Source organism: Ideonella sp., assembly GCF_041914305.1.
Lineage (GTDB): Bacteria > Pseudomonadota > Gammaproteobacteria > Burkholderiales > Burkholderiaceae_C > Ideonella.
Window position 1 is genome coordinate 1 of the sequence record NZ_JAYSDQ010000003.1, and the last position, 115,343, is coordinate 115,343.

The following is a 115,343-nucleotide window of genomic DNA, read 5'->3' on the forward strand; positions in this document are numbered from 1 at the left end:
TAACGCGCGTTCTGGCCCGCCTTCAGCGTCGCCGTCGTCGGCGCCGCCGCATCGACAGTCAGCGCATCCTGAATGCTGGCCGCCAGGCTCAGATTGACCGAGCCTGTCTCGGTGGGCTTGGGAATAAAGACGAGGGTGTAGGTGCCACTAACCGGCAGGGCCTTGGCGAAATCAAATACACCACTGGCTGCGACGCCCGACGATTCGATTCGAACGCCGTCTGGACGATAGACCTCGATCGATGCAGACGACGCGAAAGTGCCACCAGTGGTCACCAGACTAAGGTATTGACCCACCTTGCCGTCAAAAATAACGATAGCTTTCTTACCCTGGGTTGCGATCGAAAGTGGCACCACCGCACCATCAACACGGGCACGGGCCTTGAATTCAATCTCTGCAACCAAGTGAGCGCCAGGAACGGCATAAAAATCTGCAGAAGCTGCAGACTTGCCGAACCGCGTGGCGACACTGATCGGACCCGACGGTGCGCCCGGCGGAATCTTGGCCTTCAGCAGCGTTGCAGATGGACTGTCAGCGTCCGAAATGATTTGCGCTGGACTAGTCGCAAAGGTGACCACATTATCGGCAACGGCCGACTGAAAGTTTTTTCCAGCAATGGCCACAGTTTCGGCCGACTTCCCAATATCAGGAGCAATCGATGTAATAACTGGGATAGGCCTGTCCGCGCCCGCCACGAAGTCCGTCGGGCTGGTCACCTGGCCTCGAGTATTGCTGACGGTGATTCGCCCCGTCGTGGCTCCGGCCGGGACCTTAGCGGTCAGAACATTCGCCGTCGCCGATTGGACCGTGGCGGCCTTGCCGTTGAACTTGACGACGTTATCGGCCGGAACGGCGCTGAAACCGGAACCATAAAGCGTCACGATCGTGCCACTGGGGCCGGCATTGGGCGTGAATTCGGTCAGTGCCAGGGCATTGGCCGGAAAGCGCTTGACCTCGGTGATGTTGCCGACAGCGTCGTATTTGTACTGAACGCTGGCGCCATCGGGGGCCACGATCTGAACCAGCCGCCCGAGTTCATCATAGACATTGCTGACGCCGGCGTAGGCGGCCGTCCCACACAGCAGCAGCGCCAGCGTCAATCGCTCTATGAATCGCCGGCCGACACCGGGCGACAGCAGCCGACCCAGCAAACGACCGAACCGACTTGCAACGCCATACTCGAAGCGCATTTGTGACATCTCTCCCCCGGCAAAGAAATATGCTTAAGCCCGAGGAAGTATGAATATCAACGACACCAGACGGCACCGGCGCCCCTCCCCTTGTGCCACTGAAGACTTCTTGTAGCTTTCGGCTTTGCGCGGCGATGCTAGAGGAACAGATCGCCCTCGCGCATTTGAATTACAACAAATTACATCTTGCTTTTGTATCCCCTGCAAACCACCATCGATCGACGGTCTAGTTCTCACAGTCCGAAGATCGAATTATTCTCAGCCGTCAATCCCCTCAGCATAGGGATTGGCGCTTCCTGGATTCAAGAACCAGCCAATGCCGCCCGAAGCTGCTCGCCCAATTCGGGCTTGTGCGCAAACGGGTCTGCCGGGTTGCGCATGCTCACAATATCGTCGGCCCGCATCGCCACCGGCCCCAAGGCGCGCTCGTTCGGGTGGCTGAAGATGTAGAAGCGGTTCGCCTGCATGGCGTCGAAGACGAATTGCGCTACTTCGGCGGCGCTGACCTTGCCGCTGGCCACGGCCTTCTCGCCCAGGATCCGGGCGACCTTCTGGCTGGGCGTCAGGGCTTCGTTGGCATCGCGCATCTCACCCGGCCGCGCGCGGTCGCTGTGGATGATGCCGGTGGGCACGAAGTACGGGCACAGCACGTGCGCGTGCACCTGCTCGGTCACCAGCGCCAGGTCCTGGTACAGCGTTTCGCTCAGGGCCACCACGGCGTGCTTGGTGACGTTGTAGGCGCCCTGGTTGGGCATGTTGACCAGGCCGGCCATCGAGGCGGTGTTGACGATGTGGCCCCGGTAGCCCGGGTCCTTCTTGGCCGCAGCCAGCATCATCGGGGTGAACACGCGCACGCCGTGGGCCACGCCCATCAGGTTGACGCCGACGGTCCATTCCCAGTCTTTCAGCGTGTGTTCCCAGATCAAGCCGCCCACCGAGATGCCGGCGTTGTTGAACACGAAGTGCGGCGCGCCGAAGTGCGCCAAGGTCGCGTCGGCCAGCGCCTGCACGCGCTCGGCGTTCGACACGTCGAGTTGGAACGGCAACACCTTGGCTCCGAGCGCCTCGATCTCGACCACGGCCTGGGCCAACGGTTCGGGCATCACGTCGGCCATCACGACGTTCATGCCCTCGCGCGCGGCGATGCGCGAGGCTTCCAGACCGAAGCCCGATGCGGCGCCGGTGATGACCGCGGTGCGGCCGCTGAAGTAACCCATGGTGTGCCCTTTGGAGAAGACTATTGGACGGGGTTGGCGCGCGTGATCAGCGCGTCGAACGGCGCGGCGCGCCGCAGGCTGCCGAAGGCGCCGAGCGAATCGCCGCGGCCCAGGCGTGAATCGCAGAAGGCCTCGAACACGAAATCGGGCGCGTGCTGGCGCAGCAGCGCCGCCTGCACGGCCAGCGCCACGTCGCGGGCGAGCAGGCGCGCCTCGAGCTCGTCGGTCAGGCCGTCGAGCCGGGTGGGCAGCGCGTCGGCCAGGCGGTCGAATTCGGCATGCGCACCTCGGGCCGGCGCCAGCTCGGCCGCCAGCGCCGCGGCCACCGGGCCGCCGCGCAACGAGCGCAGCAGGTCGATCGCCATGATGTTGCCGGCGCCTTCCCAGATCGAGTTCAGCGGCATCTCGCGGTAGATGCGGGCCATCAGGCCTTCGCCGTGTTCCTCGACATACCCGTTGCCGCCCAGGCACTCCATCGCCTCTTGGGCGAAATGGCTGCCGCGCTTGCAGACCCAGAACTTGGCCACCGGCGTCAGCACGCGGCGCATGATGGCCTCGTGGCCGGTCGGATCCTGGCCGTGCTCGGTGCGGTCGACCGTGCGCGCCACGCGCAGCGCCAGCGCCGTGGCGGCTTCGCTTTCCAGCGCCAGGTCGGCCAACACGTTCTTCATCAGCGGCTGCTCGATCAGCGCCTTGCCGAAGGCCTGGCGCTGCGCGGTGTGGTGGATCGCCAGCGACAGCGCCTGGCGCATCAAACCGGCCGTGCCCAGCGCGCAATCGAGCCGCGTCAACGCGCCCATCGCCAGGATCTGCGGGATGCCGCGGCCTTCGTCGCCCACGCGCCAACCAAAGGCCTCGCGAAACTCGACCTCGGAGCTCGCATTGGCGTGGTTGCCCAGCTTGTCTTTCAGGCGCTGCACCTCGACGCGGTTGCGCGTGCCTTCGGGCAGCCAGCGCGGCACCAGAAAGCAGCTCAAGCCCCCGCCGGTCTGCGCCAGCACCAGATGCGCATCGCACATCGGCGCCGAGAAGAACCACTTGTGGCCGGTGATGCGGTAGCGCTCGCCCCAGGCGTCGGCGCCGTCGCGCTCGGCGCGCGTCGTGTTGGCGCGCACGTCCGAGCCGCCCTGCTTCTCGGTCATGCCCATGCCGAGCGTGACACCGGTCTTGTGCGCCATCGGCAGGCCGCGCGGGTCGTACATAGGGGCGGTGACGCGGCCCGACCATTCGGCGTGCAGCGCGGCGTTGGCCTTCAGCGCCGGCGTGACGGCGTAGCTCATCGACACCGGGCACAGCACCGAGGGCTCCAGCTCGGTGAACAGCATGAAGCCGGCCGCGCGCCGCAGGTGGCCACCAGGCCCTTCGGCCCAGGGCGTGCCGTGCAGGCCATGGCCGATCGCGCCACCCAACAGCGCGTGGTAGCTGGGGTGGAACTCGACCTCGTCGATGCGCCGGCCCTGCCGGTCGTGGCTGTGCAGCACCGGTGGGTTCACGTTGGCCAGGCGCGCATGCACCTGCATCTCGGCGCTGCCGGCCTCGCTGCCAAGGCGGGCCAGCGCCGGGTCACCAGCCGCCAGGCCATGAAACGCCAGCGCGTCCCGCAGCGGCTGGTTGCCCTCGAACAGGTTCGCGCCCGACAGCGGCGCGCTCTGGTTCGTCACCTCGTGCGTTGCCAGCATCGTGCTCATGGCCGCCTCAGCATCTCCTGGTGGGGAATGTTGTCTTCGAGGTACGGTTCACCCACCGGCTCGAAGCCGAACTCGCCGTAGAACTTGCCCAGGTGCGCCTGCGCGCTGATGCGGTTGGGCTTGCCCGGGTGGGCCGCGTCGCAGCGCTTCACCACCTCGGCCATCATCACGCGGCCGAGCCCCGTGCCGCGCAGCTTCTGGTCGATCACCACGCGGCCGATCGACGGCTCGTCGTATTTCAAACCGGGGTCGACGACGCGCAGGTACAGCAGCAACTCACCCGCGTGCGGGCCGTCGGCGGGCCGCCCGAGCAGGTGCCAGCTGTGCTGGTCCAACCCGTCGGCATCGAGGTAGGGGCCCTGCTCCAGCACGAACACGCGCTGGCGCAGCTGCAGCACGTCGTACAGGCCCTGCAGGCCGAGGCCCTCGAACCGCGTCCATTGCCAATCGATCTGCATGGTGCTCACACCAGCTTGACCAGCTGCTTGCCGAAGTTCTTGCCCTTGAGCAGGCCGAGGAACGCTTCGGGCGCCTGGGCCAGGCCTTGCGCCACCGTCTCGCGGTACTTGAACTTGCCGGTGGCCACCAGCGTGCCCAGCTCCTTCAGCGCCTCGGGCCACACGTCCATGTGCTCGCTGACGATGAAGCCTTCGAGCTTCATGCGGTTGCTCAGCAGCAGCTGCGGGAAGGTCATCGGGATCGGCTCGCCGTTGTAGCCAGAGATCATTCCGCACATCGCGATGCGGCTGAACGCATTGGCACGCAGCATCACCGCGTCGAGGATCATGCCGCCGACGTTTTCGAAGTAGCCGTCGATGCCGTCCGGGCAGGCTTCCTTCAGCGCCTTCGACAGCGACTTCAGGTCGGTGTGGGCCTTGTAGTCGATGCAGGCGTCGAAGCCCAGCTCGTCGACCACCTGCGCGCACTTCTGCGGACCGCCGGCAATGCCGACCACGCGGCAGCCGCGCACCTTGGCCAGTTGGCCGACGGCACCGCCGACCGCGCCGCTGGCCGCGCTGACGACCACCGTCTCGCCGGCCTTCGGGTTGATGATCTTCACCAGGCCGTACCAGGCGGTGACACCGGGCATGCCGACCGCGCCCAGGTAGGCGGACAAGGGGATGTGCGTCGTGTCGACCTTCTGCAGCACGCCGCGCTGGCTGGCGTTGACCAGCGTGTATTCCTGCCAGCCCCCCATGCCGACGACCTTGTCGCCGACCTTGAAGTGCTCGTTCTTCGACTCGACCACCTCGCCGACGGTGCCGCCGATCATCACCTCGTTCAGCGGCTGCGGCGCGGCGTAGCTCTTGGCGTCGTTCATGCGGCCACGCATGTACGGGTCCAGGCTCAAAAAGTGGTTGCGCACCAGCACCTGGCCGTCCTGCAAGGCGGGCACCGGTGTCTCGACCAGGCGGAAGTTGTCGACAGTGGGTTCGCCCTCGGGGCGCGAGGCCAGCAGGATCTGGTGGTTGATCGTCGTCATGGTGTCTGTCCTTTCAGGGGTTGTCGGGGTCGTTGCGCTGCAGCGGCTTCAGCTGCCGCCCCTTGGTGGGCAGCGCACGCACGTACTTGAAGGTGCCGGTCGAGTGGGCGCACAAATGGCCATCGGCGTCCAGCACCGAGGCTTCGCAAAAGGCCATCGTCGTCGTGCGATGCAGCAGCTTTCCCAGGGCGCGCAATTCACCTTCGCCCGGCCGCATGAAGCTGGTCTTCATCTCGACGGTGGCCACGCCCGGGCCGTCCAGGTTCTGGCTGCGGGCGGCCATGGCCATGGCCACGTCGAGCATCGTCATCAGCACACCACCATGGGCAACCTCCCATGAGTTCATGTGCGACTCGGTCAGGTCGACCCGCAATTCACTGGCGCCATCTGCGCAGGCATGCAGCTCCAACCCGAGCCGCTCGACGAACGGCACCTTGACTGGAAACGGGATCCTTTGGCGCGTCAAGCTCTTCAGCCTCCGGTCAAGGCCGACACGCCGCCATCCACCGCCAGGATCTGGCCGGTGATGTGCTTGCCCGCGGCCGAGGCGAACAGCAGCGCGGCGCCCTTCAGGTCGTCGTCGTCACCCAGGCGGTTCAGCGGCGCATGCGCGGCCATCTTCTCGGCGCCCAGCTTCTCCAGCAGGCCCTTGGTCATCTTGCTCGGGAAGAAGCCCGGCGCGATCGCATTCACCGTGATGCCGTAACGGCCCCATTCGCCGGCCAGCGCACGGGTGAAGTTCACCACCGCGCCCTTGCTGGTGTTGTAGGCGATCGTCTGCATCTCGGGCGGGTTGCCGCCCAGGCCGGCGATCGACGCCACATTGATGATGCGGCCGAAGCGGCGCGGGATCATGCTCGCGTTGGCCACCAGCTGGCTGAAGACGAACAGGCTGCGGATGTTCAAGTTCATCACCTTGTCCCAGGCCTCGAGCGGGTGCGACTCAGCCGGCGCCCCCCAGGTGGCGCCGGCGTTGTTGACCAGGATGTCGATGCGGCCCAGGCGCTCCATCGTCTCGGTCACCACCCGCTTGGCGTCTTCGGGCTGGCTCGCGTCCGCGGCCACCCAGCGGGTGTCGATGCCCTTGGCCTGCAGGTGCGCCGCGGCCTCTTCCAGGTCGCCCGACTTGCGCGAGCTGAGCACGATCTTCGCGCCCGCTTCGCCCAGGCTCTCGGCGATCTGTAGGCCCAGCCCGCGCGAGCCGCCAGTCACCAGCGCCGTCTGGCCTTCGAGGTTCATCAGTTGTTGGATGGGGGTGCTCATGTCGTGTCCTTGTCTCGTCGTCAGAACCAGTCGTCTTGCATGTCGCGGCAGACGGCCTCGCGGCTGCTCACCACCTTGAGCCACGCCTCGACCAGCGGCAGCTCGTAGGCAAAGAAATAGCGGCAGGCCGCCTGCGCACCCTCGCGTCGAGGCGCGTCGGCCTCGCGCGCCGCCAGCGCCACGTCGAGCCAGATCCACGCGATCACCACGTGGCCAAAGGCTTGCAGGTACGGCGTCGCGTTGGCCAAGGCTTCTTCTGGCACGCCGGTCGCCCAGGCGGATTTGGTGGCCGCGCCCAGCCGCTGCACCGCGGCGCCGAGCTGCGTCGCGAACTCGGCCAGCCCGTCGGCATGGCCTGCGCGCTCGATCGTTGCGTTGATGCGCGTGGCCAGCAGCTTCAGGCCGGCACCACCTTGCATCACCACCTTGCGGCCCAACAGATCCAGCGCCTGGATGCCGTGCGTGCCCTCGTGGATCATGTTCAGGCGGTTGTCGCGCCAGTACTGCTCGACCGGGAAATCGCGCGTGTAGCCGTAGCCGCCATGCACCTGGATCGCCAGGCTGTTGGCCTCCAGGCACCACTGGCTCGGAAAGCTCTTGACGATCGGCGTGAGCACTTCGAGCAGCAAGCCCGCCTCGGCGGCCGCCGCCGGCGCGCCGGTGTGCAGTTCGTCGACCAGCCGGGCGCAATACAGGCCCAGTGCCAACGCGCCTTCGCTGAACGCCTTCTGCGCCAGAAGCATGCGCTTGACATCCGCGTGCTCGATGATCGGCACCTGCGGCTTTGCCGCGTCCTTGCCGCCTTCTGTGATCGGCCTCCCTTGAGGCCGCTGCCGCGCATAGGCCAGCGACGCTTCGTAGCCCGCATAGCCCAGCATCGCTGCGCCCAGGCCCACGCCGATGCGCGCCTCGTTCATCATGTGGAACATGCAGCGCAGGCCCTCACCCGGCTTGCCCACGAGGTAACCCACCGCGCCGGCCTGGCCGCCCGGCTTGAAGCGGCCCTCGCCGAAGTTCAACAGCGTGTTGGTGGTGCCGCGCCAGCCGCACTTGTGGTTCAGGCCGGCCAACGCCACATCGTTGCGCTCGCCGGTCAACTCGCCTTCGGTGTTGACCAGCTTCTTCGGCACCACGAACAGCGAGATGCCCTTGGTGCCCGGCACCAGCTTGCCGTCCGGCCCCGGGATCTTCGCCAGCACCAGGTGGATGATGTTCTCGGTCAGCTCATGCTCGCCGGCCGAGATCCACATCTTGTTGCCCGTCAGCCGAAAACGCGGGCCCAGCGGGTCGGCCTCGAAATCGTCGCCGTCGGGCACGGCGCGGGTCACCACATCGGACAGGCTCGAGCCCGCCTGCGGCTCGGACAGGCACATCGTGCCGGACCAGCGGCCGCTGAACTCGTTCAACGCGAACACGCGCTTCTGCGCCTCGGTGCCGTGCGCCATCAGCAGGTTGGCGTTGCCCACCGTCAGCAGGCTGCCGCCGATGCCGACCGAGGCCTTGGCGAAGAAGGCATTGGCCGCCGCTTCGACGGTGTACGGCAGCTGCATGCCGCCGATCTCGTAGTCTTGCGCCGCGCTCAGCATGCCCGACTCGCCGAAGGCCTTCCAGGCGTCGTGCGTGGCCTGCGGCAGGATCACCTTCTCGCCGTCGAAGCGGGGCTCCTCGATGTCGATCAGGCGGTTGAACGGCGCGAACTTCTCGCGGGCCAGGCGCTCGCTGGCATCGAGCACCGAGCCAAAGGTCTCGCGCGAATGGTCGGCAAAGCGAGCCCGCTCGACCAGCGAGTCGGCGCGAAGCCAGTCGTAGAGCAAAAAGTCGATCGTCGGTCGAAGCATGGTCATCCGTGCCCTATGCGAGCCCTATCGGTTCATCGGTGTCACGGCCATCGTGGCCGAAGCCTTCATCACCAGCGTGCGCTGCTCGCCGCTGACGGCGTAGACCTCGGCCTCGGTGAAGCTGAGCATGCGGCCGGCCTTCAGCACCCGGGCTTCACACTCCAGCCGCTCGCCACGGCCGGCGCGCAACAGGCTGGTCTTCAACTCGGCGGTCAGGATCCAGTGCCCCTCGGGCGCCACGGTCTGCGCCGCCGCCCCCATCGAGTGGTCGGCCAGCGAGGCCATCACGCCGGCATGCGCCTGGCCGGTGTGCTGCAGGTGGCGGTTGGCCAGCGGCAGCACGGTGCGGATCAGGCCCTCGCCGACGGCCACCGGCTCGACCCCCAGGTCGACCATGAACGGCGACGCCGCAAAGAAACTGCGCAGGGTGGCGAGGTCGGTCTTCATCGGTGAAAGGCGTCAGCCCGGGGGCGCATCGCCCATCTTGGTGATCGTGCCCTGGGCCAGCGCGCACAGCGTCTCTTCATGGCCCAGCACCGCGAAAACCTCGCAGCGGCACACGCTTTGCGACTTGCCCACGCTCACGGCCTTGGCGCGCGCGATCAGGCGCTCGCCCTGCGCCGGCCGCACGTAGTTAATCTTGAACTCGGACGTCACCACCGGCACGCGCATCGCCGTGCCGCCGGCGTAGGTCAGCGCGTTGTCGGCCAGGTAGCTGACGACGCCACCGTGCGCAAAACCGTTCTGCTGTTTCAGCTCGTCTTTCAACGCGAGCTCCAGCACAGCGTCGCCCGGCCTCAGGTGCGTGAGCTCGGCACCCAGCAAGCGGCTGAAGGGCTGCTGGTCGAGCACCTCGCGGCCCAGTTGCAGAAAGAGTTCGGTGTTGAAGCCTGAATCACTCATGGCAGTGGCCTCCGTCGGTCATGGAACGCGTGGGCCGTCGGCCCGCAGGCGGATGCGCCAGGCGGCATCGACAGCATTCGGTTTCGGGAAACGCGCCAGCGCGCCTTGCGCCACCGAATCGACCTGCTCAGCCAATTCGGCCTTGCCGGCTTCGGTTTGCAACGCACGCAGCTGATCGGGCGACGGGTCGTAGGTGTACGACTGCAGGCGCAGCCCGCTGCCCATCTGCGGGCGCCGGTCGTTGCCTTGCTGGCTGAGCTTGGCAAAGCTCACAACCACGCGGCCCGCCGCGGGCTGGAAGTCGATCGCCACGCCGTCCTTGGTGCTCTCGTCGGGCCGCACGGCAAATTCGGCATCGATTGCGGCCAGCACGCCGGCCACGTAGACGCAGGCGTCCAGCTGCGGCGCGGGCCAGGCCGCCAGCGCCTGGGCGAACCGGTCGACGTTCTCGCGCGCGTCGGCGGCCACGCCGCAGGCCGCAGGCATCGGCAGGCTCGCCTGTTGCGCCCACCACAGCGCGGCGGCCTTGTCCGGCCCGGCCGAGGGCAAGGCATACAGGCTCGCCAGGCGCGAGCGCGCATCGGCGCGGCCCGCCTCGGCGGCACGCAGGTACAGCCGCGAGGCCCGCTCGACATTCGGCTTCAGGCACAGGCCCTGCTCGAACATCGCGCCACCGAGCAACCAGGCCTCGGGCGACGACGACGCCATCGCGGCGTTCAGCTCTTTCACCGCACCGGCACAGTCCTTGGCTTCGATCGCCTTGACGACCGCGCGTGTCGCTTCAGTGGCAGCTTGGACGGACGAGCCAACACCAAGCGCCATCAGGGCCGCCAGCCAACCAAGTCGCTTGCGCGGATCCGGCTTTGCCGGTCCGCTGCAAGAGCCCCCTCGGGGGGCCGAGCCCGGACATGAACAGTCCAGTGGACTGTTCATGCCTGGCGAGGGGCTTGGCCACTGGCCAAGCGCGGCCTGCAAGGCAGCGACCGGAAGGGAGCGTGGGGGTCTCACAGAACTTCGAAGATGCCGGCGGCGCCCATGCCGCCGCCGATGCACATCGTCACGCAGACCCGCTTGGCGCCGCGGCGCTTGCCTTCGATCAGCGCGTGGCCGGTCAGGCGCTGGCCCGACACGCCGTATGGGTGGCCGACCGCGATCGCGCCGCCGTTGACATTGAGCCGGTCCATCGGGATGCCCAGCTTGTCGGCGCAGTACAGCACCTGCACCGCGAAGGCTTCGTTCAGCTCCCACAGGTCGATGTCGTTGACCGTGAGGCCCAGGCGGCCCAGCACCTTGGGCACCGCGAAGACCGGGCCGATGCCCATCTCGTCGGGCTCGCAGCCGGCCACCGCAAAGCCGAGAAAGCGGCCCAGGGGTTTGAGGCCCTTGCGCTCGGCATAGGCCTCGCTGACCACCGCGCAGGCGCCGGCACCGTCGCTGTACTGGCTCGCGTTGCCCGCGGTGATCACGCCCCCCGGCACCGCCGTGCGGATGTCCTTGATCGACTCGTAGGTCGTGCCTTCACGCAGGCCCTCGTCCACGCTGCAGGTCACTTCCTTGGTCCGCAGGCCCAGCACCTTGTCGGCGACGCCGGCGGTCACGGTGATCGGCACGATCTCGTCGTTGAACTTGCCGGCCGCCTGTGCGGCGCAGGCCTTTTGCTGGCTGGCAGCGCCGAAGCGGTCTTGCCGCTCTTTCGAGATGTCGTAGCGCTTGGCCACGTTCTCGGCCGTCTGCAGCATGGGCCAATAGATCTCGGGCTTGTGGCCGAGCAACCAGCTGTCTTGCAGCATGTGGGTGTTCATCTCCTGCTGCACGCACGAGATGCTCTCGACACCGCCGGCCACGTAGACATCGCCTTCGCCGGCGATGATGCGTTGCGCCGCCATCGCGATCGTCTGCAGCCCGCTGGAACAGAACCGATTGACCGTGACGCCGCTGACGGTGATCGGCAGCCCCGCGCGCAGCGCGATCTGGCGTGCGATGTTGGCCCCCGTTGCGCCCTCGGGGTTGGCGCAGCCCATCAGCACGTCTTCGATCGCGCCGGGGTCGATGCCCGCGCGCTCGACGGCCGCCTTGACCGCATGGCCACCCAGCGTGGCCCCATGGGTCATGTTGAAGGCGCCCTTCCAGCTCTTGGCCAGCGGCGTGCGTGCGGTGGAAACGATGACGGCTCGGCTCATGGCGGGCTCCTGTGGGAAAGTGAATTCAAGCGCCTGCGCCAGCGGCCTGGCTGACGAGGCGGTGGTAGAAGCGGATCAGCTCGGCGAGGTTGGCGGCCGAGATGCGTTCATTGGTGCCGTGGAATCGGGCGAGGTCTTCGGGCTTCGCGCGCACCGGCGAAAAGCGGTAGATGTGGTCGCTGATGGCCTCGAAGTGGCGCGAGTCGGTCGCACCGATCATCAGCCCCGGCGCCACCAAGGTGCCGGGGAAAACCTCGCGCACCGTCTTGTTGATCAGCTGGTACGAGGTCGATTGCGTGGGCGACACGCGCGAGGCCTCGCTGGCATTCGGCAACGCCGCCAACTCGTAGTGCGCCCCGGGCATCGTGGCCTCGGCCACGTCGTGCACATGGCCCATCACGGCCGAGGCACTGTCGCCCGGCAGCAGGCGGAAGTTGACGGTCGCCTCGGCGCGGCCGGGCAGCACGTTGTCTTTGTTGCCGGCGCTGGTCATCGTCAGCGCGGTGGTCGTGCGCAGCATCGCGTTGGTGCTGGCCTTGGCTTCGAGCTGCTTTTGCACCAGCGGGCCGAACAGCCACAGGTTCGACAAGGCGACGCGGCCGAACCCGCTCATCTCGGGGGCCACGGTCTCGAACATCTCGCGCGCCACGCCGCGGATGCCGCCCGGCAGTTGCTGGTCGTCCAGCCGCTTCAGCGCCGCGCTCATCATCGCGATCGCGCTTTCGCCTTTCGGCGGTGGCATCGACGAATGGCCCGGCGTGGCCGGCACCTTCAGCACGACCGACAGGTAGCCCTTCTCGGCGATGCCGATCAGCGCCGCGGGCTTGCTCAGCCCCGGCATGATGCCGTCGGTGATCAACAGGCCCTCGTCGATGACGAAATCCATGCGCTCACCGCGCGACTTCAGCAGCGCCGCGATCTGCCTGGCACCGCGCTCGCCGCTGACCTCTTCATCGGCGCCAAAAGCCAGGTGGATCGTGCGCTTGGGTTGAAAGCCGCTGGCCGCCAGCAACTCGATCGCCTCCATCTGCGCGATCAGGTTGCCCTTGTCGTCCCACGCGCCGCGGCCCCAGACGAAACCGTCTTTCACGCTGCCGGCAAACGGCTGCTCGGCCCAGTCGCCCTCGGTGCCGGGCGCGATCGGCACCACGTCCTGGTGCGCCATCAACAAGATCGGCGCGAGGGCCGGGTCCGAGCCTTTCCAGGTGTAGAGCAGGCTCAAGCCACCGACCACCTCGCGCTGCATCGCCGCATGCGCCTTCGGGTAGCGCGCCTGCAGCATCGTGTGCAGTTGCGCGAACTGGTCGGTGTTCTGCGCCGCATCGTCCAGGCTGGACACGGTGCGTGCACGGATCGCCTCGGCCAGGCGTGTCGCCGCGCCCGTCTCGTCCACCGCCAGCGGCGGCGCCGGCGGCACATCGAGCTGGCGCGAGCCCTGGCGCAGCGTGTTCACCGCCACGGCGGCGAACAGCAGGCCCAGCACGGCCAGGATCGTGAGCAGCAGGCGCTTGAGCATCACGCCAATCAGTTGAAGTTCTTGCCTTCAGCCACCAGCTGCGCCAGCAGCGGCGCCGGCTGCCAGAACTCGGCGTCGTCGTTCGGGTTCTGGGCAAAGCGCTTCATGGCCTGGGCCACGTTGTACAGGCCGTAGGTGTCCGCGTAGCACATCGGGCCGCCGCGGTGCAGCGGGAAGCCGTAGCCGGTCAGGTAGACCATGTCGATGTCCGACGCACGCTGCGCGATGCCTTCTTCCAGCAAACGCGCGGCTTCGTTGACCAAGGCGAACACCAGGCGGTGCACGATCTCGTCGTCACTGATCTGGCGCGGCGTGATGCCGGCCGACTTGCGGTGGTCCTCGATCATCTTCTCGACCACGGCCGAGGGGATCGCGTCGCGCTTGCCCGGCAGGTAGTCATACCAGCCGGCGCCCGTCTTCTGGCCGAAGCGGCCCATCTCGCACAGCAGGTCGGCGGTCTTCGAGTAGCGCAGGTTCGGCTTTTCGACATAACGGCGCTTGCGGATGTACCAGCCCACGTCGTTGCCGGCCAGGTCGCCCATGCGGAACGGGCCCATCGCGAAGCCGAACTTCTCGACCGCCTTGTCCACCTGCGCCGGCGTGCAGCCCTCTTCCAGCAGGAAGCCGGCCTGGCGCGAGTACTGCTCGATCATGCGGTTGCCGATGAAGCCGTCGCACACGCCCGAGACCACGCAGGTCTTCTTGATCTTCTTGCCCAGCGCCATCACGGTCGCCAGCACGTCTTTCGCGGTCTTCTCGCCGCGCACCACCTCCAGCAGCTTCATCACGTTGGCGGGGCTGAAGAAGTGCGTGCCGATCACGTCCTGCGGGCGCTTGGTGAACGCCGCGATCTTGTTGACGTCGAGCGTCGAGGTGTTGCTCGCCAGGATCGCGCCGGGCTTCATCACCTTGTCCAGCTGCTCGAAGACGGCCTTCTTGACCTCCATGTCTTCGAACACCGCTTCGATCACGATGTCGGCATCGCCGATCGCTTCGTAGCTCAGCGTCGTCGTCAGCAGCGCCATCGTCGCTTCGTACTTCTCGGGCTTGAGCTTGCCCTTCTTGACCTGGCCTTCGTAGTTCTTGCGGATCGTCGCGACACCGCGGTCCAGCGCGTCCTGCTTCATCTCGAGGATGACGACCGGCGTGCCGGCCGACAGGAAGTTCATCGCGATGCCGCCACCCATGGTGCCGGCGCCGATGATGGCCACCTTGTTGATGGCGCGCAGCGGCGTGTCTTCGGGCACGTCGGCGATCTTGCTCGCGGCGCGCTCGGCGAAGAACGCATGGCGCAGCGCCTTGCACTCGGGCGTCATCATCAGGCCGACGAACAGCTCGCGCTCATACGCCAGGCCGTCTTCGAACTTCTTCTTCACCGAGGCCTCGACCGCATCGACGCACTTCAGCGGCGCCGGGAAGTTCTTGGCCATCGCGCCCACGGTGTTGCGCGCGAACTGGAAGTAGCCGTCCGGGTTCGGGTGCTTGACCTTCAGCTCGCGCACCAGCGGCAGCGGGCGCTTGTCGGCCACCTCGGTCGCAAACGCAATCGCGCCGGCCAGCAGGTCGCCATCAATGAGCTTGTCGAACAGCTTCTGGCCCGGCAGCGAGGCCAGCAACTCGCTCTTGACCGGGTCGCCGCTGACGATCATGTTCAGCGCCGTCTCGGCGCCCAGCACGCGCGGCAGGCGCTGCGTGCCACCGGCGCCCGGCAGCAGGCCGATCTTCACCTCGGGCAGCGCCACGTTGGCACCGGCCGAAGCGACGCGGTAGTGACAGCCCAGCGAGAGTTCGAGTCCACCACCCATGCAGACGCTGTGGATGGCCGCGACCACCGGCTTGCTGCACAGCTCGACCAGGCGGATCAGCGACAGCAGGTTCGGCTCGGCCAGCGCCTTGGGCGTGCCGAATTCCTTGATGTCGGCACCACCCGAAAATGCCTTGCCGGCACCGGTGATGACGATGGCCTTCACGGCCGCATCGGCCTGCGCACGCTCCAGGCCCTCGGCCACTGCCAGGCGGCTCGCATGGCCCAGCCCGTTGACCGGCGGGTTGTTCAGCGTGATGACGGCGACCGGGCCGTGAAGCTCATAGCTGGCGCTCATGTTCGGGGTCCCTTCAAGGTGACTTCAGACGTGGCAAAAATAGAACGATCGTTCGATTCTAGGGACAATCGAAAGCCCTTCAGTGTCTCTGCAGTGACAGGGGATGGGCTAGGTGAAACCCTAGTCCCAACGGCCTTGTTTTCAGCCCCTGGCGACATCGCGATCGCCTTGGGTAACGGCCCGGTAACGGCCTGCTTCCTAGAGTCCGCGCCAGGCTCACAAGGAGGCCGATCATGCGTGACCACGACGTCGACAATACCGCCTCGGACGACCCCGATGGCCTGGCCCTCAACGCCATCAGCCGCTGGCTGCCACCCGATGCAAGCTGGCGCTTCGCACCGACGCACACAGCAGTCGAAGCGGCCACCGAATCGTTCGCGCCGCTCACCATCGCGCTGCCCTCGTTCGACAGCAGCGCGCTGGACCGGCTGGCCAGCCTCTTCAACGACAACGCCTGGCACATCGACGCCTTCCAGCCCTTCAGCTGGCAGGCGCCGGCGCTGCCCATCGCCCACCCGCTGGCAACGAACCCGAGCATCACCGTCTCCGACGCGATCGCCGGCGAGTCCGACGGCATGCTGACCTTCGTCGTCACGCTCAGCGCAGCGTCGACCGACACCGTCAGCGTCAGCTACAGCAACACCAACGCCACCGCGGCGAACGGCAGCGACTACGTTGCGCAGACCGGCACCGTCACCTTCACGCCCGGGCAGACCAGCCAGACGGTGCAGATCCCGCTGATCGACAACGCCACCGCCGAGGGCACCGAGTACCTGAAGCTGAACATCTTCAACGCCGTCAACGGCACCATCGTGCGCCAGTTCGGCTGGGGCACGATCGTCGACAACGACACCGCGGCCGGCACGCCGGTGGTGCGTGTCATCGACCAGGTGGTCGACGAAGCGGCCGGCACCGTCACCTTCAGCGTCGCGCTCGATCGGCCTGCCACCGGCGCGGTCAGCGTCGATGTGGCCACCGCCAACGGCACCGCGCTCGCCGGCAGCGATTACGTCGCCAAGGCCCTGACGACGCTGAACTTCGCCCCCGGCCAGGTGGTCAAGACCGTCACCGTCACGCTGACCAACGACGCCGCGGCCGAAGGCAGCGAATACTTCGACCTCGTGCTGTCCAACGGCGTCGGCGTCACGCTGCTGGCCGAGCCGCACGGCCGCGCCACCATCGGCGCCAACGACGCGACCGCGGTCGCCTCGCCACTGATCACCGTGTCCGACGCGGCGGCCGGCGAGAACGAGGGCTACCTCACCTTCGTCGTCTCGCTGAGCGCGCCGTCGACGGGCACCGTCACCGTCAACTACAGCAACAGCAACCTCACCGCCGCCAACGGCAGCGACTACCAGGCACAAAGCGGCACGCTCACCTTCGTGCCGGGCCAGACGACACAGACCGTGCTCGTGCCGCTGCTGGACAACGCCACGGCAGAGAACACCGAGTTCCTGACGCTCAACCTGACCAGCGCGACCGGCGGCACCATCGTGCGCCAATACGGCTGGGGGTCGATCGTCGACAACGACGCCCCCAGCGGCACGCCGGTGGTACGGGTCAGCGACCAAGTGGTCGACGAAGCCGCCGGCACCGTCACCTTCACCGTCACGCTCGACCGGCCCAGCACCGGCACCGTCAAGGTCGACTACGCCACGGCCGACGGCACCGCAACCGCAGGCTCCGACTACACCGCCAGCGGCCTGCACACGCTGAGCTTCGTTGCCGGTGAGGTCTGCAAGACGGTCACCGTCGACCTGATCAACGACGCCAGTGCCGAAGGCGCGCAGTACTTCGACCTGCTGCTGTCCAACGCCATCGGCGCCACGCTGCTCGCCGAGGCGCACGGCCGCACGACGATCGGCGCGAACGACGCCACCGCCGTGGCGTCGCCGCTGATCACCGTGTCCGACGCCACCGCCTGCGAGGTCGACGGCTACATGGAATTCGTCGTCTCGCTGAGCGCCCCGTCGACGCAAGCCGTCAGCGTCAGCTACAGCAACAGCAACGTCACCGCCTTGAACGGCAGCGACTACCAAGCCCTGAGCGGCACCCTCACCTTCGCACCGGGCCAGACCACCCAGACCGTGCGCATCCCGGTGCTCGACAACGCAACGCAAGAGGCCAGCGAATACCTGACGCTGAACCTGTTCAGCGCCGTCAACGGCAGCATCGTGCGCCAGGCCGGCTGGGGCACGATCGTCGACAACGACGCGCCCAGCGGCACGCCAGTCGTGCGCGTCGGCGACCAGGTGGTCGACGAGGCCGCCGGCACCGTCACCTTCACCGTCTCGCTGGACCGGCCCAGCACCGGCCTCGTGAAGGTCGACTACGCCACCGCCAACGGCACCGCGAATGCAGGCTCGGACTACGTGGCCACCGGCACGCACACGCTGAGCTTCCTGGCCGGCGAGACGAGCAAGACCGTCACCGTCGACCTGGTCAACGACGGCAGCACCGAGCTCGCGCAATATTTCGACCTCGCGCTGTCGAACGCGGTCGGCGCCACGCTGATGCCCGAGACCCACGGCCGCGCCACCATCGGCGCGAACGATGCAACGCCGGTCGGCTCGCCGCTGATCACGGTGTCCGATGCGATCGCCGGCGAGTCCGACGGTGTGCTGACCTTCGTCGTCTCGCTCAGCGCGCCGTCGAACCAGGCGGTCAGCGTCAACTACAGCAACAGCAACCTCACCGCCGCCAACGGCAGCGACTACGTCGCGCGCAGCGGCACGCTGACCTTCGCCCCCGGCGAGACCACGCAGGTCGTGCAGATCGCGGTGCTCGACAACGCCACGCTGGAGAACAACGAATTCCTGACGCTGAACCTGACCAGTGCGGTCAACGGCACCATCGTGCGCCAGTTCGGCTGGGGCACGGTCGTAGACAACGACCAGCCTTCGGGCACGCCGGTGCTGCGGGTGGGCGACCAGGTGGTCGACGAGGCCGCCGGCACCGTCAGCGTCACCGTCACGCTCGACAAGCCGAGCACCGGCGCCGTGCAGGTCAACTACGCCACCGCCGCAGGCAGCGCCAAGGCGGGCTCCGACTTCACGGCCACCGGCAGCCACACGCTGAGCTTCCTGCCCGGCGAGATCACCAAGACCATCACGATCGACCTGACCAACGACAGCACGAACGAACCTGGCGAGTATTTCGACCTGCTGTTCTCGTCGCCGGTCGGGGCGACGCTGCCCGACGCCAACGCCCGCATCTTCATCGCGCCGAGCGACGCCGCCGCCGTTGCCACGCCGACCGTGAGCGTGTCGGACGCGTCGGTCAGCGAGACCGACGGCTACCTCGAATTCGTCGTGTCGCTGAGCGCACCGTCGACGCAGAACGTCAGCGTCAACTACAGCAACAGCAACCTCACCGCCGCCAATGGCAGCGACTACCAGGCCCTGTCCGGCACCCTCACCTTCGTGCCCGGCCAGACGACGCAGATCGTGCGCATCCCCGTGCTCGACAACGCCACCGCCGAAGCCACCGAATTCCTGACCCTGAACCTGGGCTCCGCGGTCAACGCCACCATCGTTCGCCAGTACGGCTGGGGCAGCATCGCCGACAACGACGCCACCACCGGCGCGCCGGCCCTGAGCGTTGGCGACGGCATCGTCGACGAAGCCACCGGCCGCGTCACCTTCACGATCACGCTGGACAAGCCCAGCACCAGCCAGGTCAGCGTCAACTACGCCACCGCCGACGGCACGGCCTCGTCCAAGGGTGGCGACTACGAGGCACAGGCCAAGCAGACCCTGGTCTTCGCCCCGGGCGAGGTCAGCAAGACCGTGACGGTCGACCTGCTGGGCGACACCACCAACGAATCGACCGAGTACTTCGACCTGGTGCTCAGCGGCGCGCTGAACGCGACGATCGCCGACGCGCGCGGCCACCTCTTCATCCCGCAGAACGACGGCACCACCAGCTCGCTGCCCACGATCTCGGCGGCGGCCATCTCCGCGCAAGAGGGCGGCGGCTTCATCGAGTTCGTCGTCAGCCTCAGCGCGCCGTCGACCAGCACGGTCAGCGTCAGCTACAGCAACGCCAACGGCACCGCCGCCAACGGCAGCGACTATCAAGCGCTGAGCGGCGTGCTCACCTTCACGCCGGGGCAGACCACGCAGATCGTGCGCATGCCGGTGCTCGACGACCTCTCGGCCGAATCCACCGAGACCTTCAAGCTGAACCTGTTCAGCCCGGTCAACGGCCAGGTCGGCACCAGCGAGGTCGTGGCCTCGATCATCGACAACGACAGTGCCCCGCCGCCCGGCCTGGTCGACTTCGGCACTGGCAATGCCGACGTGTTGATCGGCCGCCCGGGCGCCAACGAAGTCGAAGGCGGCGCCGGCAACGATGCGCTCGACGGCGTCAACGGTGTCGTCATGCGCGGCGGCGCGGGCAACGACCTGTACATCGTCGAATCGGCCAGCGACTCGGTCACCGAGCTCGCCGGCGAAGGCACCGACCGCGTGGCCAGCTACGTCAACTACACACTCGGCGCCAACGTCGAGAACCTGTCGCTGTTCGGCTCTGCGTCCAAGGGCACCGGCAACGGGCTGAACAACTCGATCACCGGCAACGCTGCCGACAACACCCTCACCGGCCTGGCCGGCAAGGACGTGCTCAACGGCGGCAAGGGCGCCGACCTGCTGATCGGCGGCGCTGACAACGACACCTACGTGGTCGACAACGCCGGCGACGTCGCCACCGAGCTGGCCGGCGAAGGCACCGACACGCTGCAAAGCAGCATCACGCGCACGCTCGATGCCAACATCGAGGCCCTCACGCTGACCGGCAAGCTGGCGATCGACGGCACCGGCAACACGCTCGCCAACACGCTCATCGGCAACGCGGCCGCCAACGTGCTCGATGGCGGCGACGCCGCCGATTCGCTCACCGGCAACGCCGGCACCGACACCTTCGTGTTCGCCAGCCTGACCGGCGCCGACACGGTGGCCGACTTCAGCGGCGTCGACGACACCTTCCGCATCGGCCAGGCCGGCATCCACATCGGCGACGGCGACACGGCAGTGGAAAACGCCGTCGTGCGCGCGGCGCCCGGTGGCTTCTCGACCTCGGCCGAGCTGGTGATCTTCACCACCCACATCGCCGGCGCCATCGACGCGGCCAGCGCCGCCGCGCAGATCGGCTCGGCCACCAGCGCCTACGCGCTCGGTGCAGACGTGCTGTTCGTGGTCGACAACGGCACCCAGAGCGGGCTGTTCCGCTTCCACTCGTCGGGCACCGATGCGCTGGTCACCGCGGCCGAGCTGACCCAGGTGGCACTGGTCAACGGCGACCTGACCGGCCTGTCGGACTACACCTTCGGCCCTTGAGGCGAGAGCAGCGCCATGACCACCTTCCTGCGCCGCCACGCGCGGCTGTTCGTCGCCGCGGCCGGGTTCAGCGGGGTGTTGAACCTGGCGCTGCTGGTGCCGTCGCTGTACATGCTGCAGGTCTACGACCGCGTGCTGCCGGCACGCAGCCCCGAAACGCTGTGGATGCTGTCCGCGGTGGCCGCCGCGGCGCTGGGGTTGATGTTCGTGCTGGACTGGGTGCGGGGCCGGCTGCTCGCGCTGGCCGGTAGCCTGTTCGAGCGCGAAGTGGGTGGCCGCTGCGTACGCCAGTTGCTCGACGGTGGTGTGCCCGAGCCTGCTGGTGCCCTGCAGGCCCATGCGCTGCGCGACGTGTCGGTGCTGCATGCCTTCTTCGCCGGCCCGGGTCTGGTGTCGCTGTTCGACGCGCCGTGGATGCCGGTCTACATCGGTGTCGTGTTCCTGTTCGACCCGGCGCTCGGCCTGCTGGCGCTCGGCTGCGCCGCCGTGCTGGGGCTGCTGGCCTGGGTCAATGAACGCGCCACGCGCGCCGGCGTGAACCGCGGGCAGCAGCAGTCGCGTGAGCTGGGCCGCTTCACCGATGGTGCCCTGCGCCACGCCGAGGTGGTGCGGGCGATGGGCATGTCACCGGCGGTCGAGGCGCGGTGGCAGGTTCAGAGCGATGCCTGGCAGACCCAGCAGCTGCAGACCCAGCGTGTCGGCGGCTTGATCGGCTCGCTCACCAAGTGCTTTCGCCAGTCGGTGCAGGTGGCCATGCTGGCCGCGGCGGCGTGGCTGGTCATCGGGCAGAAGGCCACGCCGGGCGTGATGATCGCCGTCACCGTGATCCTCGGCCGCGCGCTGGCGCCGGTCGAGATGCTGATCGGCCAGTGGAAGCAGGTGGTCGAGGCCCGCGCCGCCTGGCAGCGGCTCACCGCCTGGCTGAGCTCGGCCGCGCCGGCGCCGGCCACCGACCTGCCCGCACCCACCGGCGCGATCACGCTCGACAGCCTGGTCTACCTGCCGCCTGGCAGCCAGCGCGCCACCATCCGGCAGCTGTCGCTGAACGTCGCCGCCGGTGAGGTGCTGGCGATCGTCGGCCCCAGCGGCTCGGGCAAGTCGACCTTGGCGCGCCTGATGCTGGGCATCGTGCAACCAGCCGCCGGTGCCGTGCGGCTGGACGGTGCGGCGCTGACGCAGTGGGCACCCGCGCGCCTGGGGCCGCACATCGGCTACCTGCCGCAGGACGTGGCCTTGTTCGACGGCACCGTCGCCGACAACATCGGCCGCCTCGGCGATCTCGACTCTGCCGCGGTCGTCGAAGCCGCTCAGTCGGCGCATGCCCACACGTTGATCGTGCAGCTGCCGCAGGGCTACGACACGCCGGTAGGCGAAGGCGGCCGCTGCCTGTCCGGCGGCCAGCGCCAGCGCATCGCGCTGGCACGGGCGTTGTGCGGCCGGCCGCGCCTGGTGGTGCTGGACGAGCCGAATGCCAACCTCGACAGCGACGGCGAAGACGCGCTCAAGCAGGCCATCGGCGACCTGCGTGAACGCGGGGCCACCGTGGTGCTGATCACCCAGCGCACGCAGATCCTGTCGGTCGCCGACCGCATCGTGGTGATGCGCGACGGCGCCATCGAACGCATCGGTGTGCGCCAAGCCAAGGCCAGCGATGACCCAACGCTGGCCACCACTAGCGCCGACGGCGAACGCAGCGTGCCGACGCTGCACCAGGTTTCGGAGGCCTCATGAGCGCGTCCACCACCGTTTCGCTGCCCCGGTCTCCCGACGATGCCCTGGCCACGGCCTGGCAAGCCAGCGCACGGCGACTGATCGCCGGCGGCAGCGCCGCCATCGCGCTGACCGCTGCGGCGCTGCTGGCCTGGGCCACCTGGGCGCCGCTGAGCGGCGCGATCGTCGCCCAGGGTGTCGTCAAGGTCGACAGCAACCGCAAGACCGTGCAGCACCGTGACGGCGGCATCGTGCGCGAGATCCTCGTCCACGAAGGCGACCGGGTGGCCGCCGGCCAGGCGCTGATCCAGCTCGACGACCGGCGCATCGACGCCACCTTCGACCTCACGCGCAGCCAGCTGGACGCGCTGCGCATCAAGCTCTCGCGCCTGAGCGCCGAACACGAGCTCGCCGCCAACTGGCTGCCGCCGGCCGACTATCGGCAGCGCCAGGGCGAGCCGCGCATCGCCGAGGCGCTGGCCCGCGAGGCCGCGTTGTTCACGGCCCGCCGCAGCGCGCTCGACTCGCAGCTGCGCCTGGTCCAGCGCCAGATCGACGAGGTGGCCACCGAGCTCGCGGCGCGCGAGCGTGAACACAGCTCGGTCAACCTGGCACTGGCCGACATGCAGGAAGAGCTGTCGGTCAACGAAGCGCTGCTGGCGCAGGCCTACGTCAACCGCACCCGGGTGCTGGGCCTGAAGCGCAACGTTGCCGAGTACCGGATGAAGATCGAAGGCAACCGGGCCGAGGCCTCGAAAGCACGCCAGCGCAGCACCGATCTGGCCTTGCGCCTGGCCGGTCTGCGCGAGGCCTTCGCCCAGGACGCCAGCACCGACCTGCGCGACACCAGCGCCAAGATCGTCGACCTGGAAGAACAGCTGCGCGCCGCCAGCGACGCGGCGCAGCGGCTGCTGATCGCCGCGCCGGTGGCGGGGCGGGTGGTCGACCTGCGGGTCAGCACGCCGGGCGGCACGATCGGCCCGCGCGACCCGTTGCTCGACATCGTGCCGGACGGCAGCCCGCTGCTGGTCGAAGCGCGCGTGGGCGTCGACGCGATCAGCGAGCTGCAGCCCGGCCAGGCCACCGACGTGCGGCTGACCGCCTACCGCCAGCGCACGACCCCGCTGATCAGCGGCAAGCTGGTCTATGTTTCGGCCGATTCGCTGGCCGACCGGCAGACGGGCGTGCCCTACTACCTCGTCCATGTCGAGTTGGACCCGTCGTCGCTGCGCCAAGCTGGTGAGGTCAGCCTGCGCCCGGGCATGGCGGCCGAGGTCTTCGTCCGCACGCGTGAACGCACCCCGCTGGACTACCTGCTGGAACCGCTCGCCAACGCCACCCGCCGCTCGTTCCGCGAACACTGACCCCCGCGCAATCCGAGGGATCTGCGGCGTCGAGGTCAGCAATGGGATGTGCGGGCCGCGGAAGACTGCGCGCCGTTCAGTCGCTACTCCGGGGTCTGATGGCAGGCGAGTTGCGCCGAAAGCTGGCCGGCGGCTGTCCGTAGCGCCGCGCAAAGACGCGCGAAAAATGGCTCGCGCTGCTGAATCCGTGGTCCAGCGCGATGTCCACCAGCCTGGCGTCTGAATCCAGCAGCGCCTGTGCCGCACGCTCCAGCCGCAGCCGCAGCACGTATTGATGCGGCGGCAACCCTGCCGCGGCATGGAATTCGCGCGAGAAGTGCGATTCGCTCATCCCGCAAAGCGCGGCCATCTCGGCGATGGGTAGCTCGCGCATGACGTTGTCACCCATGAACGACAGCACCTTGCGCAACCGCGTGCCGCTGAGCCCACCACGAGAGGCCTCGGCCGGCCCGGCACAGGCATGGTGCTCCAGCAAATGGCACAAGAGCGCTGTCACCAAGCCATCGCTGTACTGCGGGGTCAGCGGGCCCGCCGACACTTGCGCGTCCAGCAGTTTCCACACCAGGTCGAGCACCTGATGGTCCGATTTGAAGAGGGTGCTGGCGAGCCCGTAGCCCGACGGCAGCCCCCCATTCGCGGCCATCTGTCGCACCGTGGCGATCGGCACAAACAGGTTCGCGATGTCGCAGCCGCTCAGCTGTCGCCAGCGGCCAGCCGCGCCGGGCGGGCAAATGCGAAAGCGGTCCGCGCCGATCACGCCACACCAGACTGACCGATCGCCGACCCACACCTGCGATTCCAAGGGCTCGAGCATCACGGCGATGCGGTAGCAGTCGGGGTGTGCCGAGATGGTCTGCAGTTCGGTGTTCGGATGTCGGCGTGACCATCGGGCCAGCGCCACGCCGGTGCGTGGCAACGGACCGACGCAGGTGCCCAGAGGCTCGCTCACACCGCTGCGGCGGAACCAGTCTTTCAGGGTGTCCGTGCTGTCCATGAACCGGGTCGGCGCCTTTCGGACCTGCAAGGTTGACAGAGTGACAGCGCGAATGCGTCATTTTTGTTCAGGTTCCACGGTCGCCGGCCTTGCAGGCGCATCGACCGTGGACGGCCCGTTCCCCGCCCGAGCCTTTCAGTCTGGGAAGGCGTAGGTCACCGTGTACTGCCCGCTGCCGCTGACCGAGGTGATGCCCGCGAGGTAGTAGCCGGACGAGCCTGCGTAGCTGATCGACTCGGTGCTGCCAGGCTGGACCGACTGTGCCACCACCACCCAGGCGCTGCCCGACCACTTGTAGAGCAGCAGGTTGAAGTTCGTATTGACGGGCCCCACCGACGAGACTTTGAACGTGCCGCCGTGGCTGCTGAGGTGCGCCCCTGCCGCGGGCATGTAGGCAATGGCGCCCGGGCCGCTCAACTGCCCGCTCACGGTGACGGTGTCAGGCGAGTCCGGTGCGTAGTAGGCAAACACGGCATCGGCACGGCGCTCGTTCACCGCGTGCCAGGGCTGGCCCAGCGTGCGCATGCGCGAGTCTTCTGTCGGCCGATAGACGCGGCTGGGGCAGTATTTGGCGCCCATGAACAGACCCACGGTGCCGTTGGTGTAGTACCCGGGCGGCGTGGGCACCACGGTGCCCGATGCGATCAACGAACCCCACTTGGCCGTGGGCTTGGTGGTCGCCATCGTCACGTTGGCCTCGCTCGGCTCGCTGGAAGTGGTGCACGTTCCCACTTCGTATTCATCGGCCAGCTGGAAGGCCGTGTGGCCGATCTCGTGCAGGCCCAGCTCGATCGCCTGCGGATGCATCGTCTGCGCACCGATGTTGCCGCCCGAGCCGCCATAGGTCTGGCTGTTGGCCACGACGACGATGACGTCGCGCCCGTCCACCGGGGTGATGGCGCCGACGGCGCTGTACGTGAGCGCTTCGTCCGGACAGACCAGACGGGGCATGTTGTAGCAACCGATCACGGTGCCAAGCGCCGTGCGGCGCGTGACGCCGCCTTCGGTCACGCCGGAATCGATGCTCGCGATGTCGACACGAAGGATGTTCATCCGGTTCTTGTTCTTGGCGAACAAGGGGTCGGCCAGGAAACCGTCCGCCAGCTTCTTGGCGTCCGTGGCCCACTTGCCCATCTGGGCGCTGGTGTAGCCGTCGCCGATCAATACCAGGTCCATGCGGGCACTGGTCGCGCCACTCCACCAAAGCCAGGCGCTTCCGCTCGGTGTGGCCCTTCCGGCCCTTGGCTGCAGCGCCCTGTGCGCGAGCAGCGCCGCGTTCAATTCCTGACGCGAGATGCGCTTCAACGGCAATGGATCGGCCACCGACACGCCCGGGCGACCCGGGCTGCCAAGCCCCGCGCCCGTCTTGGCCGGACGCTCGAACAGATCAAGCGTGGCCAAGCCCGCTGCGTCGGGCAGGTGCACTTCGACGACGCCACCGCTGCGCTGCACGTCGACGGCTGTTTCGATATGGCCCGTGACCGGATCGAAGGCCTCCGCATGCCGGATCCCCGGGTTGCGAACGGCCCTGCGAAACAGCTCACGGCCTTGCTCGTCCCGGCCGACGACGACCAGATCATCGGCGCGCGGCTCGGTCAATGGTGGCCGCAGCTGGAAATTCCCGCGAGCGGCATCGAGCAACTCATAGTCGTTGGTGCCCCCGCATGCACCTGGCGGATGCGCAGCATCAGCGCTTCGTCGGCACGCGCCAGGGCCGACCCGCTCAGCAGCACGGTCACCAATGGCAGCAGAATTTTCGTGGCCAAACGACTGCTGCGCAGATGTCGAACTGAATGTGGCATGCCCACCTCTCCTCAATTTGCCGCGATCGGATGCGTGACCGCGGCGCATCGTAGTCAGGTGACTGCCGCTGTGCGTGGTTCGGCGAGCACGCGCCGCCAAGTCACAGCGGTTTTTTGAAATCTGCGCAGGAATTGAGAAGTGAAGCGCCCACCCCAGCTTGTGGGCCCGCAGAGACAGGTGGTGTTCGATCGAGTCCCGGCACAGCGGGTCTCGCTGATGCAAACCCCGTTTCTGGACAGGTCAGGTTGCTGGCACCTTCGAGAGCAAACGCCACCTTGACGCTGCACTCGTTCGCGTCCTAGAGTGCGCCCACAAACGACGCGCTGGAGGGACACCACGCGATGAACGCCGAGTTGCCGACCGACGACGGCACACGGTCGCACGAGGCCGCGCCGCGCGTTCGCCTGCTGGGCCTGCCCCGCCTGCAGTGGCCCGACGGCCGGCAACACCTGCTGCAGCGCCGCGACGCGGCCTTGCTCGCGCTGCTGGCACTCGAAGGCGCGATGCCACGCTCGCGCGCCGCCACCCGCATCTGGCCCGATGCCGACGCCGAAGGCGCCCGCAACAACCTGCGCCAGCGCCTGTTCCGCCTGCGGCGCACGGCCGAGCGCGATGTCGTTCATGCGGGCGACGTGCTGAGCCTGGCCGACGGCATCGAGCACGACCTGCAGGCCCCGGCGCAGCACCTGGGCGATGACCCGCAGGGCATGGGCGGCGAGCTGCTGGGCACGCTCGACTACAGCGATTGCGCCGAGCTGGCCGAATGGGTGGGCGCGGCGCGCGAGCGCTGGCGCGGCACACGCGCCCAAGCCCTGGCCAGCATCGCGACACGGTTGGAAGAATCGCGCGAGATCGAGCGGGCGCTCGCCTATGCCCACCGCCTGCTCGAAGACGACCCGCTGCAGGAGCCGGCGCACCGCCGCGTGATGCGCCTGCACTACCTGCGCGGCGACCGCGCAGCCGCCCTGGCCGCCTACGCCCGCCTGGTCAAGCTGCTGGCGCTCGAGCTGCGTGCCGAACCCGAGCACGAGACCCGCACCCTCGCCGGCCTGATCGAGCAAGGCGGCGCATTGCCCCACGCCGCGGCACGGCCGCTGCCGCCGGCGGTGCTGCGGCCGCCGCGGCTGATCGGGCGCGAGCGCGAGCTGCAGGCGCTCGAAGCCGCATGGCATGACGGTGCGGCGGTGGTGGTGCTCGGCGAGGCCGGTATCGGCAAGAGCCGGCTGCTGGGTGATTTCGCGGCCACGCGCGGGCTGCACGTGGCCGTGGGCGCCCGCGCCAGCGATGCGCCAGTGCCCTATGCGCTGCTCGCCCGCCTGCTGCGCGCGCTGCCCGCGCCGCAGGCCCTGGCCGACTGGGCGCGCAGCGAGCTGGCCCGGCTGCTGCCCGAATGGGGCGCCCCACCGCCCGGCCGGCTCGACCCGCTGCACCTTCGCGCGGCCACCGCCGCATTGCTGGCCGACGCGGTGGCCCAGGCTTCGGGTGCGGCCGCATCACCGACGCCGTTGTGCATCGTCATCGACGACCTGCACTTCGCCGACGCCGCCACGCTCGAGGCCCTGCCCGCGCTGCTCGGCGAGGCACAAGGCGTGCGCTGGTTGCTCGGCTCGCGCCCGCAGGCCGAGGGGCCGCCCGCATTGGCCAACTGCCTGGCCGCGCTGGAGGCGCTGGAGGCGCTGGACCAGCCGGCGCTGCAGCCCTTCGAGTTGTCGCCGCTCGACGCGGCCGCCGTGCACGCCTTCGTCGCCTCGCTCGAACTGCCGGGCATCGACCCGCAGGTGTGGGCGCCGGCGCTGTGGAAGCGCAGCGGCGGCAACCCACTGTTCCTGCTGGAGACCCTGCGCGCCCTGCTGCGCGACGACCACGCCGCATCACCCGACGAGCTGCCGACGCCCGCGCCGCTGGCCCGCCTCATCGAGCGCCGGCTCGACCGGCTGCGGCCGCCGGCGCTGCGCCTGGCGCGCCTGGCGGCGCTGGCCGGTGGCGACTTCGACATCGAGCTCGCCGCCGCCGTGCTGGGCCTGCATGTGCTCGACCTGGCCGACCCGTGGCGCGAGCTGCAGGACGCCCACATCGTGCGCGACGACGCGTTTGCCCACGACCTGGTGCTCGAAGCCACCCGTGCCGCCGTGCCCGACACCGTCGCCCGCTCGCTGCATGGGCAGATCGCCGCCCAGCTCGCGGCGCGCGGCGTCTCGTCGGCCCGCGTGGCCTCGCATTGGCAGGCGGCGCAACACTGGCGCGAGGCAGCGCTGGCCCACGAGGCCGCCGCCCGCGAGGCCCTGGCCGCCTCGCGCCGCACCGACGAGCTGGCCCACCGGCGCCGCGCGGTCGAGGCCTGGCTCGAAGCCGGCGCACCCGACGAGGCCTTCCGCGCGCGGGCCGAATCGCTGGAGGCGTTGCTGCTGGTCGAAGACGTCGAGCAAGCCCGCGCCTGGGCCGACGAGCTGCTGGCCGACGCGCGCAACGCCACCCAGCGGCTGGAGGCCCAGCTGGCCCGCGCGCAGACGCTGCTGATGGCGGTGCGGCCCGACGAAGCGCTGGCCGCCGCCACCGAGGCGCGAACGCTGGCCGCCACCGCGGCCGACACCTGCCGCGAGCGCCGCGCCGCGCGCTACGTGGCCGTGGCGCTGGCCCAGGCCCAGCGCAGTGACGAAGCGGTGAACCTGCTCGAGCCCTACCGCGACGGCCTGCCCGACGATCCCGCCGACGACGAGACCTACGGCTTCTGGTCCGACTTTTCGTATGTGCTGCACACCGCGCGCCGGCTCAGCCGCAGCGTCGAGGCGCTGGAGCGCGCCATCGCCGGCAGCCAGGCCCGGGGCGACCTGTCCGAGACCTTCAGCACGCTGTCCAACCTGGCCGGCGTGAAGGGCAACCTCGGCCGGCTCGACGACGCCCTGCGCGACGCCGAACGCGCGCAGCGGCTGGGCGAACGCCTGGGCGATGTCGGCGGCGTGCCCGCCGGCTCGGTCGAGATCCACCTCGGGCTGCTGCAGGCCGCCGGCGGCCACCTGGGGCAGGCGCTGGGCCATTTCGACGCGGCGCTGGCGATGTTCGCCCGCGCCGGGCAAGGCACCTGGGTCACGATCGCCGGCAACCACCGCGCCAACCTGCTGCTGCAACTGGGGCAGACCGCCCGCGCGCAGCAGGCGCTGCCGGCCGACGACGAGGCCGTGCACCGGCCGACCCGCTCGCGCCGCCTGGTGATCGCCGCGCGCATCGCCAGCGCGCTGCAGCACGACCCGCAGCCCTTGCTGGCCGAAGCCCTGGCGATGCTGGGCCAGGCGGGTGACCCCTATGGCCGGCTGCTGGCCGCGATCGACGGGCTGCCGCACGAAGCGCCCGCCCAGGCCGCGGCCCATGCTGCAGACCTCGAAGCCCAGGCCGAGCACATCGAGTACTTGGCGGTGGCCGCCAAGGCCCGCTGGTATCGCATCGACGCCTTGCGCCGCGGCGGCCTGCTGGCCGAGGCCGCCGCGCTGGCGCACGACGCGCTGGGCGCGCTGGCCGGCATCAAGCCCTGGGACATGTACCTGCCCGAGGCCTGGTGGATCGCGCAGCGCGTGTTCGCCGGCTTGGGCGACACGTCCGCCGCCAACCAGGTGCTGCGCACCGCCCACGCCTGGATCGACGCGGCCACGCAGGAGGTGCCGCCCGCCTTTCGCGACAGCTTCCTGCAGCGCAACCCGATCAACCGCACGCTGCTGACGACGCCGGTAACGCGCGGGTAACAGCCCGGGCCCTACCGTGTCGCCAGGCCTGACGTCCGTGGCCGTGAGGAGAGCGCAATGCGATCGCTCCTGTTCTTCGATTCGATGATCACGCCGCGGATCATCACCGCCCTGTACTGGCTGATGCTGGCGGCTTCAGCCGCTGCGGGCGCGGCCACGATGCTCAGCCTCGGCCCGCTGAGCTTTCCTGGCATCGCGGCCGGGCTGGTGGTGATGGCCGGCGGCGCCCTGGGCGCGCGCGTCGGCAGTGAACTGCTGATCGTGCTGTTCAAGATCAACGAGAACATGGCGGCGGTCTCGCAGCGGCTGTAGGCAGCCCACCCCTAGCCTCTAGGGTCTGTGCGGACGGCGCGTGGCCGATTCGGGCCGGCAGCGCGGCTATGCTCGCGGCTTCCACTTTTTGGCGCCGTTCATGCTCACCGCCCTCAACCGCCGCCCTGCCCCGCTGGCCTTGTTGATCGCCAGCCTGTTTGCCGCGCCCGCCGCGCTGGCGGCCGATGCGGCCGACACGACACCCAAGAAACCCAGCTGGAACGTGAACCAGCCACCGGGCGAAGCGGCCACCGCCGAGCTGGACGTGCGCACCGGCACCTGGATGAGCGTGGACGTCAGCCCCGATGGCAAGACGCTGGTGTTCGACCTGCTGGGTGACCTGTACCTGCTGCCGATCGCCGGCGGCGAGGCCCGGCCGCTGACGCATTCGATCGCCTGGGAACACCAGGCCCGCTTCTCGCCCGACGGCAAGCAGATCGCCTTCATCAGCGACGCCGGCGGCGGCGACAACGTGTGGGTGATGAATGCGGACGGCAGCGGCGCCCGCGCGGTCAGCAACGAAGACTACCGCCTGCTGAACAACCCGGTCTGGCACCCGAACGGCCAGTACATCGCCGCCCGCAAGCACTACACCGGCACCCGCTCGGCCGGCTCGGGCGAGATCTGGCTCTACCACGTCAGCGGCGGCAAGGGCATGGCGCTGAACGAGAAGCCGAACTGGCAGAAAGACCTCGGCGAGCCGGCGCTGTCGCCCGATGGCAAGTTCCTCTACTACTCGCACGACGCGACGCCGGGCAAGACCTTCGAGTACAACAAGGACTCGAACAAGGAGATCTTCAAGATCTACCGCCAGGACCTCTCCGACGGTTCGGTCGAGCCCTTCGTGCAAGGCCCGGGCGGCGCCATCCGACCCACCCCGTCGCCCGATGGCAGATACCTCGCCTTCGTGCGCCGCGTGCGCAACCAGAGCACGCTGTTCCTGAAAGACCTGGCGACCGGCGTCGAACGCGCCGCATGGCCGGGGCTGGAGCGCGACCTGCAGGAGGCCTGGTCGGTCTACGGCGTCTACCCGGCTTTTGCGTGGACACCCGATTCGCGCGGCATCGTGGCCTGGGCACGCGGCAAGCTGTGGCGGGTCGACCCGTTCCACAACACCGCCGTGGACATCCCCTTTCACGTGAAGGACACGCGCGAGCTGCGCACCGCCCAGCGTGTGCCCCAGGTGGTGGCGCCCGACGAGTTCGCCGTGCACCAGCTGGGCTCGGTCAACGTGTCGCCCGACGGGTCGCGCGTCGTCTACTCGGCGCTCGGCCACCTGTACCTGAAGAACCTGCCCAACGGAAAGCCCTACCGGCTGACGACCACCAACGAACGCTTCGAGTTCTTCCCCAGCTTCTCGCGCGACGGCAAAGAGCTGGTCTTCGTGACCTGGAACGACGAGCAGCTCGGCTCGGTGCGCAAGCTGCAGCTCGACACCAGCCGCGAGACGGTGCTGACCACCGTGCCCGGCAAGTACCTCGAACCACGCTTCTCGCCCGACGGCAAGAGCGTGGTCTTCACCAAGGCCCGCGGCGGCCTGCTGACCTCGCCCTGGCATGGGCTCGACCTCGGTGTCTACCTCGTGCGCAGCGACGGCAAGACCGCCCCGGCGCGCCTGACCAAGGAGGGCGAAGCGCCGCAGTTCGGCGACCGCAACGACGAGGTCTACGTCTCGCGCTTCAGCATGAGCAACGAGGTCGACATGCAGCGCAAGCTGGTGCGCATCAACCTCGAAGATCGGCAGGAGACCGAGGTCGCGCACGGCGAGTTCGTCTCCGACTACGCCGTCTCGCCGGACGGCCAGTGGCTGGGCTTCGCCGAACGCTTCCATGCCTACGTGGCGCCGCTGCCGCGCACCGGCAAGTCGGTGTCGGTGGGCCCGAAGATGGACGCGCTGCCGGTGCGCCAGCTCGATGTCAACGCCGGCCTGGCGATGCACTGGAGCGGCGACAGCAAGCAGCTGCACTTCTCGATCGGCGACGAGCTGTTCACCACCGCGCTGGCCGACGCCTTTGCCCCCGGCACCGAGAAGACACCCGGCTACAAGCCGCCCGAGAACGGGTTGAAGATCGGCTTCAACCAGAAGGCCGACAAGCCGCAGGGCACGATCGCGCTGATCGGCGCCCGCATCGCGACGATGAAGGGCCCGAACTTCGACGAGGTCATCGACAACGGCACCATCGTCGTCGAAGGCAACCGCATCGTGGCCGTCGGGCCCACCGCGCAGGTGCAGGTGCCGCCGCAGGCCAAGACCATCGACGCGCGCGGCCAGACCATCATCCCCGGCCTGATCGACGTGCACTGGCACGGCCCGATGGGCGACTCGGAGCTGATCCCGCAACAAAGCTGGATCAACTACGCCTCGCTGGCCTTCGGCCTGACGACGATCCACGATCCGTCCAACCGCAACAGCGAGGTCTTCACCACGGCCGAGCTGCAGCGCGCCGGGCTGGTCGTCGGCCCGCGCATCTACTCGACCGGCACCATCCTCTACGGTGCCAAGGCCGGCGTGACCGCGGTCGTCAACGGCCTGGACGACGCGCTGACGCACCTGAAGCGCCAGAAGGCCGAGGGCGCGATCAGCGTCAAGAGCTACCAGCAGCCGCGGCGCGAGCAGCGCCAGCAGGTGCTCGAGGCCGCGCGCCAGACCGGCATGATGGTCGTGCCCGAGGGCGGCTCGATGTTCCAGCTCAACATGAGCATGGTGATCGACGGCCACACCGGCATCGAACACGCGCTGCCGATCGCCGAGGTCTACGACGACGTCAAGCAGCTGTGGCCGCAGACCGGCGTGGGCTACACGCCGACGCTGAACGTGGCCTACGGCGGCCTCGACGGCGAGCACTACTGGTACGCCCACACCGACGTCTGGAAGCACCCGCTGCTGAGCAAGTTCGTGCCACGCACGCTGCTCGAATCACGCAGCGTGCGCCGGCCGATGGCCCCCGAAGACGACTACAACGTGGTGCGCGTGGCCCGCACCGCCACCGAGCTGCAGCGCAAGGGCGTGAAGGTCAACATCGGCGCGCACGGCCAGCGCGAGGGCCTTGGCGCGCACTGGGAGATGTGGATGTTCGGCCTGGGCGGCATGAGCCCGCTCGAAGCCATCCGCACGGCCACCATCAACCCGGCCCACTACCTGGGCCTGGACCGCGACCTCGGCTCGATCGAGCCCGGCAAGCTGGCCGACCTGGTGATGATCCGCGGCGACGTGCTCACCGACATCCGCCAGAGCGACCAGATCAGCCACGTGATGCAGAACGGCCGGCTGTTCGAGGTACCGACGCTGAACGAGGTCTGGCCCCAGGCCAGATCACGCAAGCCCTTCTTCTTCGAAGGCAGCGCGGGCACCGGCATGCCGGTCGACATCGACGCGCAGAGCCACGGCGAAGACTGACGCCGGGCAACGCACCGGCCGCGCGCCATGCGCGGCCGGGCGTCACGGGGGCACGCCCCCCGCGCGAGGGCTCAGCGGACTGCTTCGGCCGGCAGTGTCAACGCCCGGCTGTAGCCGTTGGGGAACAGCGACGACTTGGGCAGCGTGATCTGCAGGCGCGCCTGCGGCACGTCCAGGTCGACGCCAAAGTCATTGATGGACACGGTGCTGCACCCGTCCTTGGCCATCCCGCGGATGCACACGTCGTCGAGCTTGTCCAGCGGCCACGACCAATGGCCAACCTCGTCGCGCGTGGCGCCGACCTTCACGACCACCGCCTCAACCTTCGGGCCGATCGCGTCGACGAAGGCCAGGGCCTTCGAGTCGCGGGACCAGACCAGGGTCGACATGTGCTGGTGCGCTTCGGCCTCGGGCACCTCGACGTTGGGCCGCATCGCCCGGCGGCCCGTCGGGTAGACGGCCAACCCCAAGTCGGCGGCCGGCGAGCCGATGCCTGCGGCCTGGTCTTTCGACGACTGGCGGTTCTGCGCGGGCGTCCGGTCCAGGCGATACACGCGGTACTGGCTCTCGGGGCTGTTGACAAAGTGGGTCGGGTAGAACCGGACAAAGGCGATCGACGAATGGTCCGGCGACAGCGACGGTGCGTAGCACCAGAAGCGATCGACAACTTCGCCGCTCTTCCAGTCGACGACCATCACCTCGGCGCCGCCGCCAAAGAGCTGGTTGACGATCGCCAGGCGGTCGCCATGGCGCGCCATGAGGTCGACCCGTTCGACATCCCGGCTCAACTGGATTTCACGGTTCGTCCCGTCCTGCAAGCGAAGGCTGAGCGCGCTCTTGCTGGCAGACGCCACAGCGCGTGCCGTGAGCGACTCGTCCTGATACTCCTTGACCGACACGGCAGCGCTGGGCTCGGACGTCTGGACCTTGACCACAGACCCGGCCATGGCGGCACCCGCCAGGCCCAGCAGCAATGCGCCGCAAAGCGCCTGCGTGCACAGCGACCCGGCGTTGAGAAATTTTTGTTTCTTCATTTCTTGTCTCCCTTACGGTTGCTGGAGAGTCCAGTAATTGCCGAGATCCGGGATGTCATGCGGATCGCATGAGTCGACATTGGCGAACGCGTCGATGTGACCATCGGTTCCGCGGAAATCTGCATCGCATGCAGGGCACTTGTCGTCCACGTCTCTCTTCTGGAACAGCTTGTTGTTGCTCTTGACGAGCGTCTCCTTGCCAGTGCAATTCTTCGCAAAGGTCGCCACGGAGACGCCACCCAACAGGTCACTGTTGCAGGCGCCGGTCACAGAGTCGACCTGGACATAGATGTCCTTGATATTCACATTCGGCGGCATCTCATCGGCACACGAGGTTGCCACGCTGGTGGCGGCACCCGGCTTGAGGTAGCCGAAGTTCGACGACTTGCCGGTGCCGTTGCGGCTGGTGAAATCGAGGAAGTCGCTCTTGAACAATGTCTGGCTGAAGTTGCACTGGGTCACCGAGTCGACCACCCATTTCTGAACGGCGGCACCGGTGCACTTCGCTTCATTGGCGACGTTGTATTGCGAATAGCGGACGACGCCAAGAACGTTCCACGGCTTCGAAGGCGTGTAGGTGGTCTTCACCGCGTGCGCGATCGGCGTCTGCGAGTCCATGCGATAGGTCAACGTATTCCAGGTCACGTTGACTTTCGAGTACTTGCCCTTCTTGATCGTCGGCCGGTCGATGCCGACGCTGATGGCCGAACCAGGCTGGTAGTAGGTGGCGGTGGTCTGCGAAGAGACGAACCCGCCCGCTGTCTCGAAGTCGAAGGTCAGTGTGCCCGCAGTGTCGAGGCCGCCATTGAGGTTCAGTACCGCCGTCCCCTTCTCGAGACTGAGGGATTTGACTTCGACGGCGGCTCGCTTGACGGGCACGGTCACCGGTTGCCAGCCGCCTTGATTCGGCGGGAACTTGACGTTCAGCACGAAGCTGTCTTTCAAGGCGGTGTCGCCCAGCGTCCATTTGTATCGCCCGACAGCGAACGGGAAGAGCCCGGGACACCCGTCATGCGGCAATTGCGCCTGCCCGGCCGTCGCCGTGCCATGCTGCCCCTGTTGGGCGACGGCGGTCTCAAACGCCCATTGCACCTTGCACTCTTGATCGATGGTGGAAATCGAGAAGGCCATGTATTCCTCACCGGGGAATGCCGTGGTTTCGGCAGCACCCTGAGCAAACACCGGGCTCAACGTCGCCAGGAACAGGCTGGCGCACACAATTCGTTTCATGATCCTCCTCTGGATCGTTACGTGATTGGAGGCCAATGGTAGGAGCAGACTCCGCCCTGGATCACGCCTGTTCTAGGGGTTTTGCGGCGCGGCGCGGCTGGCCGATCGGCCGGCCGCCTTCGGCCTTCAGCTCAGAACAATGGCCCGCACGGCACGGTGCCGCGGCGCAGGGCGTGGCCACCCTTTTTCGAGTCGTCGGCCCAGAAGAAGCCCTTCAGGCCGTCGGCGCACTCCGACTCGGGCGCGATGGCGATGCCTTCGTTGTTGGTGTTGGGCATCGAGCCGGGGCGGTTGTAGCCTTGGCGGACGACGAACCGGCCCTGGGTCGGTGAACCGGCCTGGGTGTCGATGGCCAGCAGGGTCGAGCGGTTGTCGCAGCCGTCGTCGCAGTAGGCCCAGAGGATGCCGTTGTCGCGGTCGAACGAGAGGTCCATGACCTGGTCTTGGCCGCTGGCGAAACTGGCAATGCGCACGTAGCTCGAAGCGCCGTGGTTCAACGCGTAGGCATAGACCCGGCCGTTGTCTTCGAGGCCGACGAAGAACAGCCCCGTGCCATGCCCGTTGTAGTCGGCCGGGTCGTAGGGCAAATGGGTGTTCTCGTCGATGAAGCCCTTGGCGACCAGGTGGCTGTCGGGCACCCAGGCGATCCCCTCCAGGCCGAGGTTGCTGTCGTTGACCCGGGGCAGGTCGGCGGTGAGGTTCCATTCGTGCGTCGCCTTCAGGGTGCTGCCGCTGGCGCCCACGTCGTAGCGCAACACGCTGAACCGGTTCTTGCCGTCGCCGTCGCGCTCGGTCGAGACGTAGACCGCCGAGGTGCCGAGTTCGGCCATCGTCACCCCTTCGGCGTCGGGCGCGCCGCTGCCGTTCGGGTAGCGCAGCGTCTTGCCCGAGCCCCAGCCGTTGTCGGTGCGCTTGACGAAGAGCTTGCCTTTCGCGGTCAGGTTGTAGAGCCTGGCCGGTGAGTTCTGCACCGCCCACAGCACGGGGGCCTGCGCGTTGGCGGCCGGCTGGTAGAACAGGCCGCTGAGGTTCTCGCCAAACGCGTCGGCCTTGTCGGCGTTGCTCACCGCCGTGGCCGTCGGCCACTTGACGTAGCCCACCCCCGCCAAGGCCGCCACGCAGCACACGGCGATGGGCACGGCGGCCCACCACGTCGGGTGGGGTCGCATCATGGGAACTGGCCCGCCTCGAACAGGTCGGCCAGGTCGGTCGCGCCGCTCACCGTCGACAGGATCGGCAGCTCCAGGATCCGCTCGATCGACTTCAGCTGCGAGCTGTGGGTCCACTTCACCGTGCTCGCATAACCCTTCTTGACACCCGGGCCGACCGCGATGAACGGCAGCAGGTTGGTGCCATCGCCTTCGTCCCAGCTCAGCAGGATCACGCCGTCGTGCGCGTTGGCGTAGCTGATCATCGCCGGCAGGTTGTTCTTCAGCCAGTCGTCGCCCATGCGGATCTCGTTGTTGCTCGGGCAGCCGCTTTCGCCGTGCATGTCGTTGCACAGGTTGGGCGTGATGAAGTTGTAGGTCGCGACGCGGTTGTTCGCCAGGTCGGCCGCGAACTGGCTGTAGTCCTTGTGGTGGCTGATGCAGTAGCTGTTGGTCTTCGACGGTGGGCTGCCCGACACATCGCGGAAGAACACGAAAGGGTTGTGCTTGGCGGCGTAGAACTTCGACGAGGTGATCGGGCACTTGCCGGTCTTGTCGGTGATGCCCTCTTGATAGGACATCCACGTCACGCCGTTGGTGGCGTTCTTGATCTGCGTCACCAGGTGCGCGGTGCTCTTGGTGCTGTTCTTGCTGGTCGCGTCGCCATCGCCGGTGAACGAGTGGTCGGAGAACTTGTTGGTGCCGGCCTCCATCCACAGGTAGTGCGCTTCGCTTTCTTCGTTCGGCAACTCGTCGCGGAAGTTGGTCGCGTAGGCGTAGTCCTGCATCAGTGTGTTGTTGATGTACGGCGCGTCCGACTTGTTGCCGTAGATCTGCTTCGCGTCGTGGTTCTCGAACGCGATGACGAAGACCACCTTGATCTTCGAGGCGGTCACCGCCTGCTGGATGCCGTCGGGCACGTCGCTTTGCGCCAGCGCGGTCGACGGACTGGCCAGCGCAGCGATGCTCAACGCCAACGCAGTCGTGTGCAAATGAAACTTCATCGTGCGTCTCCTCTGGTTGAAAGTTGCGAGCGACGAGGTTAGCCACGGCGTCTGCGCGGCACCATTGGTAAGAATGGTGGCTCGCAGTGGTAGATCCACCATGGTCCGGCCGGCATTGTTGGCGGCCATACTGGGCGCCCCCAAGGCTCGGCCCGCCGACCCATGTACCAGTTCCAGTTGCCTGCGCGAGCGAAGACCGCCGAGCGCGCCACCGACCGGCCGTTCGCGCTGCCGGCCATCGTCTACGGCATCGGCGTGTCCAGCCTGCTGGCCGACGTGTCAGCCGAAATGGTCGTTAGCGTGTTGCCGATGTACCTGTTCGGCGTGCTGCAGCTGTCGCCGCTGATGGTCGGTTTTCTCGACGGCATCTACCAAGGTGGCGCCGCACTCGCCCGCATCGCCGCCGCGATGTTGTCGGACGGCCGCTTCGGCGCGCGCCGCGTCGCACTCTCGGGCTACGGGCTGTCGGCGTTGTCGCGGCTGCTGCTGGCCTCGTGCACGATCCCGGCCCTGATGACGGGCTTTCTCGGCGCGATGGCGGCGCTGGTGGCCGACCGGCTGGGCAAGGGCATTCGCACCGCGCCGCGCGACGCGCTGATCGCCGAGAGCGTGCCGCGCGAACACCTGGGCCTGGCCTTCGGCGTGCACCGCCGGCTCGACGCGGCCGGCGCGCTGCTCGGGCCCTTGCTGGCCGCCGCGATCCTGTGGTGGCTGCCGATGCGCTTCGAGGTCGTGTTCCTGGCCGCGGCGGCGGTGTCGCTGCCCGGCATGCTGGTGTTCTGGCGCGCCACCGCAGCACGCAAGCACCAGCCGGCCGTGGCTTCGGCGCCGGGGCCGGGCATGTGGTCGCTGCTGCGCACGCCGTGGTTCGCCCAGGCGCTGCTGCTGGTCGGTGCGACCTCGTTGTTCGCGATCAGCGACGGCTTGTTCTACGCGTCGATCCAGCGCGGCGTGAACCTGTCGCCCGAATACTTTCCGCTGCTGTCGGTGGTGTCGGCGCTGGGCTTTCTGCTCGCGGCCGCGCCCCTGGGCCGATTGGCGGACCGCGTCGGCGCCCTCAAGGTCTACCTCGCCGGCAACGCCTGCCTGGCCGCCACCTACCTCGTTTGGGCCTGCGGCGGCGTCACCTCGACACCGGTCGCGATGGCGATGGTGCTGTCGATCGGCGTCTACTACGCCGCCACCGATGGCGTCATCGTCGCCGCCGTGGCCGCGGCGTTGGCGCCCGAGTTGCGCACGCGTGGCCTGGCGCTGCTGGCCACGGCCATCGGCGGTGCCAAGTTTCTGTCGTCGCTGCTGTTCGGTGCGTTGTGGACGCACTGGAGCGTCACCACCGCCACGCTGGTGTTCGCTGCCGGCCTGGTGCTGTCGGTCGCCGCGGCGGCGTTGCGCCTGCGGCAAGCCGATGCTCCCGAGATGAAACCATGCTGAAGATGCGCCCTCGCCTGACCCTCACCTTCGCCGCCACTCTCGCCGTCACCCTCGCGGCTTGCGCGCCCGCCGCCGCGCAAGCCCCCGCGGCCAGCGGCGCCGCCCGTGCGGCCGGGCCCACGGTGGCCTATGTCGTGCGCCCCAGCGACCCCAGCCGCTACAACCCGGTCGAGCGGCTGGCGCTGGACGCATCGCTGCGCCCCGTCTCTCGCACACCTGTCAACCTGGGGTGCAGCCGCGTGCACGTGGCCAACACGGGCGAGCTGGTCTGCCTGACCCAGTCGAAGCCGGGCTCGCCGGGCCGGTTCACGCCGAACACAACCTACCTCTATTCGCCGGCGATGACACCGCTCGCGTCCTTCGAACGCCCGGTCAGCAACATGCCCAGCCGCGCGCGGATCTCGGCCGACGGCCGCTACCTGGCGACCACCACCTTCACGTCGGGCCACAGTTACCTCGGCGTCGGCGGAACGCAGTTCTCGACCGAGACCCTCATCAGCCAGCGCGCCGATGGCGCCACGGCACAAGACATCCAGAAATGGGCGATCAGCTGGAAGGGCCAACCGGTGACGGCGCTCGACCTGAACCTGTGGGGTGTCACCTTCGACCCTCGCCAGTCGGACCACTTCTTCGTCACCGTGTACTTCAAGGGCACGCCTTACCTGGGTGAGGGCAGCGTCGCCAACCGCGCGATCAAGGTGCTGCGTCCGAACGTCGAGTGCCCGTCGCTGTCGCCCGATGGCCAGCGCATCGCCTTCAAGCGCCGCGTGAGCGCCACCGCGTGGGCGCCCGCCGTCCTCGATCTGGCGACGCAGAAAGAGCGGGTGCTGCAGGTGCCGAACTCGGTCGACGACCAGATCGAATGGCTGGACGACCACACCCTCGTCTACGAGGTGGCGACCACGCCGCTGTTCGACACGCCCAAGTTCAACCTCTACACGGTCGACCTGGCCGCGGCGCAGCCCCAGCAGGTGCTGTGGCTCGAAGACGCGCGCTCGCCCACCTTTGTGCGGGCGGGCCCGTAGTCGCCTTGCGAACGTTCAGCCGTTCGGGCCGGGCTTGTCGGCGCGTGCGCCGAACCAGCGTGACCGCTTCTTCAACGGGGTGAACCGCACGTCATCGGCATGCCGGGCGACCACGCCCCACAGCGATTGCATGCGGTGGGTGTCGTCGTGGGTCAGGTGATCTTGCTCGGCCTGCAATTCGGCCAGGCCATCGGTCAGCGCGGTGATGATTTCCGGCGTGGGCCCGAAAGACTCGACCAGTTGCTCCAGCGTGTTCAGCCGGTCGGCGATCTCGGGTGGCTCGACGTGCAGCCTGTCGGGCCTTGGCAGGGTGGCGTGGCCCTGGATCGGGTGGCGAAGAAGGCTCATGGGCGGTCGCTCCGAATGAGTGTCTTACATCGGTGCTTGCACTGCGCATGCAGTCTCCCGCCCAGGGTGCCGGTTGGCAAGAAGCAGCGCGCGGACTGTTGCGAATCCGCCCGTTCCAAGGCTTGCGGGGGCCGCCGCCCCCATCACCACCACCGCCACCGCCGCTGGCGTCAAGCGTGCTCCGGCTGCGCGTCCAGTGTCAGCAGGTCGCGCCCGCCGTGGGCCACACGCACCACGCCACCGATCACGAACTTGCCGCCGCCATAACGGATGGCTTCGCTGGCACTGTCCGGCTGCGACAGCGGGTCGCTGCGCGGCGCCGGGGCGTAGCGGGCCTCGCCGGCCAGGCTGCTGTCGGCCGACATCTGGTTGGTCTCGTTGACGAACAGGCGAAACGGCTGCCAGTTCGCCTCGTCGTTCACCTCGCTGGCGATGCGCTCCTTCAGCGCCTGGATCTCCTGCCCCATCGACGGCGGCGGCTGCGCGCCGCGCGCCGCGTGCTCGTGCATGCCCTGCTGCAGCACGTCCAGCCGCGCGACGAAGGCGTTGATCGTCTCGGCCGCCTCGGTGCGCAGGTTCTTGCGCTCGATGAAGGTGCGGTTCTTGCCCGGCGGCAGGTTGGCCAGCTGCTGCATGAACGTGTCCAGCGCCGCATCGCCGTTGTGCAGCCGGCCATCGGCGCCGCGCTCGCCCAGGCGGGGCCGCCACTGGTCGCGCTGCGCGTTGACGAGCTTGAAGAAGTCGCCCTCGACCGACACCTCGCGGTGCTTGAACGACACCGCGGGGTTGATGCGGCCGTCTTCGGTGGTCAGCCGCACCAGCCCGTTCGAGGCGCCGAAGATCATCTCCGATTCGACCCCGATCTTGCTGCGCGACAGCAGCATCACCGAGCCGCCGTCCCGGGTCTTGATGACGGGGTGGGTGACACCGGCGTCGGCGCTGGCGCTGCCGGTCACCCGGCTGGCGCTGGTGCCCTGAAAAGCCTGCAACGCACCGGCGCTGTCGCGGGCCTTGCCGCGGTTGAAGAAGGTGTGCTTCACGCCGGCGCCGATCTGCGTGCTCAGCAGCGTTTTCTTGTCGTCCGGCCCGAGCTTGATGCCGGCAATGCCGTCGGCCTGCAGCGACCAGTTGGCCGACGTGGCGCTGCCGCGGTTGTAGCCGAACGAGATGTCGTGGTAGTCGCCCAGCGCGCCGACCACGCCTTGCCACATGTCGTGGGCATTGGCGGGCTTCTGCGCGCCGCTGCCGGCCAGGTCGAAGACGGTGTTGACCACCATCTCGGTCATGCGCTTCCAGTTGGCCGACTGCATCCGCGCTTCGTCGTCGGGGGGCAGGCGCTGGTGCTCGCTGCCTTGCTTGTTGGTGCGGATCATCAGCCCGGTGGACGACGCGTGCGTGCCGCCAAGCCGCGCGATCGCGCCGATGCTGTAGTCGCCCAGGCCCTCGGTCAGGCCGGCGCGCACGCCGACACCCAGCGAGGCGGCGTGGCGCGTCTCTTTGCCCAGGTAGAGCACGCCGGTGTTCGACGCGACCCCCGCGCGCAGCACCGTGGCCTTGGTGCGGTCGTAAGAGCCTTCGACCACCGGCGTGATGCCCACGGTGTGGTGGTTGACGCTGACGCCGGCGGGCGAGAAACCAACACGCCCGCTGATCGCGTTCTTGCGGCCATCGCTGTAGTCGGCCACGTCGCCCCCGGCGACCACCGAGATCAACAGCCGGCGCAACACGTCGCGGCGCTGCGCCGGGTCGCCGCGGTCGAACTCGCGCTGCAGGTCGGCCAGGCCGCTGACGAAACTGCCCTTGCCCTGCAGCATCGCGAACGACTCGCGCAGCTGGCCCAGCGCCGGGTCGGCCGCCGGCACCGGCCCGGCCGCATGCTTGCCCAGGAACGTGTCTAGCAATTTCGGCGTTAGCGGCGCGCCCAGGTGGGTGGCGCACTCGCGGCGAACCACGTCCGGGTTCAGCGCTGCCGGCCCGGGCATGGTGCCGGCCAGTTGCCCGGCGCGCTGGGCCACGTCCGCCGGCGCCAGGCTGACCTTGACATAAGGGTCGGCCGTGGCGGCGAGCTGCTCGTTCCACAGCTGCAGCGCCGCCAGCCGCACCAGCCCCCGCTCGCGGTCGGCTGCCGGCGCGCCGGCCATGCCGTGGCGCAGGTGGTTGGCCAGCAGCGCGGCACTGTCGGTCACGGCCTGGCCGAGCTGCTTCTTGTATTCGGCCGGCACCTGGCCCAGGTCCGAGCCCAAGGGGCCGGCCTGCAGCAGCGTGGTCAGCGGCGACATCTCCTTGCCGGCCACCCGCTGCGCCAGCCGCCCGAAGCGGCCGAGGGCGGTGGCCATGCTGGGCTGTTCCGCGGCCGCCAGGTCGATGTACTTGACGAACTTGTGCAGGCGCCGCGTCATCGCGTTGAAGTCCGAGCCCTGGCCGCTTTCGGTGAAGCCATTGCGCAGCGCCACGTAGGCCGCCTTGAACTCGGGGTGCGCTTCGGCCGCCCCATCGGCGCGCGACATGTTGGCCGCCGCGTACTTCAAGGCCTGGCTGGCCAGCGTGGCCGGGTCTTCGCGCCGCGCCCTGCCGGTGCCGAGGATGCCGGCATCCAGCAGTTGCCGCGCCGGCGCGGCGTGGTCGATCGCGGCCAGCACATCGGGCGTGGTCTGGGCGCCGCCCACGTTGAGCTTGCCGAGCAAGGTGGTCTCGGCGCGCAGCGCGAGCTTGTAGTGCTCGACCACACGCTCGGCCTGGCCACGCGCCGGGTCGCCCGCCGGCGGCAGCGCCAGCCCTTGCAGGTTCATCAACGCCTGCATGCCGGCCGGCGAGCCGGCCAGCACGCGGCGGGCGGCGTGCGCCAACGCCACGGTCTGCGGGTCCAGGCTGACGGCGTTGCCGCGCGGCTCGGTGGCCACGCTGGCCAATGGCGACGGCACGGCCTGGTCACGCCCCACCACGCCGGGCAGTGGGGGCCGGTCGTTCCAGAGCTGGTTGTAGACGTTGGCCGCCAGCGCCGGGTCGGAGGTGACGGCGCTCAGCGCCGACGCGACCAGCAGCGCCTCTTCGTGGCGCAACGGGTGACCGTCGGGGCGGCCCACCGGGTCGGGGTTGGGGTGCTCCAGCAGCCGGTTGGCGAGCACGGTCGGGGCCAGGCCGACCAGCGTGGCCGCTTCGGCCGCGGGCGCCTGGAACAGCTGGCCGACCTCGCGTGTGAAGGCCACCGCCGAGCGCATCGCCTCGGGGGTGGCGGCCGGCCCCTGCGCGCCGCCGAACAGGCGCATGCCGGGCTGGCCGGCCAGCTGCGCCGCCGCGGCCGAACCGGCGGTGGCGGTCTTGCCGTCGATCGCCTTCTGCGCGCGCTTGCCCAGCGCCGCATCGGTGACGCCGCGGCCCGGGGCGTGGCCACCGTTGAAGGTGGTCGGGCCGGTGTTGGCGCTGGAATGGGTCACGCCGGCGAGCGTGATCTCCACCTTGGCCGGCCCGGTGCGGTTGACGTAGCCCTGGTGGGCGCCCCGCACGCCATCGGCCGCACGCTGCAGCAGCGTGCGCTGCGCGTCGGCGGCGGCCGGTGCCGCGGGTGGTGGCTCGACCTCGGCCAGCAGCGCCGTCAGCGCGGTCTCGATGTGCTGCGCCGCGGCCTGCGCCGGCGCCGCGGTGTCGACCGCGGCCTGGCGCGCCTGCCCGGCCTGGTCCACCGCGCCCTGGGCCAGGGCCTGCTGCCCGTCGCGCGCGGCGCCGTCGGTGCGCGGCCAGGCCTGCAACTGCGTCAGTTCGTGGCGCAGGGCCTGTTGCCGCTGCTGCTGCGCGGCCAGGCCGGCGTCGAGCCCGGCCAGCGTCTGCTGGTGGCGCGTGATCGCGGCGTCGGCCTGGGCCAGCTCGTGCCGCGCGCCGTCGAGCGAGCGCCGCGCGTGCGCCGCGTCTTGCCGGGTCTGCGCCAGCTGCCGCTCGTTGCCGGCCATCGCCTGCCGCGTCGCGCGCAGTTCGAGCACGGCCTCTCGGCGGTCTTGCCGCACCGGGTGGTCACGGCCGCGGCCCAGGGCCCGCATCAGCCCGGCGCGGGCCTTCAAAGCGCCAATCTGCTCGCGCTGCTGCTGGATCTCGCCCGTGAGGCGGGTGCCCTCGGTGTTGGCGCGGCCGAGCTCGGCCTGGTGGTGGCTAACACTGGCCAACGCCTGGTCGCGGTCGAGGCGCAGGTCACCGCCGGCGCCCAGCCGCGCTGCCGCGGTGTCGCGCTGGGCCTGCAACTGGCCCACGGCCTGTTCCTGCTGGGCGGCATCCTGCGCGACACGGGTGCGGTGGGCCACGCTGAGCGACAGGTCGGCCAGCGTCGCGTGCTGGCGCCGCGCGGCATCGGCCGCGGGCAGCACGGCGGCCGTGGCGCGCTCGTGCGCCTGCACCGCCGGCAGGTGGGTGTCGAACGCGGTTTGCGCCTGTGTGCGCGTGGCCTGCAGGCGCGCCACGGCCTGCTCGGCGGTGGTGAGCGCGGCCGTCGCGCCGTCGAGCCGCTGCAACGCACTCGCCAACCGGCCGGCGGCCAAGCGCAGGTCGCGCTGGTGTTGGCCGATCGTCGTGTCGAGCTGCGTGAGCGCCTGCCGCAGCGCCTGCGGGTCGGGCCCGGACGCGGTGGGCGACGATGTCGAGGCCGCCGGGCTCGGCGTCGACCCGGCCGGGGCTTGCGGGCGCCCGGCCGCGGCCTGCTCGGCCTGTCTCAGCTCGAGCGACCGCGCCGCCCGGTCTTGCTGCGCCTGGTGCAGCAGGCCGCCGAGGCGGGTGTGCTCGTCGGTCGCATCACCATGGGCGCCTTGCGCCGCCTGCAGCTCGGTGCGCGCGTCGGCCACTGCGGTGTGCCGGCCCTGCAACGCCTGCGCGGCGGCCTGGTCGATGCGGCCCCATTGGCTTTGCAGCGTCGTGGTGGTGTCGTGCGCGGCCTTCGCGATGGCGCTGTCCTGCGCATGCTGGTCCACCAGCTCGGGCAGCCGCACCTGGGCCGCCTGCGCGGTCTGCACCGCGGCCACTGTGGCTGGCGCCAGGGCCGTGGTGGCGGCCACCACGGCGGTCGGCTGCCAGCCCGGTGGTTGGGGCAACACCGCGGTGCGCGGCCGTGCCGTGTTGGCGGGGCCCCGGGCCGGGCCGGGCAAGACACCGCTGCCGGGCCCCGTCTGCGGCGCTTGCGGCGTGGTCGACGCAACCAGGCCGGCACCGCCCGTCAACGCATGAACCGAGGTCGATTGGTTGGAAGATCCGATCCGCAACGGGTCCATGGCGCCTTCGATCTGACACACGGGGTGATCCGCGCGGCCCATTGGGCGACACGGCGGCGCCATGCAAAAGCCAGGGACACGAAGCGCCGTCGCATCGTGCGAAGCGACGAACGTGAGCGGCCGTGCGCAGCGCCGTGATCGCGCTCGCCCTGTCGCACCAAGCGGCGGCTGGGTGGGCCGGCGGTGCAGTTCGTCGCAGAGGGCTCGCGGGGCCATTGGCCTGCCACGACAGTCCGGGCCTTCGCCACAAGCTCTGCCGCATTCGAACCATGAGACCCACGTTCATTCATCGCGCCATCACCCTCGCTGCACTCGGCCTGGCGGGGGCCGCATCGGCACAGGCCGCTCAGGCTTCAATACAGGCGCCGGCCGACGGCACCCCGCCGTCCCAGGTGGTCGAGGCGGTGATCGGGCAGATGAACCGCCACTACGTCTTCCCCGAGGTGGCGAAGAAGGTCGAGGCCGGCTTGAAGCACAAGCTCGCGGCCAAGGCGTTCGACCAGGCGGCCGACGGCGACGCGCTCGCCGCCGCGCTGACCGATGAACTCGTCAAGCTCACCGGCGACAAGCACATCCGCGTCGGCTACAGCGCCGAGCCCTTGACGCCCAGCAGCGACGCAGGGCCCAGCGCCGAAGAGAAGGCCGCGATGCGCGAGATGGAGCGGCAGCACAACTTCGGCGTCGAGCGCGTCGAGCGGCTGCCGTTCAACATCGGCTATGTCGAACTGCAGGGCTTTGCCGCGCTGGCCGATGCCGGCGACACCATCGCCGCCGCGATGAGCCTGGTCGCGAACACCGATGCGCTGATCATCGACCTGCGCCAGAACCACGGCGGCGAGCCGTCGACGGTGGCCTTCGCGCTGAGCTACCTGTTCGACGAGCGCACGCATGTGAACGACCTGCAGTGGCGCGAAGGCGGCCGCACCGAGCAGTACTGGACGCACGACTGGGTGCCGGGCAAGCGCTTCGGCCAGACCAAGCCGGTCTATGTGCTGACCTCGGGCGACACCTTCTCGGGCGGCGAAGAGTTCGCCTACGACCTGAAGAACCTCCAGCGCGCAACGCTGGTCGGTGAAGTGACCGGCGGCGGCGCCAACCCGGGCGACATGCAGCCGCTGACTGCGCATTTCGAGATGTTCGTGCCGTCCGGCCGCGCCATCAGCCCCATCACCCACACCAACTGGGAAGGCCGCGGCGTGCAGCCCGACGTGGTGGTGGACCGGGCCCACGCGCTGGAGGTGGCGCAGACCCGCCTGCTGCAGGGCATGCTCGAGCGCGAGCAGAACCCGCGCCGCAAGGCCTCGCTGCAGCGGCGGCTCGACGAACTCGCAGGCAAGGTCGCGGTGAAGTAACACCGCGGCCTGGCGCCGCCCCACCGCGCGCCCGCCGCCTGGCCGGGCGCGCGCGTGTGATCTCCACGGGCCCTGACCCAGGGCCCCTTCTGCAAAGCAACCCACCACCATGAAACTGCCGTCGATATCCTGGCTCGCGGGCACCTTGCTCGCAGCGCTTGCCGGCACCGCCCAGGCCGCTGCACCGGCGCCCTTGCACACCGAGCTGACGCTGACCCATGTCGCAGCCGACAAATGGCGCGCCGACTATGTGTTTGCCGAGCCGGTCACGGCCGTTGAATGGGGCGCCCGGGTCGGCCCCTACCGCCAGCAGGCCTGGCGCCCGCTGACGCCGGGGGTCGAGCTCGTCGCCCACGACGGCAACGAAGGCATGCGCAGCGCCGCACCGCTGACGCGGCTGAGCGTGGAAATCAGCGCCTACGACGACATCACCGAGGGGCAATACGCCCCGATCGACCGCTTCTCGGACGGCGGTTGGGATTTCTACGTCGGCTTTCTGTACGGCACGCCGACCCAGGGTGGGCGCGAGCGCACCATGGACGCCGCGCTGCACGTGAACGGCTTGCCGGGCGAAACGGTGATCCCGCCCAGCAAGCCCGGCACCGAACTCACGGGTTATGCCTACTTCGGGCCGGTCCAGCCGGCTCGCATGGGCAACGTGAACGTCATCATCGACCCGAAGACGCCGGCCTGGTTGCGCGAAGTGCTTGAGCAGACCACCGCGAAGGTGTCCCAGTTCTATGAACAGGCCTTCCAGCGCAAGCTGATCGACGCGCCCTTGGTGGCGGTGGCCTTTGTCGGCCTCGACGGTGCGCCCGGCACCATCAGCATCAAGGGCGGCGTGGCCGGTGGCGGCCTCGCCTACCGGTTGCAGGGTGCCGGCCTGGCCGACGACCACCCGAAGAAGCGCAGCTATTTCGCGCGCCTGGTGGCGCATGAGGTGGCGCACCTGTGGCAGGTCAACCTGACGCGCGGCGGCATCGGCGACAACGACGCCTGGATCCACGAAGGCGGCGCCGAGGCCGTCATGCTGGAGGCCTTGCGCAACACCGGCATCTTCACCGAAGAAGCGAGCGACCAGTACGCGCAGGCCCTGCTCGATGAGTGCGATCGACTGCAAGGCGACCTGACCGTCTACCGCGGCCTCTACGCCTGCGGGTTCAAACGCTTCCACGGCTACGCGATGGCGCCGGTGCCGCTGTGGCGCGCGATGATGGCCGCCAGCGAAGCCAGCGGCGAGGTCTACTCAGAGCCGATGATCCAGGCCATTCTCAAGGGCGCGCAGACGCATCAGTAGTTGCCACCGGGCGGTGGGCAACGCGACGCCTACACTGACGTTCAACCGTCAACCGCCCTGCGTCACCATGAACGTCGCTCTGGAGTCCCCCGATCAGCCCGAGGTCGTCGCGCTCATTGCCGAGCTGGACGCCTACCAAGACACGCTTTACCCGCCAGAGAGCAGGCACGCGCTGGACTTGGCCTCGTTGAAGCAGCCCAACGTCTTGTTTGCCGTCGCGCGCGACGGCGCGCGTGTTGCGCTGGGCTGTGGCGCCATTGTTCTGGGCTCGGAGTTCGGCGAACTCAAGCGCATGTACGTGAGCCCGCGATGCCGCGGCCAGGGCGCCGGCAAGCGCCTCATCGCCTTGTTGGAGTCCGAGGCCGCCGAGCGCGGCTGCACTCTGCTCAAACTCGAAACAGGGCCCTACCAGCCCGAGGCATTGGGCCTGTACGAGCGCTGCGGCTACGCGCGCCGCGGCCCGTTCGGCACCTACACCGACGATCCGCTCAGCGTGTTCATGCAGAAGCGCCTGGTGCCGACGGCCGTGGCCCCATGACGACGAAGCCCGGCACCTGACGACAGCAGCGCGCGACCACCAAGAAGCCTTCATGCCGAGCCCTGCACTGACCCACAGGCTCGCACACCCGCAAGACCTGGACACGCTGCGGGCGCTGATGAACGCCGCCATCGCCGAGTTGCAGAAGCCCTTTCTCGACGAACGGCAGATCATGTCGAGCCGAACCATCATGGGGCTCGACACGCAACTCATCGAAGACCGCACGTACTTCGTCGTCGAATCAGGCGGCCAGATCGCCGGCTGCGGCGGTTGGAGCCGCCGCGCCACGCTGTACGGGAGCGACAAGTCACCCGGCCGCAGCCCCGCCCTGCTCGACCCGACGCTCGACGCCGCCCGGGTGCGCGCGATGTACACCCACCCCGACCACGCCCGCCAGGGCATCGGCCGCCTGATCCTCGGCCTGTGCGAGGCCGCCGCCAGGAGCGAGGGCTTCAGCGCCGTCGAGCTGATGGCCACGATGGCCGGTGAGCCGCTCTACCGCGCCTGCGGCTACCAGGCCATCGAGCGCATTGACGACGACCGGGGCGGGGTTGCCGTGCCGCTGGTGCGCATGCGCAAGCGGCTGTAGGGCCACGAGGCGCCGCTGTGGCTGCGGGCTGCCCGCGCCGCCAAGGTCAGTTCGTCGCGCACGGGTCGGCCGCGGCGGCGGCCGGTGCGCCGCGCTTGGCCGCCGCCGCCGAAGGGCACATCCGGACCAGAATGCCGCTCAGCCCCATCACGTAGAGCCGGCCCTGGCCGTCTTCGCCAAACGAGGTGATCACGTTCAGCCCGCTGTCGGTCAACAGGGCCGAGGTGTCTTCGCGCCACTCCAGCGGCGCGCCGCGCTCGTCGTAGGTGATCGAGAAGATGCGGTTGCTGACGCAGTCGCCGAAGAAGTAGCGGCCGTCTGCTTCGGCGATGCTCGGGCCGCGGTAGGCGTAGCCACCGATCACGCAATTGCCCAGGCCACCCGGGATCTCCATGTGGGCGTAGTCGAACGCCGGCTCGGTGAGGCCGGGCGCGTCGCCGCCGACGATCGGCGTCTCGACCGTGCCCTCGCGCAGGCGCCAGCCGTAGTTGTGCCCGCCGATGTCGCCCGGGGCTTCGAAGTTGACTTCTTCGCGCGTGCCTTCGCCCACGTCGGCGATCCAGAACGCACCCGTCAGCCGGTCGAAGCTGGGGCGGTAGGGGTTGCGAAGCCCCAGCGACCAGATCTCGGGCCGCGCATCGGGCGAGCCCACGAAGGGGTTGTCGGCCGGGATCTGATAGCCGCTGTCGGCGCTACTCACGTCGATGCGCAGCACCTTGCCCAGCAGCACCTGGCCGTTCTGGCCGTTGTTGTCGGGGTCGTACGAGCCGCCGCCGTCGCCCAGCGAGAAGTAGAGGTTCTTCGAATCACCGGGCCGAAACCCGATCCAGCCGGCTTTGTGGCCCGCGGTGGACGTCTGGTCGATCGCGATGATCGACTGCCGCGTCTTCGGGCTGGCCTTGTTGGCGGTGCGCGGCGTGACGGTGTAGCGATCGATCTTGGACTGCAAGGTGCGGCGGTCGATGTAGCTGACGTAGAAGCGGCCATTGGCGGCGTAGTCGGGGTCGAAGGCCAGGCCGAGCAGGCCGCGCTCGCCCTCGGTGTCCACCCGCTTGGAGACATCGAGAAAAGTCGTGGTGGGCTTGCCGGGACGCACGAGCTTGATGAAGCCCGACTTCTCGACCACGAACAGGCGTTTGTCGCCTTGCGGCGCGGTGACGAAGATCGGCTCGTTGAAGTTGCCGACCACCTTGCCCACCAGCGCGTGAGCCGGCAGCGCACCGGCCCACAAGGCACCGACCAGGGCGATCGCGCGCCAACGTTGCCACAACAGTCTCATGTGAATACCCCCCTTGTTTTTGCGAACACGGGCGACGCTCGCAAGCGGTGCCCAGCCGTTTGCAGCAGGCGTCGGCCCCCCGCTCGGCGGCCCGCATTTTGGCCCACGGCCGCGCCGCCACGCGGCACCCGGTGATACCCTGCGCCACCCACAGCAAAGCCCCTCGAATGTCGCCCTACGCCAATGCCCAAACGATCCGCCAGCATGTCGACACCCTCGCGGACGGCGGCACGCTCACGGTGGCGCTGCTGCAAGGCACGGGCGCGGACGCCGCCAGCCGGTGCATTCACCGCGTGACGACCGACGCGGCCGGCCGCCTGCGGTCGGACATCGTCTACTTCTACGACCACACGGTGAAGGCGGCAGACGTCGAAGCCGACTTCGACCTGCTGATCGGGCGCGGCCTGGTGTCGATGAGCCAGTTGCACCACACCGAATCGATGCTCAACCGCGGACCGCGGATGCCGAGGCGAGGCTGACTGTTGACCCGGGCGCCGGTGATGGCCGACCAGGCCGTGGCCCCGCTGTGATGGCCAAACGCGAGGCTGCTCGAGCCTGAACGCCCGGTTACCAAACGACGCATCCCCGCCCACCAACAGAAAGCGGTTTCAAACAGAATCGTCCGCGGGAACCCTCACCGCCCGTCTGAGGCGCGGAGGGCCGGAGGACCTTTGAGGAGACGTCGATGAACCCCCGCTTGACCCACGCCGCCTGGGCCTTGGCCGCAGCATTGCTGGCGCCGGCCGCGCACGCCGCCGCCAACGGCCCGGTGTGCCTGTACAAGAACACCGACTTCGGCGGCACGCCCAACTGCAAGAGCGCCGACACGCCGAAGTTGAAAGACACCTGGAACGACAAGACCTCGTCGGTCAAGGTCGCCGCCGGCTACGAGGCCACGCTGTTCGAGAACAAGCAGTACGGCGGCCGCTCGCTGACGCTGAAGGTGCACACCGCCAGCCTGGCCGGCGCGAACTTCAACGACCTCACCAGCTCGCTCAAAGTGGTCAAGAAGTGCGACGCGGTCAGTTGGCAAGAGGGCGTGAACTACTGGCTCGGCAACGTGGTGCGTTACGAGCCCAATGGCCAGTACTACAAGGTCATCAACGTGACCGCCAACGGCACCGACGGCACCAACCCGACCATCAGCACCTGGTACTGGGCGCCCACCACCTGCGGTGATGGCGGCGACAGCGGCAAGACCGCCGGCGGCTACTACGTGAACTGGACGGCCTCGCCGATCCGCCTGCGTGACCTGCCGCTCAACTACAACCTGGTCTACCTGTTCCACGCAGTGCCGGTGGGCGGCCCGCCGGGCACCACCGGTGCCGTGACCTACTCGCCGCCGGGCGACGGCCGTGGCGCCGCCACGCACCTGAACGAAGACATCGCCTACGCCCGCACGGTGCAGCACCGCAAGGTCATGCTGTCGGTGGGCGGCGCGGGCAATGGCATGAGCTTCCCGACACGCACCAAGTCGCAGACCTTCGTCGACAGCATCGTCTCGATCTACAACCAGCTCGGCGGCTTCGACGGCATGGACTGGAACACCTTCGAAGGCAGCCAGAAGCCCGACACCGGCGAGATGGCCTGGATCAGCAAGGAGCTCAAGCGCCTGTACCCCGGCTTCATCATCAGCGCGCCGCCGGCGCCGTGGAACTCGGTCGACAAGACCTTCTGCAAGGACATGCTGAACGCCGGCGCGATCGACTACTGCGCCCCGCAGTACTACGACGGCCCCGGCCTGGCAGACCCGGACTACGTGGTCACCAGCGTGCAGGAATGGGTCAACCTGCTGGGCCCGACGCATGTGATGGTCGGCTTCGGCATCAACCCCTCGCTGCCCAACTACATGAGCAAGGCCCAGGCGATCGACGCGTGGACCCGCGTCGAAGCGGCCAACCCCGGCATCCGCGGCGGCTTCGACTGGGAAACCGGCACCGACGAAACGCAGGGCTGGCCGTTCGCCAACGGCGTGGCGCCGTTGATCCTGCATTGACGCGCGGCGGCGCGGCAGGCGCGCTCGCCGCGCCGGCCTGAACAGGCATCCTCAAGCCAGGCGCACCAACTCGCCCGGCTGGAGCAGCGGCCAATCCGCAGCGCCGCTGCGCCATGCGGCGAGCGCCGGGGCCAGGTCGTCGGACCGGTCCCACAGGCGCTGGTAGACGCCCGGGTCGGACGAGGGCGACGCCGGCTCGGCCAGCACGACCACGCTCGCGCCGCCGGGCAGGCAGCCGACGAGCGCGCGCAAGGCGTCGCTCCATGCTGCGTGGTCGAGCAGGTGGATCCAGCCCCCTTCGCGCCGGGCCCCTTGCAGGGCCGCCAGTGCTTGTTCAAGATCCGGCGGGCGCGCACCCTCCAGCATCAGCTTGGCCAACAGAATGGGTCTCGATCGGTTCACGCTCAAGCACTCACGCACCCACCGGCGGGCGGGTCAAAGGCGAGCCTTGTACCGAAGCCGCGGCCCGCTCGGCTTGATATAGCTCAAAAGACGCCTCTTTCGTGGCGCCCGGTCGGGGGCGGTGGCCACGGCACTCAGTCCAGCATCAGCACCTGGTCGCCCTCGGCCGGCTGGCAGCCGTCGGCGATCTGCTCCCAGCCGCGGTGGATGACCACGCGGCGGCCGGCGTGGCACAACTCGACCCGCGTCGCGCCCGGCACCTGGGCCCGCACGAAGGCCTCGATCGAGGCCGGCATCGACACGCGGTAGACGGCGCGCGCCAGGTCGTCGGCCGGGTGGTCTTCGCTGTGCAGCCAGGGGATGAAGGCACCGAACCACATCAACGGGCGCAACAGGTCGAACACCGTGGGCTCGTAGCCCTGCTGCTGCAGCCAGCGCTGGGCCTGGGCGCGGGGCGTGTCGGCGTCGGCCAGGTCGCCCGCCAGCGACAGCCCGCCCCAGGCGCTGGCCAGCAGCTCCATCACCCACTGGTTGCAGTTCTGGTAGCGCAGGCTGTAGGGATAGGCGTTGGCGCTGTAGTCGGCGGCCAGCAGCTCCAGCGCCTGCGGCTTGCTCAGCGCGCTGCGTTCGAGCGGCGCGCCGGCATGGGGCGGCAGGAAAACCAGCGACACATAACCCTCGGCCGGGTTGTCGGTGCCCAGCAGAAAACCCGAGATGCCCTGGTCGAAGATGCGCGGTCGCTGCTCGTCGCAGGCGTAGTAGAGCTGGCGCACCGACCACGGCCCGTTCGGGCTGGCCTGCAGGCTGACGCCGGCGTGCGAGTAACGCAGGCCGAACCAGCTCAGGTCCAGGCCCGAGCGGGCCATCAACGCCAGCGGCCGGCCCGAAGCCTCCAGCTCGGCCTTGACGATGCCGCCGAAGCGGAACAGCGTGTCCTGCTGGTCGATGCCGAGCTTGGCCTGGCGGTCGCAGTAGCGCAGCGATGCGGCCTGTGCCGCGCCCAGGCACGACGCCGCGGCCAGCAGCATGGCCGCCGCGGCGCGGGCGGCGAAGCGCCGGCCCGCGAAGAACCCAAGACTCAAAGCGTGACGGGGTTCGATGCCAGCTCTTGGTACCAGGCGTCTTCCAGCACCAGGAAGAAGGGCTGGCGGTTGTCGGCACGGGCAAATTCGACGCCGTAGTCGCGGTTGCGGGCGCTGACCACCTGGCCCACCGCCACGCCGCCCACCTCGGCGGCTTTTTGCGGCAGGTACAGCTCGAACGCTTCGCCGGCGCCGTCGGCCGGCTGCAGCGTCAGGCGCAGCGTGCCGGGGCGCTGGTCGGCCGCGGCCACCTCGATCACCTTGTAGTCGCCGTCGGCGGTGCGGTTCGGGCGGTCCGAGCTTTCGCTGGAGTTCTTGAACGAGTCCGACACGCTGCCCACCGAGGTGGACAGGCTCTCGGAGGCCGACGACGCGGCCGAGCTGGCGGCCAGCGCTGGCAGGGCGGCACCGGCCAGGGCCAGCAGGGCAGCAGGGGCGAGGAAGCGGCGGAACGGGGTCATGAGACGGGCACCCATCAAAGTTGCGTTGCGCGGATGATGCCTGAAGCGCAGGCCCGCCCCGCCGCCGTGGCGCGGCAAGGTGTTACCGCCGATGTGAGCAACAGTTGGCGCCATTCGGCTCGCCAAGCGCCGGGCGCGCCCGTGGCCCATCAAGGCGACCGCGGCAGCGCCGATGAACAGAGCACTGTGACTCCGCAGCCCTCTGGGCCGCGCCGCCCATGGCCGCTCACCCGACGGGAGGGCCCCTTCGATTCCCCGAGAGCCACCGGACATGCACGAGTCACACCAGGACCCCGCCGAGCAGAGCACGAACAAGCCCGCCTTCGACCACCGCAGCGTTCTCGAAAGCATGTTCGAGACGATGGAGGAAGGCGTCAGCGTCTTCGACGCCGACCTGCGGCTGGTGGCCGTCAACCGGCGCTTTCGCGAGCTGCTGACATTTCCCGACGCGTTGTATGTCGCCGGGACGCCCTTCGAGGCCTTCGTGCGCTTCAACGTCGAACGAGGCGACTACGGGCCCGGCGACGTCGAGCAGCAGGTGCGCGACCGGGTCGAGATCGCGCGCAAGTTCGAAGCCCACCAGTTCGAGCGCGAGCGGCCCGACGGCACCATTCTCGAGGTGCGGGGGCGCCCGCTGCCGGGCGGCGGCTTCGTCACGATCTACGCCGACATCACCCAGCGCGCCCGGGCCGAGCGCGGGCTGCGCCAGGCCAATCTGTTGCTCGAGAAGACCTTCGAGACGATGGACCAGGGCATCAGCATCGCCGACAAGAACCTCACGATGCTCGGCATGAACCGGCGCTTTCGCGAGCTGCTCGACCTGCCCGAGTCGCTGTGCCAGCCCAATACGCCGTTCGAAGCCTTCATCCGCTACAACGCCAACCGGGGCGACTACGGGCCGGGCGATGCCGACGAGCAGGTGCGCACGCGCGTGGCGATCGCGAGCAAGTTCCAGCCGCATTGCTTCGAACGCGAACGGCCCGACGGCACGGTGCTCGAGATCCGCGGCATGCCGATGCGCGAAGGTGGCTTCGTGACGATCTACACCGATGTCACGCTGCGCGCGCAGGCCGAGCGGGCCATGCGCGAGAGCGAGGCGCGCTTTCGCAGCCTCACCGAGCTATCGTCCGACTGGTTCTGGGAGCAGGATCTGCAGCAGCGCTTCACCCGGCTCGAGGGCCGGCACGCCAGCGGCGGCGACACCGCCTTCGATGCCGAGCTGGGCAAGACCTGGTGGGAGCTCGGCTACGAGATCGAAGAAGGCTGGGAGGCACACCGCCTGCTTCTGGCCGAGCAGACACCGTTTCGGGACGTCGTGATGCGGCGCATTCCGCTCGACGGCCCGGCCACCTACGTGCGCGTGAGCGGCACCCCCATCCGCGCGCGCGACGGCAGCCTGGCCGGCTACCGCGGCGTGGGGCGCGACATCACCCAGCAGCGTGGCGCCGAAGAGCGCATCCGCTACCTGGCCACCCACGACGGCCTGACGGGCCTGCCGAACCGGGTCTGGTTCAGCGAGCTGCTGCAGCTGGCGATCCAGACCGCGCAGCGCCACGGGCGGCGGTTCGCGGTGCTGTTCATCGACCTGGACCAGTTCAAGTCGATCAACGACACGCTGGGCCACGAGGTCGGCGACGAGTTGCTGAAGGCTGTGGCGCTGCGGCTGAAGGCCTGCCTGCGTGGCGCGGACGTGGTGGCCCGGCTGGGCGGCGACGAGTTCGTCGTGCTGCAGCAGGACATTCAATCCACCGAGGACGTGGCCACGGTGGCGCGCAAGATTCTGGCGACGCTGTGCGAGCCGGTCGAGATCCATGACCTGAACTGCCGCGTGACGGCCAGCATCGGCATCTGCCTGTACCCGGACGATGCGCAGGACGAGCGCACGCTGATGAAGAACGCCGACGTCGCCATGTACCTGGCCAAGGAGCGCGGCAAGAACAATTTCCAGTTCCATTCGAGCGCGGTCACGGCGCAATCGCTGGAGCGCATGGCGCTGGAACTGCAACTGCGCAATGCGATGGAGCGCCAGGAGTTCGCGCTGCACTACCAGGCCAAGGTCGACCTGAACAACAACCGCATCACCGGCGTCGAGGCCTTGCTGCGCTGGAACAATGCCGAGCTCGGCTGCGTCGGCCCGGCGCGGTTCATTCCGGTGGCCGAGCAGTGCGGGCTGATCGTGCCGATCGGCAAATGGGTGCTGCAACAGGCCTGCGCCCAGAACGTGGCCTGGCGGCGCCAGGGCTTTGCGCCGATCGGCGTGTCGGTCAACCTGTCGGTGCGCCAGCTGATGCACGACGGCCTGCTGGACGACATCGACGAGGCCCTGCGCAGCGCCGGCATGGACCCGACGCTGCTCGAACTCGAGATCACCGAAGGCATGGTGATGCACGACATCGAGCGGATGGCGCAGCTGTTGCACGCGATCAAGCGGATGGGCGTGCGCATCGCGATCGACGACTTCGGCACCGGCTATTCGTCGCTCGCGCACCTCAAGCGCTTCCCGGTCGACGTGATCAAGATCGACCGGTCGTTCGTTCAGGACATTGCCACCGACCCGGCCGACCGGTCGATCACCGAAGCGATCGTCGCGATGGGCCGCACCCTCAACCTGAGGGTCGTGGCCGAAGGCGTGGAAACGGCCGAGCAGCGCGACGTGCTGCGGGACATCGCCTGCGATGAGATCCAGGGCTACTACTTCAGCCGCCCCGTTCCGCCGGCACAGGTGGAGCAGCTGCTGCAAGCCCACACGATCTCGACCACGGCAGCGCGTGTGGGCGGCCACCACCGGATCGGCGTGAAAGCGTAGGTCTTCAGCCTGCGGGCCGGGTGCGGCGCAGGGCGACCCAGCCGGCGCAATCGGTTTCATGCACCAGCATGCGGCGCGCCGCCGAACTGGCGGCCGAGCGCCCCGGTTTTCGACCCTTCTTGCACGGCAACGGCCCCCACACTCCGGCCCCAGCCATGCGCCATGGCCACAACGGCGCGAACAAGAAGGAGCCTACCGAATGAATCAATTCAGCATCAAGGCGCGACTGGCGCTGTTGGTGGGGGCGCTGCTGGCGCTGCTGGTCTTGTCGTCGTACAGCACCGTGCACCACGTGCGCAGCGCCGAAGACAGCCTGCGCGACCTGTACAAGGACCGCGTCGTGCCGCTGAAGCAGTTGAAGATGGTGGCCGACGGCTACGCGGTCGGCATGGTCGACGCCGCCCACAAGGTGCGCGATGGCGCCTTCACCGGCGAGGTCGGCGCCAAGGCAGTCGCCGACGCGCGGCAGCAGATCGACAGCAACTGGAAGGCCTATGTCGCCACCGAGCTGAACGACCAGGAGCAGGCGCTGATCGCCAAGGCCGGCCCGTTGATGAAGCAGGCCGACCAGGCGGCCGAGAAGCTGCTCGGGCTGATGAAGGCCGGCGACGCCGAGGCGCTGCGGGCCTATGCCGCAAAAGAGATGTACCCCGCGATCGACCCGATCGGCGATGTCGTCAATTCGCTGGTGCAGGTGCAGCTCGATGTCGCGGCACACGAATACGAAGCCAGCGAGGCCGAAGCCAGCGCCGTGCTGTGGCGCAACATCACCCTCTCGACGATTGTGGTGCTGGGCGCCGGCCTGATGGCCTGGCTGCTCATCCGCTCGATCATCACGCCGCTCGCGCAGGCCGTGAAGCTGGCCGAGGCGGTGGCCGGCGGTGACCTGAGCCAGCGCATCGAGGTGCGCTCGCGCGACGAGACCGGCCAGTTGCTGGCCGCGTTGAAGAAGATGAACGAAGGCCTGGTCGATATCGTTGGTCAGGTGCGCTCGAGCGCCGAATCCATCGCCACCGGCTCAGCCCAGATCGCCAACGGCAACGCCGACCTGAGCCAGCGCACCGAAGAGCAGGCCAGCAACCTCGAGCAGACGGCCGCGTCGATGGAGCAGCTGACCGCGACCGTCAAGCACAACGCCGACACCGCGCGCGCCGCCAACCAACTGGCCTCCAGCGCATCGGGCGTGGCGGCCCAGGGCGGCGAGGTGGTGGGCCAGGTGGTGGCCACGATGGAGCAGATCACCCAGGCCTCGCACCGCATCTCCGACATCATCGGGGTGATCGACGGCATCGCTTTCCAAACCAACATCCTCGCGCTGAACGCCGCCGTTGAAGCAGCCCGCGCGGGCGAACAAGGCCGCGGCTTCGCCGTGGTGGCCGGCGAGGTGCGCTCGCTGGCCCAGCGCAGCGCGCAGGCGGCAAAAGAGATCAAGTCGCTGATCGGCGACAGCGTCGGCAAGGTCGAGGCCGGCAGCCAGCTGGCCGGCGACGCCGGCCGCACGATGGACGACATCGTGGCCCAGGTTCGCCGCGTGACCGACCTGATCGCCGAGATCAGCGCCGCCAGCAACGAACAGAGCCAGGGCATCAACCAGGTCGGCGACGCCGTCGCCCAGCTCGACCAGGTGACCCAGCAGAACGCCGCGCTGGTCGAAGAGAGCGCCGCCGCGGCCGAGAGCCTGAAGCAGCAGGCCGCCAAGATGAACGAGGTGGTGGCGGCTTTCCGGCTGGCTTGACCCTCGCGCCCGCGGTCGCAGCGCGCTCGACGGGTGGACCCTAGATCGCCGGCTTGACGACCTTGACGCGGGTGCCGGTGCTGAAGGTGGCGTCCGAGGCGTTCCACTGCTGGCCGGCGGACACGCGGTCGGCGTTGGCGAAGCGGACGGCGAAGCGCACGTCGCCGCGGTTCTTCGCGAAGACGTCGGGCGCGGCCAGCAGCACGTCGTAGGCGCCCACCGCGGCGTCGCCGGGCACGACCACCGTGACGCCGATGCGTGACGACGCCTGGCCTTGCGCCGGCAGCTTGCTCAACTTGCCGTTGCTGGCCTTGATGATGGCACCGGTCGTCTGGTGCTTCAGGCGCACTTCCAGAGGCCGGTCGACGAACATGCGCGACCAGCCGACGTTGCGCAGGTCGACCTGGACCACCACGCTGCTGCCGCGCTCGACCTTGGCCGGGTGGCTGACCTTGTCGAGCTGGACACGGTAGCCCATGCGCGCCGACACGGTGGCGTAGCAGCCCTGGGACCTCCAGGTGTTGAGCACCAACGGCGCGTAGTCGGCGTTCAGCCAGGCCAGGTGGTACTGCGGGCCTTCGGCCAGGATGTCGGCGCAGTCGCTGCGCAGCGGCTCTTCCGCGCCCTGGCAGGTCTCGCCGCCGAACGAGGCCTTCTGGGTCAATTGCTGGATGTAGGTGCGCAGGTCCGGCGAAGGGTAGGTGCCCGTGTCGGTGGGGCCGGCCAGGAAGCAATCGTTGTGCGACGCCACTTGCGCCGGCGCGTTCACGTCGGGGTACCAGAGCTTCAAGTCGCCGGGGTAGCGAAACGCGATCTGCGTGGTGGCCGGCACATTGGCCAGCAGCGCGTCGCGCACGATCAGGCGGTTGGCGTTGGCCGTGTCGCAGGGGGTGTCACCAGAGTGGTAGCCGCACGAGTTGCCCGACTTGGACGAGTGCCACTCGCCCCAGGCGCCGATGAAGCCGGCGCGCATGTAGGGGACGGCTTCGGCATGCGCGGCGAGCACCGGCTTCAGCTGCGCCAGGTGGCGCGCGATCTGGGTGGCGCTCGCATCGTTGCCGCCTTCGGTGAAGTCGTAGGCAAACAGCAACTCGGCCTTCATGCCTTCGGCCCGGATCGCCTCCAGGCGCATGCCCAGCGTGTTCAGCACCGAAGCAGGGATGTCGCCGTTGCGCCAGGCCGCGAGCGAGACCGGCGCATGCACCAGCCGCTGCCCGCGCGAATAGGCCGCGCGCACGCTACTGATGTCGAAGTCGCTGACGAGGTCGCTGCCGACCCAGCTGTAGAAGCCGCGGTCGGGGTTGGGCAGGTCGGCCGAGGTGCTGGCGAAGGTCGCCGAGACCCAGCTGTAGAAGCCGCGGTCGGGGTTGGGCAGGTCGGCCGAGGTGCTGGCGAAGGTCGCCGAGACCGGCGCCGCACTGGCGCCGAGCGCCCACAGGGCGGGCGCGAGGGCCAAGGCCACGACACTGATTCGAGAAGGCATGCAGAACTCCTGGTCCGGATGGGCGCTGTGCCAAGGGCCGGGCGCTGCGGGCGACGCTCCCGATGGCTCGCGCCACAGGGAACCGCCGCGTCGATGCTACAGGGCAGGTCGCTGCCAAACGGCCGCGCAGATGGATCCGAAAGCAACAGAATTGTCGACCCCGCTCTTCAGCACCCCAGGCGGTCCCGCCGCGAAGACATTCCTTGAAAAACTCAGCGGCGCGGAGCTGACACAAGCCGACTAAGATCACGACTTCGCCATGCGAGCCACCCGCCTCACCACCACTTCACGCCGCCACCTTGGGTGGCTGCTGTGGCTGGCGCTGCTGTTGCCGCTGGCGCAGGCCGCGGCCAACTGGCATGCGGTGTCGCATGCGGCCACCACGGCCGCCGGCAGCGAGCCCGACAGCGACAGCAAGGCGCTGCACGCGTCGAGCTGCGCGCTGTGCCTGGGCGCCGCCGCCATCGGCCACGGTGCGTTGCCCAGCGCCCCGCCCGGCCTGCCGTTGCTGGTCAGCAGCCATGCGGCGCCCCAGGCCGACCTGCACGGCGGCCACCATGCCACGCACTGGCCGGCTTACCGCAGCCGCGCGCCCCCCGTCATTCCCTGCTGATCGTTGCTGACTGCGCCGTGCGCGCCCTGCTCTGTGGCAGAGCGGCGCGCTGGCGCACCCGAACGCTTTCGCTTGGAATGAATTCACATGCATTTGCTGTTGCCGGCGAGCCTTGCGCTCGCCCTGGCCGCGCCCATGGGTGCGGCTGCCGCCTCGACCACCACCCCACCCTCGCCTGACATCCAGGCCATCCGGCAAGAGATCGACGCGATGCGCGCCGCCTACGAGGCGCGCCTGCAGGCACTCGAAGAACGCCTGAAGGCGGCCGAGGCCGCTGCCACCGCGCCGCCCCCCGTGGCGGCGGCCGTCCCCCTACCACCGCCGGCACCCGCACCCGCCCCAGCAGTCGCCGGCGGCGCCAACAGCTTCAACCCGGCGATCTCGCTGATCTTGTCGGGGCAGTACGCGCGGCTGTCGCAAGACCCGGCGAACTACGCGATCACCGGCTTCCAGCTGCCCACCGATGCCGAGCTCGGCCCCGGTGAACGTGGCTTCGGCCTGGGTGAAACCGAGCTCGGTTTGTCGGCCAGCATCGACCCGTGGCTGCGCGGCGCCGTCAACCTCGCGCTGGCGCCAGACGACGGCGTCGAGGTCGAAGAGGCCTTCATCGAAACCACCGCGCTGGACTACGGCTTCACGCTGCGCGGCGGCCGCTTCTTCTCGGCCATCGGCTACCTCAATTCGCAGCACGCCCACACCTGGGATTTCGTCGACAACCCGCTCGCCTACCAGGCGCTGCTGGGCACCCAGCATGGCGACGACGGGCTGCGCCTGAGCTGGCTCGCGCCGACCGATCAGTACCTCGAACTGGCCGCCGAGATCGGCCGCGGCCGCAGCTACCCCGGCGGCGGCAACGAGGGCAATGGTGCCGGCATGTGGGCCCTGGCCGCGCACACCGGTGGCGACCTGGGCGACAGCCACAGCTGGCGCGCCGGCCTGTCGGTGATGAAGACCAAGGCGGCCGACCAGGAACTGGCCGCGATCGACGCGAGCGGCGCCGCGGTGACCAACGCCTTCAGCGGCAACACCCGCGTGTGGGTGGCCGACGCGGTGTGGAAGTGGGCGCCCAACGGCAACGCCACGCGCACCAACTTCAAGCTGCAGGGCGAATACCTGCGCAGCACGCGCAGCGGCATGCTGACCTACGACCTGGACGGCGCCCACAGCGCCGGCGCCTACCACGCCACGCAGTCGGGCTGGTACCTTCAAGGCATCTACCAGTTCATGCCGCGCTGGCGCGTGGGCCTGCGCACCGAGCAGCTCGATGCCGGCTCGCCAGACTACGGCCCCAATGCCGTCGCCCTGGCGACGGGCGACTACCAGCCGCGCAAGCACACGCTGATGCTGGACTTCAGCCCAAGCGAGTTCTCGCGCTTTCGGCTGCAGTTCGGGCAAGACCGCTCGCGCGACGGCGTGACCGACAACCAGATCACCCTGCAATACCAGATGAGCCTGGGCGCGCATGGCGCCCACGGCTTCTAACCGCTGAATTTGGAGTACCCATGATGATGAACCGCACCACCCTGCCCGGTCTGCTGGCCGCTGCGGCGCTGAGCCTGTCGACGTTGCCGGCCCAGGCTGCCCTGCGCGTGTTCGCCTGCGAGCCCGAGTGGGGCGCGTTGGCGCAAGAATTGGGCGGCAACCTGGTCGACGTGTCGGTGGCCACCACCGCGCTGCAAGACCCGCACCAGATCCAGGCCAAGCCCAGCCTGATTGCACGCGCACGCAACGCCGACCTGGTCGTCTGCACCGGCGCCGAGCTGGAGATTGGCTGGCTGCCGATCCTGTTGCAGCAGTCGGGCAACGCCAAGGTGCAGCCCGGCCAGCCCGGCAACTTCGCCGCGGCCGACCAGGTGCGCAAGCTCGAACTGCCATCGCAGGTCGATCGCTCGCAAGGCGACGTGCACGCCGCCGGCAACCCGCACATCCAGACCGACCCGCGCAACATCGCGCTCGTCGCCACCGCGCTCGGTGCGCGGCTGCAGCAGGTGGACCCGGCCCATGCCGCTGACTACGCCAAGCGCCAAGCCGATTTCACGCAACGCTGGCAGCAGGCCATGGCCCGCTGGAATGCGCAGGCGGCGCCGCTCAAGGGTGCGCCGGTCGTGTCACAGCACAAGGCCTTCGTCTACCTGTACGACTGGCTGGGCCTGAAGGAGGTGGCGGTGCTGGAGCCCAAGCCCGGGGTCGAACCGAGTGCCGCGCACCTGCAAACCGTGCTCACCACGCTGAAGGCCACGCCGGCCCGCATGGTGGTGCGCGCGGCCTACCAAGACGGCAAACCGTCGGAGTGGCTGAACAAGAACGCCGGCATCGCCGCGGTCACGCTGCCCTTCACCGTGGGCGGCACCGATGGCGCGAAAGACCTGTTCGCGCTGTTCGACGACACCGTCGCGCGGCTCGTGGCCGCCGGGAGCGCCAAATGAACTGGAGCGCACTGGACTGGTCCATTCTCGGCCCCGGCCTGATCGCCGGGCTGCTGGTGCTGCTGACGCACGTGCCGCTGGGCACGCAAGTGCTGGACCGCGGCATCGTCTTCATCGACCTGGCGATCGCGCAGATCGCCGGCCTGGGCGTGATCGCGGCCGATGCGCTGGGCTTGCCCGACGGCGGCATGGCGGTGCAGGCCGCGGCTGTCTGCGCGGCGCTGCTCGGCGCCTTGCTGCTGACCTGGACGGAGCGGCGCGCCCCGCATCAGCAAGAGGCCCTGATCGGCGTGCTGTTCATCCTCGCCGCCTGCGCGGGCATCTTGCTGCTGGCCGGCAACCCGCACGGCGGCGAGCACCTGAAAGACTTGCTGGTCGGCCAGATCCTGTGGGTCAACCCCTCGCAGCTCGTGTGGCTGGCCGCCGCATCGGCACTGCTGTGCGCGGCCATATGGCTGGGCTGGGTGAAGCGGCTCGGGCGCTTCGGCTTCTACGGCGCGTTCGCGATCGCGGTCACCGCATCGGTGCAGCTGGTGGGCGTGTACCTGGTGTTCTCGAGCCTGATCATCCCGGCGCTGGCCACACGCACGCTGCGTGGCCGCAGCCGGCTCGTCGTGGGCTACGTGATCGGTGCACTCGGCTATGCGCTGGGGCTGGCGTTGTCGGCACTGTTCGATCTGCCTTCGGGCGCTGTGATCGTGTGGACGCTGGCGGCCTGCGCGCTCGCGAGCGTGGGTCTGGTGCGTGCGCCGGCTTCAGGCCTGGCGTCGAGCGAAGTGGGGCATGAGCAGGCGACGTGATGTGATGCGGTGCGTGCGCGACAGGATGGGGGGCATGGCTACTCGATTCGATCCGCCATCAAGGGAACGGTCCGCCGCGACGACGTAGCCTTCTCCAGCGCGTACTCCCGCGCCTCCAATGTCGGCCCCAGGAACGCCTTCAAGGTCGGCCCGTTGCGCACGCGCGGGCTGGCGAAGAAGAACTCGAACACCTCGTGCAGCCAAACACGGCGACCCATCTCGGAGTACCACCGCATCGACTGGCGCTGGACCGGATCGCGGTGGAACAGCAGGCGTGCCAGCGCCTTCGGGCGCAGTTGCAAGACGAGTTCGATCGACTTGAACCATAGGAACAGGCGCCACGGCGGCATGTGGCGTGTCGCCAGCACCTGGTGCTTGTAGTCCCAGCGGCGGGTGTCGACCTGGATGACCTGCCGGTGCTCGGCGGTCTTGTAGAACGGTGTCCAGCGGTGCGGCGTCACGTACAGCAGCTGGATCTGGTCCGGGTCGTACCGCAGCAGGTGGCGCAATGAACGCCAGAGGTCTGCGTCACGCTCCTCTTCGAATCCCACGACATAGGTCGCCATCGAGAGGATGCCGTGCTGGCGCATCAGTTGAATGGCCTGCGCGTCTTCGCTGGTACTGGCGCCTTTGCGGATTTGCGTCAGCGTGCTTTCGCTGTAGGCCTCGATGCCCAGCAGAAAGCGGATGACGCCGGCCTGGCGGTACAGGTGCAAGATGTCCGCGTCCCGCACGATGTCACCGGCCCGCGTCGATCCCACCAGCAGCACCGGCACGTCCTCGGCGATCAAGGCCTCGAGAAAGGCACGCCACATCTTGCGCGAGCCCGTCGGCAGTTCATCGGCGAAGTTGATCAGCTCGACGCCATGCTCCCGGTACAGCCTGGCAATTTCGCTGGCCAGCTTGACCGGATCTCGGTGGCGCCACTGCGTCCAGTATCCACGTTGCCCGCAGTAGTTGCACAGGTACGGGCAACCGCGCGAGAACTGCACGACGACCGCGCGCTTGCCGCCCCAGTAGGTGTAGCGCTGATGGTCGATGAGTTCCCAGCCGACCCGGTAGTCGTCGAGGTTGCGGATCATGATCGCCGCGGGCGTTTCAATGGCCTTGCCCGAGTCCTGTGGATCGCGAAAGGCGATGCCGCGCACCGAGCGCAGGTCACCGCTCGCCTGCAGTGCCTGCATCAGGTCGACGACCGTCTGCTCGCCCTCGCCGCGCACGATGATGTCGATGGATTTCGACACTGCGAGGATCTCGTCCCAGTGGTAGGTGGGATGCACGCCGCCATAGACGATGGTGACGCCGGGCAGCCGCTGCTTGAGGGCGTCGCAGATCGCCACCACCGTGGCGTGCGCGGAACTGGATCCGGAGTGACCGAGCATCACCACGTCGGGCCGGCGGCGGGCCGCTTCCTCGACGATGCGGTGGATCGGCAGATCCTCCAGATCCGCATCGACCAGGTCCACGGCAAATCCGGCGTCGATCAAGGGGCCACCGATGCTCAGCAAGCCCAACGGCGGCAAATGGTCGTCCGGGATCCGGCTGCCGATGGCCGTGTGGGGTGGGTTGACCAAGGTGACTTTCATCGCTTCCTCCAGAACGTGCTGCCGTTGCGGCAGCTGTTGTTCGGAGTGTGGGCAGCATGGGTGAGGCCGATGTGGGGCCGGTGAAGCGAATGTGAAGTGAGGGTCCGCCGGACCGAGTTGATAATCCGCGCGCGGCCGCTGCCCAAGCGTTTCGCGAGTCGCTCGAAAGATCGGTCTCGCCCCGTGGGGTACCCCCACGGGAGTTGGTTAGCTTGGCCCATTCGTGGCGCAGTCGGACACTGGCGATTCTCGCCAGCACTGACAGCGCTTCACCTGCAGGTTGGGTAGCGTGCCGCACCTTTGACACCGATGACGCTCACCACCCGCCTGACCGCACTGTCCATCGCCCGCGCGATGCTGAGCGGCCCGCAAGACGCAGACGGCCTGGTGGCCCGCGTCGAAGCCTGCCTGGGCAGCACCGCGCCGTGGTGCCACAAGCTGGCGCAGCGCTGCGCGCGCCTGCCGGGCGAACAATGGCGGCGCCTCACCCCGCGCGCGCTGGCCGATCTGGTCGAGCGCGACGAGGGCTACGAGGGCGCCTGGCACACCCGCCCGACGCCTTACGTGCGTCGCTACCTGCTGCACTGGCCGCAGCGCATGCAAGCGCCACCGCTGGGGCTGCACCAAATCCAGCTGCCGGAATGGCCGCACAGCCAGGCGCTGGCCGAGTGGCTGGGCCAGTCGACCGGCGGCCTGTGGCGGCTGACGCGCAGTGCGCCGTGGCAACGAAAGGCACCGCTCGGCGACCAGCACTATCGCTTCCAGCTGCTGGCCAAACGCAGCGGCGGCTGGCGCCTGCTGGAAGTGCCTGAGCCTTACCTGATGGCGTTGCAGCGCCGGCTGCTCGACGATCTGCTCGACCGCATCCCACCGCACGAAGCGGCCTGCGGCTATGTGCGTGAGCGATCGATCGTCGACCATGCACGTGCCCATGCAGGCCAGGCGGTGGTGCTGAAGTTCGACCTGCAGGACTTCTTCAGCTCGGTGCGCGCATCGCGCGTGCATGCCCTGTTCAAGACACTCGGCTACCCCGAGCAAGTGGCGCGCGAACTGGCGGCGCTGTGCACCGTGGCCACGCCGGAGCCAGTGTTGCGCCGCCTGCACCAACAGGGCAGCCTCAGCTGGCCGCAGGTACAACGGCTGCGTGAGCCTCACCTGCCGCAGGGCGCTCCCAGCTCGGCGGCGCTGGCCAACCTCTGCGCCTTCAGGCTCGACCTGCGACTGGACGGTTTGGCCCACGCGCTGGGTGCCCGCTACACGCGTTACGCCGACGACATCGTGCTGTCGGGCGGCACAGCCCTGCAGGGGGCACGCGCCCGCATCGAAGCCTGGGTCGCCCGCATCAGCGGCGAAGAAGGCTTCACACTGAACCTGCGCAAGTCGCGCTGCGTCGGCGCTGGCATCCGCCAATCGGTCTGCGGCATCGTCGTCAACCAGCGCCCCAACCTGCCGCGCGAAGATTTCGACCGCCTGAAGGCGGTGCTGCACCAGTGCGTGCGCGATGGCCCCACCGCGCAGAACCGCGATGGCTTGCCAAACTGGCGCGACCACCTGCGCGGTCGCGTCGCCTGGGCCACCCAGCTCAACCCCGGCAAGGCCCGGCGCCTGCAATGCTTGTTCGACCAGATCGACTGGGCTTGAAGCAGGCTGCAGGCGCCCGCGCACACTCACGGCCTACATCGGCCACGCCGGCGTGCGGCCCTCGTAGGTCAGCACCAACAGCAGGTCGTCGATCTCTTCGTTCTTGAAGCGGTTGCGCATCTCCTCGGTGTCGGGCAGCGTCAGGGCCCAGTCGCCGACCGGTGATTGGCCGATCAGCGGGATCCACGCGCTGCCGTTGCCGCGCCGGGTGCTGACCAGGCCGTCGGTCGTCCCGCCCACGGTGCCGCCGATGGCCGAGGTCTCGCCTTGCGGGGTCAGCATCAGCTGCGTGCTGCCGATCTCGAAGGTCTGGCCGTCGGCCCGCGCGACCGCCAGCAATACCTGCTGGATCTGCACGTCGCGCAGGTTCGGCGGCAGGCTCTGCGACGCCAGCGTGAAGGTGATCGTCATCGGCGCCTGCGCATGCTCGGGGTTGTGCAGCGCATACCACTGGTCGGCGTACTGGTCGCGGATGCTCACCACCCGCTCGGCGCTCAGGCTGTCGTCCAGCTGCTGGATCACCTGCTGGCGGTAGGTGAAGTCTTGCAGCGCGGTGTATTCGACCGTGAACAACACATCCGATATCGAACCGAAGTCGAACGCGTTCGCCGCCTTGGGCAACTGCAGCTCCCAGTTGGTGTCCACGCCCATGCTCTCGAACGGGCGCAGCATGCCGGGGTCTTGCTGCAGCTCGAGCAGGCCGGTGGCGTTGCTGGTCGAGGTGAAGGCGATCAGCTCGGGGTCGCGCCGCACGGTGACGGCCTGGAACGTGTCGCCACCGGTGACCACCCGCGAGATGCCCGAGGCGATCAGCGTGGCGCGCACACCTTGGCGCGGCGGCACCAGCGCGATCATCGACAAGCTGACCCGCGAAAGCAGCCGCAGGTAGTGGCCCGGGAAGCCGCGGTCGAACAAGGCCATCGGCGTGGCAAAGGGCAGGCTGCCGGTCTCGCGGAAGCGCTGGAACTCGGCCGGGAACAGCTGTGCCAGCGAGAAGGTCTCCGACAGCTGCAGCTTGCGCCGGTTGGAATCGAACGCGAACTGGTCGAGCCGCGTGATGTCTTGCAGCAGGCGCACCGAGCCGGTCAGGCCGCGCCGGTCCGTCGCCTCGCTCTGGCCGCTGCCGGTGGGCGCGGCGTTGTCGGTGGCTTCCCAGTAGTCGGCCTTGATGAAGGCCGGCGGTGTCTCTTGCCGCTCGAAGCCCAGCTGGTACTGCGCCAGCTGCGCCATCGCCGTGGCCTGCTGCAGGAAGTAGTTGTAGGCACCACCGAGCACGCCGCTCATCCACGCATACAGCTCGGCGCTGGTGAACTTGTGGGCGAGAAACTGCACGGTGGCTTCGGCGTGGTCACGCTGCGTGGTGGAGATGAACGCCTCCTGGCGGGCCACGCCGGCGTGGGTTTGCGCCACCGCCAGCTGCTGCCGGCTGGTGGCCAGGTCGTTGTCGGCCAGTTGGCGTTGCAGCTGCCATTCCTGGTTGCGGCGCTCGTAGCTGGCACGCACCGAGTCGACCTGCGCCGCCGTTTCGGCAGCGGCGTGCAGGGCCACCAACTCGGCCCGGCCAAACGCCAGGGCAGCCACCTTCGCCGCCGCCGCGCCCGCCGCGGCGCCCGACACACCGGCACCGGCCGCACTGGCAAAGGCCTGCGCGGCGGTCAGTGCAGCGTCGGCGCCAGCCAGCATGATCGCGGCGTTGCCGGCGAGCTGGTGGCTGTCGATGACGCCGCGCTCCCAGCCGTTCAGGCCGGCGGAGATCCAGCCCTGGTAGGTGTCGCGCAGTGTCTCGGCGCGGTCTTGCTGCCGCTCGACGACGCCCACGCCCTGCTCGGCCTCCAGCACCTGCAGCGTGTGCAGGTCGACCGCGGCGCTGGCCAGCTGCAGGTCTTGCCCGGCCTTGAGCAGGCTGTAGGTCTCGGCGTCGCGCTTTTCGAGCGCGGCGAGAAACGCCTGCTCGACCTGCTGCGCAATGCTGACCAGGTTCTTGGCCCGCTCGATCAGCACGTTGTAGCGGTAGGGCGTGGGCTTGAAGCGGCGCTGCAGGTCGCCGGCCACCGGCAGACGATCCAGCGTCAGCGACGGCTGGACGATGGGCGGCACCTGGCGCGGGATGCCGGCGATGTTGCGCCCGCTGCGCAGCTTGAACAGGTTCAGCTCGGCGCGGGTCTTCAGCGCCTGCGGCACCGGGTTCGGCGGGAACGGCGAGGCGTCGCCGCCGCTGCCGGGCGCCTGCATCTCGGGCAACGCGAGCAGCCCCAGCGCGGCGCCGTAGAGCACGCGGGCGCGGGCCACGGCCTCGCCGTCGTCGCGGGTGAACTCGGCGTCGGCAAAGTCGAGGTAACAACGCGCCAGGCTCATCAGCGTGAAGCGGGTGTAGGCACTGGCCCGCACCGAAACGATCTCGTGCGGGTTCAGCCCCACGCGCAGCCAGTTGTCGGGGTTGCGCTGGTAGTGCGTCTGGATGCTCTCTTCCAGCACCAGGCCGGTGTAGATCTTGCGGTCGCCGGCGGCGAAGTGGTCGGTGTAGACGGTCTCGATCCAGTCCAGCGCCACCAGGTACTGGCCCGACTGCTGCAACTGCAGCGCCAGCGCCATCGGCACGAAGTAGAAAATCTCCTGCAGGTAGCTGGGCACCTCGGACAGCGCGGTGTAGCCGTTGGCGGCGAACACGTCGTCGCGAACGAACTGGCGCCGCGCCGCCAGCTCGGCATCGGTCAGCTGGTCGGTGATCACCACGCCGTTCAGCACCACCGGCATCGGTGGCGACAGGGCTTCGGTGGCCAACTGCGCCAGATAGTCTCTGGCGAGCTTGCGCGCCTGCACCGGGGTCAGGCGCGGCTGGTCGCGCAGCGCGGTCAGGAAGTCGCCAAAGGCGTCGGTCTGCGCGGTGGTCGGCCGCTGGTCGGTGTCGGCCAAAGAGACGGGGCGCAGCTCGGGCAGCAGGTAACTCTCGGGGTAGGCGAAGACCCGCATCGCCGCGTTCCAGGTGGCATAGCCGCCCATCCACAGCCACTCTTCGTCGAAGTCGGCTTCGAGGTAGGGCTTGTCTGCGTCGAAAGCCAGCTCCCAGTCGGCCGCAGGGTTGACCGTGCCCAGCACCGGCGGCTCGGTCTTCAGGCGGCCGGTGCGCAGCGACAGCAACACCTCTTGCAAGGTGGCCAGCGCCTGCAGCGCGCGGGTGGTCTTCTGGTGCCCCTCGTCGCGGCAGTCGATGCCCAGCTCACGCGTCAGCCGGTCGGCGATCAGCACCGGGTCGCGCTCGGCGGCGATGGCCACGATGCAGGCCTGGCGCAGCAAGGGCAGCGCGGCCTCTTCGGCGCTGCCCACCACCGCCTGCATGGCCTGCGTCACCGTCTGCTCTTGTTGCAGGCGAGCGTCCAGCGTGCGGCGCCAGGCCTGGCGGGCCTGCAGCGTGGCGCGCCAGGCCGGCAGCACCGCGGCTGGGGCCTCGGTGGCGTCGAGCAGGCGGAAATGATCCGGCGCCAGGATCAGGCCCTTCTGCTGTTCCTCGCTGCGCCAGGCGGCATAACGCCCGAGTTTGTTGACCTGGGTCAGGATGGCGTAGACGTCGTCCCACTCGGCATCGAGCACGCTGGCGGCGACCGCCAGCTCGCGCACCCGCATCAGGTGCACGAAGGCCGGCATCGTCAGGCGCCTGGCCAGCAAGTCGGGTTCGATGTCGTTGCCCTGCCGGTGCGCCTCGTCGAGCGCCAGCAGCTCGGCCACCGGGCCCAGCGTGTCGCCGACGATCTTGTCGAAGCCCGCTTCCTGGGTCGCCTGGGCGCGGCGGGCCGCGTCTTGCGCCGCCACGAAGGCAGCCAGGTCGCCCTGCCGCGACAGCCACAGGTCATGGGCGGCGTTGCCGGGGCTGGGCGTGCGCAGGTCTTGCGCCACCAGCAGGTCGGGGTCGATCAGCGGCAGCGGCGTGCCGAAGGGTGACTGCGCCGCGTCGTCTTGCTGCTGCCACAGGGCCCGCAGGTGTTCTTTCTGCCAGATCAGCAGCTGCGCCTCGGGCAGCAAGCTGTCGCTCAGCGGCTTGAGCGCGGTTTCCTCGAGGCCGAACAAGGCCTTCAGCGCCGCTTCGCTCACGTCGGCCGGTTGCAGCAGCAACTGGTCCAGCCGGTCGGGGCGAAACTGCGACAGCCCGATGCCCAGGCGGCTGGCCAATGCCTCGCGTGACGCGCCGTCGGCCACGCGGGCCAGGCGGATCTCTTCATACGAGGTGCCCAGCCCGGCCAGCAGCGCGGCGTAGGCGGCTTGCCGGTACGCAGCCTCCCCTTCGCTGGGCACCGCGCGCTCGTGCTTGGCCATGTAGCGGCGCAGCACGTCGACACACAGGCGCACCTGGCTGGCGGCCAGGTTGGCCACCGGCCGGTTGTCCTGGCTCACCAGCTCGGCAAAGGGTTGCAGGTAGGTGTCGACCAGCAACTGGCGGCTGATCGGCTCACCCTCGTGCGAGGTCTTGGCACGGTGCGTCGTGAAGTCGAGCAGGTCGTCCAGGTAGGCCGCAGGGCTGAACACCGCCGAAGGATCGGCCGGCTCGAACGGCTCGGCCACGACCACCGCGCGGTTGACGACGAACCGGTTCGGCGCCAGCGGCGCGTTGTCGGTGGCGCGCACGAAGATCGTGTGCGAGCCCGCCTCGTCGATCGTGATGCGGGCGCTCCAGGTCGACCAGTCGCCCTCGGCGCGCGGGGTGGCCGGGGTGTAGGCCGCTTCGCTGTCCAGCGACCATTCGACCAGCGCGACGCCGGTCTGCGTGTCCGACGCGGTGCCGCGCACGTCGATGGTCACCGAGCCATCGACCAGCGGGAAAGCCGGTGCATTGACCGAGGGCACGTCGATGCCGACCGAAGGCTCGGTCTTGTCGCCCAGCTTCACCGTCACGTTTTGCTCGGCGCTCTGGTTGCCCAGGTTGTCGCGCGCCCGCAGCACCACCACGTGGTCGCCGACGCGGGGCTGCAGCGCCACTTGCGCCGCCCAGCTGTTGGTGCCCGCCGCGGCGGTGAAGGGGCCGTCGGCATAGCGCCATTCGACAACCGCCACCCCCGCAGGGGTGTCGGCTGCGGTGCCGGTGATGGTGGCGATGAAGGGCGGCGCCGGCACCAGCACATCGGCCGGCGGGTTGATGGCGATGCTGGGTGGCGTGTTGTCGACGACCACGGTCCTCGTGGTGGCGGCCGAGCCCGGAGCGTTCGGTGGATCGCTCGCGAAGACCTTGGCGGTGATCAGCTGCGACCCACCGGCGATGCCGCTGACCGGCAGCGTCCAGCTGGTCCACGGCGTGTTGCCGGGCCCGGTGGGCGTGGCGGTGAAGGTGCCCGCCGCGCCGACCGTGACCTGAACGCTGGTGATGGTCTCGTCGGCGTGGCGAACGAAAATGTTGGGTTCGTCGTTCGGGATGTCCTTGAACAGGTCGCACGACGCGGTGCCGCTGACGGTGAAGGCGCCGCCGGCCAACGGCGGCGCACTCAGCGTGATCTCGGGGTCGAGGTGGTAGAAGTCTTTCGGTGGCACCAGCAGTTGCGCCGCCGCGCCGCGGGCCTGGTTCGATGCGGTGGTGTGGCTCTGGGGTGCGGTGGCCGACTCGATGTCGGCAGCCTGCACGGGGTTCGATCTGTTTTGCATGTGCATGTCCCTGTGTGAGAGTGGGCGGCCACCAAGGGCCGCTTTTGGATGCCGCTGTTTCAGCCGATGAAGCGTGGCCGCGCTAGCGCTTGCGCTGGTTCTTGTTGAGCTGCGGCTCGACGGCGGACCACGGGTCCGGCGGTGTCGGCTCGGGCGGGCGAGGTGGCGTCGGCGTCTGTGGCGTGCGGTAGGGGCCGGCGTCGATCGGCGTCTCCCCAGGCCCGGTCAGGATCTGCGGCTCACCCGGCGGCAGCGCCTTGGGTGCCGCCGGCGGCAGGGCCTTGGGCAGCGCCGAGCCCGGCAGACGCAGCTTGCTCTTCAGCCAGCCCAGGCCTTCGCCGAGCTGCTTGAGGCCCTTCTTGATCAGCCCGCCGGCCGTCTGCCAGATGACCATGCCGACGACCAGCACCTGGGCCAGCCAACCGCTGAGAAAACCGAACGAGCTGCCGACCTGGGCCCCCTTGCCGGTGCGCCCCGAGTGCTGGGCCTCGTACAGGCTGTTGGGGTCGAGGATCAGCGACGCCGCGGCCGCCAGGGTGTCCAGCACCGAGGTCGGGCCGTGTTGGCCACCGCTGCCGTCGCCACCCTGTTCGCCGCCGGGCGACGGCTTTGCCGCGCCATCGGGTCGGCCGTTCGGCGACCCGTTCGGCACGCCGGGGCGGCCGGCCGGCGACCCGCTGGGTGCCCCGGGTCGGCCGGTCGTGCCGGTGCCCGGTTGATCGCCCGCCCCACCCTGGCCTTGCGTGGCCGGGCCGGGCGGGTCCTGCCCACCAGCATCGGTGCCGCCGGGGGCCGGTTGCCCACGGCCTGCATCCAAGCCCTGTGACGATGACGCACCGCCCCGCGGGCCGCCGGCACCGTCGCTGCGCGGCGCTGGCTGGCTGGCGCCGCCGCGGGGCTGCGACCCCGCGCGCCGTGCCGGCTGGCGGCCATCGCCCTTCACCGCGCAGCCGGGCCGCGGCAGGGTCACCGTGGGCCCGAGCGGCTTGCCGCGCCAGACGATCGATTGGGACGGCTCGTTCACCGGCACGGACACCGGTTCGCAGTGGCGCGGCTGGTGGCCATCGGTGTCGACCAGCACGACGGGTGAGCCGGCCGCATAGGCATAGAGGTTGATGCCGCCGCTCAGGCCGCTCGGATCGCAGCTGGCCCAGCGCCCCAGCCAGGGTGCGTAGTACCGGGCCCCGTGGTAGTTCAACCCCGTCTCTTCGTCGCGCTCCATGCCGGTGAAGCGGTAGCGCTTCAGGCTGACCTCGGTGGCGCTGCGCCCGGCCTGGTAGGCGGTGCTGCCGTAGGGGTAGTACTCCTCGTAGGTGATGATCTGCCCATCGGCGTCGACCTCGAGCGAGGCCGAGCCGAGGTGGTTGCCGAGCTGGTAGCGCACCAGCTGCACCGGCACCTCGACCTCGTCGCCAACCGTGCGGGTCTCGACCAGCGCGATGCGGCGCCGGTCGTCCATCACGTGCAGCGATTCGCGTTCGAGCAAGACCGCGCCGGCGGCGTTGCGGCGCCGAAAGACCTCGAAGCCGCCGAGCGTGATGCGCTCTTCGACGAGGTTGCCGCCGTTCTTCTCGACCACCTTGCGCACACGCTGGCCGCTCGCGTCGTAGACGTAGTAGGCCGTGCCGCCGCCACCCAGGTCGACCTGCTGCAACTGGTCGCGGTGGTCCCAGGCCAGGCTGCCCAGGTGCGGCATCGTGGCCAGGTTGCCGTGCGGGTCGTAGGCGAAGCGCTGGGGCTCGCTGCCGCCCACCACCACGCTGCTCAGGCGGTTGCTGCGCGCGTCGGGCTCGATCAGGCTGGCTTCGTCGTAGCTGTAGCCGCGCGTCCAGTTGCCGTTGGTCGCCTGGTGCGCCAGCTGCAGGAAATTGCCGACCGGGTCGTAGCGGTAGCGCTCGACATAACGGCGCATCGCCTGGCCATCGTTCGGGTGCGGCAGGTGGATGCGAAACGCGTCGTTCCAGCTCGTCTCGGGCTGCGACACCTGGCCGATGTGCTCGCGCCCTTCGGCCACAAGCAGCCGGTAGACCGCGTCGTAGGTGTAGTCGGCGCTGGGCGTGACGACCTGGTTGCGAAAGTAGACCGTCTGCTGGGCCGCGTCTTCGATGTGCGTGATGTTGCCGGCCGGGTCGTAGACGTAGGCCAGGTCTTGGAGGCTTTCGTTGCCGCGCAGCGTCTGGCACCGCGTCAGGCGCAGCGTGGCGGGGTCGTAGGCGCAGGTGGTGCGCAGCCCGTTGCCGTAGGCGATTGCCGTGCGCTGGCCTTTGGCATCGTGGTCGATCTGGCTGACGAACGGCGTCTCGGCCGTCGCGCCGCGCAGTTGCACACCCACGGCCTGCAGCAGCCCCGCGGCGTTGAAGCGGGGCCGGGTCACGCTGCCGTCGGGTGCGGTCAGCGCCACGGGCCGGTTCAAGGCGTCGTAGGCGGTGCCGCTGGTGAAGACCTGAGGCTCCATCGACGGGTCGGCCGACCAGTCCAGCGTGGTCTTGTAGTTGACCGCCAGTTGGCGCGTGGCCACCAGCAGGTTGCCCTTGAAGTCGTAGGCCTGGCTGGTCACCGCCCCCGCCTGGTCGAACTGCTGGAAGACCTGGCCGCGCAGGTTGCGGGCCTCGGCGTCGGCCACGCCTTCGCCGTACACCGTGTGGCCGATCAGCTGCTCGGCACCGCTGCCCGCTTGCAAGAAGGTTTCGAGCGGCCGGCGCAGTGCGTCCACCGTGTGGCGAAAGCGGTGGTCGCGGTGGTCCCAGGCGAAGGCGGCGTGCCCGGCCACGTCGTTGAGCACCCAGCGCTCGCCCGCCTCCATGCTGGTCTGCCGGATGCGGTGGCCGAGCATGTCGAACGCCGTGCGCATCACGATGCGGCCGTTGGCATCGACGACCTCGCGCGGGTTGCCCTCGATGTCGAGCCATGAGCGGCTCATCAGCCACTCGTCGGTCGTGCCGCCGTCTTGCTCGAAGCGGTTGTGGGCCACCGTGAGGAACGGGCGGCCCAGCCCATCGGCATTTGCCAGCGAGGGCGTGGCGCCGTGCAGCGCCGTCTTGGCCGCGGCCGCCTGTTCGGCCTCGCCGAGCCGGCCCTGCTGGCGCTGTTGCAGCCAGGTCGGCAGGTAGTCGGCCGCAGCCAGGCGGCGAAAGAAGCCGCCGACATCCGCATCGTCGGCCGGGTCGTCGATCAGCACGGTGTCGTTCACATCCCAGCTGGCCTGTTGCCATGGGTCGAACACCACCTTCTCCCAGCGGTGGTCGGGGTGCAGCGTGGCGACCACGCGCTCGAGCGGGTCGTAGAACAAGGTGGCGCTGACACCGGCCCGGCGCTCGAAGCGAAACGCGTGCGTGTCGTCGAAGAAGGGCTCGAACTGCTGGACCGGCTTGCCCTTGTTGTTGAACACCGTCCAGCCGCTGCCGACCCAGCGCGACTCGGCCACTGGGCCGCCATCGACCAGCGGGCCGGGTTCGGCGGGCACTTTCTTCTGGATCTCGCGCCCCGCCCCGTCGGAGTAAGCCAGGCTCAGCCGCAGCTTCAAGCCGCCCTCGGGCAGCGCATCGCTGGCGTGTGTCTCGCGGCTCAGCACCGCCGCGAAGGCCGGCTGGCCTTCACGCTCGTAACGCGCCAGGTCGTAGACGATGCGCGTGGTGGCCGACCCGATCAGCGACGCGGCCTGCGCCATCGGGTCGGCCAAGAAGGCCTCGCGCTGCGCCGGCGTCAGCTCGGGCGTGAACTCGGCCAGTGAGTCGCCCAGCGTCTCGCCCACCTTGCCCATCACCGCACTGCCGGCCACCAGGCCCAGCGCGTCGAAGACCACCTCGCTGCGGTTGCCGTTGGCGTCGGTCAAGCGGCGCGGTTGCAGCACGCGGTAGTCCAGCTCGGCCTCGGTTCGGTTGCCCACCGCGTCGCGGGTTTCGCGGGTCAACAGCGCGTAGGGGTCGAGCGTGGTGACGCTGGTGTTGCCGAAGGGGTCGACGGTGCGCAGCGGGGCAAAGAAGTGCGTGGTCGCAAACGCCAGCTCGTCGGCGGGCGTGTCGTCGGGGCCGGGGGAATAGAACACCCGCGCCGACGGGATCCACCAGGTGCCGTCGTCGTTGTCGCCCGGCACGTAGCGGCAGCCCGCCAGCAGCCCCGCGTCGACCCGGTCGCCATAGGCCTGCGCCAACAGGCCGGGCGTGAATGCCAGCTGGCGGCTCTCGCCGGGCAACGCCAGCGGCTGGATCACCCCCAGCGGCAGCAGGCCGCTCAGGTCGTCACTGCGGTAGTGGATGCGCGATTGCTCGATCAGGCGCTTCTGCGGGTTCACCCCGTCGGCCGGCTCTTCGTAGGGCAGGCTGGGCGCGTCGTTGATGCGCGAGAAGTCGTCGGCCACCCATTCGGCGTGGCTGAAGCGCGGCGCCCCTGGCACGAGTGGCGCAAAGCCGGTCAGCTCGAAGGCAAGGCGTTCGCACAGTGCCGGCATGCGGTGGGCGTCGGGGCTGGCGTGCGGGTCGTCGATGGCCTGCGTGTACCGCGCCTCGGTGTAGGTGATCAAGGTGGTGGTCTGCCGGGCGCGGTCGGCGGGCGTGGGCAGGTTCGGGTCGGCGTGACGCCGCCCGTAGCCGATGCTCAGGGTCTTCAGCGGCTGGCCGAAGGCGTCCACCGCCAGCGTGAGCTCGTGGCCGATGCGCGGGTCGGCCGGGTTGCGCTCGTAGTGGTAGCTCAGGCTTTCCAGCGTGTGGCGAAAGTACACCGCGTGGTGGTTGTCGAGCCGGGGCTGCAGCTGCGCCACCCGGTAGCGGCTCTCGCTGACCTGGTAGGGGTGCGCCGCCTGGGCGTGACCGTCGCGCGCATACACCTCGCTGCGCAGCGGCGCGCCGCGCAGAGCCCGGCAGGCCTCGGCCGGCGTGTCACCGGCGTCCATCTCGTGCGGTGCCAGCGGCACGGCCTGGCTGTCTTGCTGGTAGTACTCGGGCTGCAGGCGTTGGGTCAGGTCTTGCGGGTCGAAGCAGGCGCCGGTTTGGAACCAGGTGCGTGTCTCCACCGGCGGGGCGTAGAACGCCGGGTCGGCGTTGGTGAATGGGAGGTCATCGCCCTGCAGGCCGAGGCTCAGGAAGTCGTCGAACGACTCGGTGTCGAACTGGTCGACGCGACCGAAGCCGCAGAACTCTCGCTCACGGCCGTCGAAGTGGCCGTGGTGGTAGCGGTAGGTGGTGACCAGCCTGGTCCGGCCGATGTGGTCGATCGACTCCACCTTGTCGACGACCTGCACCGGGAACGGCAAGGTGGTCAACCAGGGTGTGCCGTTGGCCTGGTCTTGCAGCTGGTAGCGGGTCGACGGCGCATAGCTGATGCGTGTGGTGCTGCCCAGGTTGTTGTCGGTGCTGGTCAGCACATAGGGCTTCACGCCGCCGCAGAAGTCGAGCGCCTTGTAGTGCCCGTCGCCCGCATCGACCGCGTCGTGGCTCCACAGCAGCGTGGCCGTGCCGGTGCCGAACACATCGGCGAATTCGACCGCGCCGGCGTCGCTGGCCGCGGGCGTGCCGACGATGGTCTGCCGCTCGCCCCAGGCGTTGCCCGACTGGTTGAACCAGAAGTGCACGCGCTGGAAGTCAACGTAGACCAGGTCGGCGCAGCCGGTGCCGTTGAGGTCGGCAAGGAACAGGCGCTTGGGGTCGAAGCTGCCGTTCAGGCGCGGCGCGTTGGCCATCGTGACGCGCGGGCCGAAGCGGCCGTAGCCCAGGTTGGGCCAGTAGTCGATGCGGCCCTCGTGCACCAGCACGATGTCGGTCAGGCCGTCGCCGGTCATGTCGGCCAGGCGCACGCGGCCGGACGCATCGTCGAAGAAGACATCGGGGAACTGCGCCAGGTCGTGGATGCGGGCCACGCCCTGCCCCGGGCCGAAGCCCTTTTCGCCCAGGCATTCGAACCACAGGAACTGCTGGTCGCGGGTCAGCAAGGCGTCGGCCCGGCCATCGCCGGTGAGATCGAGCATGCGCAGGTTGGGGTCGCCCGGCAAGAAGCCCGGCACGGTCTCGTAGGGCGTGAATCGCTTCCACGCACCGTCGGGTGTGGTCTCGAAGAAGCCGGGCAGCGCGCCGGTGTTGACCAGCAGGTCGACGAGGCCGTTGCCGGCCATGTCGCCGAAGCCGACGCCGGGCTGGTCGAGCGACATGCCGGCCGGCATCTGCGGCAGCAGGCGCGGGCGGTCGAGCAGGCCGTTGCCCAGGTTGCGCCAGTAGCGAAAGCCGTCGGCGCCGGTTTGCAGCACGTCCGGCAGGCCGTCGCCGAACAGGTCGACCAGCGCCATACCCGGGTCTCGCAAGGCCAGCGGCGGCATCTCGCCGCCCAGGGCCTTCAGCGGCTGGTAGCGCTGCTCGTGGGGCTTGAATGGCGCGTAGTCGAAGGCCAGCGGTGGCATGCTGGCCGAGCGGTAGGCGCCGCCCGCGTCCTGGTCGTAGCCGGTGACGGTCACGCTGCTCAGCAGCGAGGCCTGGGTGTCGGTGTCGATGCGGTAGCTGAAGTCGGTCGAGCGGACCAGCCTCGGCGCGGCCAGCTCGGCGAAGTGGTGGAACATCAGCACCCGCGCGCAGCGCCGCAGCGTGCGAACCTCGAAGCCGGCGCGAAAGCTCGAAAACCGATCCGGGCGCAGCGGCGCCAAGCGGCCGGTGCTGCACGTGGCCGGGTCGGCGCCGAAGGTCTCTTGCTGCGCGTCGGGCAGCGGCGCGGGGTGCGGCCAGCAGGTGGGCGTGGCCCAGTCGCCGTAGTCGAACACCACCTCGAACGCGTAGCGCCGCCCCTGGCGCAGGTGGCCGACCGGCGCACCGTCGGCATAGGTGATCGGCTGCCCTTGTGCATCGAGCAGCGGCTCGGCCAGGTTGCCGTAGTAGATGCGACGCGGGTAACGCTGCGTCGCGACCCGGTGCTGCTCGTAGATGTCGGGCAGGCGCGCGTCGGGGTCGGCGCCATACAGCCCGGGGTCGTCGGCCGCGTACTCAAACAGGCTGTGGTGGCCCAGCGCGTCGAAGGTTTCCTGCAGCAGCCATTGGGCCACGCGCCGGTCGTCCGCCGGGTCGGCCAGGCGTGTGGCGGGCGAGGCGCCGAAGACGCTGGTCACGTTGTCTTTGGTGATCGTGCGCCAGTGCGTGTCGCCGCTGGCGGCATGCACCCAGCGCTCGATGCGCGCAAACAGCCCTTCGGTGCGCGGGCGGTAGAAGAACACCGAGAAATCCCCGCGCACGATCGGATCTTGCAGCACCCAGCGGGCCTCGCCGCTGTCCGCGTCCGTGACCTGCTGCAGGCAACGGACCAGGTCTTCGGCGCCCGACATGACGAACACGTCGTCGTCGCCGTAACGCGGCAAACCCTTTTCGGTCTTGCGCGTGATGCGCGGCAGCGAGAGCTGCCAGCCGAGGCCGAAGATGCCGTTGCCGTGGCCCGAGCTGTAGTCGAGCGACAGGCTCGGCCCCACGCCGTGCCGGCCCGGTGACAAGGCGATCGGCACGCTGTGCCGGGCCGTGCCGCTGAAAACGTTGGCCTGGAATGTCTCGCCGATGCCCTTGATCGCGCCGCCGCCCTGCGGCAGCGTCAGAACGCTGCCTGCTGCCTGCGCCCCCGCCTGCTGGTTGTCCATCGCTGTTCCTTGCGTTGCGATGGGCAGGTGTTGTGAAACATCGTCCTGCCCACTTGGCTAATCGCAAGGTGCCGGCGCGCTCTGCCAGCGTTTACCAATGGTTACTTCGGTGTCCCGTCGGCCAGCAGGCCCCGCAGCTCGATCACCGCAGCGGCACGGTCGCCCACAGTGGGCTGCAGCTGCGCCAGCGCCTCGCGCAGCACCGCGGGCGCACGCGTGTCGGCCGCGGCACGCAGCGCCAGCCCCTGCGCCAGCAAGGCATGGCCCAGCCATTGGCTGTGGGCGATGCCCACCGCGGCCGCGCGCGCCTCTTGCACGGCGCGCTGCGCCTGGGCCAGCGCGGCGGGGGTGTGGCCGAGCTGCAGCTCGCTGCGCGCCAGCAGCGTCAGCGCACGGATGCGGCCCGGCTCGCCGCCGTCCGACTGGGCATAGATCGACATGGCCCGTTCGAGCAGCGGCTTGGCGCGCTCAACCTGGCCCGCGTCCATCAACATGCGGGCGTGGTTGAGGTCGGCGTTGGCCAGGCCCGGGTGGCTCGGCGGCAGCTGCGCGACCATGCGCTCGTGGGCCGCCTCGAACCGCTGCTCGCAGGCCGCCAGGTCGCCCGGCGCGCACCAGCCGAAGGCGGTGATCGAGAACGGCGGGCTGCGGGTGTCGCCGCGTGCAGCGGCCGACGCCAGCGCCTGCTCGAGCGCCTGCTGGGCTTCGGTGATCCGGCCCAGTTCGAGCAGTGTGCGGGCGCGGTTGCCCAGGCTCGCCGGCGTCGCAGCGTCCACGCCCCCGCCGTCCTGCATGCCCTCGATCGCGCCGTCGAAAGCGGCCAGCGCGCGCAGCGGGTCGCCCGCGCGGGACAGCAGCACGCCCTGGTTGTTGAGCAGAGTCGATGCGCCGATCGTGTGGGCGCGGCCCATCGCGTTGAGCTCGTCGATCGCCGCCTGCAACTGCTCCAGCGCCGCGCCCAGGTCGCCGGTCTTGGCGAGCGCACCCGCCAGGCCCTGGCGCATCGCCACCCACAGCGTCCGGTTGCCTGGGCGGGACTCGCCCATCAATTCGAGCGCGCGGCGCTCGTCGGTCAACGCTTGCGGATAGTCGCCCAGCTCGAAGGCGCGCATCGCGCGCGTGTGGTGGCAGTAGGCGAGCGTCACCGTGTCGCCGGCCGCGTGCGCGCGCAGCGTGTCCATGGCACGGTCGTAGCGCGCCGCGGCACGCTTCGAGTCGGGCTCCAGGTCGGTCTCGCTGACCTCGGCGCATTCGATCTGGGCCTGCAGGTCGACGTCGCCCGCGCGCTGCGCCGAGGCGCGGGCCTGGGTCAGCAGCGCCAGCGTCTTGTCCTGCGCGTCGATCTCGCTGTAGACGCCTGACAGCGTCAGCTCCAGCCGGGCCTTGATGGCGGGAGCGTCGGCGAACTGCGCATTGGCCAGTTGCCCGGCGCGCTCCAGCAGCTCGAGCGTGCTGAGCGGCCGGTTCGCGGTGCTGCTGATCAGGAAGGTCAGGAACTCTTCCACCGCCTCGGTCTGCACCAGCTGCCGCACGGCGCGGTCGCGCTCGTGCTCGGCGATGCGAGCCTGCGACAGCGTGCCGGCCAGGCCCGCGGCAATGGCCACGGTGCTGAGCACCCCGGCGCCCACGGCCGCGCGGTGCCGCCGCACGAACTTGCCCAGGCGATAGGCCCACGCATCGGGCCGCGCGCCGACCGGCTCGTGGTCGCGGTGGCGCCGCAGGTCTTCGGCCAATGCGTCGACGGTCGCGTAGCGGTGCGACGGCGCCTTGCTCAGCGCTCGCGCGGCGATGTTCGCCAGGTCACCTTGCAGGCGCCGCGCCAGCTTGGGCGGCGTGGTCTCGCGCGCCGCGGCCGCGGCCGTGCTGCAGGCGGCCGACAGGCGCGCCGGCTCGACCCGCAGCGTCGACTGCATCACCTGCTGCGCGGTGGCCTGCTCAGGGGCGGTGGGGTGCCGGCCAGCGAGCAGCTGGTACAGCAGCACACCCAGGGCGTAGACGTCGGTCGCGGTGGTCACCGGCTCGCCGCGCCACTGCTCGGGTGCGGCGTATTCCGGCGTGAACGACTGGCCGCCGCCCTCGCGCGTGATCGCGGTCGAACCGAGCGCCCAGGTCTCGTCTTCGACGATCTTGGCGATGCCGAAGTCGAGCAGCTTCACGCGCCCGCCCTCGTCGACGAGGATATTGGTCGGCTTGATGTCGCGGTGGATGACGAGGTGGCGGTGCGCGTGCGAGACCGCCGACAGCACGTCGGCAAACAAGGCCAGCCGCTGCTCGACGGTCAGGCGGCGGCGGTCGCAATAGTGGTCGATGCGCTCGCCGTCGACCAGCTCGAGCACCAGGTAGGGCTGGCCGCCCTCGCTGACACCGGCGTCGAGCAGGTGGGCGATGTTCGGGTGCGTCAGCCGCGCCAGGATCTGGCCCTCGCGGCGAAACCGCTGCGCCGGCGCCTGCCCCACCAGCGACAGGTGCAGCAGCTTGACGGCCACATGGGCGTCGAAACGCCCGTCGTCGCGCCGGGCGCGCCAGACACTGCCGGTGCCGCCCTGCCCCAGCGGCGCCATCAGCGTGTAGGGCCCCAGGCGCTGGCCGGCCAGCGTGGGTGACTCGGCGATCGGCGCCGCAGCGGCGGCGGCGGTGCCGTCCAGGAAACGCGCCTCGGCCGCGCTGTGATGGGCGTCGAGCAGCAAGGCCAGCTCGGCGGCCAGCGCCGGTTGCTCGGCCCGCAAGGCGGCCAGGCGCGCGGCCTGTGGCGCCGGCGCCAAGTCCAGCAGCTCGTCGAGCAACGGGCTCAGCTGTTGCCAGCGCTCACGGTCGGGCAGCATCAGCATGCCCCCCGCAAACCCACGCATGCACGGCGCATCGCGCGGTCAATCCGAGCTCATCGCCCGGTACAGCAGCGCCCTCGCCTTGTCCCACTGGCGCTGCACGGTGCGCACCGAGATGCCTTGCTGCGCGGCGATCTCGCTCATCGTGAAGCCGCAGAAGAAGCGCAGATCGACCAGTTGCGCCAGCTCGGGCTCGAGCCCGGCCAGGTCGTCCAGCGCGTCGCTGATGCGCTGCAGCGCCTGCGCGTCCGGCATGTCTTCGGCGGTTTCGGCGTCCAGCACGGTGATCTGCACGTCGCCGCCGCGCTTGGCCGCCCCGCGCGCCCGCACCCGGTCGATCACCAGCCCGCGCATCGCGCGCGCGGCGTAGGCCATGAAGTGGCCCTGGTCGAGAAAGTCGGGCGAGTTGCGGTGCGCCAGGCTCAGGTAGGCCTCGTGCAGCACCGTGGTGGTGCTCAGCTGCCCCAGGGCGCCGTGGCGCCGGGCCTCGCGGTGCGCAACGCGGTGCAACTCGGCATACAGCGCGGCAAACCGCGGGTCATGCGCGTGGGATCCGCCGGGGGGCGCGCCCGGCGCAACGCAGGCATCTGACTCGCAGGAATCGTTCATGGGACACGTGCTCGGCCGAGAAGCGGCGAGTCGCGAATGTCGGAGCTTGCACCCGCCCCCGCCATCCCCCATACGGGGGAGTCACGAACGCAACTTTTTGGCCCAGTGCCGGCACTCAGCACCGGCTGGGCGGCCGTGGGCCAGGTGGTGGCGGGGGGGCGTGTGTCAGACCTCCAGCCACTCCTTGCGAATGTAGGCATCGGCCTTCAGTGCAGCCGGCGTGCCCTCGAACACGATCTGGCCGTGGCCCATCACCAGGCAGCGTTCAGACACTTGCAGCGCGATGGTCAGTTTCTGCTCGACCAGCAGCACCGAGATGCCGCGGCGGCGCAGCTCGCGCAAATACTCGGCCACCAGCTCGACGATCTTCGGTGCCAGGCCTTCGGTCGGCTCGTCGATCATGATCAGGTCGGGGTCGCCCATCAGCGTGCGGCACAGCGTGAGCATTTGTTGCTCGCCGCCGCTGAGCACGCCGGCCTCGGTGTGCTGGCGCTCTTTCAGGCGCGGGAACATGCCGTACATGTCGTCGAAGCTCCACCTCGGCTTCTTGCCGCCTCGCTTCTCGCCCAGCATCAGGTTCTGGTGCACCGTGAGCTTGGGGAAGATGTCGCGGTTCTCGGGCACGTAGCCCAGGCCCAGGTGGGCGATCTCGAAGGCCTTCTTGCCGATCAGCTCTTGCCCACGCCAGCGCACCGAGCCGGTCGCGTCGACCAGCCCCATGATCGACTTGACGGTGGTCGAGCGGCCCGAGCCATTGCGGCCCAGCAGGCTGACGATCTCGCCCTCGCCGACGTTCAGGCTCACGCCATGCAGCACGTGGCTCTTGCCGTAGTAGGCGTGCAGGTCTTTGAGCTCCAACAACGGCCCGCTCATGCGTGGGCTCCCGCGGCTTGTGCTCCGGCCGCCTGCGTCTCAGCCAACACCGAGCCGAGATAGGCCTCTTGCACGCGCGGGTTGGCGCGCACCGCCTCGGGCGTGTCGAAGGCCAGCAACTCGCCGTAGACGAGCACGGCAATGCGGTCGGCCAGGCCGAACACCACGCCCATGTCGTGCTCTACCGTCAACAAGGTCTTGCCCACCGTCACCTCGCGGATCAGCTGCACGAAGCGCGCGGTTTCGCTGGTGCTCATGCCCGCGGTCGGCTCGTCCAGCAGGATCACGCTGGCGCCCCCGGCGATGGTGATGCCCACCTCCAGCGCGCGCTGCTCGGCATAGGTCAGGTTCATCGCCAGGTGGTCGCGCTTGCGGTGCAGGTGGATCTGCTCCAGCACCTGCTCGGTGCGGTCGTTGACGTCGCGCAGGCCGGACAGGAACTTCCAGAACTCGTAGCGATGCCCCATTGCCCACAGCAGCGCGCAGCGGATGTTCTCGAACACGCTCAGGCGGCCGAACAGGTTGCTGACCTGGAAGCTGCGCGACAGCCCGGCGCGGTTGATCTCGTAGGGCTTCAGGCCGCCGATCGGTTGGCCGTGCAGCAGGATCTCGCCGCTGCTGGGGCCGAAGCGGCCGCTGATCAGGTTGAACAGCGTCGACTTGCCGGCGCCGTTGGGCCCGATGATCGCGACGCGCTCGCCGGCCTTCACCGCCAGGTCGACGCCGCGGATGATCTCGGTCTTGCCGAAGAACTTCTTGACCGCGCGCAGTTCGACGGCCGGGGTCGGTGCGGTCATAGGCGTCTGCCGGGCCGCCCCAAGGACGCCGCGCCCCCTTGGGGGGCCGACGCCGCTTGCGGTGTCTTGGGGGTCATAGTTGTGCCTCCCGCCGCTTGATCTCTTTCTCGATCTCGGCCTGGGTCTCGCCCCACTCGTGCAAGAAGCGGCGGCGGGCCAGCTCGAACAGGCCCAGCGCCGTGACCGACACCAGGCCCATGCCGACCCAGGTGTCGGTGTGGCTCACGTTCAGCGTGGTGCCGAAGAAGCGCACACCGCCTTCGCCGGACGAGTCGAGCTGCAGGTGGTAGATGATCTCGACCAGGCCGGCCACCGCCGCCAGCAGCACCGCGCCGGCGCCACCCAGCGCGAGGTAGGCGGTCCAGATGCGGCCGAGCTTGCCGAAGGCCGCGACGCGCAGGTTCATCATGATCAGGCTGGCCACGCCGCCGGGCGCGTACATCACCATGAACAGGAACACGAAGCCGAGGTAGATCTGCCAGGCCTGCGTCATCTCGGACAGCAGCACCGACGACAGCACCAGCAGCACCGCGCCGATGATCGGGCCGAAGAAGAAGGTGGCGCCGCCGAGGAAGGTGAACAACAGGTAGCCGCCCGATCGGATGGCGCTCACCGTCTCGGCCGTGACGATCTCGAAGTTGATCGCGTTGAACGCGCCGCCGATGCCGGCGAAGAAGCCGGCGATCATGAAGGCCAGGTAGCGCACACGCTGGGTGTCGTAGCCGATGAAGGCCACGCGCTCGGGGTTGTCGCGCACGGCGTTGAGCATGCGGCCCAGCGGCGTGCGGGTGAAGGCATACATCGCCGCGGTGCAGACGAAGCAATAGAACGCGATCAGGTAGTACACCTGCAGCGCCGGGCCGAAGGTCCAGCCGAACATCTTGGTCTCGTAGACGCGGTTGGTGCTGACGCCGCCTTCGCCACCGAAGAAGTCGGGGAACATCAGCGACATCGCGAACACCAGCTCACCCACCCCCAGCGTGATCATCGCGAACGGCGTGCCGGCCTTCTTGGTCGACGGGTAGCCCAGGATCGCCGCCACGCCCAGACCGGCCAGGCCGCCGACCAGCGGGATGAACGGCAGCGGGATCGGCAGCGTGCCCTTACTGGCCAGGTTGATCGCATGCACCGCGAAGAACGCGCCCAGCCCGGTATAGACCGCGTGGCCGAAGCTCAGCATGCCGCCCTGCCCCAACAGCAGGTTGTAGCTGAGGCAGATGATGATCACGTAGCCGATCTGCGACAGCAGCGTCAGCGACAGCCCGCTGGTGAACAGCCGCGGCGCGATCAGCAGGATCAGCGCGAAGCCGCCCCAGATGATCCAGCGGCCGATGTTGAAAGGCTTCCAATGGAAGCTTGCAGCAGCGGACGGTGTCATCACGGAGCTCATGGGAAGGTGTGAATGGACTCGGCGTGGCCGAGCAGGCCGTCCGAGTGGCGCCAATCTAGGCGCAAAGCACAGCCGTAGTTCGCACTACGGCGAGCATTTGCAACGACGAGTGGCGTCGCTTGGGCGGGATGAGCGGTCATGGCGAGTTCGTTCGCACCTTCCTTAGTCTTCTCGCGTGCCGAGCAGCCCGCGCGGGCGGAACACCAGCATCAACACCAGCAGCAGGAACGGCAGGATCGGCGCCACCTGCGAGATCTTCAGTTGCAGCAAGGCGTGGCCGAAGGTGTCCGGGCCGGCCTTGATGCCCAGCGCGGCCAGCAGCCCCAACGCCGACTGGTCGAGCGCGACGGCGAAGTTCACCATCACGCCGATCAGCAGCGAAGCGAGGAACGCCCCGGCCAGCGAGCCCATGCCGCCGACCACCACGACGACGAAGACGATCGCCCCCACCCCCGCTGCCATGCCGGGCTCGGTGACGTAGGTGTTGCCGCCGATCACGCCGGCCAACCCGGCCAGCGCAGCACCGCCGCCGAAGACCATCATGAACACGCGCGGCACGTTGTGGCCCAGCGACTCGACCATGTCGGGGTGCGTCAGCGCCGCCTGGATCACCAGGCCGACCCGCGTGCGGGTCAGCAGCAGCCACAGCCCCAGCAGCATCAGCAGTGCGACCAGCATGATGAAGCCGCGCGAGCGGGGAAACTGGGTCTGGAACAGCGTGAACAGCGGCCCGTCGAGCAGCGGCGGCAACGCATAAGGCACCGCCGCGCGGCCCCAGACCAGTTGCACCAGTTCGAGCACCACGTACGACAGGCCGAAGGTGATCAGCAGCTCGGGCACATGGCCGAACTTGTGCACGCGGCGCAGCGCGAAACGCTCGAACATCGCCCCCAGCGCGCCCACGCCCAGCGGCGCCAGCACCAGCGCCGGCCAGAAGCCGACATAACCCGAGATCGTGTAGCCCAGGTAGGCGCCCAGCATGTAGAAGCTCGCATGGGCAAAGTTCAGCACACCCATCATGCTGAAGATCAGCGTCAGGCCAGAGCTGAGCATGAACAGCAGCAGGCCGTAGCTGATGCCGTTCAGAAGCGAGATGACGAAGGCTTCGAGAGACATGGGGCGCGGGTGAGAAGTCCCAAATTCAGTTCGATCGTCGTCTGGAAGCCGGCCCGTCGCCGAGCGCGGCCAGCGCACGGCCGCTCCGCAGCGGCCGCGCTATCCGCCCGGCGGGTGGTGGCTGTATTCAGCCACCGGGTGCCATTTCTCTAGGGCCGCTTCATCTGGCACGAGGTGGGCGTGGCCGACACGTACGACGGGTACATCCTCGTCAGCGCAAAGGTGTTGCCGGTCTCTTCGACGTTGTAGCTCTGCTTCGCGTCGGTCTTCTGCCAGGTGGCAAAGAACAGCGGCTGCTGCAGTTGGTGGTCGGACGCGCGCATCGTGATCTCGCCGGCATACGAGCGCACCACCAGGCCTTCCATCGCCTGGGCCACCTTGACCGGGTCGGTCGACTTGGCCTTCGCGATCGCGCCTTGCAGCGTGGCGAACAGGTGCAGCACCGTCGAGGTGGAGAAGTCTTGCTTGTACTTCTCGTGGAACGCGTCGCGGAACTGGCTGTATTCGCCCGGCAGGTTCGAGTACGAGCCATAGACCGTGGTGATCTTGCCGGCCAGTGCGTTGCCGATCGCGGTGGGCGTGCCCTGGGCGCCGGCGTAGTAGGTGTACCACTTGGCGTCGAGCCCGGCGTCCTTCGCGGCCTTGACCAGCAGTGCCAGGTCTTGGCCCCAGTTGCCGGTGATCACCGTGTCGGCACCGCTTTGCTTGATCTTGGCGATGTAGGGCGCGAAATCTTTCACCTGGCCCAGCGGGTGAAGCTCGTCGCCCACCACCTGCACCGCCGGCGTCTTGCGGGCGATGATCTCTTTGGCATAACGCGACACCTGCTGGCCATGGGCGTAGTTCTGGCCGATGATGTAGACCTTCTTGACCGACGGGTCTTCGGACATCGCGGTGACCATCGCCTCCATCTTCATCGAGGTGTCGGCATCGAAGCGGAAGTGCCAGAAGCTGCACTTGCTGTTGGTCAGGTCGGGGTCGACCGCGGCATAGTTGAAGAACACCACCTCCTTGCCGGGGTTGCGTTCGTTGTGCTTGTTGACCGCATCGAGGATCGCGGCCGCCGCGCCCGAGCCGTTGCCTTGCGCCACGTAGCGAAAGCCCTGGTCGATCGCGGCCTTCAGCACGTTCAGGCTTTCCTGCGGCGAGGCCTTGTTGTCGAAGGCCACCACCTCGTACTTCACGCCGCCCTTGGCGCTGGCGCGCTCGGCGGCGAGTTGGAAGGTGCGAAGAATGTTCTGCCCGATGTTGGCGAAGGGGCCCGATTGCGGATCGATGAAGGCGATCTTCACCGTCTCACCCGCCTGGGCGCACGCCAGCCCCGTTTGCAGCAGCAGCGCCGCGCCCATTGCCAGAGACCAAGAACGTCGCGTTGCCATGGTTGTCTCCTAAGTGCTGTACCGCAGTGCGGACGGTAGCGGCGATTGCCGCGGGCAGGTTTCGGGGGTTCCCCGAACGGCGCTGTCGCCAGCGGGACAGCGCCGCACGGCTCAGGCCGTGGGCAGGGTGTAGGCCTTGAACTGGTCGCGCAGCTTGAGCTTTTGCACCTTGCCGGTCGCCGTGTGCGGGATGTCGGCCACGAACGCCACGTCGTCGGGGATCTGCCACTTGGCGATCTTTCCTTCGAAGAAAGCCAGCAGCTCGTCGCGCGTCACCGTGGCGCCGGGCTTGGGCACCACCACCAGCAACGGCCGCTCGTCCCACTTGGGGTGCTTGCAGGCGATGGCGGCGGCCTCGTGCACGCCCGGGTGCGCCATCGCGATATTCTCCAGGTCGATCGAGCTGATCCACTCGCCGCCGGACTTGATCACGTCCTTGCTGCGGTCGGTGATCTGCATGAAACCATCGGCGTCGATCGTCGCCACGTCGCCGGTGGGGAACCAGCCGGGCTCGCCGTCCACGCTGACCAGCGGCGATTCGCCGGCGTGGCGGAAGTAGCTGCTGATGACCCAGCCGCCACGCACCACCAGGTTGCCGGCGGCCACGCCGTCCCACGGCAGGGCCTTGCCGTCGTCGTCGATGATCGCCATGTCGATGCCGTAGATCACGCGGCCCTGCTTCTCGAGCAGGCGCTGCTGGGCGTCGCGCGGCAGTGCGTCTTGCCTGGAGGTCAGCTTGGACAAGGTGCCCAGCGGGCTCAGCTCGGTCATGCCCCAGGCGTGGATCACCTCGACGCCGAAGTCGTCCTGCAGCGTCTTCATCATCGCCGGCGGGCAGGCCGAGCCGCCGATCACCGTGCGCTTGAAGCTGCTGAACTTCAAGCCGTTGGTCTTCATGTAGGTCAGCAGGCCCAGCCACACGGTGGGCACGCCGGCCGAGAAGGTGACCTTCTCTTCCTCGAACAGCTCGAACAGCGACTTGCCGTCGAGGTGCGGGCCGGGGAAGACCAGCTTGGCGCCGACCAGCGCGCCCGAATACGGCAGGCCCCAGGCGTTGACGTGGAACATCGGCACGACCGGCAGGATCACGTCGCGCGCCGAGCAGTCCATCGCGTCGGGCAGCGCCGAGCCGTAGGCGTGCAGCACGGTGGAGCGGTGGCTGTAGACGGCGCCCTTGGGGTGGCCGGTGGTGCCCGAGGTGTAGCAGATGCTCGACGCGGCGTTCTCATCGAGCGCCGGCCAATGGTAGTCGGCGTTCTCGGCCTCGACCAGCTCTTCGTAGCAGCGCAGGTTGGCCAGCCCGGTGCTGGCCGGCATGTGGGCCCGGTCGGTCATCAGCACCAGGTGCTTGACGGTCTTCAACTCGTGCGCGAGCTTTTCGACCAGCGGCAGGAAGGTCAGGTCGAAACACAGCACGCTGTCGGCCGCGTCGTTGGCGATCCAGGCGATCTGCTCGGGGAACAGGCGCGGGTTGATCGTGTGCAGCACCAGGCCCGAGCCCGAGGCGCCGTAGTACAGCTCGAGGTGGCGGTAGCCGTTCCAGGCCAGCGTGGCCACCCGATCGCCAGGGCCGCAGCCCAGCCGGGCCAGCGCCTGCGCCACCTGGCGCGAGCGCCGCTCCACCTGCGCCCAGGTCGTGCGGTGCACGTCGCCCTCGACCCGCTTCGACACGATCTCGGTGTCCGCCGCGTGTCGCGCCGCATGGCGGATCAGCGAAGAGATCAACAAGGGCATGCTCATCATCTGGCCGGCAAGTGCGGACATGGGTGTCTCCTGTCAGGGTTGCCACGCATGATAGGCAGGCGAAGACCACGCTCCCAAGGAGGTGAAGCCCTGATACGCCGCCCCGTCGTGCGGGACCGTTGTTTCCCACACGACATCCCTACCGATACGCCAGCCATGTGGTGCTAGATTCGATCGCCCCATGCCGTCAGCAATGCCGTAGCCTCCCAACCCATGCAGTCCCCGCCGCCCTCCCTACGCCGCAGGCGGCACGCCTTGCAGGTCTTGGGCTGGTGGGCCGCGGTGGCCGGGTGGCCCGGGTCGACGCTGCGGGCGGCCGAAGGCGGCGCGCTGGCGGTGGTCTACCCCGAGATCGGCGAACCCTTTCGATCGGTGTTTGCCAGCATCATCGACGGCATTCGCGAACAGGTCCGCCAGGCGGTGCCCGGCTTTGCGGTCGGCACCGAGATCACGGCGCCAGCGCTGGCCGACGAGCTTCGCAAGCGAGAGGTGCGGGTGGTCATCGCGCTGGGCCGCAGCGGGCTGAAGGCCGCCGAGGCGCTAGACCGCTCGATCAGCGTCGTCGCCGGTTGTGTGCTGGCGGTGCCCGAGGCGCAGGCCCAGGCCTACACCGTGTACAGCCTGGCGCCCGACCCGGCGCTGATCTTTGCGCAGCTGCGCCGCATGCTGCCCGCCGCCCGCCGCGTGTGGGCCGTGCACGACCCGCAGCAGAACGCCTGGCTGATGCGCCTGGCGCAAGACGCCGCAAGGCCGCTCGGGCTCGAGCTGACAACCATCGAGGCCGGCGACCTGCAGCGCGCCACCAAGGCCTACCAGGACATCGTCGCCGCGGCCGAGCCCCAGCGCGACGTGCTGTGGCTGCCGCAAGACTCGACCACCGTCGAAGAGGCCACCTTGCTGCCGCTGGTGTTGCAAGAGGCCTGGCGGCGCAACTTCGCGGTCATCTCCAGCAACGCGCAGCATGTGCGCCGCGGCGCGCTGTTCGCGCTGTACCCCGACAACGCCGCGATGGGCCGCAGCCTGGCCCAGTCGGCCATGGACACCCTGACCGGCAAGCGCCCCGCCCGCGGCCTGCGGCCCTTGCGCGATGTGCTGGTGGCCGCCAACCAGCGCACCGCCGCCCATCTGGGCCTCGAGCTGGACCTGCGCGCCCAGCGCATCGCCAAGCTGTACCCCGAGTCATGATGCGGTTCCTGCGCGCCCCCTTCACCCCCGCGTCGTTCTCGCAGGATTGGCGCGAATCGAGCTTCCGCGGCCAGCTCAGCGCCGCGGCCACCACCGGCATCTTGCTGCTGGCCTTGCTGTCGTCGCTCGCCAGCTCGTGGCTGGCCACCCGCCAGGTCCGCGCCACGCTGGTCGACCAGGGCCAGCGCGTGGCCCAGAGCCTGGCCCACCAGGCCCCGCTGGCGCTGATCTCGCTGGCGCCCGAGAACGCGGCCGAAGCCGTGCGCGCGACGCTGGCCTTCCCCGACGTGATCGGCGTCGAGCTGCGCAGCGCCAATGGCCAGGTGCTGCTGGCCCGCGGCGCGGTCGGGCCCGGCACCGTCACCATGGCCCCGCGGCCGGTGCTGGGCGAGCCGCGGCTGGCCGCCGAGACCGACGACGCTTGGCACTTCGTCGCCCCGGTCGTCGCCCAACGCAACGCGACACCGTTCGACGTGATCGAGAACCAGGACGAGTTGCTGGGGGATGTGCGGGTGGTCGTCGGCAAGGGCACGCTGCGCCGCATGCTGGCGCAGGTCTTCTTCGCCAGCCTGGCCATCTCGCTGCTGCTGGCGGTCTTGTTCGTCGTGCTGCTGCGCTGGCTGGCCAGCCGGCTGACCCAGCCGCTGACCGAGCTGTCCAACACGATGGCCCGCGCCGAGCGTGGCGAGCCCGGCGTGCACGCCACGCTCAGCGGCCCGAGCGACATCCAGCAGATGGCGCGGGCCTTCAACCGCATGATCGATGCGCAGAACGCCCGTGGCGAAGAGCTGCAGCGCCACCGCGACCAGCTCGAGGCCGCCGTGCTGGCCCGCACCGCCGAGTTGCAAGACGCCAAGGAGCGCGCCGAAGTGGCCAACGCCGCCAAGAGCGAGTTCCTGGCCCGCATGAGCCATGAGCTGCGCACGCCGCTGAACGCCGTGCTGGGCTACGCACAGCTGCTGCGCATGGACGCGGGACTGAGCGACCGCCAGCAAGCCGGCCTGGGCATCATCCAGAGCAGCGGCGAGCACCTGCTGACGCTGATCGTCGACATCCTCGACCTGGCGCGCATCGAGGCCGGCAAGACCCTGATCGAGAGCTCGCCGGTCGATCTGGGCTGCCTGGTGCGCAGCGTGGCCGACATCGTGCGCGTCAAGGCTGAAGAGAAAGGCCTGGCCTTCGTCGTCGATGTCGACCCGGCGCCGCCGGCCCATGTGCTGGGCGACGAAAAGCGCCTGCGCCAGGTGCTGATCAACCTGCTCGGCAACGCCGTCAAGTTCACCGAGCAAGGCCACGTGACGCTGTGCGTGCGCCACCTCGGCCCGGTGGCCCGCGGCGCGCGGCTGCACTTCGAGGTGCGCGACAGCGGCGTGGGCATCAGCGCCGAGGCCGCGCAGCGCCTGTTCCAACCTTTCGAGCAGGCCGGCGAGGCCCACCAACGCGCGGCCGGCACCGGCCTGGGCCTGGCCATCAGCCGCCAGCTGGTGCGGCTGATGGGCGGCGACGTGCAGGTGCGCAGCCAGCCGGGCGCCGGCAGCGTGTTCTGGTTCGAGCTGACCCTGCCGCTGGCCGACACGCCGCCGGCCCCGCCGCCCGCGCCGGCACCGTTCGTCCAGGGCTACGACGGGCCGATGCGGCGCATCGTCGTGGCCGACGACGTGCCCGCCAACCGCACGATGCTGTGCGAAATGCTGCGCCGGCTCGGCTTCGACGTGCACGAAGCGTGCGACGGGCAACAGGCGCTGCACCAGGTGCAGCTCGTGCAACCGGACCTGCTGCTGATGGACGTGCGCATGCCGGTGCTGGACGGGCTGCAGGCCACGGCCCGGTTGCGCCAGGACGCCGCCACCCGCTCCTTGCCGGTGGTGCTGGTCTCGGCCAACGCCTCGGCCGCCGATCGCCAGGCGGGCCTGGCGATCGGTGCAGACGACTTCCTGGCCAAGCCGGTCAGCCACGAGCAATTGCTGGCGGTGCTGGCCGCACAGTTGCACCTGGCGTGGCACCGGGCATGAAAACCACGCTCCTGGCGCCGCCCAGTCGGCTGATGTGGCGGCCGGGAGCCCGAATGCATAGACTACGCCGCACCCGCAACGGCAACGATCTATGACACCCTGGTGGTGCTGCGCCTTGACCCTGGCCCTCGGTCTGCTGCTGGCGCCGCCAGGCGCGCACGCCCAGACCGACGAAGAGGATTTGGCGCTGGCCTATGGCGACCAGGGCAGCGTCAGCATCGCTACCGGCAGCCCCCAGCCGCTGCGCCGGGCGCCGGCGGTGGCCACGGTGATCACCGCGAAAGACATCGCCGCGATGGGCGCCATCGATCTCGACGAGGTGCTCGAATCGGTGGCCGGCCTGCATGTGGCCCGCGCCGCCAATGTCTACGGCCCGCTCTACGTCATCCGCGGCATCTACAGCCAGTTCACGCCGCAGACCTTGCTGCTGCAAAACGGCGTGCCGATGACGACGATGTTCGTCGGCAACAAGGGCAACATCTGGGGTGGCTACCCGGTCGAGCACATCGCCCGCATCGAGGTGATCCGCGGCCCGGGCTCGGCCCTGTATGGCGCCGATGCCTACTCCGGCGTGATCAACATCATCACCAAGACGGCGGCCGACGCGCCTGGCACCCAGGTCGGCGTGCGGGGCGGCTCGTTCCACACCTGGGACAGCTGGGTGCTGCACGGCGGCCAGTTGGGGCCGTTGGACGTGGCCGCCTACCTGCGCGTGGGGCAGACCGACGGGTTCAGAAGCATCATCACGGCAGACGGCGCCCAGCCCGCCGTCTCGCTGGCCCCCGGCCCGGTGAACACCGGGCGCGACGCGGTGGACGGCAACCTCGACCTGGGCCATGGCCACTGGCGCCTGCGCTTCGGCTACAAGCTGCGTGACAACGTGGGCACCGGTGCCGGCATCGCGTCCGCACTCGACCCCGCGGGCAAGATGCGCAGCGAGCGCATCACCAGCGATCTGTCGTGGACCGATCCGCAGGTCGCGCCGCACTGGGGCGTTGGGCTGACGGCCAGCACGCTCTACTACGCCGACACCGTCGTGTCGGACCTGATCTTGCTGCCGGCCGGCACGACCCTGGGGCCGGGCAACGTGTTCACCGACGGGCTGATCGGCAGCCCCAACAAGTGGGAACGGCAACTGCGCCTGTCGGCCTTCGCCACCTACACCGGCTTCAGCGGCCACAGCTTGCGCTTCGGCCTGGGCCACGACGACCTGAACCTGTACAAGACGGCCGAGTACAAGAACTTCAACCCCAACTTCAGCCGCATCGGCACCGGCTCGTTCGAAGACGTCACCGACTTCTCCGACACCGAGCTGAAGTTCCTGCAGCCGCAGCGGCGGCGGGTCGACCACGCCTACGTGCAAGACGAATGGGCCTTTGCCCGCGACTGGGCCCTGACGGCCGGGGTGCGGGTCGACCACTACTCCGATTCCGGCCGAACCACCAACCCGCGCGTGGCGCTGGTCTGGGATGCGCGCTACGACCTCACCGCCAAGCTGCTGCTGGGCCGAGCCTTCCGCGCGCCGTCGTTCACCGAGCAGTACAGCGTCAACAACCCCGTGCTCGGCGGCAACCCCGCGCTGCGCCCCGAGACCATCCACACGCTGGAGACGGTCCTGGCCTGGACGGTGGACGCCCAGACCCAGGTGAACCTGAGCCTGTTCCGGTACACGATGCGAGACATCATCCGCGGCGTGCCCAACACCGCACCGCCACCTGCCAACACGGTGCAGAACGCCGGCAGCCAGCGCGGCCACGGGCTGGAGCTGGAGCTGGTGTCGGAGCTCAACCGCCACCTGCGCCTGGCCGGCAACTACGCCTACCAGCACTCGGTCGACCAGGCCACCGGCCAGGACGCCGGCTACGCCCCGCACCACCATCTGTATGCGCGGGTGGACTGGAACTTCGCCGGCGAGTGGCTCGCCAGCACGCAGCTGAACTGGGTGGCCGATCGTGAGCGCGCCGCCGGCGACGCACGCCAGCCGATCGCCGACTTCACCACGGTGGACCTGACGCTGCGCACGGCCGCCAGCCCACGCCCATGGGGCATGGCCGTGACGCTGCGCAACCTGTTCAATGCCGACGTGCGCGAGCCCAGCCTGGCGCCGGGCACCGCCATCCCGAACGATCTGCCGATGGCACGGCGGGCCCTCTACGCGCAAGTGAGCTACCGCTTCTGATCGAGATGGCAAACACCTTGCATCGCCACCCTGCACCACCACCCCGGCTGAAGCGACCCGCAGCCACCGGCCTGAGGGCGGGATGGAGGCTGGGCTTGATGGCGGCCCTGCTGGTGGGGCACGGCGCTGGCCTGCGGGCCGCCCAGCCGACCGAAGAAGAAGAGCTGTCGATGGCGTTCGGCGACAAGTCTTTCGTCAGCATCGCCACCGGCTCGCGGGTGCCGGTGGCGCGCGCACCGTCAATAGCCACGGTGATCACCGCCGAAGACATCGTCGCCAGTGGCGCGATCGACCTCGACGAGGTGCTCGAGACCGTGCCGGGCCTGCATGTCGAGCGCTCGACGCTGGGCTTCACGCCGATGTACACGATGCGCGGCATCCGCGGCAGCATCACCAACCCGCAGGTGCTGTTGCTCGTCAACGGCATGCCGCTGACCTGCGTCTACGCCGGCGACCGCGGCATCAACTGGGCCGGCCAGCCGGTCGAGAACATTGCCCGCATCGAGGTCATCCGCGGCCCGGGCTCCGCGCTGTACGGGGCCGACGCCTACGCCGGCGTCATCAACATCCACACCAAGACCGCGGCCGACATCGCGGGCACCCAGCTGGGTGGTTATGGCGGATCGTTCGGCACTGCCGGCGGCTGGCTGCTGCATGGCGGCCGGCTGGGCGCCGTCGACATGGCCGCCTACCTGTCGTTCAGCCAGACGGACGGCGCGCGGCCCACCGTTCAAGAAGACGCGCAGACCGGGCTGGACAACATCTTCGCCCCCTTCGGCGTGCCGCCCGTGTCGCTGGCGCCCGGCGCCCCGAACTACGCCCACAAGATCCTGGCCGGCGCGCTCGACTTCACGGTCGACGCCTGGCGCCTGCGCACGAGCTACAAGCACGCCACCGACATCGGCTCGGGCACCGGCGTGGCGCAGGCGCTGGACCCGAACGGCCGCAGCTCCAGCGAGCGCGTCGACCTCGACCTGAGCTGGCACGACCCGGCCTTCAGCCGCGGCTGGGACCTGACCGCCCGCGCCAACGCCGCCCACTACTACGAGATCTCGCACCTGTTCTTGTTCCCGGCGGGCACCAACCTGGGCCTGGGCACCTTCGAAGACGGCATGATCGGCGCGCCCGCCAAGTGGGAGCGCCACCTGCGGCTGGAGACCACCGCGGTCTATTCCGGCGTCGCGCAGCACCGCTTCCGCCTGGGTGCCGGCTACACGCTGCAAGACATGTACAAGAACCGGGAGACCAAGAACTTCAACCCCGACTTCAGCCCCATCGGCACCGGCTCGCTCGAAGACGAGACCGATGTCACCCACACCGTGCCCTTCACCACGCCGCACAAGCGCCATGTCGTGCATGCCTACGTGCAAGACGAATGGGCGCTGGCGCCCGACCTGTCGCTCACCGCGGGCCTGCGCCACGACCGCTACTCCGACTTCGGCGGCACCACCCACCCCCGCCTCGCGCTGGTCTGGGAGGCAGACTACGACGTGACCGCCAAGCTGCTGTACGGCAGCGCGTTTCGGGCGCCCTCGTTCACCGAGCTGTATGTCATCAACAACCCGGCGGCGATCGGCAACCCCGACCTGAAGCCCGAAACCCTGCGCACGCTCGAAGCCGCCTTCAGCTGGCAGGCGGCCACCAACGCGCACCTGGGGCTCAACCTGTACCGCTTCCGGCAAAGCGACATCATCCGCACCGACAACGCGATCACCTTCCAGAACCAGGGCCGGCAAGACGGCCGCGGGCTGGAGCTCGAAGCGCAGTGGGACCCCAACCGCGCCTGGCGCCTGGCCGGTGGCTACAGCCTGCAGCGTGTGCTCGACAGCGACACCGGCCGCGATGCCGGCCTGGCACCGCGCCAGCACGCCAACCTGCGCGTCGACTGGCGCCCGGCCGCCGATTGGCAAGCCCAGGTGCAGGCCAACTGGGTGGCCGATCGGCGCCGCGAAGCGCAGGACACGCGACCCAAGGTGCCCGACTACACCACCGTCGACCTGAACCTACGCGTCGAGCCCGGCGGCGGCCCCTGGGCCGTGGCGCTGACCCTGCGCAACCTGTTCAATGCCGACGCGCGCGAGCCCAGCATCTACGGCGTGCCTTTCGTGTCGCTGCCCTATGACATCCCGCTGGCCGGCCGCTCGGCGCTGCTGCAGTTCAGCTGGCGGCTCTGAGCCCGAACGGCCGCAAATGACCGCCGGAGGGGGCTCATTTCCATCGATCGCCCGGCGCGCCGCCACGCACAATAACGACATCGCAGCACGCAACCGACCGCAGACTGGGCGGAGTCAGGGAACCCGTGACCCTGTGCCAAGCGAACCGTCGCCGTTCTCACGAGCAGCGCCGGAAGTGAGCCCGCCACCCGTCAGAAGGTCGCGGGCTTTTCTTATGCCCGCACGCCAGCCGAAACGGGTGCCGCGGCGACAACGAATGGTTGCAAGCTCGGGCCTGGCCGCACGATCGGCGCTCTTACGATCGGCCGCGAGGAGAGCCCCATGACCATTCGCCCCCGCCCCGCCGCCCTGGCCGCCCCGCTCGTGTTCGTCGTCGCCGCCTGGTCTGCGCCCGGCCTGGCGGCCGCCGGCTGCACCAGCCACCACACGCTCGAGCCGGCATCGACCTTTCCCAGCCTGCCCGGCCGGCTGGTCTACCACTCGTACCTGGCCTATGGCGACGGCAGCTCGCGGATGTTCCTCTACGACTTCGCCAGCCAGGCGCTGACGCGGCTCGACAGCGCGGCCTGGGCCATCACCGACCCGATGAACGCCCGCTTCTCGCCCGACGGCCGGCGCATCGTCTTCATGGGCCGGCAAGGCGGCAACTGGCATGTCTTCCAGTGGTCGCCGGGCTCGCCCGACCTGCCCACCAACCTCACCGCCGCCATCGGCGGCCGCAACGAAGACCCCAAGTTCTCGTTCGATGGCCGGCGCATCGTCATCAAGCACGATGGCGACCTGCGCATCGGCAACCTGTCGGCAGACGGCGGCACCGTGGCCTCGTGGGAGGCGGTGACCACCGACGGCTGGGCCACCGAAGAATCGATGCCGTACTTCAGCCCCTCGGGCAAGTACCTGTTCTACACCGTGGGCACCGGCGCCTCGATGCGCATCTGGCGCATGGACCTGGCCACCCACAAGGCCACGCAGTTCTCGACCCCGCCCGACGGCGCCCACGAGTACTACCCGGTCGTGCGCGACTACTCGAACTACTACTTCACCCGCACGCTCGCCGGCAGCGGCAACGACCAGATCCTGCGCCACGCCGTCGGCCAGGCCAGCGGCGCACCCGAGACGCTGGCGCTCAACGATTGCGAGCGCGACAACTCCGACGCGGCGCCGGTCGACGAAGACCTGCTCGCCTTTTCGAGCGACGCCTACGACACGACCTACTCGCTGGTGATCGGCCACCTGCGCAGCGGCAAGGTCTGGCGCATCGCACCTGGCCAGATCAACAGCGGCGACGGGCGCAACAAGCTGGGCGCCGACTACACCGCGCGGCGGTAGCCGGCGCGCCCCCACACCGACTGGCAAGGCAGCCCCGATGAGCACCGCACACACCCACGACGTCGCGATCATCGGCCTGGGCGCCATGGGCAGCGCAGCGGCTTTCGAGCTGGCGCGGCGCGGTATCGACGTGGTCGGCTTCGACCGCTTCACGCCGCCGCACACCATGGGCTCGTCGCACGGCGACTCGCGCATCATCCGCGAGGCCTACTTCGAGCACCCGGTGTATGTGCCGATGGTGCAGCGCGCCTTCGATCTGTGGCACCAACTGGAGCAGCTCAGCGGCACGCGGCTGCTGGCCCCCACCGGCGGGCTGATGATCGGGGCGCCCGACAGCGAGCTGGTCGAGGGGGCCCGCCGCAGCGCGCTGCTGCACGGCCTGGCGCACGAGATGCTGTCGGCCAAGGAGATCCACGCGCGCTTTCCGGTGCTGCACCCGGAGCCCGGCATGGTCGGCGTGTGGGAGCCGCGCGCCGGTGTGCTGGCGCCCGAGGCCTGCGTGGCGGCGCAGCTCGACCAGGCCCTGCAGCGCGGCGCCACGCTGCGCTTCGACGAGCCGGTCGATCGCTGGCAGGCCGAAGGCGGCGGCGTGAGCGTGTTCACCGCGCAGCGCCGCTGCCGCGCGCGGCAGTTGATCATCAGCGCCGGCGCATGGGTCGCGTCGCTGCTGCCCGGCATGCGGCTGCCGTTTCAGGTCGAGCGCCAGGTGCTGCACTGGCTCGCACCGGCCGCCCATGCCGATGCCTTCGGCCCCGATCGCTGCCCCGTCCACCTGTGGCAGATCGACGGCCAGCGGTTCTTCTACGGCTTGCCCGACATGGGCACGGGCGTGAAGCTGGCCTTCCACCATGGCGGCGACGCCTGCACCGTCGACACCGTGCGCCGCGAGGTCAGCACGCAAGACGTCAACGACCTGCGCGCTGCTGTACGCCGCTTCGTGCCGGCGGCCGACGGGCACCGGCTCAGCTCGTCGGTGTGCCTGTACACCAACACACCCGACGAGCACTTCTGGCTCGGCCGCCACCCCGAGCAGCCGCAGGTCATCGTCGCCAGCCCTTGCTCGGGCCACGGCTTCAAGTTCGCGCCGGTCATCGGCGAAATCGTCGCCGACCTGGTGCAGGGCCAACCGACACGCTTCGACCTCGGCCTGTTCGGCTGGCGTTAGGGGGCGATGCCCAGGCGATCACCCGCCCGAACCTTGCGGGTCACACCGGCAGCGTCAGGCCTGCACCGGCGCCAGCCAATGCCGCGCCGCCAGCACGATCGGCATCGCCACCAGGATCAGGTGGGTGCACCAGTCGGCCACCGTCCATGGCCACCAGTCGGACGGCGCCCCGGCGCGCGACAGCGGCAGCACCACGTGGTGCATCGCCAGCAGCAGCACCACGCCATAGGCCAGGCCCACCAGCGGCCAGGGCCAGCGCAGCAGCGCCGGCACCCGCTGCGCCACCAGCACGAAGGCGGTGGCCATGCCGAGCGCGATGAAGATGTGCAGGGCCACGCCCAGCAAGGCGGTGGCCAGCCCGCCGGCGACGGCCGCCTCGCGGCCGAGCAGGCCCGACGCCACGCTCTGGAAGACCCGCTGCGGCGACACGCCCTTCGCCACACCCCAGAAGATGGTGGCCAGCAGGCCGTCGTTCAATGCGGCCACGCCACCGCCCACCAGGATGGCCATCCACGTCGCTTGGTTCATCGTCTTCTCACCGTTGTGTTCACAGTTCGCTGGCCGCGCGGCCCAGCTGGCGCGCGGCAACTTCGATCTCGCTCGGGCTGAGCGCCGCAAAGCCGAACAGCAGCCCCGGCTGCGCCGGCGGGCGGATGTAGTGCTGCGCCAGCGTGTAGACCCCCACGCCGCGCAAGCGCGCCGCCTCGATCAACTCGGCCTGCCGCGTGGCGACGCGGCCCTTGAGCCGGCCCACCACATGCATGCCGGCGTGGCTGTCGTGCAGCTCCAGCCAGTCGGCACCGTGCTGCTGCATGGCCGAGAACAAGGCATTGCGCCGCGCCCGCAGCGCGCGCACCACCCGGCGCAGGTGGCGCTCGAAGGCGCCGGTCTCCATGAAGTGCGCCAGTGCGGCCTGCTCGATCGCCGGGCAGCCCATGTCCATCAGGCGCTTGGCGGTCACGAAGTCTTCGCGCAAGGCCGCCGGCAGCACCATGTAGGCCAGCCGGATCGACGGCGCCAGCACCTTCGAGAAGCTGCCGACGAAGATGACGCGGTCCTGCCGGTCCATCGCCTTCAATGCCGCCACCTGCCGGCTGTCGTAGCGGATCTCGGCGTCGTAGTCGTCCTCGACGATCCAGGTGTCGTGGCGTGCGGCATAACGCAGCAGTTCCTGACGCCGCCGCTGCGACATCACCGCCCCGAGCGGAAACTGGTGCGATGGCGTGACGAACACCAGCCCGGGCCGCCGCTCGGGCAGCTCGTCGACCACCAGGCCCGACTTGTCCACCGGCACGCCGACCAGCCGCGCACCATGGGCCAGGAAGGTGTGGCGGGCCGAGAAGTAGCCCGGGTCTTCGACCACCGCGGTGTCGCCCTCGTCGAGCAGCACCCGCGCGGCCAGCGCCAGCGCCTGCTGCGTGCCGGCGACGATCAACACCTGGTCGGGCGAGGCGTCGACCGCGCGGCGGCTGCGCAGGTACTTGCACACCTGCTCGCGCAACGCCGGCACGCCGGCCATCGCCGGGTAACCCATCGGCGTGTACAGCGCCGCGCGGGCCAGCGCGTTGCGCCATTGCTCGGGCAGCAGCGCATCGGCAAACGGCTCGCCATACTGCAGGCTGTAGCGCACGCCCAGGTGCCGGCGCCAGGCCGGAAACTCGCGCAGCAGCTCGCGCGCTCGCCGCGCATAGGCCGACGGCGCCGGCGTGGCGCCGGGCAGCAGCGCCAGGGCCGGCGCGCCGTTGGCCGGGGCGCTGTCGCGGCCGTTGGCATGCACGTAGCTGCCCGCGCCCACGCGCCCCTCGACCAGCCCTTGTGCACCCAGGTGTTCGTAGGCGGCCCGCACCGTGTTGCGCGCCAGGCCCAGCGTTTGCGCCAGCTCGCGCGTGGGCGGCAGGCGCGTGCCGCTGGCCAGCCGCCCCTGCTGCACAGCGCTGCGGATCGCGCGGCTCAACTGCAGGTACTGGGGCCCGTCGGCGTCGAGGTCGAGGTGCATGGCGGAGTGGTTCGGTTCGCGGGCTCACAGCGTACAGCGGGCCCAGCTCGCATTCAGCGTGCGGCCGGTCTCGTCTTGTGCCCACACCACCAGCGCCAGCTCGGCCGGCGTGGGCGTCGGCAGCGCCAGCTCGGCCCGCCAAGGGCCCGCCCCCGCCACCGGCCCCGCGGCAGCGCGCACCACGTGCTCATGGTGCAGCGTGGCACCGCGGTTCTCGCCCTGCGACACCGCCGACACCAGCCCGCCTTCGAGCAGCACTGCCTGCAGCCAGATCGGTGGCGCGGTGGGCGCCGCCTGGGCGCGCAGCTCGAAGCGCAGGCGGTCACCGGCGCGCGCCAAGCCTTGCAGCACCAGCGCCACCGCCGGTGTCTGCGCGGCCTGGCGCAGCAGGCGCGAGCGCAGGGCCCGCTCGTCGCGCCAGGCAGCGAATGCCTGCCCGTCGACGAAGACCTGCGGCGTGACCACCGCCGGCACGCTGCCGGCCGCGACGAGCGCACGTTGCCGCTGCGACGACGCGGGCAGCGCGAAACGGTCAACCCAGCCCAGGCTGTCGAAGTAGTCGACATGCCAGACCACCGGCACCAGGGCCGGCCCAGGCTCGAACGCGCCGAAACGGCGCTCGGCCGGCGGGCAGCTGTCGCAGCCCTCCGAGCTGTACAACTCGACCAGCACGATGCGCGCACCCGGCGGCGCCGTGCGGCAGGCCAGCGGCGTGGCGGCAGGCACCGCCGGCGTGGCCGCGAAACCGTGCGGCGCCGCCGCCAGCAACACCGCGCCGAGCAGGCGGCGCGCGCCTTCAGAAGCGGACATTGGCGCGCAAGTAGACGAAGCGGCCACGCGGGTCGACATAGGTCGGGTCATAACCGGCCTGGAAGAAAGCCCGGCCGCCGTTGTTGGTGTACGGCGGGTCGGTGTCGAGCAGGTTCTTCACGCCCAGGCCCAGGTCGAGCGTGCGGCTGAACTGGTAGGTGCCCAGCAGGTCGTAGGTCGTGTAGTCGCTGACGCGGCGTATCTTGCCGTCGGGGTCTGCGGTTCCGGGCACGTCCTTGTAGCCGGTCTGGAAGTTCTGGGCCAGCGTGGCCGACCACGGGCCCGAGCGCCAGTTGAAGGCGAGGTAGTGCTTCCAGCGCGGGATGATGCCGGCCGCGTTGGCGCTGGCCAGGCTGTTGGCGTCGGCGATGCCGTCCGAGAAGCTGCCGTCGGGCGCCTGCACGTCGTACTTCAGGAAGTAGGTGCCGCTCAGGCTGATGCCCAGGTCGCCGATCGGCAGCTTGGGCCAGCGCAGCTTGGCGTCGATGTCCAGCCCGCGGATCTTGCTCTGGCCCAGGTTGATCTGGCGCTGGTCGATCTGGACGATCGGCCCGGGCAGGTTCGGGAACGCGTTGTCCGGCGGGCCACGGTGCACCAGGTCACCGAAGCGGTCGAGGTCGCCCAGGATGTTGTCCACCGGCACGCCGGCGACGATGGTCTTGCTGAGGTGGATGTCGAAGGCATCGACACCCAGCGACAGCCCGGCCATGGGCTCGACGACGAAGCCCAGCGTGGTGTTGCGGCTGCGCTCGGGCTCGAGCGCGGTGTTGCCGCCGGCGAGGATCGGGAACTGCGTCTGGCAATCGTTCGAGCTGTTGTTGCCGTCGATGCCGCAGCGCAACGGGTCGTCCAGCCCGTTGGAGCTGACGCCGGTGACCTGCGGCCCGAACAGGTCGGTCAGGCTGGGGGCGCGAAAGCCGCGGCCGATCGAGCCGCGCAGCAGCAGCTCGCGCATCGGTTGCCAGCGCACGCTGGCCTTCGGCGTGGTGGCCGAGCCCGAGCCCTCGTAGCGGTCGTGGCGCACCGCCAGGTCGAGCTCCAGCCCTTTCATCAGCGGCGCGCTCAGCTCGGCGAACACCGCCTTGACCTGGCGGTCCTGGTCGACCGGCAGGAAGTTGCCGCCGAAGCCGGTGATGTCACCCGACTGGATGGTCAGGCTCGGCGACGACTCGAAGGCCTCGCACCGCAACTCGCCGCCCAACGCGAGCGCCAGCGCCCCGCCCGGCAGGCTGGTCAGTTCGGTCGAGCCCTTGAGCGCCAGGCTGCTGAGGCTGGTCTGGTTGACGTAGGCGTTGCCACGAAACTGCGTCGCCTCGATCTCGGCCAGCACATCGGGCGTGTTGGGGCCGAAGAAGTTGACGCGCCCGCTGTTGAGCAGCGGCAGGATGCCCTGGTACGACGGGTAGCCGTGGTTGACGCGCTCGGTGACCTTCGATTGGCTGTGCAGCAGCGCGGCGTCGAAGTCCCAGCCGCCCAGCGTGCCGCGCAGGCCGAGCACGCCACGCGCGGGCTCCACGATGTCGGTCAGGTCGCGGTCGCCGGTCACGATCGAGCGGTAGCGCACCAGCAGGTCGGGCAGCGGTGCGCCGGCATCGACCAGCGTGCGCACGAAATCGGTCGGGTAGTAGGGCGAATCGGGCTTCAGCACGATGGTGGCGTTGCCGTTGTAAGGCGCCACGTTGAACAACGGGTGGTTCGGCGGTAGCGCGAACTGGTCTGAGATCGGCACAGGCTGGATCACCGTGTGGATCGTGTTGCGGCCGATCGAAAACTCGCCGAAGGCCTCGATATCGGGGTTCAGCGGCACGATCGCACTGGCCATGAAACCGACCCGCTCGGTCGGTGGCACCAGCTGCACCGACGGCGCGGGGTCGTAGCGGCACACCGCCGGGCTGTTCAGCGGGCTCGACACCGATGGGTCGCAGTCAGGCGCCAACGGGTTGTAGCTGTGGCCCCCGAAAAAGATGTTGGCCGGGAACGCGTTGCCCGAGGTGGTGTCGTTCAGGTGCTTGACATTGATGCTGGACCGGGCGAAATCGCGGTCGCGGCCACGCAGCCCTTCTTCCTTCTGGTAGGTGCCGATCAGCGTGAGGTTGTAGCCGTCGACCGCCGATTCGCCATGGCCCCACAGCACGCTGGCGCGGCTGATCGCGCCACCGCCTTGGGTCGAGTTGCCGTACTCGAGGCCGACCTCGGCGCCGCGGTAGTCGCGCCGCAGCACGAAGTTGATGACGCCGGCCACCGCGTCGCTGCCATACACCGCCGAGGCCCCGTCCTTCAACACCTCGACACGCTCGATGGCGGCCAGCGGGATCGAGTTGACATCCACCGACACGCTGTCGCCGATGGCGCCGAAGGCACTGACGCGCCGGCCATTGATGAGGATCAGCGTGCGCGTGCCCGACAGGCCGCGCAGCGATGCGCTGGAGATGCCGCCCGTCGTTGCGCCCGCGGCCATCGACGCGGTGACCGCCCCGCCACTGGTGGCCGCGGCAACCCGCGTCAACAGCTGCTCGACATTGGTCGCGCCCGACGACTGGATCTCTTCGCGCCGGATCACCTGCACCGGCAGTGCGGTTTCGGCCTCGATGCGCTTGATCGACGAGCCGGTGATCTCCACCCGCTGCGGCTTGGCCTCGGGCTCGGCCGGCGCGGCCGGCTGCGCCCACGCCGAGCCCATGGCCCCGATGCCGATGGCCCATGCCAGCGCCTGGGCCAGCGGCGTGCGGTGGATGAAGCGGAGGCTGGGGCGACTGGTGGCGCGGCGGCGGCGTGGCGGCATCGTGGCTCTCCTGCGGTGTTGTGGAATGCCGCAAATTCTGGGATTGGCCCAATCGATCGCAGGGGCCCAATTCGGGCGCGGCGATGGGGCCCAATCGAGCACGACCGTGCCCGCCCAAGACCTTGCCGCCAGCGCTGAAGGCGGGCCTGCCTACACTGCGCGGATGAACGATCGATCGACCGCCTCGCTGGCGCCCATCGCCCCGCTGGCCTGGTCCAACCGCTTTGCCACGCTGGGCACGGCCTTCTTCACCGAACTCGGCGCCACCGGCATGCCCGACCCGCATTGGGTGGCCTGGAGCGACGACTGCGCCGCCCTGCTGGGCTGGGGTGCCGATTGGCGCGAGACCGGCCACGCCGAGGGCACCGCGCCGCCGCTGCAGGTGTTCAGCGGCAACGCGCTGTGGCCCGGCATGCAGCCACTGGCTTCGGTCTACAGCGGCCACCAGTTCGGCGTCTGGGCCGGCCAGTTGGGCGATGGCCGGGCGCTGTGGCTGGGCGAGCTCGACACACCGTCAGGCCCCTGGGAGATCCAGCTCAAGGGCGCCGGCCTGACGCCCTACTCGCGCATGGGCGATGGCCGCGCGGTGTTGCGCTCGTCGGTGCGCGAGTTCCTGTGCTCCGAGGCGATGCACCACCTGGGCATCCCGACCACGAGAGCGCTGTGCGTGACCGGCTCGACGCTGCCGGTGCGGCGCGAGCGCATCGAGACCGCGGCGGTGGCCACGCGCGTGGCGCCCAGCTTCATCCGCTTCGGCCATTTCGAGCACTTCGCGCACCACGGCAAACCGGCTGAGCTGGCGCAACTGGCCGACTTCGTGATCGACCGCTTCTACCCCGAGTGCCGCGAAGAGCCCACGCCGGTGCTGGCGATGCTGAAGGCGGTGACCGAGCGCACCGCACGGCTGATGGCGCAGTGGCAGTCGGTTGGTTTTTGCCACGGCGTGATGAACACCGACAACATGTCGATCCTGGGCCTGACGATCGACTACGGGCCCTTCGGCTTTCTCGACGGCTTCGACCCACGCCACATCTGCAACCACTCGGACGACCGCGGCCGCTACGCCTTTGCCGCGCAGCCGCAGGTGGCGTGGTGGAACCTGCACGCGCTGGCCCAGGCGCTGGCGCCGCTGGTCAACGACGACGTCGACGGCCTGCAGGCCGCGCTGGCGCCCTACCCCGAGGTCTTCAGCCAGGCGATGACCGGCCTGATGCGCGCCAAGCTCGGCCTGGCCCAGGCGCGCAGCGACGACCCCGCGCTGATCGACAGCTGGCTGCAACTGCTGGCCACCGAGAAGACCGACTACACGATCGCGCAGCGCCGGCTGTGCGATTTCTCGACCACGCCCGGCGCCGCCCAAGGCGGGCTGCGTGACCTGTTCATCGACCGCGCCGCGTTCGACGGCTGGGCGCAGCGCTACGCCGAACGGCTGGCCGCCGAAGGCAGCGACGACGCCACGCGGGCCTTGCAGATGCGCCGGGCCAACCCCAAATTCGTGCTGCGCAACCACCTGGCCCAGACTGCGATCGAACGCGCCGAAGCCGGTGATTTCAGCGAGGTGATGCGCCTGCTGAAAGTTCTGAGCCGCCCGTTCGACGAACAGCCTGAGCACGAGGCGGACGCCGCCTTCCCGCCCGACTGGGCCCAACACCTTGAAGTGAGCTGTTCCTCATGAGTCATCGACATGACGATCCCCGCTACCCGGTTCAAAAGACCGACGAAGAGTGGCGCGCGGCGTTGAGCCCCACCGAGTACCAGATCGCCCGCCACGCCGCCACCGAGCGCGCCTTCACCGGCCGCTTCTGGGACCATTGGGAAAGCGGCGTCTACAAATGCGTCGGCTGCGGCGAGACGCTGTTCGAATCGGGCACCAAGTTCGATGCCGGCTGCGGCTGGCCGAGCTACTGGCAGGCGGTGGACGACGGCCGCGTCGAGCGCGTGGTCGACCAGTCGCACGGCATGACCCGCGTCGAGGTGCGCTGCGCCAAGTGCGGCTCGCACCTGGGCCATGTGTTCGACGACGGCCCGGCGCCCACCGGCGAGCGCTTTTGCATCAACTCGGCGGCCATCGACTTCGACGCCGCCAAATAGGCCCCCACGCCCGCTCTGGCGGGCAGCCTTGCAGGCCGCGCCGAGCCAGAGGCTCGGCCCTTCGCTAGGCACGAACAGTCCTCAGGACTGTTCATGTCCGAGCGAAGCCCCCCGAGGTGGCTCGCGCAGCGGACCGGCAGAGCCAGATCCGCGCACGCCACTTGATGAGCGGCGACGCTGCGCGCGCCTGGCCAGTCCAGCGGCGGCTCCGTGGCGGCAGTAGACTGCGGCCCGCGCCCGCCGCCGGTGGGCCGGCTCGCCCGTATTCCATGAAGCTGCTGCTCGACTTCCTGCCGCTGGTCCTGTTTTTCGTGACCTTTCACTTCACCGGGCGCAACCCGGAGGCCGCGGCGGCCTTTGCGACCGAACACTTCGGCCAGTTCATGTCCGGCGGCACGGTCGGGCCCGACCAAGCGCCGGTGCTGCTGGCGACCATCGTCGTGATCCTGGCCACGCTGACGCAGGTCGCAGTCTTGAAGCTGCGTGGCCGCCATGTCGACCTGATGCTGTGGGTCAGCCTGTGCCTGGTGGTCGTGCTGGGCGGCCTGACGATCTATTTCCACAACGACACCTTCATCAAGTGGAAACCCAGCGGCCTGTACTGGACGCTCGGCCTGGTCTTCTGGGTCAGCCAGGCGATTTTTGGTAAGAACTTGTTGAAGAAACTGATCGGCGAACAGCTCGAATTGCCCGAGCCGGTGTGGCGCCGGCTGAACCTCGCCTGGGTGCTTTTCTTCGGCTTCATGGGCGTGCTGAACCTGTGGGTGGTCTACAACTTCTCGACCAGCACCTGGGTCAGTTTCAAGGCCTTCGGCACCACCGCGCTGATGTTCGTCTTCTTCCTCGGCCAGGGCATGTACCTGAGCAAGTACCTGCCTGACGAGGAAGAGGCCACGCCTGCGGCCGGCACGGCCGACAAGCCCGGCAGCGAACCATGACCAAACCCCATGTCACGGCCGCCGCCGTGCAGCAGCAATTGATGGCGACGCTGGCGCCTTCGGAGCTGGAAGTGCGCGACGACAGCGCGGCCCACGCCGGGCACGCCGGCGCCCGCGAAGGCAGCCATCTGGCGGTGCGGATCGTCAGCGATCGCTTCAGCGGTTTGACACGTTTGGCGCGCCATCGCCTCGTGTATGATTCTTTGAGCACTTTGATGCCACAGGGCATCCACGCACTGGTGATCGATGCTCGTGCACCGGGTGAACCCTGAAAAGTAGCTGGCGCAAACCGCCTGGTGTCCACGCGAGACTCATGTCGCGCGTTGCCCTCAGGTCGCGATTGACGCGGCATGCCTGACAAGCAACCCCCTAGTTCCACAACGTTGACCCTCGTCACGAGTCACCATCTGAAGGCGACACGCATGAACCTGAAATCCACCGCCGTCCTGGCTGCCGCTGCCATCCTGTTGCCGCTCGCCGTGCAAGCGCAAAACGTGGCCACCGTGAACGGCAAGCCCGTTCAAAAGGCCCGCGTCGACATGCTGATCAAGCAGGCCACCAAAGGCGGCCAGCCGGCCACGCCCGAGCTGCAGACGCGTGCCCGCGACGAAGTCGTGATGCGCGAGATCTTCGTCCAGGAAGCCGAGAAGAAGGGCATCCTGGCCAGCGCCGCCTACAAGGAACAGATGGAACTGCTGCGCCAGACCGTTCTGATCCGCGAGCTGTTCGAAGACTTCAAGAAGAAGAACCCGGCCACCGACGCCGAAGCCAAGGCCGAGTACGACAAGGTCAAGGCCGCTCAATCGGGCACCGAATACCGCGCTCGCCACATCCTGGTCGAAAGCGAAGACGAAGCCAAGAAGCTGATCGCCGAGATCAAGGCCGGCGGCAAGTTCGAAGACCTGGCCAAGAAGAGCTCGAAGGACCCCGGCTCGGCCGAGAACGGCGGCGACCTCGACTTCGCCAAGCCCGACAGCTACGTGCCCGAGTTCAGCGCCGCGCTGACCGCGCTGAAGAAGGGCGAGATGACCGAGACCCCGGTCAAGACCCAGTTCGGCTACCACATCATCAAGCTGGAAGACAGCCGCGAAGCGACCTTCCCGTCGTTCGAAGAAGTCAAGCCGCAGCTGATGCAGCGCGTCGAGCAGACCAAGCTGCAGAAGTACCAGGACGACCTGAAGAAGGCCGCCAAGACCGACTACAAGTTCGCCCAGCAATAAGCCGCTTCGCGAACCCAGACGAAAGCGCCCCCCGGGGCGCTTTTTTCATGGCCCGAATTTGCTTGCTTGAACTTATTGGACCGCGGCGAACCGGCGGGCCGCGTGTCGCGCTGTATCGTTCGCCGCGTCCCTCACACGGCCCGCACGCAACGACGCGTTGAACGCCATGACGACCGACACCTTGACCAGCGATTGCGCCCCCGCCCCCGTGAGCTTCGGCGAAGCCTTCGCCTTCTGGTTGAAGCTCGGCTTCATCAGCTTCGGCGGGCCGGCCGGGCAGATCGCGATCATGCACGAGGAGCTGGTCGAGCGCCGGCGCTGGATCAGCGAGAACCGCTTCCTGCATGCGCTGAACTACTGCATGCTGCTGCCCGGCCCCGAGGCACAGCAGCTGGCCACCTACATCGGCTGGCTGATGCACCGCACGGCCGGCGGCATCGTCGCCGGCGGGCTGTTCGTGCTGCCGTCGCTGTTCATCCTGGTCGCGCTGTCGTGGGTCTACATGGCCTATGGCCACGTGCCGGTCATCGCCGGCATGTTCTTCGGCATCAAGCCGGCCGTCACCGCGCTGGTGGTGCATGCAGCCTACCGCGTCGGCTCGCGGGCGCTGAAGAACGCGTGGTTGTGGGGCATTGCCGCGGCGGCCTTCGTGGCCATCTTCGCCTTGCAGATGCCGTTCCCGCTGATCGTGCTGGTGGCCGGTGTCATCGGTTATGTCGGCGGCCGCTACGCGCCGGCCAAGTTCAGCGCGGGTGGCGGCCACGGCGCGGCGCACCAGCCCTATGGCCCGGCGCTGATCGACGACCACACGCCCACCCCGCCGCATGCGCGGTTCAGCTGGGCGGACTTTCGCCGCGTCGTGGTGGTCTTCGTGGCCTTGTGGGCCGCGGCCATCGGTGGGCTGACCGTACTGTTCGGCTGGGACGCGGTCTTGACGCAGATGGCCTGGTTCTTCACCAAGGCCGCGCTGCTGACCTTCGGCGGGGCCTACGCGGTGCTGCCCTATGTCTACCAGGGGGCAGTCGACCAATATCAGTGGCTCACAGCCACCCAGATGATCGACGGCCTGGCCCTTGGCGAAACCACGCCGGGCCCGCTGATCATGGTGGTGTCGTTCGTCGGCTTCGTCGGCGGCTGGACGAAGGCGATCTTCGGCAGCGATGCGCTGTTGCTCGCCGGCGCGGCGGCGGCCACGGTGGTCACCTTCTTCACCTTCCTGCCGTCGTTCTTCTTCATCCTGCTCGGCGCGCCGTTCATCGAGTCGACCCACGGCAACCTGAAGTTCACCGCGCCGCTGACCGGCATCACCGCGGCCGTGGTCGGGGTGATCGTCAACCTGGCGGTGTTCTTTGCCTGGCACGTGCTGTGGCCGCAGGGCCTGTCCGGCCGCTTCGACGGGCTGTCGGCACTGATCGGCGTCGGCGCGGCGATCGCGCTGTTCCGCTTCAAGGCCGGCGTGATCCCGGTCGTGCTGGGCTCGGCGCTGGCCGGGCTGGCGATCAGCCTGGCGCGCCCGCTGCTGGGCTGAAGCGCGCCGAGAGGGTCAGGCGTCGAGCAGCCGCCCGGCCTCGATGTGCAGCTGGCGCTCGCAGCGCTCAGCCAGCGCGCGGTCGTGCGTCACCATGACCAGCGTCGTGCCGACCTCGCGGTTGAGCTCGAGCATCAACGCCATCACGGTTTCGCCGGTCGCGAAATCGAGGCTGCCGGTGGGCTCGTCGGCCAGCAGCAGGCGTGGCCGCACGACGAAGGCGCGCGCCAGCGCCACGCGCTGCTGCTCGCCGCCGGACAGCACGCGCGGGTAGTGCGACAGGCGCTGGCCCAGGCCCACGCGGCCCAGCATCTCGGTGGCCAGAACGCGCGCATCGCGCCGGCCGGCGAGCTCGAGCGGCAGCATCACGTTCTCGAGCGCGGTCCGGTTGCCCAGCAGCTGGAAGCTCTGGAACACGAAGCCCAGCTTGCGCGCACGCAGCGCCGCGCGCGCGTCCTCGTCGAGCGCGAACAGGTCTTCGCCCTCGATCACCACGCGGCCTTCGCTCGGCACGTCCAGCCCCGCCATCAGCGCCAGCAGCGTGCTCTTGCCCGAGCCCGAGGCACCGACGATGGCGGCCGACTCCTGTGCCCGAAGGGTGAAGTTGATGTCGTGGAGAATCGTCAGCGTGCCGGTTGAATCGGTGACCCGCTTGGTCAGGTGTTCAACGGCGATGATGGGTTCAGACATGCGTGGATCGAGTTTCTTCGTCAAGGCGTGGCGCGGCGTGGCCCGCCGGCTCGTGGCCGACTGTAGCGTCTGGCTGGTGGCGCTGCTGTGGGCGGCCGCGATGCCAGCGCAAGCCTCTGCGCCGGCCAAGCTGCTGGTCGTCGGCGACAGCCTGTCGGCCGAGTACGGCCTGGCGCGCGGCAGCGGCTGGGTCGCGCTGCTGGCCGAGCGCCTGGCGCGCGAGAAGCTGCCGATCGAGGTCGTCAACGCCAGCATCAGCGGCGACACCACCGCCGGTGGCCGCAGCCGGCTGCCGGCGCTGCTGAAGACGCACACGCCGAAGGTGGTGGTGATCGAGCTGGGCGGCAACGACGCGCTGCGCGGCCTGCCGCTGGCCCAGACCCGCGACAACCTGGCCGCGATGGTGCGCAGTGCCCAGGCCAGCGGCGCCAAGGTGATGCTGGCCGGCATCCAGGTGCCGCCGAACTACGGCCGCCAGTACACCGACGACTTCGCCAAGAGCTTCGAAGACGTGGCCAAGGCCGAGCGCATCGCGCTGGTGCCGTTCCTGCTCAAGGGCGTGGGCGACCGGCCCGATGCCGAAGACTGGTTCCAGCCCGACCGCATCCACCCGCTGGCCAAGGCCCACCCGCTGATCGTCGACAACGTCTGGCCGACGCTGCGCCCGCTGGTGCAAGCTGCGTTGCGCTGAACCGATCCCCGCGCGCC

Annotated in this window: 78 protein-coding genes; 34 read left to right on the forward strand and 44 right to left on the reverse strand. The window is 69.2% G+C overall.

Features of this window, described 5'->3' with window-relative positions:
* From ACE3SG_RS04830 to ACE3SG_RS04895, 14 genes are all read right to left on the reverse strand, one after another.
* Positions 1 to 1,190 (reverse strand): IPT/TIG domain-containing protein (locus ACE3SG_RS04830; protein ID WP_374562861.1); only part of this gene is annotated, 1,190 nt, incomplete at its 3' end.
* A gap of 302 nt (positions 1,191 to 1,492) precedes the next feature.
* Complete coding sequence (locus ACE3SG_RS04835) at positions 1,493 to 2,407, reverse strand: SDR family oxidoreductase (protein WP_374562862.1); 915 nt, start codon at positions 2,405 to 2,407, stop codon at positions 1,493 to 1,495.
* Positions 2,408 to 2,427: 20 nt separating this feature from the next.
* Complete coding sequence (locus ACE3SG_RS04840; RefSeq protein WP_374563324.1) at positions 2,428 to 4,086, reverse strand: isovaleryl-CoA dehydrogenase; 1,659 nt, start codon at positions 4,084 to 4,086, stop codon at positions 2,428 to 2,430.
* 5 nt (positions 4,087 to 4,091) lie between these two features.
* Entirely contained in the window at positions 4,092 to 4,553 is a 462-nt protein-coding gene (locus tag ACE3SG_RS04845) for a GNAT family N-acetyltransferase (protein WP_374562863.1), read from the reverse strand.
* A gap of 5 nt (positions 4,554 to 4,558) precedes the next feature.
* Complete coding sequence (locus ACE3SG_RS04850) at positions 4,559 to 5,578, reverse strand: NADP-dependent oxidoreductase (protein ID WP_374562864.1); 1,020 nt, start codon at positions 5,576 to 5,578, stop codon at positions 4,559 to 4,561.
* Between the two features lie 13 nt (positions 5,579 to 5,591).
* Positions 5,592 to 6,044 (reverse strand): PaaI family thioesterase, encoded by a 453-nt coding sequence (locus ACE3SG_RS04855; protein ID WP_374562865.1) that lies wholly within the window; start codon positions 6,042 to 6,044, stop codon positions 5,592 to 5,594.
* Between the two features lie 5 nt (positions 6,045 to 6,049).
* On the reverse strand, positions 6,050 to 6,841 hold the full coding sequence (locus ACE3SG_RS04860; RefSeq protein WP_374562866.1) for an SDR family oxidoreductase: 792 nt from the start codon (positions 6,839 to 6,841) through the stop codon (positions 6,050 to 6,052).
* 20 nt (positions 6,842 to 6,861) lie between these two features.
* Entirely contained in the window at positions 6,862 to 8,685 is a 1,824-nt protein-coding gene (locus ACE3SG_RS04865; RefSeq protein ID WP_374562867.1) for an acyl-CoA dehydrogenase, read from the reverse strand.
* Between the two features lie 18 nt (positions 8,686 to 8,703).
* On the reverse strand, positions 8,704 to 9,126 hold the full coding sequence (locus ACE3SG_RS04870) for a PaaI family thioesterase (RefSeq protein WP_374562868.1): 423 nt from the start codon (positions 9,124 to 9,126) through the stop codon (positions 8,704 to 8,706).
* Between the two features lie 12 nt (positions 9,127 to 9,138).
* Positions 9,139 to 9,582, reverse strand: a complete 444-nt coding sequence (locus tag ACE3SG_RS04875; protein ID WP_374562869.1) for a PaaI family thioesterase — start codon at positions 9,580 to 9,582, stop codon at positions 9,139 to 9,141.
* Between the two features lie 18 nt (positions 9,583 to 9,600).
* Positions 9,601 to 10,404 carry a hypothetical protein gene (locus ACE3SG_RS04880; protein ID WP_374562870.1) on the reverse strand — a complete coding sequence of 268 codons (804 nt, stop codon included), beginning with the start codon at positions 10,402 to 10,404 and terminating at the stop codon, positions 9,601 to 9,603.
* 182 nt (positions 10,405 to 10,586) lie between these two features.
* The gene (locus tag ACE3SG_RS04885; protein ID WP_374562871.1) at positions 10,587 to 11,762 is read right to left on the reverse strand and encodes an acetyl-CoA C-acyltransferase; all 1,176 of its coding nucleotides are present in this window, start codon (positions 11,760 to 11,762) and stop codon (positions 10,587 to 10,589) included.
* A gap of 25 nt (positions 11,763 to 11,787) precedes the next feature.
* The gene (locus ACE3SG_RS04890; RefSeq protein ID WP_374562872.1) at positions 11,788 to 13,278 is read right to left on the reverse strand and encodes a M20 family peptidase; all 1,491 of its coding nucleotides are present in this window, start codon (positions 13,276 to 13,278) and stop codon (positions 11,788 to 11,790) included.
* Between the two features lie 8 nt (positions 13,279 to 13,286).
* Entirely contained in the window at positions 13,287 to 15,380 is a 2,094-nt protein-coding gene (locus ACE3SG_RS04895) for a 3-hydroxyacyl-CoA dehydrogenase NAD-binding domain-containing protein (RefSeq protein WP_374562873.1), read from the reverse strand.
* 233 nt (positions 15,381 to 15,613) lie between these two features.
* Here ACE3SG_RS04895 and ACE3SG_RS04900 point away from each other — a divergent pair, with 233 nt between their 5' ends.
* The 3 genes from ACE3SG_RS04900 to ACE3SG_RS04910 are packed head-to-tail and all read left to right on the forward strand — an operon-like array spanning position 15,614 to position 23,790.
* The gene (locus tag ACE3SG_RS04900) at positions 15,614 to 20,716 is read left to right on the forward strand and encodes a beta strand repeat-containing protein (RefSeq protein ID WP_374562874.1); all 5,103 of its coding nucleotides are present in this window, start codon (positions 15,614 to 15,616) and stop codon (positions 20,714 to 20,716) included.
* A 15-nt stretch (positions 20,717 to 20,731) separates the two neighbouring features.
* Positions 20,732 to 22,447 carry a type I secretion system permease/ATPase gene (locus tag ACE3SG_RS04905; RefSeq protein WP_374562875.1) on the forward strand — a complete coding sequence of 572 codons (1,716 nt, stop codon included), beginning with the start codon at positions 20,732 to 20,734 and terminating at the stop codon, positions 22,445 to 22,447.
* Entirely contained in the window at positions 22,444 to 23,790 is a 1,347-nt protein-coding gene (locus ACE3SG_RS04910) for an HlyD family type I secretion periplasmic adaptor subunit (protein WP_374562876.1), read from the forward strand. Before ACE3SG_RS04905 ends, ACE3SG_RS04910 begins: the two co-directional genes overlap by 4 nt.
* Before the next feature lie 76 nt (positions 23,791 to 23,866).
* Here the strand turns inward: ACE3SG_RS04910 and ACE3SG_RS04915 are convergent, their stop codons facing one another.
* The 3 genes from ACE3SG_RS04915 to ACE3SG_RS04925 form a co-directional block, all read right to left on the reverse strand.
* Complete coding sequence (locus ACE3SG_RS04915) at positions 23,867 to 24,784, reverse strand: helix-turn-helix domain-containing protein (RefSeq protein WP_374562877.1); 918 nt, start codon at positions 24,782 to 24,784, stop codon at positions 23,867 to 23,869.
* A gap of 135 nt (positions 24,785 to 24,919) precedes the next feature.
* Positions 24,920 to 26,425, reverse strand: coding sequence for a M64 family metallopeptidase (locus ACE3SG_RS04920; RefSeq protein ID WP_374562878.1), 1,506 nt, complete (start codon positions 26,423 to 26,425; stop codon positions 24,920 to 24,922).
* Complete coding sequence (locus ACE3SG_RS04925) at positions 26,380 to 26,586, reverse strand: hypothetical protein (protein WP_374562879.1); 207 nt, start codon at positions 26,584 to 26,586, stop codon at positions 26,380 to 26,382. The genes ACE3SG_RS04920 and ACE3SG_RS04925 overlap by 46 nt, the downstream gene beginning before the upstream one ends.
* Positions 26,587 to 26,928: 342 nt before the next feature.
* On the opposite strand from ACE3SG_RS04925, the gene ACE3SG_RS04930 reads away from it, so the two are divergent.
* From ACE3SG_RS04930 to ACE3SG_RS04940, 3 genes are all read left to right on the forward strand, one after another.
* A complete protein-coding gene (locus ACE3SG_RS04930) occupies positions 26,929 to 30,321 on the forward strand; it encodes an AAA family ATPase (protein WP_374562880.1) in 3,393 nt (1,130 codons plus the stop codon).
* A gap of 57 nt (positions 30,322 to 30,378) precedes the next feature.
* Positions 30,379 to 30,633, forward strand: a complete 255-nt coding sequence (locus ACE3SG_RS04935) for a DUF4282 domain-containing protein (RefSeq protein WP_374562881.1) — start codon at positions 30,379 to 30,381, stop codon at positions 30,631 to 30,633.
* A 100-nt stretch (positions 30,634 to 30,733) separates the two neighbouring features.
* Positions 30,734 to 34,030: an amidohydrolase family protein gene (locus ACE3SG_RS04940; RefSeq protein WP_374562882.1), complete on the forward strand. Its 3,297-nt coding sequence runs from the start codon at positions 30,734 to 30,736 to the stop codon at positions 34,028 to 34,030.
* Between the two features lie 71 nt (positions 34,031 to 34,101).
* Here ACE3SG_RS04940 and ACE3SG_RS04945 read toward each other — a convergent pair whose 3' ends face one another.
* The 4 genes from ACE3SG_RS04945 to ACE3SG_RS04960 all read right to left on the reverse strand — a co-directional run bounded on the left by ACE3SG_RS04945 (position 34,102) and on the right by ACE3SG_RS04960 (position 38,446).
* The gene (locus ACE3SG_RS04945; protein ID WP_374562883.1) at positions 34,102 to 35,064 is read right to left on the reverse strand and encodes a hypothetical protein; all 963 of its coding nucleotides are present in this window, start codon (positions 35,062 to 35,064) and stop codon (positions 34,102 to 34,104) included.
* A gap of 12 nt (positions 35,065 to 35,076) precedes the next feature.
* Positions 35,077 to 36,294 carry a hypothetical protein gene (locus ACE3SG_RS04950; RefSeq protein ID WP_374562884.1) on the reverse strand — a complete coding sequence of 406 codons (1,218 nt, stop codon included), beginning with the start codon at positions 36,292 to 36,294 and terminating at the stop codon, positions 35,077 to 35,079.
* A 131-nt stretch (positions 36,295 to 36,425) separates the two neighbouring features.
* Positions 36,426 to 37,466, reverse strand: coding sequence for an SdiA-regulated domain-containing protein (locus tag ACE3SG_RS04955; protein WP_374562885.1), 1,041 nt, complete (start codon positions 37,464 to 37,466; stop codon positions 36,426 to 36,428).
* The gene (locus ACE3SG_RS04960; RefSeq protein ID WP_374562886.1) at positions 37,463 to 38,446 is read right to left on the reverse strand and encodes an alkaline phosphatase family protein; all 984 of its coding nucleotides are present in this window, start codon (positions 38,444 to 38,446) and stop codon (positions 37,463 to 37,465) included. Before ACE3SG_RS04960 ends, ACE3SG_RS04955 begins: the two co-directional genes overlap by 4 nt.
* A gap of 162 nt (positions 38,447 to 38,608) precedes the next feature.
* Between ACE3SG_RS04960 and ACE3SG_RS04965 the strand changes: the two genes are divergently transcribed.
* Both ACE3SG_RS04965 and ACE3SG_RS04970 read left to right on the forward strand, forming a co-directional pair.
* Complete coding sequence (locus ACE3SG_RS04965; RefSeq protein WP_374562887.1) at positions 38,609 to 39,877, forward strand: MFS transporter; 1,269 nt, start codon at positions 38,609 to 38,611, stop codon at positions 39,875 to 39,877.
* Entirely contained in the window at positions 39,871 to 40,902 is a 1,032-nt protein-coding gene (locus tag ACE3SG_RS04970) for a hypothetical protein (protein WP_374562888.1), read from the forward strand. The genes ACE3SG_RS04965 and ACE3SG_RS04970 overlap by 7 nt, the downstream gene beginning before the upstream one ends.
* 15 nt (positions 40,903 to 40,917) lie before the next feature.
* Here ACE3SG_RS04970 and ACE3SG_RS04975 read toward each other — a convergent pair whose 3' ends face one another.
* Together ACE3SG_RS04975 and ACE3SG_RS04980 are read right to left on the reverse strand one after the other, a co-directional pair.
* Positions 40,918 to 41,250, reverse strand: a complete 333-nt coding sequence (locus ACE3SG_RS04975; RefSeq protein ID WP_374562889.1) for a hypothetical protein — start codon at positions 41,248 to 41,250, stop codon at positions 40,918 to 40,920.
* A 170-nt stretch (positions 41,251 to 41,420) separates the two neighbouring features.
* Positions 41,421 to 46,496: a hypothetical protein gene (locus ACE3SG_RS04980; RefSeq protein WP_374562890.1), complete on the reverse strand. Its 5,076-nt coding sequence runs from the start codon at positions 46,494 to 46,496 to the stop codon at positions 41,421 to 41,423.
* 269 nt (positions 46,497 to 46,765) lie between these two features.
* Between ACE3SG_RS04980 and ACE3SG_RS04985 the strand changes: the two genes are divergently transcribed.
* The 4 genes from ACE3SG_RS04985 (at position 46,766) to ACE3SG_RS05000 (ending at position 50,272) form a co-directional block, all read left to right on the forward strand.
* Positions 46,766 to 47,848: a S41 family peptidase gene (locus ACE3SG_RS04985; RefSeq protein WP_374562891.1), complete on the forward strand. Its 1,083-nt coding sequence runs from the start codon at positions 46,766 to 46,768 to the stop codon at positions 47,846 to 47,848.
* Positions 47,849 to 47,957: 109 nt separating this feature from the next.
* A complete protein-coding gene (locus tag ACE3SG_RS04990) occupies positions 47,958 to 49,145 on the forward strand; it encodes a hypothetical protein (RefSeq protein ID WP_374562892.1) in 1,188 nt (395 codons plus the stop codon).
* 67 nt (positions 49,146 to 49,212) lie between these two features.
* Positions 49,213 to 49,683, forward strand: coding sequence for a GNAT family N-acetyltransferase (locus ACE3SG_RS04995; RefSeq protein WP_374562893.1), 471 nt, complete (start codon positions 49,213 to 49,215; stop codon positions 49,681 to 49,683).
* Between the two features lie 52 nt (positions 49,684 to 49,735).
* On the forward strand, positions 49,736 to 50,272 hold the full coding sequence (locus ACE3SG_RS05000) for a GNAT family N-acetyltransferase (protein WP_374562894.1): 537 nt from the start codon (positions 49,736 to 49,738) through the stop codon (positions 50,270 to 50,272).
* Between the two features lie 46 nt (positions 50,273 to 50,318).
* Here the strand turns inward: ACE3SG_RS05000 and ACE3SG_RS05005 are convergent, their stop codons facing one another.
* A complete protein-coding gene (locus tag ACE3SG_RS05005) occupies positions 50,319 to 51,551 on the reverse strand; it encodes a sorbosone dehydrogenase family protein (protein ID WP_374562895.1) in 1,233 nt (410 codons plus the stop codon).
* A gap of 167 nt (positions 51,552 to 51,718) precedes the next feature.
* Between ACE3SG_RS05005 and ACE3SG_RS05010 the strand changes: the two genes are divergently transcribed.
* Together ACE3SG_RS05010 and ACE3SG_RS05015 are read left to right on the forward strand one after the other, a co-directional pair.
* Complete coding sequence (locus ACE3SG_RS05010; protein WP_374562896.1) at positions 51,719 to 52,030, forward strand: hypothetical protein; 312 nt, start codon at positions 51,719 to 51,721, stop codon at positions 52,028 to 52,030.
* A 206-nt stretch (positions 52,031 to 52,236) separates the two neighbouring features.
* Positions 52,237 to 53,547, forward strand: coding sequence for a peptidase inhibitor family I36 protein (locus ACE3SG_RS05015; protein WP_374562897.1), 1,311 nt, complete (start codon positions 52,237 to 52,239; stop codon positions 53,545 to 53,547).
* Between the two features lie 51 nt (positions 53,548 to 53,598).
* Here the strand turns inward: ACE3SG_RS05015 and ACE3SG_RS05020 are convergent, their stop codons facing one another.
* The 3 genes from ACE3SG_RS05020 to ACE3SG_RS05030 all read right to left on the reverse strand — a co-directional run bounded on the left by ACE3SG_RS05020 (position 53,599) and on the right by ACE3SG_RS05030 (position 55,492).
* Positions 53,599 to 53,949: a hypothetical protein gene (locus ACE3SG_RS05020; protein ID WP_374562898.1), complete on the reverse strand. Its 351-nt coding sequence runs from the start codon at positions 53,947 to 53,949 to the stop codon at positions 53,599 to 53,601.
* Between the two features lie 134 nt (positions 53,950 to 54,083).
* Positions 54,084 to 55,031, reverse strand: a complete 948-nt coding sequence (locus ACE3SG_RS05025) for a DUF2145 domain-containing protein (RefSeq protein ID WP_374562899.1) — start codon at positions 55,029 to 55,031, stop codon at positions 54,084 to 54,086.
* On the reverse strand, positions 55,028 to 55,492 hold the full coding sequence (locus ACE3SG_RS05030; RefSeq protein ID WP_374562900.1) for a hypothetical protein: 465 nt from the start codon (positions 55,490 to 55,492) through the stop codon (positions 55,028 to 55,030). The genes ACE3SG_RS05025 and ACE3SG_RS05030 overlap by 4 nt, the downstream gene beginning before the upstream one ends.
* 271 nt (positions 55,493 to 55,763) lie before the next feature.
* On the opposite strand from ACE3SG_RS05030, the gene ACE3SG_RS05035 reads away from it, so the two are divergent.
* Complete coding sequence (locus ACE3SG_RS05035; RefSeq protein WP_374562901.1) at positions 55,764 to 58,298, forward strand: PAS-domain containing protein; 2,535 nt, start codon at positions 55,764 to 55,766, stop codon at positions 58,296 to 58,298.
* A gap of 199 nt (positions 58,299 to 58,497) precedes the next feature.
* Positions 58,498 to 60,033, forward strand: coding sequence for a methyl-accepting chemotaxis protein (locus tag ACE3SG_RS05040; protein WP_374562902.1), 1,536 nt, complete (start codon positions 58,498 to 58,500; stop codon positions 60,031 to 60,033).
* A gap of 40 nt (positions 60,034 to 60,073) precedes the next feature.
* Here the strand turns inward: ACE3SG_RS05040 and ACE3SG_RS05045 are convergent, their stop codons facing one another.
* A complete protein-coding gene (locus tag ACE3SG_RS05045; RefSeq protein WP_374562903.1) occupies positions 60,074 to 61,516 on the reverse strand; it encodes a DUF4832 domain-containing protein in 1,443 nt (480 codons plus the stop codon).
* Between the two features lie 259 nt (positions 61,517 to 61,775).
* Between ACE3SG_RS05045 and ACE3SG_RS05050 the strand changes: the two genes are divergently transcribed.
* From ACE3SG_RS05050 to ACE3SG_RS05065, 4 genes are all read left to right on the forward strand, one after another.
* Positions 61,776 to 62,129 (forward strand): DUF2946 family protein, encoded by a 354-nt coding sequence (locus ACE3SG_RS05050; RefSeq protein WP_374562904.1) that lies wholly within the window; start codon positions 61,776 to 61,778, stop codon positions 62,127 to 62,129.
* Positions 62,130 to 62,216: 87 nt separating this feature from the next.
* On the forward strand, positions 62,217 to 63,611 hold the full coding sequence (locus tag ACE3SG_RS05055) for a hypothetical protein (protein ID WP_374562905.1): 1,395 nt from the start codon (positions 62,217 to 62,219) through the stop codon (positions 63,609 to 63,611).
* A 20-nt stretch (positions 63,612 to 63,631) separates the two neighbouring features.
* The gene (locus ACE3SG_RS05060; protein WP_374562906.1) at positions 63,632 to 64,555 is read left to right on the forward strand and encodes a metal ABC transporter substrate-binding protein; all 924 of its coding nucleotides are present in this window, start codon (positions 63,632 to 63,634) and stop codon (positions 64,553 to 64,555) included.
* Entirely contained in the window at positions 64,552 to 65,355 is an 804-nt protein-coding gene (locus ACE3SG_RS05065) for a metal ABC transporter permease (protein ID WP_374562907.1), read from the forward strand. Before ACE3SG_RS05060 ends, ACE3SG_RS05065 begins: the two co-directional genes overlap by 4 nt.
* A gap of 38 nt (positions 65,356 to 65,393) precedes the next feature.
* On the opposite strand, the gene bchE is transcribed toward ACE3SG_RS05065, so the two are convergent.
* Positions 65,394 to 66,941, reverse strand: coding sequence for a magnesium-protoporphyrin IX monomethyl ester anaerobic oxidative cyclase (gene bchE / locus ACE3SG_RS05070; protein ID WP_374562908.1), 1,548 nt, complete (start codon positions 66,939 to 66,941; stop codon positions 65,394 to 65,396).
* A 309-nt stretch (positions 66,942 to 67,250) separates the two neighbouring features.
* Between bchE and ACE3SG_RS05075 the strand changes: the two genes are divergently transcribed.
* Positions 67,251 to 68,582 (forward strand): reverse transcriptase family protein, encoded by a 1,332-nt coding sequence (locus tag ACE3SG_RS05075; protein WP_374562909.1) that lies wholly within the window; start codon positions 67,251 to 67,253, stop codon positions 68,580 to 68,582.
* A gap of 33 nt (positions 68,583 to 68,615) precedes the next feature.
* On the opposite strand, the gene ACE3SG_RS05080 is transcribed toward ACE3SG_RS05075, so the two are convergent.
* From ACE3SG_RS05080 to ACE3SG_RS05125, 10 genes are all read right to left on the reverse strand, one after another.
* Positions 68,616 to 74,207, reverse strand: coding sequence for a hypothetical protein (locus ACE3SG_RS05080; RefSeq protein ID WP_374562910.1), 5,592 nt, complete (start codon positions 74,205 to 74,207; stop codon positions 68,616 to 68,618).
* An 82-nt stretch (positions 74,208 to 74,289) separates the two neighbouring features.
* Positions 74,290 to 81,804 carry a SpvB/TcaC N-terminal domain-containing protein gene (locus tag ACE3SG_RS05085; protein ID WP_374562911.1) on the reverse strand — a complete coding sequence of 2,505 codons (7,515 nt, stop codon included), beginning with the start codon at positions 81,802 to 81,804 and terminating at the stop codon, positions 74,290 to 74,292.
* A 101-nt stretch (positions 81,805 to 81,905) separates the two neighbouring features.
* Positions 81,906 to 84,632, reverse strand: coding sequence for a protein kinase (locus tag ACE3SG_RS05090; protein ID WP_374562912.1), 2,727 nt, complete (start codon positions 84,630 to 84,632; stop codon positions 81,906 to 81,908).
* A 39-nt stretch (positions 84,633 to 84,671) separates the two neighbouring features.
* Positions 84,672 to 85,238 (reverse strand): ECF-type sigma factor, encoded by a 567-nt coding sequence (locus tag ACE3SG_RS05095; RefSeq protein ID WP_374562913.1) that lies wholly within the window; start codon positions 85,236 to 85,238, stop codon positions 84,672 to 84,674.
* A 165-nt stretch (positions 85,239 to 85,403) separates the two neighbouring features.
* Entirely contained in the window at positions 85,404 to 86,111 is a 708-nt protein-coding gene (locus tag ACE3SG_RS05100) for an ABC transporter ATP-binding protein (protein WP_374562914.1), read from the reverse strand.
* Positions 86,108 to 86,908: an ABC transporter ATP-binding protein gene (locus ACE3SG_RS05105; RefSeq protein WP_374562915.1), complete on the reverse strand. Its 801-nt coding sequence runs from the start codon at positions 86,906 to 86,908 to the stop codon at positions 86,108 to 86,110. The genes ACE3SG_RS05100 and ACE3SG_RS05105 overlap by 4 nt, the downstream gene beginning before the upstream one ends.
* 73 nt (positions 86,909 to 86,981) lie before the next feature.
* The gene (locus tag ACE3SG_RS05110; protein WP_374562916.1) at positions 86,982 to 88,286 is read right to left on the reverse strand and encodes a branched-chain amino acid ABC transporter permease; all 1,305 of its coding nucleotides are present in this window, start codon (positions 88,284 to 88,286) and stop codon (positions 86,982 to 86,984) included.
* 174 nt (positions 88,287 to 88,460) lie between these two features.
* Positions 88,461 to 89,414, reverse strand: coding sequence for a branched-chain amino acid ABC transporter permease (locus tag ACE3SG_RS05115; protein ID WP_374562917.1), 954 nt, complete (start codon positions 89,412 to 89,414; stop codon positions 88,461 to 88,463).
* A gap of 149 nt (positions 89,415 to 89,563) precedes the next feature.
* The gene (locus ACE3SG_RS05120) at positions 89,564 to 90,793 is read right to left on the reverse strand and encodes a branched-chain amino acid ABC transporter substrate-binding protein (RefSeq protein WP_374562918.1); all 1,230 of its coding nucleotides are present in this window, start codon (positions 90,791 to 90,793) and stop codon (positions 89,564 to 89,566) included.
* Between the two features lie 111 nt (positions 90,794 to 90,904).
* Positions 90,905 to 92,557 carry a 3-(methylthio)propionyl-CoA ligase gene (locus ACE3SG_RS05125; RefSeq protein WP_374562919.1) on the reverse strand — a complete coding sequence of 551 codons (1,653 nt, stop codon included), beginning with the start codon at positions 92,555 to 92,557 and terminating at the stop codon, positions 90,905 to 90,907.
* 234 nt (positions 92,558 to 92,791) lie between these two features.
* Between ACE3SG_RS05125 and ACE3SG_RS05130 the strand changes: the two genes are divergently transcribed.
* The 6 genes from ACE3SG_RS05130 to solA all read left to right on the forward strand — a co-directional run bounded on the left by ACE3SG_RS05130 (position 92,792) and on the right by solA (position 102,580).
* Complete coding sequence (locus ACE3SG_RS05130) at positions 92,792 to 93,721, forward strand: ABC transporter substrate-binding protein (RefSeq protein WP_374562920.1); 930 nt, start codon at positions 92,792 to 92,794, stop codon at positions 93,719 to 93,721.
* Positions 93,718 to 95,733, forward strand: a complete 2,016-nt coding sequence (locus tag ACE3SG_RS05135; protein WP_374562921.1) for an ATP-binding protein — start codon at positions 93,718 to 93,720, stop codon at positions 95,731 to 95,733. Before ACE3SG_RS05130 ends, ACE3SG_RS05135 begins: the two co-directional genes overlap by 4 nt.
* Positions 95,734 to 95,848: 115 nt before the next feature.
* Complete coding sequence (locus tag ACE3SG_RS05140; RefSeq protein WP_374562922.1) at positions 95,849 to 97,912, forward strand: TonB-dependent receptor plug domain-containing protein; 2,064 nt, start codon at positions 95,849 to 95,851, stop codon at positions 97,910 to 97,912.
* A gap of 98 nt (positions 97,913 to 98,010) precedes the next feature.
* On the forward strand, positions 98,011 to 100,086 hold the full coding sequence (locus ACE3SG_RS05145) for a TonB-dependent receptor plug domain-containing protein (RefSeq protein WP_374562923.1): 2,076 nt from the start codon (positions 98,011 to 98,013) through the stop codon (positions 100,084 to 100,086).
* Positions 100,087 to 100,407: 321 nt separating this feature from the next.
* On the forward strand, positions 100,408 to 101,415 hold the full coding sequence (locus ACE3SG_RS05150; protein ID WP_374562925.1) for a TolB family protein: 1,008 nt from the start codon (positions 100,408 to 100,410) through the stop codon (positions 101,413 to 101,415).
* A 37-nt stretch (positions 101,416 to 101,452) separates the two neighbouring features.
* Positions 101,453 to 102,580: an N-methyl-L-tryptophan oxidase gene (gene solA, locus ACE3SG_RS05155; protein ID WP_374562926.1), complete on the forward strand. Its 1,128-nt coding sequence runs from the start codon at positions 101,453 to 101,455 to the stop codon at positions 102,578 to 102,580.
* 54 nt (positions 102,581 to 102,634) lie between these two features.
* Here the strand turns inward: solA and ACE3SG_RS05160 are convergent, their stop codons facing one another.
* The 4 genes from ACE3SG_RS05160 to ACE3SG_RS05175 are packed head-to-tail and all read right to left on the reverse strand — an operon-like array spanning position 102,635 to position 108,168.
* Positions 102,635 to 103,108, reverse strand: a complete 474-nt coding sequence (locus tag ACE3SG_RS05160) for a hypothetical protein (protein WP_374562927.1) — start codon at positions 103,106 to 103,108, stop codon at positions 102,635 to 102,637.
* Between the two features lie 19 nt (positions 103,109 to 103,127).
* Complete coding sequence (locus tag ACE3SG_RS05165) at positions 103,128 to 104,576, reverse strand: PLP-dependent aminotransferase family protein (protein WP_374562928.1); 1,449 nt, start codon at positions 104,574 to 104,576, stop codon at positions 103,128 to 103,130.
* Between the two features lie 24 nt (positions 104,577 to 104,600).
* Positions 104,601 to 105,386: a DUF1223 domain-containing protein gene (locus ACE3SG_RS05170; protein ID WP_374562929.1), complete on the reverse strand. Its 786-nt coding sequence runs from the start codon at positions 105,384 to 105,386 to the stop codon at positions 104,601 to 104,603.
* Positions 105,373 to 108,168 (reverse strand): TonB-dependent receptor, encoded by a 2,796-nt coding sequence (locus ACE3SG_RS05175; RefSeq protein ID WP_374562930.1) that lies wholly within the window; start codon positions 108,166 to 108,168, stop codon positions 105,373 to 105,375. The genes ACE3SG_RS05170 and ACE3SG_RS05175 overlap by 14 nt, the downstream gene beginning before the upstream one ends.
* Before the next feature lie 163 nt (positions 108,169 to 108,331).
* On the opposite strand from ACE3SG_RS05175, the gene ACE3SG_RS05180 reads away from it, so the two are divergent.
* The 6 genes from ACE3SG_RS05180 to chrA all read left to right on the forward strand — a co-directional run bounded on the left by ACE3SG_RS05180 (position 108,332) and on the right by chrA (position 113,945).
* The gene (locus ACE3SG_RS05180; protein ID WP_374562931.1) at positions 108,332 to 109,843 is read left to right on the forward strand and encodes a YdiU family protein; all 1,512 of its coding nucleotides are present in this window, start codon (positions 108,332 to 108,334) and stop codon (positions 109,841 to 109,843) included.
* Positions 109,840 to 110,259 (forward strand): peptide-methionine (R)-S-oxide reductase MsrB, encoded by a 420-nt coding sequence (msrB, locus tag ACE3SG_RS05185; protein ID WP_374562932.1) that lies wholly within the window; start codon positions 109,840 to 109,842, stop codon positions 110,257 to 110,259. Before ACE3SG_RS05180 ends, msrB begins: the two co-directional genes overlap by 4 nt.
* 269 nt (positions 110,260 to 110,528) lie before the next feature.
* Positions 110,529 to 111,197 carry a septation protein A gene (locus ACE3SG_RS05190; protein WP_374562933.1) on the forward strand — a complete coding sequence of 223 codons (669 nt, stop codon included), beginning with the start codon at positions 110,529 to 110,531 and terminating at the stop codon, positions 111,195 to 111,197.
* Positions 111,194 to 111,469, forward strand: coding sequence for a BolA family protein (locus ACE3SG_RS05195; protein WP_374562934.1), 276 nt, complete (start codon positions 111,194 to 111,196; stop codon positions 111,467 to 111,469). The genes ACE3SG_RS05190 and ACE3SG_RS05195 overlap by 4 nt, the downstream gene beginning before the upstream one ends.
* A 150-nt stretch (positions 111,470 to 111,619) precedes the next feature.
* The gene (locus ACE3SG_RS05200) at positions 111,620 to 112,417 is read left to right on the forward strand and encodes a peptidylprolyl isomerase (RefSeq protein WP_374562935.1); all 798 of its coding nucleotides are present in this window, start codon (positions 111,620 to 111,622) and stop codon (positions 112,415 to 112,417) included.
* A gap of 166 nt (positions 112,418 to 112,583) precedes the next feature.
* The gene (gene chrA / locus ACE3SG_RS05205; RefSeq protein ID WP_374562936.1) at positions 112,584 to 113,945 is read left to right on the forward strand and encodes a chromate efflux transporter; all 1,362 of its coding nucleotides are present in this window, start codon (positions 112,584 to 112,586) and stop codon (positions 113,943 to 113,945) included.
* Between the two features lie 15 nt (positions 113,946 to 113,960).
* Here the strand turns inward: chrA and ACE3SG_RS05210 are convergent, their stop codons facing one another.
* Positions 113,961 to 114,635 carry an ABC transporter ATP-binding protein gene (locus ACE3SG_RS05210; RefSeq protein WP_374562937.1) on the reverse strand — a complete coding sequence of 225 codons (675 nt, stop codon included), beginning with the start codon at positions 114,633 to 114,635 and terminating at the stop codon, positions 113,961 to 113,963.
* Between ACE3SG_RS05210 and ACE3SG_RS05215 the strand changes: the two genes are divergently transcribed.
* Positions 114,634 to 115,326: an arylesterase gene (locus tag ACE3SG_RS05215; protein ID WP_374562938.1), complete on the forward strand. Its 693-nt coding sequence runs from the start codon at positions 114,634 to 114,636 to the stop codon at positions 115,324 to 115,326. The genes ACE3SG_RS05210 and ACE3SG_RS05215 overlap by 2 nt on opposite strands.
* Positions 115,327 to 115,343: the final 17 nt, after the last annotated feature.

Coding starts and splice junctions, on each gene's coding strand:
- ACE3SG_RS05145 (WP_374562923.1), top strand. CDS start 98,011: ATGGCGGCCCTGCTGGTGGGGCACGGCGCTGGCCTGCGGGCCGCCCAG.
- ACE3SG_RS05055 (WP_374562905.1), top strand. CDS start 62,217: ATGCATTTGCTGTTGCCGGCGAGCCTTGCGCTCGCCCTGGCCGCGCCC.
- ACE3SG_RS05180 (WP_374562931.1), top strand. CDS start 108,332: ATGAACGATCGATCGACCGCCTCGCTGGCGCCCATCGCCCCGCTGGCC.
- ACE3SG_RS05120 (WP_374562918.1), bottom strand. CDS start 90,793: ATGGCAACGCGACGTTCTTGGTCTCTGGCAATGGGCGCGGCGCTGCTG.
- ACE3SG_RS05075 (WP_374562909.1), top strand. CDS start 67,251: ATGACGCTCACCACCCGCCTGACCGCACTGTCCATCGCCCGCGCGATG.
- ACE3SG_RS05065 (WP_374562907.1), top strand. CDS start 64,552: ATGAACTGGAGCGCACTGGACTGGTCCATTCTCGGCCCCGGCCTGATC.
- ACE3SG_RS04955 (WP_374562885.1), bottom strand. CDS start 37,466: ATGATGCGACCCCACCCGACGTGGTGGGCCGCCGTGCCCATCGCCGTG.
- ACE3SG_RS05115 (WP_374562917.1), bottom strand. CDS start 89,414: ATGTCTCTCGAAGCCTTCGTCATCTCGCTTCTGAACGGCATCAGCTAC.
- ACE3SG_RS05035 (WP_374562901.1), top strand. CDS start 55,764: ATGCACGAGTCACACCAGGACCCCGCCGAGCAGAGCACGAACAAGCCC.
- ACE3SG_RS04885 (WP_374562871.1), bottom strand. CDS start 11,762: ATGAGCCGAGCCGTCATCGTTTCCACCGCACGCACGCCGCTGGCCAAG.
- ACE3SG_RS05100 (WP_374562914.1), bottom strand. CDS start 86,111: ATGAGCGGGCCGTTGTTGGAGCTCAAAGACCTGCACGCCTACTACGGC.
- ACE3SG_RS05060 (WP_374562906.1), top strand. CDS start 63,632: ATGATGATGAACCGCACCACCCTGCCCGGTCTGCTGGCCGCTGCGGCG.
- ACE3SG_RS04970 (WP_374562888.1), top strand. CDS start 39,871: ATGCTGAAGATGCGCCCTCGCCTGACCCTCACCTTCGCCGCCACTCTC.
- ACE3SG_RS04945 (WP_374562883.1), bottom strand. CDS start 35,064: ATGAAGAAACAAAAATTTCTCAACGCCGGGTCGCTGTGCACGCAGGCG.
- ACE3SG_RS05110 (WP_374562916.1), bottom strand. CDS start 88,286: ATGACACCGTCCGCTGCTGCAAGCTTCCATTGGAAGCCTTTCAACATC.
- ACE3SG_RS05125 (WP_374562919.1), bottom strand. CDS start 92,557: ATGTCCGCACTTGCCGGCCAGATGATGAGCATGCCCTTGTTGATCTCT.
- ACE3SG_RS04860 (WP_374562866.1), bottom strand. CDS start 6,841: ATGAGCACCCCCATCCAACAACTGATGAACCTCGAAGGCCAGACGGCG.
- ACE3SG_RS04900 (WP_374562874.1), top strand. CDS start 15,614: ATGCGTGACCACGACGTCGACAATACCGCCTCGGACGACCCCGATGGC.
- ACE3SG_RS04850 (WP_374562864.1), bottom strand. CDS start 5,578: ATGACGACGATCAACCACCAGATCCTGCTGGCCTCGCGCCCCGAGGGC.
- ACE3SG_RS04905 (WP_374562875.1), top strand. CDS start 20,732: ATGACCACCTTCCTGCGCCGCCACGCGCGGCTGTTCGTCGCCGCGGCC.
- ACE3SG_RS05045 (WP_374562903.1), bottom strand. CDS start 61,516: ATGCCTTCTCGAATCAGTGTCGTGGCCTTGGCCCTCGCGCCCGCCCTG.
- ACE3SG_RS05105 (WP_374562915.1), bottom strand. CDS start 86,908: ATGACCGCACCGACCCCGGCCGTCGAACTGCGCGCGGTCAAGAAGTTC.
- ACE3SG_RS04980 (WP_374562890.1), bottom strand. CDS start 46,496: ATGGACCCGTTGCGGATCGGATCTTCCAACCAATCGACCTCGGTTCAT.
- ACE3SG_RS05200 (WP_374562935.1), top strand. CDS start 111,620: ATGAACCTGAAATCCACCGCCGTCCTGGCTGCCGCTGCCATCCTGTTG.
- ACE3SG_RS04865 (WP_374562867.1), bottom strand. CDS start 8,685: ATGACCATGCTTCGACCGACGATCGACTTTTTGCTCTACGACTGGCTT.
- ACE3SG_RS04895 (WP_374562873.1), bottom strand. CDS start 15,380: ATGAGCGCCAGCTATGAGCTTCACGGCCCGGTCGCCGTCATCACGCTG.
- ACE3SG_RS04930 (WP_374562880.1), top strand. CDS start 26,929: ATGAACGCCGAGTTGCCGACCGACGACGGCACACGGTCGCACGAGGCC.
- msrB (WP_374562932.1), top strand. CDS start 109,840: ATGAGTCATCGACATGACGATCCCCGCTACCCGGTTCAAAAGACCGAC.
- ACE3SG_RS04960 (WP_374562886.1), bottom strand. CDS start 38,446: ATGAAGTTTCATTTGCACACGACTGCGTTGGCGTTGAGCATCGCTGCG.
- ACE3SG_RS05005 (WP_374562895.1), bottom strand. CDS start 51,551: ATGAGACTGTTGTGGCAACGTTGGCGCGCGATCGCCCTGGTCGGTGCC.
- ACE3SG_RS05000 (WP_374562894.1), top strand. CDS start 49,736: ATGCCGAGCCCTGCACTGACCCACAGGCTCGCACACCCGCAAGACCTG.
- ACE3SG_RS05050 (WP_374562904.1), top strand. CDS start 61,776: ATGCGAGCCACCCGCCTCACCACCACTTCACGCCGCCACCTTGGGTGG.
- ACE3SG_RS05170 (WP_374562929.1), bottom strand. CDS start 105,386: ATGTCCGCTTCTGAAGGCGCGCGCCGCCTGCTCGGCGCGGTGTTGCTG.
- ACE3SG_RS05135 (WP_374562921.1), top strand. CDS start 93,718: ATGATGCGGTTCCTGCGCGCCCCCTTCACCCCCGCGTCGTTCTCGCAG.
- ACE3SG_RS04845 (WP_374562863.1), bottom strand. CDS start 4,553: ATGCAGATCGATTGGCAATGGACGCGGTTCGAGGGCCTCGGCCTGCAG.
- ACE3SG_RS05015 (WP_374562897.1), top strand. CDS start 52,237: ATGAACCCCCGCTTGACCCACGCCGCCTGGGCCTTGGCCGCAGCATTG.
- bchE (WP_374562908.1), bottom strand. CDS start 66,941: ATGAAAGTCACCTTGGTCAACCCACCCCACACGGCCATCGGCAGCCGG.
- ACE3SG_RS04935 (WP_374562881.1), top strand. CDS start 30,379: ATGCGATCGCTCCTGTTCTTCGATTCGATGATCACGCCGCGGATCATC.
- ACE3SG_RS05165 (WP_374562928.1), bottom strand. CDS start 104,576: ATGCACCTCGACCTCGACGCCGACGGGCCCCAGTACCTGCAGTTGAGC.
- ACE3SG_RS05010 (WP_374562896.1), top strand. CDS start 51,719: ATGTCGCCCTACGCCAATGCCCAAACGATCCGCCAGCATGTCGACACC.
- ACE3SG_RS05095 (WP_374562913.1), bottom strand. CDS start 85,238: ATGAACGATTCCTGCGAGTCAGATGCCTGCGTTGCGCCGGGCGCGCCC.
- ACE3SG_RS05190 (WP_374562933.1), top strand. CDS start 110,529: ATGAAGCTGCTGCTCGACTTCCTGCCGCTGGTCCTGTTTTTCGTGACC.
- ACE3SG_RS05030 (WP_374562900.1), bottom strand. CDS start 55,492: ATGACCCCGTTCCGCCGCTTCCTCGCCCCTGCTGCCCTGCTGGCCCTG.
- solA (WP_374562926.1), top strand. CDS start 101,453: ATGAGCACCGCACACACCCACGACGTCGCGATCATCGGCCTGGGCGCC.
- ACE3SG_RS04940 (WP_374562882.1), top strand. CDS start 30,734: ATGCTCACCGCCCTCAACCGCCGCCCTGCCCCGCTGGCCTTGTTGATC.
- ACE3SG_RS05210 (WP_374562937.1), bottom strand. CDS start 114,635: ATGTCTGAACCCATCATCGCCGTTGAACACCTGACCAAGCGGGTCACC.
- ACE3SG_RS04910 (WP_374562876.1), top strand. CDS start 22,444: ATGAGCGCGTCCACCACCGTTTCGCTGCCCCGGTCTCCCGACGATGCC.
- ACE3SG_RS04890 (WP_374562872.1), bottom strand. CDS start 13,278: ATGCTCAAGCGCCTGCTGCTCACGATCCTGGCCGTGCTGGGCCTGCTG.
- ACE3SG_RS04925 (WP_374562879.1), bottom strand. CDS start 26,586: ATGCCACATTCAGTTCGACATCTGCGCAGCAGTCGTTTGGCCACGAAA.
- ACE3SG_RS04990 (WP_374562892.1), top strand. CDS start 47,958: ATGAAACTGCCGTCGATATCCTGGCTCGCGGGCACCTTGCTCGCAGCG.
- ACE3SG_RS05215 (WP_374562938.1), top strand. CDS start 114,634: ATGCGTGGATCGAGTTTCTTCGTCAAGGCGTGGCGCGGCGTGGCCCGC.
- ACE3SG_RS05160 (WP_374562927.1), bottom strand. CDS start 103,108: ATGAACCAAGCGACGTGGATGGCCATCCTGGTGGGCGGTGGCGTGGCC.
- chrA (WP_374562936.1), top strand. CDS start 112,584: ATGACGACCGACACCTTGACCAGCGATTGCGCCCCCGCCCCCGTGAGC.
- ACE3SG_RS04875 (WP_374562869.1), bottom strand. CDS start 9,582: ATGAGTGATTCAGGCTTCAACACCGAACTCTTTCTGCAACTGGGCCGC.
- ACE3SG_RS05040 (WP_374562902.1), top strand. CDS start 58,498: ATGAATCAATTCAGCATCAAGGCGCGACTGGCGCTGTTGGTGGGGGCG.
- ACE3SG_RS04840 (WP_374563324.1), bottom strand. CDS start 4,086: ATGCTGGCAACGCACGAGGTGACGAACCAGAGCGCGCCGCTGTCGGGC.
- ACE3SG_RS04985 (WP_374562891.1), top strand. CDS start 46,766: ATGAGACCCACGTTCATTCATCGCGCCATCACCCTCGCTGCACTCGGC.
- ACE3SG_RS05175 (WP_374562930.1), bottom strand. CDS start 108,168: ATGCCGCCACGCCGCCGCCGCGCCACCAGTCGCCCCAGCCTCCGCTTC.
- ACE3SG_RS05080 (WP_374562910.1), bottom strand. CDS start 74,207: ATGCAAAACAGATCGAACCCCGTGCAGGCTGCCGACATCGAGTCGGCC.
- ACE3SG_RS05195 (WP_374562934.1), top strand. CDS start 111,194: ATGACCAAACCCCATGTCACGGCCGCCGCCGTGCAGCAGCAATTGATG.
- ACE3SG_RS04950 (WP_374562884.1), bottom strand. CDS start 36,294: ATGAAACGAATTGTGTGCGCCAGCCTGTTCCTGGCGACGTTGAGCCCG.
- ACE3SG_RS05085 (WP_374562911.1), bottom strand. CDS start 81,804: ATGGACAACCAGCAGGCGGGGGCGCAGGCAGCAGGCAGCGTTCTGACG.
- ACE3SG_RS05090 (WP_374562912.1), bottom strand. CDS start 84,632: ATGCTGATGCTGCCCGACCGTGAGCGCTGGCAACAGCTGAGCCCGTTG.
- ACE3SG_RS05150 (WP_374562925.1), top strand. CDS start 100,408: ATGACCATTCGCCCCCGCCCCGCCGCCCTGGCCGCCCCGCTCGTGTTC.
- ACE3SG_RS04995 (WP_374562893.1), top strand. CDS start 49,213: ATGAACGTCGCTCTGGAGTCCCCCGATCAGCCCGAGGTCGTCGCGCTC.
- ACE3SG_RS04975 (WP_374562889.1), bottom strand. CDS start 41,250: ATGAGCCTTCTTCGCCACCCGATCCAGGGCCACGCCACCCTGCCAAGG.
- ACE3SG_RS04880 (WP_374562870.1), bottom strand. CDS start 10,404: ATGGCGCTTGGTGTTGGCTCGTCCGTCCAAGCTGCCACTGAAGCGACA.
- ACE3SG_RS04915 (WP_374562877.1), bottom strand. CDS start 24,784: ATGGACAGCACGGACACCCTGAAAGACTGGTTCCGCCGCAGCGGTGTG.
- ACE3SG_RS04870 (WP_374562868.1), bottom strand. CDS start 9,126: ATGAAGACCGACCTCGCCACCCTGCGCAGTTTCTTTGCGGCGTCGCCG.
- ACE3SG_RS04965 (WP_374562887.1), top strand. CDS start 38,609: ATGTACCAGTTCCAGTTGCCTGCGCGAGCGAAGACCGCCGAGCGCGCC.
- ACE3SG_RS04835 (WP_374562862.1), bottom strand. CDS start 2,407: ATGGGTTACTTCAGCGGCCGCACCGCGGTCATCACCGGCGCCGCATCG.